Source organism: Paraburkholderia sp. BL9I2N2 (assembly GCF_004339745.1).
Lineage (GTDB): Bacteria > Pseudomonadota > Gammaproteobacteria > Burkholderiales > Burkholderiaceae > Paraburkholderia.
The window spans coordinates 1265923-1381265 of the sequence record NZ_SMGP01000001.1 but is presented as its reverse complement, the minus strand read 5'-3'; the positions used below and the strand labels follow the sequence as shown (position 1 = coordinate 1381265).

Annotated in this window: 95 protein-coding genes, 1 tRNA gene and 16 pseudogenes (2 of these 112 only partly in view); 45 read left to right on the top strand and 67 right to left on the bottom strand. The window is 60.2% G+C overall.

The features are described from left to right. The 4 genes in view from B0G74_RS06495 to B0G74_RS06480 are tightly spaced (at most 2 nt apart) and all read left to right on the top strand, a layout consistent with a single transcriptional unit that may run on beyond the window. Positions 1–127: the 3' end of a VirB8/TrbF family protein gene (locus B0G74_RS06495; RefSeq protein ID WP_132374050.1), read on the top strand. The gene continues 629 nt to the left of window position 1, outside the view; 127 of the gene's 756 nt are visible here — the last part of the coding sequence; the start codon falls outside the window, past its left edge; it ends in the stop codon at positions 125–127. Next, positions 124–1155 (top strand): TrbG/VirB9 family P-type conjugative transfer protein, encoded by a 1032-nt coding sequence (locus B0G74_RS06490; protein ID WP_116140970.1) that lies wholly within the window; start codon positions 124–126, stop codon positions 1153–1155. The genes B0G74_RS06495 and B0G74_RS06490 overlap by 4 nt, the downstream gene beginning before the upstream one ends. 2 nt (positions 1156–1157) lie before the next feature. Further along, on the top strand, positions 1158–2498 hold the full coding sequence (locus tag B0G74_RS06485; protein ID WP_116140968.1) for a TrbI/VirB10 family protein: 1341 nt from the start codon (positions 1158–1160) through the stop codon (positions 2496–2498). Beyond that, a complete protein-coding gene (locus B0G74_RS06480; RefSeq protein ID WP_116140966.1) occupies positions 2495–2956 on the top strand; it encodes a TrbG/VirB9 family P-type conjugative transfer protein in 462 nt (153 codons plus the stop codon). The genes B0G74_RS06485 and B0G74_RS06480 overlap by 4 nt, the downstream gene beginning before the upstream one ends. A 181-nt stretch (positions 2957–3137) precedes the next feature. Here B0G74_RS06480 and B0G74_RS06475 read toward each other — a convergent pair whose 3' ends face one another. The 3 genes from B0G74_RS06475 to B0G74_RS06465 form a co-directional block, all read right to left on the bottom strand. Then, positions 3138–3869 (bottom strand): Fic family protein, encoded by a 732-nt coding sequence (locus tag B0G74_RS06475; RefSeq protein ID WP_116140964.1) that lies wholly within the window; start codon positions 3867–3869, stop codon positions 3138–3140. After that, positions 3823–4527 carry a hypothetical protein gene (locus tag B0G74_RS06470; protein WP_116140962.1) on the bottom strand — a complete coding sequence of 235 codons (705 nt, stop codon included), beginning with the start codon at positions 4525–4527 and terminating at the stop codon, positions 3823–3825. The genes B0G74_RS06475 and B0G74_RS06470 overlap by 47 nt, the downstream gene beginning before the upstream one ends. 493 nt (positions 4528–5020) lie before the next feature. Continuing rightward, a complete protein-coding gene (locus B0G74_RS06465) occupies positions 5021–5440 on the bottom strand; it encodes an ACT domain-containing protein (protein ID WP_116140960.1) in 420 nt (139 codons plus the stop codon). 410 nt (positions 5441–5850) lie between these two features. Between B0G74_RS06465 and B0G74_RS06460 the strand changes: the two genes are divergently transcribed. From B0G74_RS06460 to B0G74_RS06405, 12 genes are all read left to right on the top strand, one after another. Then, on the top strand, positions 5851–6243 hold the full coding sequence (locus B0G74_RS06460; RefSeq protein ID WP_116140958.1) for a helix-turn-helix transcriptional regulator: 393 nt from the start codon (positions 5851–5853) through the stop codon (positions 6241–6243). Positions 6244–6879: 636 nt separating this feature from the next. Beyond that, positions 6880–7647 (top strand): DUF3577 domain-containing protein, encoded by a 768-nt coding sequence (locus tag B0G74_RS06455; RefSeq protein WP_243658125.1) that lies wholly within the window; start codon positions 6880–6882, stop codon positions 7645–7647. Positions 7648–8146: 499 nt separating this feature from the next. Then, positions 8147–8566, top strand: coding sequence for an antirestriction protein (locus tag B0G74_RS06450; protein ID WP_116140954.1), 420 nt, complete (start codon positions 8147–8149; stop codon positions 8564–8566). Between the two features lie 76 nt (positions 8567–8642). Further along, positions 8643–9230 carry a hypothetical protein gene (locus B0G74_RS06445; protein ID WP_132374049.1) on the top strand — a complete coding sequence of 196 codons (588 nt, stop codon included), beginning with the start codon at positions 8643–8645 and terminating at the stop codon, positions 9228–9230. 200 nt (positions 9231–9430) lie between these two features. After that, entirely contained in the window at positions 9431–9901 is a 471-nt protein-coding gene (locus B0G74_RS06440) for a hypothetical protein (protein WP_243658124.1), read from the top strand. A gap of 277 nt (positions 9902–10178) precedes the next feature. Next, complete coding sequence (locus tag B0G74_RS06435) at positions 10179–10739, top strand: DUF3275 family protein (RefSeq protein WP_116140948.1); 561 nt, start codon at positions 10179–10181, stop codon at positions 10737–10739. Positions 10740–10806: 67 nt separating this feature from the next. Then, positions 10807–11913, top strand: coding sequence for a DUF6094 domain-containing protein (locus B0G74_RS06430; protein WP_132374047.1), 1107 nt, complete (start codon positions 10807–10809; stop codon positions 11911–11913). A gap of 104 nt (positions 11914–12017) precedes the next feature. After that, positions 12018–12440 (top strand): hypothetical protein, encoded by a 423-nt coding sequence (locus B0G74_RS06425; RefSeq protein ID WP_243658123.1) that lies wholly within the window; start codon positions 12018–12020, stop codon positions 12438–12440. A gap of 276 nt (positions 12441–12716) precedes the next feature. Next, positions 12717–13328 (top strand): hypothetical protein, encoded by a 612-nt coding sequence (locus B0G74_RS06420; RefSeq protein WP_132374046.1) that lies wholly within the window; start codon positions 12717–12719, stop codon positions 13326–13328. A 133-nt stretch (positions 13329–13461) separates the two neighbouring features. After that, complete coding sequence (locus B0G74_RS06415) at positions 13462–15759, top strand: SNF2-related protein (RefSeq protein WP_132374045.1); 2298 nt, start codon at positions 13462–13464, stop codon at positions 15757–15759. Positions 15760–15881: 122 nt separating this feature from the next. Then, positions 15882–16247 carry a DUF3085 domain-containing protein gene (locus B0G74_RS06410; protein WP_132374044.1) on the top strand — a complete coding sequence of 122 codons (366 nt, stop codon included), beginning with the start codon at positions 15882–15884 and terminating at the stop codon, positions 16245–16247. Between the two features lie 160 nt (positions 16248–16407). After that, positions 16408–17769: a conjugal transfer protein TraB gene (locus B0G74_RS06405; protein WP_243658122.1), complete on the top strand. Its 1362-nt coding sequence runs from the start codon at positions 16408–16410 to the stop codon at positions 17767–17769. Between the two features lie 9 nt (positions 17770–17778). Here B0G74_RS06405 and B0G74_RS06400 read toward each other — a convergent pair whose 3' ends face one another. Beyond that, positions 17779–18060, bottom strand: coding sequence for an HU family DNA-binding protein (locus B0G74_RS06400; protein WP_093633920.1), 282 nt, complete (start codon positions 18058–18060; stop codon positions 17779–17781). A gap of 383 nt (positions 18061–18443) precedes the next feature. Here B0G74_RS06400 and B0G74_RS06395 point away from each other — a divergent pair, with 383 nt between their 5' ends. From B0G74_RS06395 to B0G74_RS06385, 3 genes are all read left to right on the top strand, one after another. Further along, on the top strand, positions 18444–18635 hold the full coding sequence (locus B0G74_RS06395; RefSeq protein WP_132374043.1) for a hypothetical protein: 192 nt from the start codon (positions 18444–18446) through the stop codon (positions 18633–18635). Between the two features lie 138 nt (positions 18636–18773). Continuing rightward, positions 18774–19187, top strand: coding sequence for a hypothetical protein (locus tag B0G74_RS06390; RefSeq protein ID WP_243658121.1), 414 nt, complete (start codon positions 18774–18776; stop codon positions 19185–19187). Between the two features lie 689 nt (positions 19188–19876). After that, complete coding sequence (locus B0G74_RS06385; protein ID WP_132374041.1) at positions 19877–20302, top strand: hypothetical protein; 426 nt, start codon at positions 19877–19879, stop codon at positions 20300–20302. 820 nt (positions 20303–21122) lie between these two features. Here the strand turns inward: B0G74_RS06385 and B0G74_RS06380 are convergent. Further along, positions 21123–21196, bottom strand: a tRNA-Gly gene (locus B0G74_RS06380). 399 nt (positions 21197–21595) lie between these two features. Between B0G74_RS06380 and B0G74_RS06375 the strand changes: the two genes are divergently transcribed. After that, positions 21596–23488 (top strand): phospholipase D-like domain-containing protein, encoded by a 1893-nt coding sequence (locus B0G74_RS06375; protein WP_132374040.1) that lies wholly within the window; start codon positions 21596–21598, stop codon positions 23486–23488. A gap of 515 nt (positions 23489–24003) precedes the next feature. On the opposite strand, the gene B0G74_RS06365 is transcribed toward B0G74_RS06375, so the two are convergent. The 9 genes from B0G74_RS06365 to B0G74_RS06325 form a co-directional block, all read right to left on the bottom strand. Further along, positions 24004–24579, bottom strand: coding sequence for a single-stranded DNA-binding protein (locus B0G74_RS06365; RefSeq protein ID WP_131240391.1), 576 nt, complete (start codon positions 24577–24579; stop codon positions 24004–24006). Between the two features lie 137 nt (positions 24580–24716). Then, the gene (locus tag B0G74_RS06360) at positions 24717–25217 is read right to left on the bottom strand and encodes a hypothetical protein (protein WP_132374039.1); all 501 of its coding nucleotides are present in this window, start codon (positions 25215–25217) and stop codon (positions 24717–24719) included. A gap of 16 nt (positions 25218–25233) precedes the next feature. Then, positions 25234–26304: a PFL_4669 family integrating conjugative element protein gene (locus B0G74_RS06355; RefSeq protein ID WP_132374038.1), complete on the bottom strand. Its 1071-nt coding sequence runs from the start codon at positions 26302–26304 to the stop codon at positions 25234–25236. A 159-nt stretch (positions 26305–26463) separates the two neighbouring features. Further along, positions 26464–28083, bottom strand: a complete 1620-nt coding sequence (locus tag B0G74_RS06350) for a hypothetical protein (RefSeq protein ID WP_116140922.1) — start codon at positions 28081–28083, stop codon at positions 26464–26466. Continuing rightward, on the bottom strand, positions 28080–28598 hold the full coding sequence (locus B0G74_RS06345; protein WP_116140920.1) for a hypothetical protein: 519 nt from the start codon (positions 28596–28598) through the stop codon (positions 28080–28082). The genes B0G74_RS06350 and B0G74_RS06345 overlap by 4 nt, the downstream gene beginning before the upstream one ends. Further along, a complete protein-coding gene (locus tag B0G74_RS06340; protein WP_116140918.1) occupies positions 28579–29241 on the bottom strand; it encodes a hypothetical protein in 663 nt (220 codons plus the stop codon). Before B0G74_RS06340 ends, B0G74_RS06345 begins: the two co-directional genes overlap by 20 nt. Further along, positions 29241–31097, bottom strand: coding sequence for a chromosome partitioning protein ParB (locus B0G74_RS06335; RefSeq protein ID WP_243658120.1), 1857 nt, complete (start codon positions 31095–31097; stop codon positions 29241–29243). Before B0G74_RS06335 ends, B0G74_RS06340 begins: the two co-directional genes overlap by 1 nt. A gap of 26 nt (positions 31098–31123) precedes the next feature. Beyond that, positions 31124–32017, bottom strand: coding sequence for a ParA family protein (locus B0G74_RS06330; RefSeq protein WP_116140914.1), 894 nt, complete (start codon positions 32015–32017; stop codon positions 31124–31126). A 68-nt stretch (positions 32018–32085) separates the two neighbouring features. Then, a complete protein-coding gene (locus B0G74_RS06325) occupies positions 32086–32346 on the bottom strand; it encodes a helix-turn-helix domain-containing protein (protein WP_116140912.1) in 261 nt (86 codons plus the stop codon). Between the two features lie 133 nt (positions 32347–32479). Between B0G74_RS06325 and B0G74_RS06320 the strand changes: the two genes are divergently transcribed. From B0G74_RS06320 to B0G74_RS06305, 4 genes are all read left to right on the top strand, one after another. Then, a complete protein-coding gene (locus tag B0G74_RS06320; protein ID WP_116140910.1) occupies positions 32480–32917 on the top strand; it encodes a helix-turn-helix transcriptional regulator in 438 nt (145 codons plus the stop codon). A gap of 151 nt (positions 32918–33068) precedes the next feature. Next, positions 33069–33281, top strand: a complete 213-nt coding sequence (locus tag B0G74_RS06315; protein WP_116140908.1) for a hypothetical protein — start codon at positions 33069–33071, stop codon at positions 33279–33281. 653 nt (positions 33282–33934) lie between these two features. Beyond that, positions 33935–34888: a fatty acid desaturase gene (locus tag B0G74_RS06310; protein WP_132374036.1), complete on the top strand. Its 954-nt coding sequence runs from the start codon at positions 33935–33937 to the stop codon at positions 34886–34888. Beyond that, positions 34875–36137: a sodium:solute symporter gene (locus B0G74_RS06305; RefSeq protein WP_132374035.1), complete on the top strand. Its 1263-nt coding sequence runs from the start codon at positions 34875–34877 to the stop codon at positions 36135–36137. The genes B0G74_RS06310 and B0G74_RS06305 overlap by 14 nt, the downstream gene beginning before the upstream one ends. 104 nt (positions 36138–36241) lie before the next feature. Here B0G74_RS06305 and B0G74_RS06300 read toward each other — a convergent pair whose 3' ends face one another. The 8 genes and pseudogenes from B0G74_RS06300 to B0G74_RS06265 form a co-directional block, all read right to left on the bottom strand. Continuing rightward, on the bottom strand, positions 36242–37213 hold the full coding sequence (locus B0G74_RS06300) for a helix-turn-helix domain-containing protein (RefSeq protein ID WP_132374034.1): 972 nt from the start codon (positions 37211–37213) through the stop codon (positions 36242–36244). A gap of 302 nt (positions 37214–37515) precedes the next feature. Further along, positions 37516–38430, bottom strand: a complete 915-nt coding sequence (locus B0G74_RS06295) for an HTH-type transcriptional regulator ArgP (RefSeq protein ID WP_165923820.1) — start codon at positions 38428–38430, stop codon at positions 37516–37518. A 111-nt stretch (positions 38431–38541) separates the two neighbouring features. Further along, on the bottom strand, positions 38542–38682 hold the full coding sequence (locus B0G74_RS45670) for a hypothetical protein (protein ID WP_164862217.1): 141 nt from the start codon (positions 38680–38682) through the stop codon (positions 38542–38544). Between the two features lie 40 nt (positions 38683–38722). Then, positions 38723–38932: a hypothetical protein gene (locus B0G74_RS06290; RefSeq protein ID WP_116140898.1), complete on the bottom strand. Its 210-nt coding sequence runs from the start codon at positions 38930–38932 to the stop codon at positions 38723–38725. 234 nt (positions 38933–39166) lie between these two features. Continuing rightward, a complete protein-coding gene (locus B0G74_RS06285; RefSeq protein ID WP_165923819.1) occupies positions 39167–40396 on the bottom strand; it encodes an EAL domain-containing protein in 1230 nt (409 codons plus the stop codon). Positions 40397–41169: 773 nt separating this feature from the next. Next, the gene (lpdA, locus tag B0G74_RS06275) at positions 41170–42921 is read right to left on the bottom strand and encodes a dihydrolipoyl dehydrogenase (RefSeq protein ID WP_132374031.1); all 1752 of its coding nucleotides are present in this window, start codon (positions 42919–42921) and stop codon (positions 41170–41172) included. Between the two features lie 18 nt (positions 42922–42939). Beyond that, positions 42940–44607 (bottom strand): dihydrolipoyllysine-residue acetyltransferase, encoded by a 1668-nt coding sequence (gene aceF / locus B0G74_RS06270; RefSeq protein WP_132374030.1) that lies wholly within the window; start codon positions 44605–44607, stop codon positions 42940–42942. A gap of 127 nt (positions 44608–44734) precedes the next feature. Next, a pseudogene (locus tag B0G74_RS06265) lies at positions 44735–44959 on the bottom strand (thiamine pyrophosphate-dependent enzyme); the annotation flags it as partial. A gap of 66 nt (positions 44960–45025) precedes the next feature. Here B0G74_RS06265 and B0G74_RS06255 point away from each other — a divergent pair. Further along, positions 45026–46200, top strand: a protein-coding gene (locus B0G74_RS06255) for an IS3 family transposase (RefSeq protein WP_132373960.1) whose coding sequence is annotated in 2 segments (ribosomal slippage) — positions 45026–45281 and positions 45281–46200 — 1176 coding nt in all. Because the reading frame shifts where the segments join, the coding sequence is not laid out codon by codon here. Between the two features lie 42 nt (positions 46201–46242). Here the strand turns inward: B0G74_RS06255 and ilvB are convergent. Both ilvB and mdeB read right to left on the bottom strand, forming a co-directional pair. After that, positions 46243–47709: pseudogene (gene ilvB / locus B0G74_RS06250) on the bottom strand (biosynthetic-type acetolactate synthase large subunit); the annotation flags it as partial. Between the two features lie 112 nt (positions 47710–47821). Continuing rightward, positions 47822–50536, bottom strand: a complete 2715-nt coding sequence (gene mdeB / locus B0G74_RS06245) for an alpha-ketoglutarate dehydrogenase (protein ID WP_132374029.1) — start codon at positions 50534–50536, stop codon at positions 47822–47824. Positions 50537–50728: 192 nt separating this feature from the next. Between mdeB and B0G74_RS06240 the strand changes: the two genes are divergently transcribed. Further along, positions 50729–51268, top strand: coding sequence for an Lrp/AsnC family transcriptional regulator (locus tag B0G74_RS06240; protein WP_132374028.1), 540 nt, complete (start codon positions 50729–50731; stop codon positions 51266–51268). Positions 51269–51900: 632 nt separating this feature from the next. On the opposite strand, the gene B0G74_RS06235 is transcribed toward B0G74_RS06240, so the two are convergent. The 10 genes from B0G74_RS06235 to B0G74_RS06190 all read right to left on the bottom strand — a co-directional run bounded on the left by B0G74_RS06235 (position 51901) and on the right by B0G74_RS06190 (position 63965). Continuing rightward, positions 51901–53088 carry a porin gene (locus B0G74_RS06235; protein WP_132374027.1) on the bottom strand — a complete coding sequence of 396 codons (1188 nt, stop codon included), beginning with the start codon at positions 53086–53088 and terminating at the stop codon, positions 51901–51903. A gap of 347 nt (positions 53089–53435) precedes the next feature. Further along, positions 53436–54551, bottom strand: coding sequence for a pyridoxal-phosphate dependent enzyme (locus B0G74_RS06230; protein ID WP_243658119.1), 1116 nt, complete (start codon positions 54549–54551; stop codon positions 53436–53438). Continuing rightward, the gene (locus tag B0G74_RS06225) at positions 54523–55476 is read right to left on the bottom strand and encodes a succinylglutamate desuccinylase/aspartoacylase family protein (RefSeq protein ID WP_243658118.1); all 954 of its coding nucleotides are present in this window, start codon (positions 55474–55476) and stop codon (positions 54523–54525) included. Before B0G74_RS06225 ends, B0G74_RS06230 begins: the two co-directional genes overlap by 29 nt. Positions 55477–55973: 497 nt before the next feature. Further along, positions 55974–56999, bottom strand: a complete 1026-nt coding sequence (locus tag B0G74_RS06220; protein ID WP_132374025.1) for an ABC transporter ATP-binding protein — start codon at positions 56997–56999, stop codon at positions 55974–55976. An 11-nt stretch (positions 57000–57010) separates the two neighbouring features. Next, positions 57011–58018, bottom strand: coding sequence for an ABC transporter ATP-binding protein (locus B0G74_RS06215; protein WP_132376856.1), 1008 nt, complete (start codon positions 58016–58018; stop codon positions 57011–57013). Positions 58019–58092: 74 nt separating this feature from the next. Further along, positions 58093–58953 carry an ABC transporter permease gene (locus tag B0G74_RS06210; protein ID WP_132374024.1) on the bottom strand — a complete coding sequence of 287 codons (861 nt, stop codon included), beginning with the start codon at positions 58951–58953 and terminating at the stop codon, positions 58093–58095. A gap of 2 nt (positions 58954–58955) precedes the next feature. Then, positions 58956–59897: an ABC transporter permease gene (locus B0G74_RS06205; protein ID WP_279388561.1), complete on the bottom strand. Its 942-nt coding sequence runs from the start codon at positions 59895–59897 to the stop codon at positions 58956–58958. Positions 59898–59951: 54 nt separating this feature from the next. Next, positions 59952–61484: an ABC transporter substrate-binding protein gene (locus tag B0G74_RS06200; protein WP_243658117.1), complete on the bottom strand. Its 1533-nt coding sequence runs from the start codon at positions 61482–61484 to the stop codon at positions 59952–59954. A 239-nt stretch (positions 61485–61723) separates the two neighbouring features. Continuing rightward, entirely contained in the window at positions 61724–62491 is a 768-nt protein-coding gene (locus B0G74_RS06195; protein WP_207915620.1) for a hypothetical protein, read from the bottom strand. Between the two features lie 115 nt (positions 62492–62606). Beyond that, positions 62607–63965, bottom strand: a complete 1359-nt coding sequence (locus B0G74_RS06190; RefSeq protein WP_132374022.1) for an MmgE/PrpD family protein — start codon at positions 63963–63965, stop codon at positions 62607–62609. Positions 63966–64362: 397 nt separating this feature from the next. Here B0G74_RS06190 and B0G74_RS06185 point away from each other — a divergent pair. From B0G74_RS06185 to B0G74_RS06160, 5 genes and pseudogenes are all read left to right on the top strand, one after another. Then, positions 64363–65488: pseudogene (locus tag B0G74_RS06185) on the top strand (IS5 family transposase). 129 nt (positions 65489–65617) lie between these two features. Next, positions 65618–66535: a LysR substrate-binding domain-containing protein gene (locus B0G74_RS06180; protein ID WP_132374021.1), complete on the top strand. Its 918-nt coding sequence runs from the start codon at positions 65618–65620 to the stop codon at positions 66533–66535. A 332-nt stretch (positions 66536–66867) separates the two neighbouring features. Next, positions 66868–67215, top strand: a complete 348-nt coding sequence (locus B0G74_RS06175; RefSeq protein ID WP_132374020.1) for a transposase — start codon at positions 66868–66870, stop codon at positions 67213–67215. Positions 67216–67660: 445 nt separating this feature from the next. Continuing rightward, complete coding sequence (locus tag B0G74_RS06165) at positions 67661–68746, top strand: IS110 family transposase (RefSeq protein WP_132374018.1); 1086 nt, start codon at positions 67661–67663, stop codon at positions 68744–68746. A gap of 327 nt (positions 68747–69073) precedes the next feature. Next, positions 69074–70501, top strand: a complete 1428-nt coding sequence (locus B0G74_RS06160) for an IS4 family transposase (protein WP_132374017.1) — start codon at positions 69074–69076, stop codon at positions 70499–70501. Positions 70502–70548: 47 nt separating this feature from the next. Here B0G74_RS06160 and B0G74_RS06155 read toward each other — a convergent pair. Next, a pseudogene (locus B0G74_RS06155) lies at positions 70549–70719 on the bottom strand (transposase); the annotation flags it as partial. Between the two features lie 83 nt (positions 70720–70802). On the opposite strand from B0G74_RS06155, the gene B0G74_RS06150 reads away from it, so the two are divergent. Both B0G74_RS06150 and B0G74_RS06145 read left to right on the top strand, forming a co-directional pair. Next, on the top strand, positions 70803–71756 hold the full coding sequence (locus B0G74_RS06150; protein ID WP_132374016.1) for an IS5 family transposase: 954 nt from the start codon (positions 70803–70805) through the stop codon (positions 71754–71756). A 242-nt stretch (positions 71757–71998) separates the two neighbouring features. Beyond that, positions 71999–73393: pseudogene (locus B0G74_RS06145) on the top strand (IS701 family transposase). A 360-nt stretch (positions 73394–73753) separates the two neighbouring features. Here B0G74_RS06145 and B0G74_RS06140 read toward each other — a convergent pair. Together B0G74_RS06140 and B0G74_RS06135 are read right to left on the bottom strand one after the other, a co-directional pair. Continuing rightward, positions 73754–74899, bottom strand: coding sequence for an IS110 family transposase (locus B0G74_RS06140; RefSeq protein ID WP_132374014.1), 1146 nt, complete (start codon positions 74897–74899; stop codon positions 73754–73756). 87 nt (positions 74900–74986) lie between these two features. After that, a pseudogene (locus B0G74_RS06135) lies at positions 74987–75265 on the bottom strand (transposase); the annotation flags it as partial. 932 nt (positions 75266–76197) lie between these two features. Between B0G74_RS06135 and B0G74_RS06125 the strand changes: the two are divergent. From B0G74_RS06125 to B0G74_RS06115, 3 genes and pseudogenes are all read left to right on the top strand, one after another. Next, entirely contained in the window at positions 76198–77463 is a 1266-nt protein-coding gene (locus B0G74_RS06125; protein ID WP_132374010.1) for an IS256 family transposase, read from the top strand. Positions 77464–78596: 1133 nt separating this feature from the next. Continuing rightward, the gene (locus tag B0G74_RS06120) at positions 78597–80255 is read left to right on the top strand and encodes a pyridoxal-phosphate dependent enzyme (protein WP_132374013.1); all 1659 of its coding nucleotides are present in this window, start codon (positions 78597–78599) and stop codon (positions 80253–80255) included. Between the two features lie 460 nt (positions 80256–80715). Then, positions 80716–80838 (top strand): annotated as a pseudogene (locus B0G74_RS06115) (transposase); the annotation flags it as partial. 29 nt (positions 80839–80867) lie between these two features. Here B0G74_RS06115 and B0G74_RS06110 read toward each other — a convergent pair. The 10 genes and pseudogenes from B0G74_RS06110 to B0G74_RS06060 form a co-directional block, all read right to left on the bottom strand. After that, positions 80868–81221 (bottom strand): annotated as a pseudogene (locus B0G74_RS06110) (IS110 family transposase); the annotation flags it as partial. A gap of 328 nt (positions 81222–81549) precedes the next feature. Beyond that, the gene (locus B0G74_RS06105; protein ID WP_132374012.1) at positions 81550–82437 is read right to left on the bottom strand and encodes a DMT family transporter; all 888 of its coding nucleotides are present in this window, start codon (positions 82435–82437) and stop codon (positions 81550–81552) included. A 226-nt stretch (positions 82438–82663) separates the two neighbouring features. Then, positions 82664–83483: pseudogene (locus B0G74_RS06100) on the bottom strand (IS5 family transposase). Between the two features lie 263 nt (positions 83484–83746). Next, positions 83747–84398: pseudogene (locus B0G74_RS06095) on the bottom strand (IS5 family transposase); the annotation flags it as partial. Between the two features lie 429 nt (positions 84399–84827). Then, positions 84828–85709, bottom strand: coding sequence for a GHMP kinase (locus B0G74_RS06090; protein WP_132374011.1), 882 nt, complete (start codon positions 85707–85709; stop codon positions 84828–84830). A 34-nt stretch (positions 85710–85743) separates the two neighbouring features. After that, positions 85744–86488 (bottom strand): annotated as a pseudogene (gene nifH, locus B0G74_RS06085) (nitrogenase reductase); the annotation flags it as partial. A gap of 1198 nt (positions 86489–87686) precedes the next feature. Then, a complete protein-coding gene (locus tag B0G74_RS06080; RefSeq protein WP_132374010.1) occupies positions 87687–88952 on the bottom strand; it encodes an IS256 family transposase in 1266 nt (421 codons plus the stop codon). A 403-nt stretch (positions 88953–89355) separates the two neighbouring features. After that, positions 89356–90465 carry an IS701 family transposase gene (locus B0G74_RS06070; RefSeq protein ID WP_132374009.1) on the bottom strand — a complete coding sequence of 370 codons (1110 nt, stop codon included), beginning with the start codon at positions 90463–90465 and terminating at the stop codon, positions 89356–89358. Between the two features lie 361 nt (positions 90466–90826). Continuing rightward, positions 90827–91840, bottom strand: coding sequence for an IS110 family transposase (locus B0G74_RS06065; RefSeq protein WP_088177101.1), 1014 nt, complete (start codon positions 91838–91840; stop codon positions 90827–90829). Between the two features lie 278 nt (positions 91841–92118). Then, positions 92119–92738 (bottom strand): annotated as a pseudogene (locus tag B0G74_RS06060) (IS5 family transposase); the annotation flags it as partial. On the opposite strand from B0G74_RS06060, the pseudogene B0G74_RS06055 reads away from it, so the two are divergent. The 6 genes and pseudogenes from B0G74_RS06055 to B0G74_RS06025 form a co-directional block, all read left to right on the top strand. Next, positions 92736–93454: pseudogene (locus tag B0G74_RS06055) on the top strand (IS5 family transposase); the annotation flags it as partial. The pseudogenes B0G74_RS06060 and B0G74_RS06055 overlap by 3 nt on opposite strands. A gap of 143 nt (positions 93455–93597) precedes the next feature. Then, a pseudogene (locus B0G74_RS06050) lies at positions 93598–93846 on the top strand (hypothetical protein); the annotation flags it as partial. 187 nt (positions 93847–94033) lie between these two features. Continuing rightward, a complete protein-coding gene (locus tag B0G74_RS46185; RefSeq protein WP_207915619.1) occupies positions 94034–94177 on the top strand; it encodes an ankyrin repeat domain-containing protein in 144 nt (47 codons plus the stop codon). 877 nt (positions 94178–95054) lie between these two features. Continuing rightward, positions 95055–96413, top strand: coding sequence for a chitooligosaccharide synthase NodC (gene nodC, locus B0G74_RS06035; RefSeq protein ID WP_132374008.1), 1359 nt, complete (start codon positions 95055–95057; stop codon positions 96411–96413). Positions 96414–96687: 274 nt separating this feature from the next. Beyond that, on the top strand, positions 96688–97602 hold the full coding sequence (nodI, locus tag B0G74_RS06030) for a nodulation factor ABC transporter ATP-binding protein NodI (RefSeq protein ID WP_132374007.1): 915 nt from the start codon (positions 96688–96690) through the stop codon (positions 97600–97602). A gap of 3 nt (positions 97603–97605) precedes the next feature. Continuing rightward, the gene (locus B0G74_RS06025) at positions 97606–98394 is read left to right on the top strand and encodes an ABC transporter permease (protein WP_121311327.1); all 789 of its coding nucleotides are present in this window, start codon (positions 97606–97608) and stop codon (positions 98392–98394) included. Positions 98395–98441: 47 nt separating this feature from the next. Here the strand turns inward: B0G74_RS06025 and B0G74_RS06020 are convergent, their stop codons facing one another. The 15 genes from B0G74_RS06020 to nifH (B0G74_RS05950) all read right to left on the bottom strand — a co-directional run bounded on the left by B0G74_RS06020 (position 98442) and on the right by nifH (B0G74_RS05950) (position 110385). Beyond that, entirely contained in the window at positions 98442–98726 is a 285-nt protein-coding gene (locus B0G74_RS06020; protein ID WP_199730257.1) for a hypothetical protein, read from the bottom strand. Positions 98727–98805: 79 nt separating this feature from the next. Continuing rightward, a complete protein-coding gene (locus tag B0G74_RS06015) occupies positions 98806–99309 on the bottom strand; it encodes a DUF2325 domain-containing protein (RefSeq protein ID WP_243658115.1) in 504 nt (167 codons plus the stop codon). Between the two features lie 53 nt (positions 99310–99362). Continuing rightward, positions 99363–99833, bottom strand: a complete 471-nt coding sequence (locus tag B0G74_RS06010; protein ID WP_347814513.1) for a hypothetical protein — start codon at positions 99831–99833, stop codon at positions 99363–99365. 313 nt (positions 99834–100146) lie between these two features. Next, entirely contained in the window at positions 100147–100707 is a 561-nt protein-coding gene (locus tag B0G74_RS06005) for a nitrogen fixation protein NifQ (RefSeq protein ID WP_132374006.1), read from the bottom strand. Positions 100708–100718: 11 nt separating this feature from the next. Beyond that, positions 100719–101030, bottom strand: coding sequence for a ferredoxin III, nif-specific (gene fdxB / locus B0G74_RS06000; RefSeq protein ID WP_121311325.1), 312 nt, complete (start codon positions 101028–101030; stop codon positions 100719–100721). A gap of 25 nt (positions 101031–101055) precedes the next feature. Beyond that, a complete protein-coding gene (locus tag B0G74_RS05995) occupies positions 101056–101256 on the bottom strand; it encodes a CCE_0567 family metalloprotein (RefSeq protein WP_132374005.1) in 201 nt (66 codons plus the stop codon). 24 nt (positions 101257–101280) lie between these two features. Further along, on the bottom strand, positions 101281–101772 hold the full coding sequence (locus B0G74_RS05990; protein ID WP_132374004.1) for a NifX-associated nitrogen fixation protein: 492 nt from the start codon (positions 101770–101772) through the stop codon (positions 101281–101283). Next, positions 101765–102178, bottom strand: coding sequence for a nitrogen fixation protein NifX (nifX, locus tag B0G74_RS05985; RefSeq protein ID WP_105512104.1), 414 nt, complete (start codon positions 102176–102178; stop codon positions 101765–101767). The genes B0G74_RS05990 and nifX overlap by 8 nt, the downstream gene beginning before the upstream one ends. Positions 102179–102200: 22 nt before the next feature. Next, a complete protein-coding gene (gene nifN, locus B0G74_RS05980) occupies positions 102201–103592 on the bottom strand; it encodes a nitrogenase iron-molybdenum cofactor biosynthesis protein NifN (RefSeq protein ID WP_105512105.1) in 1392 nt (463 codons plus the stop codon). A gap of 25 nt (positions 103593–103617) precedes the next feature. After that, positions 103618–105099, bottom strand: a complete 1482-nt coding sequence (gene nifE / locus B0G74_RS05975) for a nitrogenase iron-molybdenum cofactor biosynthesis protein NifE (protein ID WP_105512106.1) — start codon at positions 105097–105099, stop codon at positions 103618–103620. Positions 105100–105604: 505 nt separating this feature from the next. Continuing rightward, a complete protein-coding gene (locus tag B0G74_RS05970; protein WP_243658114.1) occupies positions 105605–105787 on the bottom strand; it encodes a hypothetical protein in 183 nt (60 codons plus the stop codon). Positions 105788–105938: 151 nt separating this feature from the next. Further along, positions 105939–106178 (bottom strand): hypothetical protein, encoded by a 240-nt coding sequence (locus tag B0G74_RS05965; protein WP_347814512.1) that lies wholly within the window; start codon positions 106176–106178, stop codon positions 105939–105941. Between the two features lie 124 nt (positions 106179–106302). After that, the gene (gene nifK / locus B0G74_RS05960; protein ID WP_105512107.1) at positions 106303–107862 is read right to left on the bottom strand and encodes a nitrogenase molybdenum-iron protein subunit beta; all 1560 of its coding nucleotides are present in this window, start codon (positions 107860–107862) and stop codon (positions 106303–106305) included. A 74-nt stretch (positions 107863–107936) separates the two neighbouring features. Next, positions 107937–109400: a nitrogenase molybdenum-iron protein alpha chain gene (nifD, locus tag B0G74_RS05955; protein ID WP_121311322.1), complete on the bottom strand. Its 1464-nt coding sequence runs from the start codon at positions 109398–109400 to the stop codon at positions 107937–107939. Positions 109401–109503: 103 nt separating this feature from the next. Next, on the bottom strand, positions 109504–110385 hold the full coding sequence (nifH, locus tag B0G74_RS05950) for a nitrogenase iron protein (RefSeq protein WP_018423167.1): 882 nt from the start codon (positions 110383–110385) through the stop codon (positions 109504–109506). Between the two features lie 378 nt (positions 110386–110763). Here nifH (B0G74_RS05950) and B0G74_RS05945 point away from each other — a divergent pair, with 378 nt between their 5' ends. The 3 genes from B0G74_RS05945 (at position 110764) to B0G74_RS05935 (ending at position 112467) form a co-directional block, all read left to right on the top strand. Then, positions 110764–111219 carry a group II truncated hemoglobin gene (locus B0G74_RS05945; RefSeq protein ID WP_105512109.1) on the top strand — a complete coding sequence of 152 codons (456 nt, stop codon included), beginning with the start codon at positions 110764–110766 and terminating at the stop codon, positions 111217–111219. Then, entirely contained in the window at positions 111219–111827 is a 609-nt protein-coding gene (locus B0G74_RS05940; RefSeq protein ID WP_132374003.1) for a hypothetical protein, read from the top strand. Before B0G74_RS05945 ends, B0G74_RS05940 begins: the two co-directional genes overlap by 1 nt. A gap of 76 nt (positions 111828–111903) precedes the next feature. Beyond that, positions 111904–112467 (top strand): ankyrin repeat domain-containing protein, encoded by a 564-nt coding sequence (locus tag B0G74_RS05935; protein WP_132374002.1) that lies wholly within the window; start codon positions 111904–111906, stop codon positions 112465–112467. A gap of 125 nt (positions 112468–112592) precedes the next feature. On the opposite strand, the pseudogene B0G74_RS05930 reads toward B0G74_RS05935, so the two are convergent. From B0G74_RS05930 to cyoB, 5 genes and pseudogenes are all read right to left on the bottom strand, one after another. Continuing rightward, positions 112593–112841, bottom strand: a pseudogene (locus tag B0G74_RS05930) (transposase); the annotation flags it as partial. Between the two features lie 44 nt (positions 112842–112885). Further along, positions 112886–113968: pseudogene (locus B0G74_RS05925) on the bottom strand (fatty acid desaturase). Positions 113969–114073: 105 nt separating this feature from the next. Then, positions 114074–114406, bottom strand: a complete 333-nt coding sequence (gene cyoD, locus B0G74_RS05920; RefSeq protein ID WP_116140835.1) for a cytochrome o ubiquinol oxidase subunit IV — start codon at positions 114404–114406, stop codon at positions 114074–114076. Further along, the gene (gene cyoC, locus B0G74_RS05915) at positions 114407–115015 is read right to left on the bottom strand and encodes a cytochrome o ubiquinol oxidase subunit III (RefSeq protein ID WP_116117454.1); all 609 of its coding nucleotides are present in this window, start codon (positions 115013–115015) and stop codon (positions 114407–114409) included. Between the two features lie 3 nt (positions 115016–115018). Then, positions 115019–115343: the final stretch of a cytochrome o ubiquinol oxidase subunit I gene (gene cyoB, locus B0G74_RS05910; RefSeq protein WP_121311320.1), read on the bottom strand. The gene runs 1682 nt beyond the window's last position; 325 of the gene's 2007 nt are visible here — the last part of the coding sequence; its start codon lies off the right edge, out of view; its stop codon occupies positions 115019–115021.

Sequence of the window (115343 nt, the reverse complement as noted above, 5' to 3'; positions counted from 1 at the left end):
GATCAGCTTCCTGCTCGCGCCCGAGACCCTGAAGCCCGGCGAAGAGAAGGACAACCCGATCGGCCTGCGTATCACCCATTTCAGTCTCACGCCCTACCTCGGCGTCGATCCTGGAGCAGCGCAATGAACGTCATTGCATCCGTCACATGCGTCGCGATGCTGCTCGGTGCCAGCATGGCGACGGCCAACGGGCAATCCGCGTCGTCAGCCCCGCCTGCTGCCTCGCCGCTGCCACCGGGCATACCCTCCATGGCACAGAAGCTGCCGGACCCAGCCCCCCCACATCCTGCTCCCTCGTCCTCCCGGCACCGCCGGCAAGCGGCGGCGCTTGCGGCGATCAAAGGTCCCTACCCCGCGCCTGATGACGCGTCGCTCGTCGTATACGACTACGACCCGGACTACTCGTACCCCGTGCTCGTGCGGACCAGCCAGGAAACGCATCTGGTGTTCGGACCAGACGAGGAAGTGGTGGGCGTCTATCTGTCGGATACCGGCAAGCGCTGGCTTGAGCACACCGCTCTGACGAAGCGGGATGTATTTATCGAGGCGCGCCTGCCCGGACTCGAAAATGCCGCCACCATCATCACGTCCCGCCGGCGCTACGAACTCGACCTGCGATCGTCCGATGACGGCAAGGCGTACCACCGGGTCTCGTGGCACTACCTGGGTGCCGACGCGCAGACAACGGTAGGAGAGGTCTCACCGTTTGGCATCGAATACCCGGGTAACGCACCCACGAGCAACGCTGCCGCGCGGCCGGACCGCGCGACGCCCGAAGGGCAGCCGGCATCGGACACGGCGGGGCCGGACGGCCCTCACATTGCGCTCGATCACGCGAACTTCGACTACCGCGTCGAGGGCAAAGCGCCGTTCGCGCCCGTGATCGTGTTCGACGACGGGCGGTTCACGTACCTCCAGCTTCCGCATCAAGCTGAACTGCCCGCCATCTTGCTGATGGACGACAAGGGGGAAGCTGAGATCGCGAGCTTCGTTCCACTTGGCAACGACTTCTACGAGGTCCAGCAGACCGTTCCGTATGGGTTGCTGCTCAAGCGTGGCAAGGAGGAGGTCCGGATCTTCAACGGTCAGGGCAAAGGCTGCGGACTCTTCGGCTGCGATTCAGCGCGCATGACGAACGTCTACGGGAAGCCGTGATCATGGCCGCCCCGCAACACAACGGCCACAGCGGCGCCCCGCTTACGCCCGATCCAGCGCGCCTGACGCGCGTGCGGCGCGATCTCGCGAAAGTGCTGCTAGTCGCGCTGGGCTCTGCCCTCGTCGCGATTGTGCTCGTCCACGCGCTGTCTCACCCGCACGAGAGCGCCGCCGAACGACGCGCGAGAGAGCAGCTCGATGCTGAGGCGCGGCAGCCCAGGGCGTCGCCGGATGCGCTACGCAAGCGGCTGGAGGACCAGCGCAATCTCGCGATGGCCCGAGCAGGAAACGAAACGGCCAGCGCCCCGCTTGGCGGCACGCCGCTTGACGGTATCCCCAAAGGTGCACCCGGCGAAGACGCAGGTCCCCTTCCCCCCAGCTATCACACTTCCAGCCAGTCGGCGGCGAACCGCGATGCCGATCGTCTCGCCCTTCAACGGCAGATCGAAGCGATGCAGAGCCAGTCGCTCGTTGCGTACGAAGACACGACGCGCGGCACCCAGGACGCAGCGGCACGGGCAACCAGTGTCCAGGACCCGGATCGTCCTGCAGGCCGCCTGGCAAACCTTCCGGAACAGTCTGACGCCGCCGCTCAGACGATCCATGGCGCGCCTGACACAGCGTCGTCTGCGTTACAGCAGGCAAGCGTCGCGAGCGGCATTGACCGACGCAACGCGGACTGGCTGAAACAGCAGTCAGACACGGCTGACGATGAGAAACCATTGGTCCCAGTCCCGCTCAGGTCACCGTACATGGTACTGGGCGGCACGCCCATTCCCACGGTCATCCTGCAGGGCGCAAAAAGCGACATGCCAGGCGTCTTCCGCGCGATGGTCGACCGCGACATCTATGACAGCATCGACGGCACCTGCAAGCTCATCCCGAAGGGCACGCGCATTCTCGGCCGGACCAACAATGACGTGGCGATCGGCCAGGACCTGATGCTCATGGCCGCCACCCGGATGATTTTCCGTCACGCGACGATGCGCCTCGACGGCCTGACCGGCAACGATCCCGACGGCGAGGCGGGTGCCAGTGCCGACGTCAACAACCACTTCTTCCGGATCTTCGGCTCGACGTTCCTGATCGCAGGCGTCGCCGCCTGGATCGGCCACAACCAGAACCAGTCGAACGGCACGACAATCAACGTCAACGGCGGCGTGGCGACGGACCTGTCGTCGGCCGCAGCGCAATCGCTGTCACAAACGACGCAAACCATTCTCCAGCGCAACATGAATATCCAGCCGACGCTGAAGCTCGAGCCGGGCCAGCGCATCACGTTCATCACCCAGCGGGACATGATGCTGCCACCCGGCGTCACTGACGGGAGCTGCCATCGATGAAACAAGCCACCACCCTGCTTTCTGCAACCGTCCTCCTCGCCGGCTGCCTGCTCCAGTCAGCCTGCGCCGAACCGCCGCCGATGACGGGGCCCGTCTACGACTTCGACTGGCATCTGAGCGGAGATGCCGAAGCCCGACCGTACCAGGTGTTCGACGACGGCCGGAAGATCTATCTGCAATTCGCCGATCCAAAACGCGTGCCCGCCGTTTTCGCCGACACCGCGGGCGGCCTCCTCCTTCTGCATTGGCGTGCCGATCCGCCGTACATCATCGTTGATCAAATGGAAAACGCGCTTGTATTCCGCGCCTCAGAGCGGGAAGCACGGGCGCTCCGCGCTGCGCCGTCGCGGCCACCGCAAGCCGCACACTTCGGCGCAGCCCAACCCGCGGTGCTCATGCCTGCCGCCTCGTCGGCAGACGTCAACCGCACTTCAGACGCAGCATCGGAAGACAGATAAACGCTGCCCGGTCGTGACTGTCGTGACGCTCTCGTACGCCACAGGGACCGGGCTATGGTCGACTGACCGCATCGATAGGGTAACCGTTGACCGCCAGCAAATTGACCCGTCATTCGACGATTCGTCACGCGTGCTGGAAACGTGTGCCACTGAATTCGCCGTTGAGGGCGCGGCACGCCGCTTAATTCTCTCCACGCGCGCGCTTCAACTCGAGGTAGTTCTGGTTTGCCTCAGCATCGTCCGCCCGGTATGCGATGTCCGGTGCACTGCGCCCGTCATCTCCGTTGAGCCCCGGTAATGACATGAGGTGGTCGCGGAGATCGCCCCTGGCAACGGGAGCCACCATCAATGGGAGCAGATACGCGTCCAAGTGCTTGCCCTGTGGATTTTCCAGTTCCCGGGTAAGCGATTCCAGGTAATCGTCTTTGCGGGATGCATTCCAGTTAATGGCGAAACCTGCGCGGTGGCAAAGTTCCGCATGGACGAGAAGCATCGTGCGACCGTTGCCGTCCAGAAAAGGATGCCCCCAGGCAAGAGCGCCCATGACCATCCCCGGTTTTTCCCGAATCGCCTTGGGATTGTTGCCAGCCGACAGTCCCCATTCAACGGCACGCTGGCATAACTCCGAAGCTTCGAACTGTATCCGCTGTCCCTTCCCGACCAGTCTCCCAACACCGAGAGCATGGCGATCCTGGCCCGCCCACGGGTAAAACTCACTGAACAGGATCCGGTGAACCTCAAGGAAGTGCACGTACGTAATCGAACCTCTGATGGCGTGAAGATACGCCAATGCCGCCTCGAGGTTCGACTCAAAGAATCCGTGTTCTATGTACTTGAGTTCATCCAGATCCTTGATGCCGTCAACGTTACGCAGGTAACCCCTGGTTTCGTAGTCCCCGAACGGGTCGAACACGCTTGATCTCCCTTATGTGGTTCGCCATCAGTCGGGCAAACTGCCGGCCGTTAATCCGATCCTGCTTCTTGAGTGCAACCAGCAGCTTGCCTGTGAGATCGAGCTTGACATCGTCACCCGCCGCTCGCGTCACTGCCTCGGCAAAATCATCGAGGCCCGAGCGCCGGTATTGAATGCCGTAGGCTTGCGCGAGCCGCTCAACAAACTTCCCGACGTTCTGGGTTGGCAGCTTGTCGACATCTGCAGGTAGGCTGGGGGCCGCGCCCGTTTGTGATCTTTCGGGTTGACCGACATACCGCACCCGGATGTTGTCCCAGCCGAGCTTGCGGGAAATCCGGCTCGTCCCTGCGTCAACGAGGCAGACGGAGCGACCGTTTTCGTGCTGGATTGTCACATCAAGGACCGCCACGCCCAGTTTCCCGAGCGCCTCGCGCAACAGCACGTCACAACCAACGGCAAATCGCGCGTTGCCTTCCGGATCCGGACTGGTCTTGGCATAAACACCGGCTCCCAGTCGAACGAGGCGTCCATCGGCAACGAGATGCTGAAGTGCAGTGCTAAGGTGCGACGAACTCCCCAACCCAGCCAGTTCCCGTCGAAGCACGACATTACCCGACCGCTTCTTCAGCGACATCAAAAGCCTACCGTCCAGGTTCATCGATCACCTCCAAATCCGGGTTACATGGTTCCATTATAACCCGCACGAAATTCCTTATACAACAATGGGTTATCGATACAAATCTTGCCGAAGTAGCAGCATGATCCGTTGGCCGGACGGCACCTACAGGGTTTCGCGCAGAAGCGTTGGCAGTCCCCATGGCGCGCGCGGCCCACGCAAGTGGCTCATCCCAGCGCCGCCCGGCGCAATCCCGGGCGTATCGCCGGCTGGTATTGACGGGAGCTCCGACGCCAACGCGTCGCTGTTGCGGGTGAGGATCTGGCAGCCTCGACCGAGGCGTCCAAATTTACCGTCCTGTCACGTTCCGTGGACAACAGAAGCCGTTGTACAGCCGTGTGCCGGCCCGAAGCCCGTTTCACAAAAGTCGTCAAGCTCGGTTTCACGCCGGACAACTGTGGGACAGTGACACGCGCCGGATCTTATACGCGTCACTGGCGGTGAGGCGCACCCGACCGATCGAAGCCCCTGAGGGTCACGCGGACGCGTCCCGTGCCGCCCGGGCTTGGAGCCCGGCAAGCTGGGTCAGCGCATCAGCGGCGCGCTCAACCGGCACGAAAATATGATCGTGAAAGGCGGCGGCAACGACGTTGCAGCTGATGCTGGCCTTCGTCAGCACCTCAGCCACCGCGGCAGTGAGTCCCACCGCCTGCAGATCGGAGTGAACGGTCAGCGTAATCCACGCTGCCCGGAAAAGCACAGGCAACTCCTCGCGCAGTGCTGTCGGCTCATCGATGATGAGGGTCATCCCTTCGCGCTCACGAAACGTCGCCAAAGGCGCGAGCCGCGACACATCCCGGTCCGCCGGAACGGATGAGAAGACATAGGCTCCTTCATTGAGCTCTGGCTGCATTGACGCGAGCAGTTGTTCGAGATCCGAAAGGGGTTGGCTCACTGTGCTCCCTGTACAAGAAGAGAATGAATTGGGCTAGGTATACTGGCCGCGCCATTGCAGGCCGTACCCACGTTGCATATCGAATCTATAGTGACCGAATCCAGCGAACAAGACGCGATTGAAGGCGCGTCCGAGACGTCGTTGAGTTGATCGCGCCTCCCAAGGCCCAAACCCTCAAACAATGGGCCACCTTCGCAGGCAAAACCCAATGTTCAAAGGCGAATTGCACCGTCCTCGCTGACTCTCCATGAGGTCGTAGGATCGCCGGGGTGCGACGGGACGTGTGACCTACGCGACAGAACGCACAAAATGGTCAGAACATAACGTATTACACATATTTTTAAATTTCAAGTCCTTCTTTGCTATCGGCCGGCACCGCACACTTGGCGCATTTGAGGGCGGGAGCAGCGGTGACACGGCAGCAAGGCGAGCAAGAACATCTGGTCGGGGCAATCGGCAAGGCCATTGCGCGGCGACGCAAGGCGCTCGGCCTGACCCAGGAACAGCTATCTGAAACCGCAGGTCTCGCCCAGGCGTCGCTCTCCCACATTGAACGCGGCGTCACCTCGCCCAGCATCGAGCGCCTGGCGCGGCTCGCAGGCATTCTTGAATGCCGTCTTTCAGACTTTCTCGGTGAGACCGGCACAGGTCCGGCCGACCGCGCCACCCGTATCCATCAGAAGCTCTCGGGGCTCAGCCCGATACAGCAGGATGCGTTGGAGCGCCTGATGGATGAGGCCATCGCTCTGGCAACAAACGCACGCCCCGCCGTCAAACGCCGCTTGCGCAAACAGAGCCCCTGACTGCGCGACCGGGCTGCACGGCATTGTCCCCGAATGGCTGATGCTGTTGAAAAAGTCGCTGCCCTGCTTTTTCAACTCGGCGGTGAAAAATCGACCTCTCAGATCGGTCTACAAACCGCTCGCGAATGCCGGCTAAGGGTAAGACGACCCCTAAAAACCTTATGCGGGAGACGTCAACGACTTTTTCAACAGCATCGGCTGCTGGCTGCCATTGGGTCTTCTTTCTATATGTGGCGTCAACCTGCCCCTCTGCCGGTTCGCGAGTACGCAATGCAATATTCCAACGCAGGCCGGGCGATGCGCGGCCGTTGGGCTTGACTGGCTACCGGTCCGCTTTTATCGCCTGCTATCCGCATTCGCCGGAAATGATCCGGCAGACGGAAGGCATTCCCTACCGGATTCCCGACCGGCACTCACCAGTCGTGCCCGACCATGAGATTGAGTCGCCTGTCGTTATATCACTAAGATGTGCGAATTAAATATCGAGCGGATTAGCTTGATTTTTCGATTTCGCCGGCTATCATTCGCGATTGAAGTTGCCCGCTGGAGCCCATCCAGCATCCCTTGCAGCACCGTCGCTTTGCGACACCTTTTGCGGTTGCGCTTCGTCCCATTGTCCGGACCGCCGCAGGTCGTTTGACCAGAAGCTTCCTTCCTTGCCCGCCCTGGGGAATTACCATTCCCCGACGCGGGACATGGCGATTCCCCTTTTTTTCGTTCTGGAGAATCGTCATGAATCAGTTAGTCGAACCCCGCAAGTATTTCGACCTTCATCTGCGTGGCCTCGGGTATCTGTCGCGCGTGCGCGACGTAGCCGCCAAAGGCAATGGCCGCAGCAAGGCGAAACCCTTCCTCGCATGCGCCATTTCCGCGTTTCATGGCGATCCCAATGTCGAGAACGGCATCGTCTATCTTTCGCTCGACCTGATCGTCGCCGGCGAAAAGGCCAGGGAAGCGGTCCGCGCCGTGATGGACGACGCGAACGATCCCGATGTGAAAGTCCTCGTTGCCTTCCGGTCGGGTGACCATTACATCCGGACATTCGAGCGTACCGGCAACCGCGCAGGCGAAACCGGCGCCGTACTCAAGGGGCGCCTGCTCAAGCTCTTCTGGGTCAAGGTTGACGGCCAGGAAGTGTACCGCGACGAAAGTGATGGAAGCGACGACGCCGACACGGAAAACGATCAGGCGCCGGAACGGGTCAACGCATATGTACCGTCCACTGACCCTCGTGATCGGCACGATTCGGCCAGCGTCGAGGAGCTTCCGGGCAGTAGCAATGCGCGGGAACCCGGCGAAGCGCCGTCTCCGGCTGAGCGCACTGCTCCGCGCACCAACCGCTATCCAACCCTGCGCCGTCATGGCAACGCCAATGCCCGTCGTGCGCCCGTCAGTGTCGACTGAACCGTAACCCTCGTCCCCCGCCTCGCGGGGGTCTTCTCCCACGCACGACCGGTCTGCCGGTTTTCCCGGGCGACGTATCACGAAACGCCCGGGAAAGCCGGCGCCGACCACCATGCGCACTGGGTTCACGGTGGCCCGAGCACGCCGTGCCGTTTGTGCCGGAACGATTTCTCCGGCCCAGACACGCGCCTGGCAGGTTCAACTGCCAGGCGTCATGCGTCATTCGCTTCTCACCTGCAATGAAAGTACGCATGAGAGCGAATGACGCATGACGGTTTCACTGCCGGCCTGCCAGCTTGCAGGCCCGTCTGTCGCCACGCGAGGCGACACCTTTACAGCCAGCTTCCGGTGCCACTGTCTGCACGGCTGTTCCCACGTCACGTGACGCGGGCTCCGGAATCACCTCCTGTCACGCCTTCGGGCCTCACCTTGTCCAACCTTCGCGGGGATGCGCTTCCCCGCCCGGGCAGCCGTTCGCCGCGTCTTTCCGGAGAACGTCATGACTCAAGCCAGCGAAACACACGGCGTCACTGCCACGATCGTGCCTGATGAACGCCGCATCGATATCCTGCCGCGCTATTTCGGCAGGCACATGATCCGCGCGGAAGTTGCTGTCTACACCGCAATGTCATCGCTATGCGACACCTATCACGGTGGATTCTGGGACTACATCGAACTGTCCAACGGCGCATTCTATATGTCACCGCGCAAGGATGGGCCGCTTGCCATCACCTGTGACGGCAACGGATACGACGGCGAGATGAGCAGCGATGCCGCAGGCATTGTTGCCACGCTGTTCGCGCTGAATGCGATGGCGTGGTCGACCGAAGACGCAAGCTTCACCGACCTCTATCACAGGCTGCTCGCCTTCGTACCGTCTCACGCGGAAAGCCGCGAAATCTTCGCGGCGATCGACTGACGTCCTGCCTTTCTCTTACACCCTGCGGAACGCATCCCGCTGGGGCGCGTCTCCGCGACTCATCACGGAGATGCCCATGTCAAACTGTAGCTGCCGTGCCGTCAAAGCATCCGTCGACAAGCCCCGCGACGTCGGATTGCACTACTGGCCGGGTGTGCGAACGAAACACCACGCGCGAACGTCAGGGACGCTTGCCCACGCCGCGAACCGGCCCGTCGACGAAGGCGATCCTTCGCAGCAGGTTTTCCGGTGCCGTGACGGGCGGATATTGCCGAGCTACACGAACCGGAGCGTCGGTCTTTCCGCCGGCCTCTATCTCGGCCTCTTCAACGGGCGCGACGATCCGCTCGGATCCTCGCTTGTCGACGGGTTTGACGGACCGCTAATCGGCAGACTGCGCTATTGCCACACGATCAGGGCCCGCGATGTCGAACTTGACTTTCTCGATCCGTTCGAAGCGCGCCTGTTCTTCCCCGACACGGCGTACGTCGCCGGGCCGGATGGCGAGGTTCCGGCCGCAAAGATCGTGATGCCAATCCCGCTCATGTTCAACTCAGGAGCCATCGTCTTCGATGGCCGCTACTTCGCCGACTGGACCGTGTTCATCATCAGCGCCGTTCGTACTGCGACGGGTCGCGATCTTCGCGCGCAGCGGCGCGTGTGACGCCGGCATCACGGTCGCCGTTTTCACTTTTTTCCATCATCTGCACCGCATCAGCGGTGCTTCCCCGCGGGGCATCGCCCCGCCCCGGGAACGATGCCTCGCCTCACCTTGCGAGGACCATCATGGGATGGCTGTTTGGTCATGGACAGACGCGTGCGCAGTTGATCGCTCGCCGGACAGGTGACGAGGAGCATGACGGCTTGACACGTCGCTGCCTTCGTCACTGCACCAGTGGCAACGTACTGTGGACCGTCTGGGAAATTGAACGCGCGGGCGTTGCACCAATGCGTTTCATCGGCTGCGACCTGCTCGCATGGGACAAAACCTGCGCAGGCAGGGGAAACAAGGATATGTGCGAGGAGATGGAACCGCTTTACTACTCCTGCCCGCTCGCCTATCTCGACATGGTCCCGCCCGTGGCGCCCGCATGGCGCGAGCAGGTTCGCGCATGGCATACGGCACGCTCACGGGCACACTCACGCCCGCTCGCGCCAGGCGATGTGCTCACACTCAGCGGCCTGTCGATAAAGGAGGCTGTCGTCGTGAGTCGACACCATCGCTCGTGGATCGTCGAAAGCGGCGGGCGACTGTTCAGGTTTCCGCCACGTCTGTTCCGTCATATCGTCGGGCAGCGCAGCGCCGACGCGTGCGGCCCGCAACACGCAGGCTGATGCATCAACGCCGTCATGACGCGTCGCGCTCCCTGCGCTACCTGCCGGAAGTTTCCGTCCATGAGCTTGAGGAAATGAACATGACTGCGGCCTGTCCGCGCCGGTTGCGCATCGCCCTATCGGCAAAACCTGTCAGCAGGGCCTGCAATGTTTCGCTCGGCGGTTCGGCTGTGCCGCTGTGCTTACCGCGCAGCGGCCGTCTGTCCGCACGATCTTTCCCAAACCGCGGGACACCATGCCCGCCAGGGAGGGTCCCGCCTCACTCCGTGGAGGCATCATGATTTCGCTTTCCGGCACGCTTGACGTGCGCACCATCAAGGGCAGCAACGGCCCCTTCCAGGTCGGCGAACTGACGACGTCCGTCGGCGACTTCAAGGTTAAGGACAAGCTGCTTGAGCAGTTCGAACCCGGCGCCTACACCGGCACCTTTCTGATCGACAAAATCTATCCGCACAGCTACGTGTGGTACGGCAAGGTCACCGTCGAAATCCGCGCGAAGCTCGCCGACGTGCAACTGGACAACGACGAACCGTTCAGCGAGACAGGGCGCGAGTCCGCCTCGACGGAGCCGGACCCCGTCGACGAGGAACGCGTACCGGCCGCTCCTCGCCCCGCCCACGCGGAAGAAGCGCCCGCAGCCGCGCAGACGGGCAATGATGCTGGTGAGCTGTATCTGCCCGATCTCTTCGGAACCGACCTAGCCGATGCGATCGTCGCCGGCGAGCCGGTGAAGCTTGATCCGACCGTCGATCGCGGCGTGTTCCGTCAACAGCGCGACCAGCTTCGCGCATTTGGCTACGCCTTCCAGGCGTCTACCCAGACCTGGCTGAAGGCCTGATTCCGATCCACCTTCGGTGTGCCAGGGTTCCACGCTCCGGCACACCCGTGACCCACAGGAGATTCGTATGGCCCTGATCTTTCCTCGTCTAGCGCGAAATTTTGTGAAGAACGGGTACTTTCCGACCGACGCCGTCACACTCGCGCGCATCATGCCGGCACTCGCGCTGGCCGACCCCGACCGTCCCTCGCGACTGCTCGATCCCTGCTGCGGTGAAGGCGCCGCGCTGCAGGAACTGAGGGCTTCGCTCGTTGCGCGCTCCACGACGCCCGATAGGGTTCGCGCCTTTGGTGTTGAGTACGACCGCGAGCGTGCGTGGCACGCGAAGGAAGTGCTCGATACGGTTGCGCACACTGACGTTCACGACATGTTCATCACGGCCCGTAGCATGGGACTGCTGTTCCTCAATCCACCGTACGGTGATGTCGTATCTGACAAGGCACAGACGGGCGAACGCCAGCCGGATCGTCTCGAGAAGATCTTCTACCTCAGGACGGTCCCCTGGCTCACATTTGGCGGCGTGCTGGTCCTGATCGTGCCGCATTACGTGATGGACCGCGAGTTCGCCACGATGATTGCCCGCAACTTCACACAGGTCCAGGTGTTCCTCGCGCCCGACCAGACGTTCAGGCAGCTTGTGCTTGTCGGCGTCAAGCGCCGGGCGGATGGGGTCGACGCCGCACTGGCCGCGCGCCTGGCCTGCATCCATGAGGGCGAACTGCCATCTGAGCTGCCGCAAAGCTGGACGGCCGAGCCGTATCGCATCCCTTCGATGGCCGGCGAATACGCTTTCATGTCGGCACGGATCGACGCGCCGCAGCTCGAACAAGAGTTGCAGCGCCTGAAGCACGCCACGCTCTGGCCACAGTTCGCCACGATGTTTGCGGCGAAGGCTGTCACGCCGCGGCGTCCACTACGTGATCTGTCCGACTGGCATCTCGCGCTCGCGCTTGCAGCCGGGCAGATCACAGGTGTGGTGACGGGCGCCGACGGCACGCGCCTGTTGATCCGCGGCGACACCATCAAGCAGAAGGAGCAGGAAGTCCAGATCGAGGAAACCGACAAGGGCGAAATCCGGACCACGATCCTGATGCGCGACCGGTTTGTTCCGACGATCGCGGGCATCGACTTCACCCCCGGCCCTAACCTCGGCCGGATTGTCACGATCCGCTAACCTGGATCATCTTCATCAAACCCGCGGGGCAACGCCCCGCAGGGGCGGGATCCGCACTTCACGGACACGACATCATGAATGATACGAGCCTCCGGAGGCAGCCATTGCCCGCCTTCATGGTCGGCTACAGTCTTGACCATAGCCACCGCGTCGTCGTCGGCGTTCGGGCCGCCAGCGCCGATGCCGCCTGTGCCATCGCACGTGCGGCCTTCGACGCCGGAACATTGTGGGACGATACGCCGGACATACCACTGCTCTACGACGACTACGAAGAGCTTGATGGCCAGGTCCTCAACTTCGACGCCACGTCCGTCGCAACGTGGCCGGCCGCCGATGTGTCGGTACGCGCCGCAAGATTGCATGCAGCCGCGCATCGGCTGCTCGCGTTCGCACGACTTGCCGACCGACGGCTACCGCTCGCAGCGGCGATCGAAGCGTGGCATCCCGATACCCTTGTGCCGATGACGGTCACCGCCGAACAGGCGCGCGAACTGCGTGTATTGCTGGAAAGGCTCCATGCCTGCTGACGCACGAGCCCATTTTTCGAACATACCTGCGCGCCCCTCGAAAGGGGCGCTTTCCCGGAGAGTCCCACACGACGTTCGGGGAAAGCGATCCCGCTGATCTGCCGGCAGCAGATCCGTCGTCGCCCGTGACGCGACACCCTTCGTATCACCCGCAGCTTTCTTCCGGCGCCTTCGTCTGCGCGGCTGCGGCTTCGTTCGCGAAGCCCCGGAATCTTCCTCAACCCGCCCGGGTCTGCACCCGGCGGGTGCGCCGGACATTCAGACTGGAGCACCCTCATGCTGTATCCCATCAAGGAACTGCAGGACATCTTCGTCGACGCTTGCGTGCGTGCCCCCGATGGCGAACTCGTCTTCGTCTCCGTCTTCGGACGCGATGGCGCCGTTCAGCAGCTCTATGCCTCGCTGCACCTGGGTATCCAGGAAGGCGGCATCCGGCAGCTCACGCTGCTTGATCCACACAGCAGCCAGCCGGTTGCGGTCATCCCTATCGGCGACCCGCGGCGGCTCGACAAGTACAGCGGCCGCCTGCCGAAAGACAACCTGTTCGGGAACCTTGTCCATACCTGGATTTATGACGAGTCGCTCCTCAACCCATCGAAAGCCGCTGGTTCGGCATGGTTGCTGGTTGATCGCGACACACAGGCGCACGACGACGAGTCCCTTCAGGCCCGCGTCTGGTCGCTGATTGAACATCTCAGTCCAATACCGCTGCTGCCGCCTTGGCGTACGCCGGTGCTCGACGCACTTGGCGCTCAGCTCGTCAGCCATCTCGGCAACACACTTTATGCGCCTGTCGGGCGCATCCACGCTTCGCGGGTCACGCTCCCCGAAACATTCGGGAAGGCCATTTCGGATTTCGTCAGCAGCGGCATGCTCACGCTCGACTGACGCGCACTAACACGCACTAACGCTGGTTCAGACCGCACAAGCCGCATCCGCGGCTCTCTACATTCACCCCAACCTGCGGGACTCACGCATCCCGCCAGGGAAACGTGCGACCCGCGTCTTATGGAGACGCATCATGGAAGATCTGCAACCCGCTGTCGTCGATAGCAACGCCATTGATGAAGATTTGGTGCCCGGCGATCAGTCTCGAGACGTGATCGCGCTACCGGACTTTATCGCGAACTTTGGAGCCGGCCTGCTGGACGCCGTCCGCCAGCAGAATCCGTCGATCTATGACGGCCACCGACCACCACGCTGGGACGCATTGCTCAATGAACTTTCGCGTCAACCATTTCCCGCGCAACGCGAAGTCATCCATGCGATCACGACGCTGCTCACGCAGCACGCGCCAGGCGGCGTCATCAATGCCGAAATGGGCACGGGAAAGACCTTGATGGGGATCGGCGTCGCAGTCCTGCTGCATCACGCCGGTTATCCGCGCACACTGGTCATCGCGCCACCGCACCTCGTCTACAAGTGGCGACGCGAAATCAGAACGACGGTGCCGGGCGCACGCGTCTGGATTCTCAACGGCCCTGACACGTTACGCAAGCTGCTTCAGCTGCGTGTCATGCGTTCGAAGCCGGCCGTGCCGGAGTTTTTCATTCTCGGTCGCGTGCGCATGCGCATGGGTTTCGACTGGAAGCCGGCCTTTGCCCATCGCGTCGCCACGCTCGACATGGAAACCGACGCGGTCACCCGCGTCTTTGCCTGCTGCCCCCGCTGCGGCGAATTCGTTTGCGATGATGACGGCAATCCAATGACGCCCGCCCTGGCGCGGCCAGCACTCAACGAAAAGCGCCGTGCCTGCAGTTGCGGCGAACGGCTGTGGACCCTCGCGCCAAAAGGCCAGGGCACACGAACAATGCGCGAGCTGGTGAAAGGCGCGCTGTTGCAGATGCCAACCGTCGGCGAGAAAACCGCCGAGCGGCTGCTCTCGCGCTTTGGCGAATCGATGCTGGCCGACATGCTGCAGGATAATCTGTACGAGTTCATCAATCTGATGGACGACAGCGGTGAGCTCGTTTTCTCGGACCGGCAGGCGAAGCGCATGGAACGTGCCCTCGCCCACACTGAAATCTCGTTCGGACAGGGGGGCTATCAGGCCTCGGAGTTCATCAAACGCTATCTTCCCCAGGGCTACTTCGGCTTGCTGATCGCAGACGAAGGCCACGAATACAAGAACGAAAATTCTGCGCAGGGACAGGCCATGGGTGTGCTGGCCCGCAAGGCCTCGAAAACGTTGCTGCTCACCGGCACACTGATGGGTGGTTACGCCGATGACCTCTATCACCTGCTCTATCGCCTGCACCCCGCCATGCTGATCGACGACGGGTTCAATTACAACAGCAACGGCTCAATGGCAGCGGCGACGATGGCCTTCATGCGCGAGCATGGCGTGCTCATCGATATTCACAGGCAGGTCGATGAAGGGTCGCACCGCACGGCGAAGGGCGACCGGAAGAGCGTCTCGACGGTGAAGGGCCCGGGCTTCGGCCCCAAGGGCATCATGCGGTACGTCGTGCCCTATACGGCCTTTCTTAAGCTCTCGCAGATCGGCCAGAACGTCTTGCCACCCTACGACGAATCGCTGCTCCCGGTCGCGATGACCGACGAAATGGCGGCCGCCTATCGTGCACTCGAATCGACGCTGACGTTGGAACTGCGCGCCGCGTTACGCTGCGGCGACAAGAGTCTGCTCGGTGTGGTGCTTAATGCGCTACTCGCATGGCCGGAATGCTGTTTTCGGCCCGAACTCGTCCGTCATCCGCGCACGAAGCGCATCCTCGCCAGCGTGCCCGCATTGCTGCGTGACGATGAACCGGGTCCCAAGGAAGAAGCGCTGCTGCGACTCGTGCGCGGTGAACTGCTCAATCGGCGGCGCACGCTCGTCTATACGACCTATACCGGCACGCGGGATACGTCGGTACGCCTGAAAAACCTTTTCGATGCGGTCGGTGTCAGGGCATCCGTTCTTCGTGCCAGCGTCGCTGCTGAAAAACGCGAGGACTGGGTCGCGGACCAGCTCGAACGCGGCGCCGAGGTCATCATCACCAACCCGGAGCTGGTCAAGACCGGTCTAGATCTGCTCGAATTCCCGACGATCGCTTTTCTTCAGTCGGGCTACAACGTCTATACGTTGCAACAGGCGGCACGCCGCAGCTGGCGTATCGGTCAGACGCTCGACGTCACGGTGCGTTTTCTCGGGTACGAGGGCACCGCCCAGATGCGGTGTCTGAAACTGATGGGGCAGAAGATTGCCGTCTCGCAATCCACTTCCGGTGACATGCCGGAATCCGGTCTCGACATCCTGAATCAGGGCGGCGAAAGCATCGAGGTCGCCCTCGCGCGACAGCTGGTGAATCAGGGATAGCCTCGCTCATAACTCATCCACCTGAACCATCCCTGCACTGCAGACGGCGGAGCTGATAGTCCCTGCGCCATTCAGCAACCACCCAGTTTCGCCAATTCCCTAAACTTCTGGAGGTATGCAGCATGATCGTGTTTCCTGCTTCAGAACTGCGCCCGGTCCTCGTCGAGGCCCGCACGCTTGCCTGCCGGGTCATCCTGGTCAAGGATCACGGCGTCTACATGATGTCGGAGAAATCCAGCCCGTCGCGTGTTACGTCGCGAAACGGCGAATCCCGCCTCATTGCATATGCCGTTGGTTGCAATCCCGAAACGGTGTCATTCGATGAATGGTGGAGCCTCGCATGTACCGAATTCGGCGGCGACGACTTTGCCGAATATTTCGATCATGACGCCGCCATTTTCGACCGTGTTATTGACGACGGCTGGAATCTGGAAATTCGTGCAGACGAACATCACCTCTATCTTGATGTAGTCCTACGCGATGCCTGACGGCCTTCAGACACGAGGAAACAACAGGCGTCGTCCTGAAGCCCCTGTTCTCGCAAGCGAACAGGGGCATTTTCATCCCATCCGATCAACCTGCGTCTCCGCTTCGCGCCGCCTGGAATATCGACGAGCAATTGCTTCAACAACAAAATGGCCACGCGCATTGCGTTGGTTCGATCGGCCCGACGGGTCAACAGCACGATTCCACTTGCGAGGAGTCCTCCTGCTTCGGGGGATTCCGGGTTACCGCGGGCTGCCGATGATGCAAAACACCGAATTTTCTGCTTCGCCCCAGGCTGCACTCACAGGACGTCAACACCCCTCGCGCGTGGCCCACACGCTTCTTGCGGCAGGGATTGGAACGGCGGTCGCGCTGACTGCCTGGTATCCCGGGCACTACGCAATCGCGCTGCTGGCGTTGCCGGCCGCCTGGTCGAGGTTGCGCAGCCAGCTCGCCGCTTTCATGCTTTGGGCCACCTATTATCTTGCCGGCGCACGCGACATTCCGATGGTATGTGAGCGGTTCTTCGGGGGCTATGACGAGCTCACGCGGCCGACCGCGCTCGCGCTTGGCGTGGTGCTGTGGGTGCTTCAGGCCATCGTGCTTGCGTCGCCCTGGGTCCTGCTCAAACCCGGTCGCTCGCTTCGCGATCGCAGTCCTGTCTGGCGCGTGGTGGTCGCGACATTGTTCGTCACTGTTCCGCCGGTCGGCATCATCGGGTGGCTATCGCCGCTCCACGTGGCGAGCATGCTTTATCCTGGATGGCGATGGGTTGGCATGGGCCTGGGCATGGCTGCGCTGTGCGCCGCCGCCATGCCGCAAGCGTGGCCCAGGACGCGGGTCACGTGGACGGCACTTGTATGCCTTTCTGTCTGCGCACATTGGCAGTTCGGCTCTGCGGCACCGCCTGCCGGATGGATCGCGGTCGACACAGCACTCGGTCGCTTTGACCAGTCCAGCTACACACCGCTCTACGAACGCAACGCGCGGCTTCAGGCAATAGCCCGGCGCGCGTTCGCAGCAGGGAACATCGTCGCGATCCTCCCCGAAGAAATCGCCGGTTTGTGGCGCGCTTCGACGGCGCTCTGGTGGCGTGCCGATATCCAACGCATGCGGGCCACCGGCCAGACACTCGTGATCGGGATGGACATCGCCGTGAAGACCGTGCCGTTCCGGTACACCGACAGCGCGATCATCATTGGTGCGGGGCATGGCCGTGTCAATAGCCGGCAACCTGTACCGCTCGCGCTATGGCGCCCGGGAGGAGCAACCAGTGCCGTCCCAGGGAGTCTCGCGCAACCGTATCCCGTTATCGCCGGTAAGCGCGCGGCGATATCACTCTGCTACGAGGATCTGCTGTGGTGGCCGCACTGGCGCACATTAGTTGAAAAGCCGGATGTCGTTATCAGCCAGTCGAACGGCTGGTTCGACGGCGACCTTGCGCTGTCGCGCATCCAGCAACAGGGGATCGCGTCGGTGGCGCGTCTGGCGGGTGCCCCGCTGTTACGCGCCACGAACAGGTAACCGGGCTGCTTACCTGCTGCCGTTGACCGCGTCCTTGAACGCCTTGCCAGCGGTGAACTTCACGGTGTTTGCCGCAGCGATGCTGATTTCCTCGCCCGTCGCCGGATTGCGGCCCGTACGCGCGGCGCGCTTGCCCTGACTGAACGAGCCAAACCCGACCAGTTGCACCGTCTCTCCCCTGACCACGGCTTTCGTGATTGCGCTGACAACGGCATCGATTGCCTCACCCGTGATGGACTTGCTCGAGCCCGTAGCCGACGCAACCGCATCAATCAGTTCCTGCTTGTTCATTACCTTCTTCCTCTTCGTTGAATGACATCCCTGGTGGCTTCCCATACGCTGGGTACCTTGCCGGTAGCGTCCGAGATACGGATTGCGTACCCTATCGCGAAGACGGCACGCACGCAAGTCCGTCCGGGCGCCATAGCACAATCGGCGCGTCGCCGCGGTATCGATCGCGCCGCGCAAGTTTCAAATCAGTGAGTTCGGTTCCACGACAAAGGGACAGCGATCCCGGGTACCAGCGGATGCGCCCATCCTCGCATGGTCGGCTCCCAGCGTCTTACGGGTATTCCTCCGGTTCATTTATTCCGGGCGTCGCCAGGGTCTTGAAAACCAACAAGCAGTCGCCATATTGCCTTTCCGATCACCTGGTCTGCCGGACGGCACCTCACATGGATTACCAAGTCAGCTACGAGCACAGCCTGAGAACCGATCCCGACGCGTTCATCGTACGGGTGCCATCGCAGCGCGTGGAAGGCATCCCAGCCAGCCTTCCCCGGGATCTCCTGCCCGATTACATTACCGAGCTCATCCTCCAGCGCTCACCAGCAATCGGAAAGATTCGAAACCTTCGAATTCTTTGACAATCAGGCTCATCCGGCCGGCAGGTATGGACCGCCGCACGCGCAGGCTGTCTCAACCGTCGCCAGCTGCACCAAATATTGACCAATCAAATGAGTCGGAAGTCTTCCTCGCGTTCGCGCCCGCCGCTGGGCAAAAGCATGCTGTTGCCGCTTCCGCTTGCCCGGATCCGGTCACTTTCACTCGAACATCATCTCGCACTGGAAACCATCACCAGCGGCCACGGGAACGTCGATTTGCTGGTATGCCTGCTCAAAGCCGTCTATACAGCCTGGTATCTTCGGGAGGAAATGCCCGCAGGCGCCTGCAGCCGACTTTTCCAGCACGCGGAGGCCGCGCTTGAACGATGTATCGCCAGGGCCGAGCGTGGCGAAGCCTGGGAGATGCTTGATGCGGACAAGAGCGCAATTGAAAAAGTTTTGTTACTTCATGACAAACAGCTCGCGACAGTGCCTGCTCATCGCTTTCTGATGGCGCTCGATTCGCTTAACCACTTTGCCGTCGGGGGACTGAAATCACCGATCCCGCCATTGACGTGCTCCGACCAACATTAGGCTGAACGAACCTCTCCGCCGAGGTTTGCCGGAAGACTTGCGGCAGGTTGTCCTTGTTGGATGATGCCTTAGCCCGGTCATTGAGCGGACTACCGTAAGCGATACCGAAGATCCCTCCCGCCTGTTCCCGGTATTCGGCAGGCCACATTGGACATCAACGTCACCCTCGAAAAATCTTGAAGGCCGCTCTTTTCAAAGCACCAATCAAGACAGCATCGTTAGTTTTACTGAATTAGTGCATGACCCTAGCGGCACCACGCGGAGCCACGATCATCCACCGAATTTGTGAGATCAAGCATAGCTTTATGACGTAAACCGTCTCCGATCCAATTGCTTCGGGGCCTAAAGTAGACATTACGGCCATGCTGTCGAGACTTTGATGGTTTTAAGGCATTGAAACGCCCGGCGGTTAAATGATCGCTCCGGCTCCCGAAAAAGCTCACCTTCAATAGAAACGCGTCAGCGGTCGGCGTGTGCGCGCGCCCGAGATTACGCGAAGGCGTGGCAGTGACTTCAGTGGCGAAAGCGCAGCACCTCGTCAGCGCGCTTCAGGTGCTCTGCGGCCCCTGTCGCACGTGACGACGTGGGCGACGTGCCACAACAACCAGGTATTTTGTTGCGCCCAGATCGGCTGCCAACAACGATCCGCGAATCCTCGACATGCTCACCGCTGCCGGCCGAGGTCGTCGATGATCGGCTGGAAATCGAACAGGTATGCCCTGCGTTCAGATCCACCTATCCGAATGTTGCTGGCAGTGGCTGACGCAGCATTCGAATTGTCCCAAGGGATTGGCGTCTCAAGAGACGACATCTACGATCCACCGGAACGACCAACTGCTGACGCGCCACTCGTCGGTCGACGCCGGCCGGAACAATGTCGGGACGACGATCAGATCACCTTCAGTCGGGCATTCGCGGCCAACTCTGCTGTCACTGGCGGCCTGCTGGCCCGGCTTACGGAATGGTATGGCTTCCCCCGTCCGAACGCAGCAAAAATCGTCACTGCGATCCAGGCACGAATCGAGTCGGTTGTAGCAAAGACCGCCAGCCCGAGCGAGGCCATGCAAGGGATGGTCTCCGATGTTCAGGCGCTGCTGCCACGTACAACCAAGTAACCCGAAAATTCGAGACTTTAACGGAATCCCGATGCTTTCCGACCGCACCAGTAAGCAATCGCGTGGTGCGACCGGAAGCAATCCTCACCGGACTGGGCAGAATCGCCGGCAACATAACACGAGCCCGATCGAACACTCGACCTTGGCCGCAGCGAATTCGACACAGCGACGGGAGCGAGGCGACCGGCACCGCAGGAACTGACCAGCGAAGTCTTTACACTTGATTTGCACTCCTATGAGTTTTCATCCGTGACTATCCGCCCCGTCTCACTCTTATTATCAACTCGTCCTGAAATTGTTGTGAAGCGAAATGAGCACATTGGTCCAGTTCGGTCTCTCATGGGAATGCCTGGCGCCAGCGGTACCTCGCACGCGCGGGGCTCGATCATGCTGTACGGACCATGATCCCATCGCGGTGGTGACACCTTCGCGGCCCAGCCGTACTATAACGACAACATCGGCAACCGCATCCGTAACAACAACAACGCGGTCAAGTATCAGAGCGTCACTACGACGGTTGCAGGTCTGGCGGGCTCTACGGCTTCGATGCGGCAGGCGACTGTGTCGACAGTCGTGCGTACAGCTTGGGGGCGTCATACAGGTTCGGAGGATTGACCGTTGCCTCCGTCTACCGCCAGTTGAACAATTGCGGATCGTCCAGGAAAGTGAGTGGCGCAGTGGCAAGCACAGACTCGACGTTGTATGCATCGCTTCAGCGCACCGGGGTGCCGGCGTCAATTACGCATTCAGTTCGGGTGCTGCTGCCGCAGTTGTCAGCCAGACCCAACTGAGCCGACCCAGCCGGTCTACGGCTGCGTGATGGAGCGGGTGAAGGGAATCGAACCCTCGTCGTAAGCTTGGAAGGCTTCTGCTCTGCCATTGAGCTACACCCGCGCGGCACGCATTCTTGCACAGCTAACGGCCTGGCGACAGGCATCAGAAGCACTTTCCTGAAATCGGGCAAACGCGAGCACCGCAGCGCATCTGCGTCGTCGCTGTCATCACGTGCGTCACCGCGACGATCGGAAAAGCATCCGGCATCTTCACAAGTCGACCAGTCAACGGTGCGAAGAAGCTCGTACCTGGCAGATGGATCGATACCAACCGCCCGGCCGTGTACCTGCCAGCAATGCGGCCAGCCGCGCGCGAGGTGCGCTGACTCGCGGCGGCCGCACTGCATCCTGAATCACAAAGCACCTTCCGGGTTGTCACAAATGCATCATCGGCCGCGCTCACGATGCAACGGGTGGTGGCCCCAGAGCCGCTGCCAGGAACAACCACCAGGAGATCATCTTGTCCGTCATCCGATCCGCCAGGGCTTACGCCAACAATGCTGTCGCTTACGTCGCATGGTCTGTCGAACAGGTCATTGCCGAGTGTCTTGGATTCGAAATCACCCGCATTTATGCAGACGGAACCGAACGTCCACTGGCTGCGTGGGTTGCCTTTGAAGGCCAGTCCAATCCCGACTGGGTGCCGCAGACCACGTCGGTCTGGCCTATACAGAAATTCACCTGGCGCGACCTTACCGTGCGGCAGCGCCGTGATGAAGCCAGTCTGCGCCCGGCAGACCCCATTGTGAAATACCGCATCCGCCCGGTGGCCCGCATGCGCGACGGGTTGCAACCCGTCGCGGCACCAGCAGTGGCGCAGTACACAGGCGCTCCGCTGCCACTCGGTTATCTTGACGAGGGCATCGAGACGGGCGATATCAAGGTCACCAGCGACTTTGGCGAGATTCACGCCGCATTCAACAGCGGCATCCTCTCCACCCAGTGGCTCAGCCACGCAATGGAAAAGACGCTCGGTCATGTGCCGACCAAAGGCGATGTCAAGGACGAGATCGTCAAAGTGGACAGCCCGATTCGCGCCTACCTGGCGGGCGACCTTCCAGATCTGGTCCAGGGCCTCTTCGATCGGCTCCACGGAGGCGGTGAGCTCTATCTCGCGCTTTATGAACTGACCGACCCGTTGCTACGACAGCTGATCGTCGAGCATGCGCCCAATGTACATCTCATCCTGTCGAACTCCAGCTTCGACAAGACCACCAAGGCCTGGGACACCGAGAACGATCTGGCCCGCAAGAAGTTGCGCGAAGCCGGCCTTGCGGAGATGCACGACCGCATGTTCAACAACAATGGCCATATCGGGCACAACAAGTTCGCCGTCTATGTAGACCAGCATGGCCAGCCCCAGGCGGTGCTCTCAGGCAGCCTGAACTGGACAGAGAACGGCTTGTGCGCCCAGAGCAACAACAGCTATGTGGCCGGGCACCCGGAGCTTGCTGCGCAGTTTCTGCAGTACTGGAACGACCTGCGCGACGACACCAGCCATTTCGAGGAGCCACAGCCCAGCTCGGCGCCGGCGCGCAATGTCCAGGGCGCGCAGCTGCGCAGCGCCAACGTCGGGGCGCTGCCGGCCGTCACCCTCGATGCGGGTGCGGTGCGGCTGTGGAAGTCGCCCAATACGCGGCAGGCCAACAAGCCGTCCAGCAACCCGGCCTTGCCGCCCGATCTTAACGAGGTGTACGGTTTCATCCGTAACGCAAGGCAGGCGGTCTTTTTCGCCGTCTTTCTGCCCACCGTGAGAGGTGCGACCAGTATCGTGCAGGAAGCAATCGACATGGGCCGCAAGGACACCAACCTGCTGGTGTACGGGGCCATCAGCAGCCCGATGGCGATGCCGAACTACATCAGCCCGCAGGATCGCGCCGACGGCGGCGACGATGACAGTAGCGACGCCCAGGACAGTCACTACCAGCCTTCGCTCTTCGAAGAAAGCGGCGTGCACATCGTGCGAGCGAACGCGCTCAATTCCGGTGACATCACGGGCAACTTCGAGCGCGAACTGCTCAGCGCCGGCAACGCCATCATTCACGACAAGATCCTTGTGATCGACCCGCTCTCCGAAGACGGATGCGTCGTCGTCACGGGTAGCCACAACCTGGGCTACAAGGCCTCGTACGCCAACGATGACAACCTCGTCATCGTGCGCCGAAACCCGCAACTGGCACAGGCGTACATGGTGCATGTGCTGGATCTCTACGAACACTACCGTTTCCGTGGCGTCCAGGCGGAACTCAAGCACGAGGGCAACCGCCCGTGGAGCGGCTTCCTGCACACCGACGCGGGCTGGCAAAATCCCGCGAGCATTGAGGCCCCATCCCTCGCGCACTATCTCGGTTGAGAGTTGAAACGACCGGGCGCACGTCCCGATGATGGCGTCTGTGCGCCCGGCGGTGCGGGTCCGTCATCCAATGACACGCTGGAAATGGCCACACCAGGTTCTGACGTAACGCATTTGCGCGCCCGTGGCGTTCGGGCAGGCGATCCGGCGGTCTGGCGGCCGTTGGCTGCGTCATCACTCGAACACGGTCTGGTCACACAGCAGAAAGCGGCAGGCCGGACCTGACGCCGCATGCTGGGGACAACGAATCTCGACGGTCGCCGTAGGGCGCCCTGCGCCGAAACGACCACCCTGTGAGACCCGGACGTACCATCCGCGAAAGCACGCGACAAAAGGTTCGTGCCGCGCGACGGCCAGGCCTTCGGATACAAGCGCGCGCAGCATCCGTTCTCCTTCGATATCCGCTATGACGGGACAGGCGCTGCCGTTCGTGGCCGCGTCCTCCCGCGAAGCCCGGGAATACCGCCGCGGCTCGACGTACGAACGGGAACTGCCGCGGCAACAATCAGGGTGCGTCATTGCGCTTGGGTCCGCGCAGCCCGGCGCGAACGCCGGCTGGCAGAATGGGAGGACCTGGCGTCAGGTTCCGGGGAGTCCGATGGTGGCGCATCGTCCTCGATGGCCTCGGCCTGGGGGGTGTCACCATTGTCCGGATCCTCCGACCCGGCTGCACCCTGGTCGTGCGACGAACCATCCGGAGTTTCTGCTTCACGTGTCTGCCGCGCCCGATACACGACCTGGTCGATCCGCACGAGGTTGAGCGAGATGGACTCGGCGTCGATATGCGCGCCGGCGTCGGCCTCGTTGTCGCGGGTGACCCAGGGACTGACATAAAAGTCGCCGCGCACGACAACGCTGGCACCGGTGCGGATGTGCTGCAGCACACGCTCGGTAAGGCGCTCGTTCCAGATGGTCACGTCGACGGGAAATGTCCGCTCTTCGCGCTGCTCCAGCGTGCCGTCCTCAAGCCGCCGGTAACTGGCGGACATGACGCGCAACTCGACAATGCGGCGCGTGCCACTCGCGGTATTGACCTGTTTCATTGTCGGCGACACCAGCACGTTGCCGACCAGTTCTGCATAGATGCCCATTGCGAAACTCCGTTCATCAAGGGATTGCCCCTGTAATTCGAACATTCGAACGCGCTGTCCACTGCCTGCTTTACCGGTGGGCTGCTCTGCGTCAGCCTGATGGCCTCAATCACGCCACGACGGGACCCGCGCCTGTCTCAGCGCTCATCGGTCCGTCGAACCTTGACCGTGCCGTGCTCCAGATACATCGCGAGCTGACTCGCCGCATAGCGGAACACCGACTCCAGTGCATTAAGCTCGTTCGCGCGCGCATTGCACTGCTGCAGATACGTGCGCAGCGGCGCCGGGATGCGATTGAAACAGCCCTTCACACGATGCCAGCCGACCGCATGCGGCGCGCCGCGCATAAACCAGTCGAGCCGGTGGCGCGTTGCGCCACTCGCGAGCGCAATGCGTACGCAGCGAAGCGACACGTCGAGCCCGGCGGTCGCACTCTCCGATGCCAGCGTCTGCATTTCCGTGACCGTCTCGTCAAGCCAGTGCTCGTATGAACGCAGCAGCACGCGTATCCCGGGGTCGCCCGCGATCCGCGACACGGGTAGCGCCATCGCCGGCTCGCCCCTGGCCGCCGCCTTGCGCTCGCCCTTACCCTTAAAGGCCTTTGAACGTCGATCCAGATCCGAAGGTCGGTCAGTCATTGCCGCAGTCCTCGCATCACGGGACCAGCGCCGCTGCCGCAGCTTCCGCGACCGCATCGTCCCCGGACAGCCGCACACTGTCGAGCAGCCGCAGTTCCGCGTCCGACAGACGGCTCACGCGCCTCCGGCTGTGGCGCGGTTCGCGTGCGCCGGTGAAGACATCGCGCGGCAACACACCGAGCAGCGCGCGGGCGGCTTCAACGCGCTGGCGTGCGGCAGTATCCGCATTCGGCAGGAAGTCGACCCGCGAAAGCGGCAGCAGTTCGGCGCGCGTGAGCACGCGCTGGCAGTGCACCGCGAAATGGAACACGGACAGGCACCGGTGTCTGGCCGACCCGATGCGCCGGAAGCCTTCGGTCGACGACATCAGATCGCGCAGTACCGCGGAGCGCACGAGGCGCACCAGATAGTCGAGCTCGACCAGCAGCATCACGATCATGTAGCCGTACGGCGAGCCAAAGCCGAGCGAGACCTGTGCGGGTTCGCGCGATTGCAGCACCGAGTACTCCAGGCCTTTTTCGCGTGCAGCATCCAGCAACTGGCGGGCACGCTGCTGCTCGAGTTCGTTCGCACGCCGGATACCGGCGATCCGCTCGGCGATCTCGATGAGCCTCCAGTCCGCGTACGGATTGTCGTTGCCCGACAGTGACCACAACGCACGCAGCGAAGCGGCCACGCGGCGGCCGCCCGCCATCGGATGTCCCTGTTCTCCCGGCGCGATTGATCTGCCGAGAAAAAGCCGCATCGCGTCCCGCGTGTGCAGCCGCATTTGGTCCGCGCCGTCGCTGCCGAGCTGGCCGATGCGGCTGATCTCCTGCGCCTCGTGCGGGCGCACCAGTGAATCGCTGCCCTGTCGCAGCGCGTGCGTCTCGCGCATGTGGTTCAGCGCGTCTTCGCGTTCGAGAAACAGCTGATATCGGCCGAACAGTGGATCGGCCGGATCAGGATCGTCTTCAGCAATCAGGTGCGCGAGGACCGCGCGTTCCGCGTCGAGGTCGTAGCCGTCGGCAAACGGTGAGGACGTGGAGCGCGAGAAGGCATCAACAGCGGGATCAACATGATCATGATGGGCAGACGAGGTGTCCATGAATGGGCTCCTTGAAACAGATAGTCGATGACCGGAATGGCGAGCACTGCGGTGTTACCCGGGGTAACACGGCGCGCGTGAGGGTAGCCGGCCAGGCTGGCTGTTACCCCGGGTAACAGCAGCACGTTGCAATGCGCGTCGCACAGACGATAAAGTCCGTCATGCATGACAGCCCACCCGATGCGCTGATCGATGCGCAATCCCGGCACGCAGTGCATCCCGGATCGCCGCCAGATGCCGGCACGCGGTTTCGCGCGTTGACACAGGCAGACCGGCCGGGTCCTGCGGGCTGTGCGACGCCACGATCGCGCCCTCGCCTGGCCCTGCCTGCCTGCGCGCCGCCCGTTCGAGATGCGCTCTTGTGGGGATGAACTCCCCGGCGAGATAGCGGCGCACGAGACCTGCGATGTAGGCGACGGGCAGTTGCACCGGCTGATGCCGGTGACCTGCCGCCATCTCGTCGAGCAGCATCTGCCGATCCGCAACAGGAATCCGCGCGAGGTGCGAAGCGACCAATGACCGCTCGCTCACACTGACCATCGCTGGCCAGGACAGCGGACCATCGTCGGTGCCGCCGGTTGTTCGCGGCGAAATCGAACCGCCCACGACAACCTGCGTCGGGCCATGGCCCCGCGAATAGCTGTCGCTCGGGGTTGTCGTAGTCTGGTATGTAATCCTTCCATATACGCGCGCGTCTGGAACGCACGTTTCCCGCCATCGGTAACGGATCAAACCCGCCCACCGCATCACAGTTGCGGCAGCATTCGCGTCCAGTCCTGCCTCCAGTGGGCGACTTCCGGTTGGCGAGTTCGGGCACGCACGTGCGCCCGCGCAAACGGGCGGCCGGTGGACCGGTTCGCTTACTGGCGTTGTGAATGACGCGCTGAACGGCGTACTGAACGACGCACCCTCGTCCTGGCTGTTACCCGGGGTAACAGCCAGCGGTCTGGATGCCGCAGCGCCCTCTTCTTCATGCAGACTCTGCGCGAGCAGGCGTTTGCGCGTCGCCAATCGCTCGCGCATATCGCCGCGCGACGCCAGGCGCTCAAGCTGGCGTTTCAGTTCGCCCGCATTGACCTGGGTGAACACACGTCGACCGGTGCACTGGCGCATGAACTCGCGAATCAGCCCCTGGCGCAGGAGCCGCGCTCTCGCATTGTCGAGCTGACGCCGGTTAAGTCCCAGCGTGCGTTGCCATTCTCCGGCCGTGTGCGTGAACCAGGTACATTGCCGGTCGGCCTCACGGCGCTGCAACTGCACCATGCGCGAGAGCAGTAGCGCGGCATTCACGTTGCCGATGAGATCAACAAAAATACGTCGGTACGCGACAGTCGGTCCCAGCAACGCGTCACCTGCGAACGGGTCCGCCCGCATCGCTTCGATCGATGCCGGGAGCTGCACGGCCATTGCACAGGTCGCGCGAACGGCGGTCGAGATGGCGTCGACCTCCAGCCGGTAATGCATGCGCGCGGGCTGGCCACCCCGCCATTCGCTCACCAGATTCAGCTCCCGCAGGCGCCGCCGCGCATTCTCCTGCTCCTCGCGCGAGAGGCCCGTCTCAAGCAGCCAGTGTTCGCGGGTCTTGTGGACCCAGCCGCCGTTGGTCTCAACGTCGCGCCCGCGTCGCGTCCAGTACACGAGTTGCGAGAGCAGCAGCGCCTGCTTCGGATGCCCGGTGATGCGGGCCATGCGCGTGCCGAAAGCGATGGGCCGATGCGGCCTGAGCAGGATCCACATCGTTTCGAACTCGGTGATATAGGGATGGCAGCCGGGCATCATGATTCGATCTCCTCCGGCTGCTCCGGGTGCTTTGGCTGCTTCGACTGTTGTCCATGATCCGGACGGTCGGGACGTACGGGCGGCCAGACGATATGGGCGGTGCGCTCCTGGGCCTTGCGCTGAAGCAGCGCAAGCACGGCCGGCCAGAGGATGCGGAACTCATCGGCTGACAGCGCCTTTCGCCGGCGGTGCGCGATGAGGCCCTTCGATCGGAGCAGTCGCCGCGCGGCGCGCTGCTGCGGCTCAGTGAGTGCCAGTCGTCGCGCAAACTCATCAGGCGTGATCTGCAGCCAGGCATGCTGCCGTCCGTTTTCGCTTTCAACCGTCGACAGTTCCGTCAGCATGGCGGCCGCGGCGAGGTCGCCGCAGATCTCGACGAAACAGCGGTCGATCGTGATCGGCACGTCGAGCATCGAGAGAACCATTTCAGTCTCGGCAGGCGGCAGCCCGGGTGAATCGTCCCAGGTCTTGCCGGGCAGCAGGTTGCCCTGCGGATCAAGTCGCATGTCGTACATGGTCAGACTCCTGGTGGGAAGAAGACGGGTGACGGTCGCCGGCATCCGCGTCGAGTGCCGCGAAAAGCGTCGCGAGCGACCATCGCCCGTCACATTGCTCATGCAGCGCCAGATAGCGTTCGCGCAGGTCGCCGATGTCTTTGAGACGGGCCCATGCATCGAACAGCTGATCCATCCCGGAGCGCGACAGCGCGCGGGGTTTCGTCGGCGCGAGAACATTGAGTTCGGCTCGCAGCTGCGTGATCGTTGCGCGCGTGGCCGTGCGGAAAAACCTGCGGATCATCGGAATGCTGGCCTGCCGCTCCACAAAGGCGCGCAACAGATCCTGATCGCGCCACTGCCGCTCGATCAGCTCGCAGCGACGCTGCAGCGCGTCCGCATCCACAAAGACACGCAATGCACCAGCGCCCAGCAGATCGCGCGCGAGTGCGGATGAACGGGCATCGCCGAGCACACGCCGGATTCCGTCCGGCAACCGGTCTGTCAGCGATGTCCGCTGGCGCGACGCTGTTTCACATGAAACTTCGGCATCCTGAATGCCCGTAGCGATGTACCGATCTGTCACGCAGGCGCACGCAATCAGCTCAAGCAGCGCGATGCGTTCGAGCGCTTCGCTCTCCAGTCGCAGGAAGGCGGTGTCCATCACGGCCCTCCCCGCTGAAGACGCTGGTCCGCACCGGGCTCGGGCCAGCGCGCGGGCGTAAAGCGTTCGGGATACGCGGCACGGAATGCGCGCGCCGCGCCAATGACCTCGCCCCACCACTGACCGATCGGGTGATCGGGATTGAGCATCACGTCGAACATCACGTCCATGCGATCAGCGAGCAACGGCTCGCCGACGCTCGCGTCACAGGTGCGGTTCCACGTCTCGTCATCGCGGGCCATGTGTGCGAAGCGGCTGTCAGGCGGCACGCGTGTGACGCCGGTGGCGCTGTTTTGCCGTGAAAGGCTCACGAGCCACCACCAGCCGAGATACTGGTTGAGCATCTCCTCGTTACGCTGCGCGTCGGCATCGGGCGAGGAACCGGATGAGAAACCGGGCGATGAACCGGATGAGAGGCCCGGCGACGAATCAGCCGACAAATCGGGCGACGAATCGGGCGAAAAGCGCGGTCTGCCCGGCGGCGGTGGCTCGACCATGAATCCGTACGGCAGCCCTTGCGCATCGCGCACGCAGCCATCGAGACCACAGGTCCGCGCGAAAGCCAGCACCGCCTCCCGGAAAAGCTCACCCTGGTTTGAGGGCGATGCAGCGTACGGCCCGCTGTCCTGATGACCTTCGTCGGTCACCCGTGTGAACGTACCGTCCAGCGCCGGTTGCGGGCCATCGGGCGGTACGTCTGACCCATCAGGTTGTTTCCCTACGGCGGTCGGGGGCGACACGGCCCGATCCGCACCCGGCGTGGCGCGCGATTGTTGGTCGGCGCCTGATACCAGCACGGCCGACAAAGCCGACGAAGCCGACGAGGCCGACGAGGCCGAGGGACCTGGCGTTGCCCCTGCACGATCCGCGTCGAGAACCGGCGTGACCGATAAAGGTTCAGGTCGTTCGCCTGGCATGCCACCGAGTTCACGTAGCGCATCACCCGTGGCATCCGGCACGCGCTCGAACAGATGACACATCCGGTCCAGGGCATCGCGCGGCACGCCCAGTTCGCCTGCGAGGCGCTGTCTCAATCCGTCGACCAGCTGCGCAGCGTCAGATGGCGTGGACCGCGCCAGCGTACCGGCCGCATCCGGGTTGTCCGGATTGCACCGGGCGGCGATGCCGGTCAGGTGCGGGTCGATCACCCGCGTCTGCAGCCAGTGATCGTCGAAGCCGAGGCGGCGTACGAGACGCAGCAGCATGCCGATGCCGGGCTGGATCACATCGACGAGTGCGCGCCGGCTCAGGTACACCGTGGCCGGCCCCAGGGCCGACAGACGGTCGATCGCGAACTGGAAGAGCGCGAGCAGCACATGACTCACCGGCGCCCCCTCCTGTTCGAGCAGCCGCGAGAACTCACGTAACGACAGCGTCTCGCCCCGCCCGGCTTCCAGATCCGCCCTGAGCGCAAGATAGCCGTTCGCCCTGTCCCAGAAACAGAGGTCAGCGCGCTGGTCGTTCTCACGCAGGTGGGCCGCCAGCAGCTTCGGCTCGCCCGGGTACGGCACGCAGACGAAGTCGTAGTAAAGGAAGCGCTGGTCGCGCGTTTCGTCGTAAAGGGCCGTCGCTGCGGTCACGCGCGAATTGCCGCCCTTCGCCACCACGTAACGCGTCTCGCCAGGACGGCGGGTCACCGTCACGATCTGTTCGATACCGTTCGCGCGGATCGACTCCTTGAGCTCAACGATGCGCTCATGCGATGCCCGCCGTGGATTGCGCTCGTAGACCATCACATCGAGGATCCTGAGCCGGATCACCGAGGTGAGCTGCGGTTCGGGCGTCCGGGCGGCCGGGGGCGGCACGTCCAGGCGCTGCGCGGCGAGCGCCTCGTGCGTCTCGTGCGCCTCGCGCACCCCTCTGAGCGGGTTTGCTGACACGCTCATGCGAGCGCCCCCTGCCCGATGTCGCGAGCCCGGATGTTGATCGTACCGACGTCGACCATCGCACGTCGCGGTGACCCGGCATACACATTCGCCAGCGACGGGAACAGTTCCCATGCGAGACGGTGCATGACATTCCAGGCCGAATTGTCGAACCGGCGGCGACGATCGAAGTCGTGCACGGGAATGCGCGCCGTCGCCGCGGCCGCATAGGCGGCCGCTGACGGGATCACAGTGTCGAGGACCCGGACTTTTGGATGCCCGGCAAACCGCTGCCGCAGCACGGCGGCAAGTGCCCGCGCATTGGTGGTGCGCTCGTGCGCATTGATCAGCGCAAGCAGGTCGCCGGAACGGAAGGATTCGCCGAAGTCGGCCAGCCGGTTCAGCTCATCGAGCATGGCGATCGTACCGTTGGCGAACTCCCCGGCGCTGAGCGCATCCGGCTTCACGGGCGACACCATGAGGTCGGCCGCCATCGCCGCGGACTTCTGCAGTTCGCCTACCGCACCCTGTGTATCGATCAGCACCACGTCATACGGCTCGATCAGCGGGCTGCGCATCGCCCGGCGCAGGATCATCAGGCGATCCTCGCGCCGGCTCAGCCACGCCTGCAGCGCTGCATCGGGCGTATCGGAGTAGACGAGATCAAGATTCGAGAAAATCGTGCGACTGATGCAGTCGATCGACGGATTGCCGCCTGAGGTCACGACAGCGCTCAGAGCCTGCGGTGAACGGTACTGGACGGGAAAGAACCTGCTTAGACCCGGCTGGACATCGGCATCGATCGCGAGCACCTTCAGGCCGAAGGCTACGAGCAGGCCGCCCAGATTGGCGGCGACGGTCGTCTTACCGACGCCGCCTTTGGTGGAGACGAAGGAGATAACTACCGGCACGGTGGGATGTCCAGGACAGCATCATCGCTTGAGTGGAAATTCAGGTTAATGAAACAGAATTTGCGTCGCTAGGTCGGGTCGTAAGCCGGCCCATGTGGATCAGGATCGGGCGCCTCAGTGGCGTCGCCCACGGTCCCGTTCGCGCCAGAGTGCGTGAGTTGCGAGGCAATCCACTTTTCATACTCGTCAGCGGGAAAAAGACGACGGCGCCCCACGCGGATTGACGGTGGCATCGGCAGCCCGAGCGTGAGCCGGTTGCGTGCAGTCGCTGGCGCGATATGCAGCTCGCGCGCAATCTCTTCCAGCGTGTAAAACCGGCTACCGATCATTTTCCCTTCATGACGCGTCGACGCATCATGTCTCCAGAAAACGCCCGTTTAATCCAGGTACGTCCAGACTTGTCCATTACTCAATTGTTCCTATAATCAAGGCACAAGATCACTCTAGGAATGTGAGACAGACATGTCAAGCACCACGGATCACGGCGACTACCATCAGCGTGTCGCGCAGGTGCGCGAACACCTCGGCCTGTCGCAGGACAAGATGGCCCGGCAGCTCGGCCTTTCCCTGCGTGCCTATGCGAATTACGAGCGCGGCGAGCGTGCGGTACCGGTCGAACTGCTGCGCGCGCTCTATGAGCAGTTTTCAGTCGATCCCGTCTGGCTGATGACGGGTGACGGCAACATGATTCTCGACCGCGATGTGCACTACCGGCTCGACCAGAAGACGCTCGACAGCGTGCTGGTCGCCGTCGCACGCATCGAGCAGCGTCTTGATGTGCCGCTCGACGCGAAGAAAAAGGCGCGACTGATTGGCCTGCTCTACGAGCAGTGCCAGTTGCTGGGCGAGAGTGCCGAGCAGATCCTGAAGGACTCGCGCATCAGTCGTCTCGCACGCTGATTGCGGTCAGTGATTGCGCTCAGGTCAACGACGAGAACAATTCTGCAATGATGCCCGTCGACCATCGTTCCAACATTAATCTTCAGACGTAGCGTTTTGTGACGCATGCGTGAAAGCGCCTGTGATATCGCCATCGGTCGTGGAGAAAGGAATGGGACGCCGGGAAGAAATCAGCAAGGAACTGGACGAACTGGCCATCGAGATCGAGAAGGACGCGCTGCTTGCCCGTGGCAGGCAGGCCGCGAAAATCGCATTGGCACCCGAAACGCATATCCGTCTTGAATTCGTCATTGGACAGCACGCGCCCACCAGCGTGCAGATCTGTATCTCGACGGAGCCGGCCGACGATGGCGCACCAGCATAGCGCCGCGCGTTCTGTTCGTGGCGCCGGCCGGCCCGCTGATTCCTGAAAAATTCCCCGAGCCGTTGATCGATTCTCCGCGCGGAATATCGCGCATCGTCACGTGACGGAGCCTCCTTTCGCGGAGTCGATGAGGGGACCCAGTTGACGCCATGACCGTGGTTTAGAGCAAGAACGCCTGTGACCATCTTCATCGCGAAGCACCGCGTCACCCCGGGATCCATACAGGATATCGACGATAGAGCGCCCAGACTGACGCTGTAACCCACACGATCACCTGTCTCTTCAGTCCTTCTTCAAGGCGTGCTCCGTGATGTTGCGTGAGGTTGCGTGATAGAGCGGAACGTTTCGCAGTCCTGCCTGGCATTTGTCGCGTGCCTCCAATTCCCGCGGCGCCGCGCACGTCATCCGCCCGATCATACCCGCGCCCTTCATTTCATTGCCGCCGGAAACGGTCGGCAAGAATCGAAAAACATCGCGCACGCCGTTGCCGAAAATGCAACCGCATGAATATTTTCGCAACGCGGGATCAAGCGCGCGCTGGTTTCGTAATATCAAAGCCCGTTGTCGTCACCCATGTGCATGCGATGCGATTTCGCATCCGCTGCGGGCGACGTGCCTGTCTTCGTTGTGAGGTAATCCATGCGAGGTAATTCATGAATAGTCGCGCCGTAATTCACGACCAGGATCTGATCCGCTCCGCGTTTCCCGAATGGGATACCCTTCACCGGACCATGACATCGCCCGACGTGCTCAATGTCGTCATCGATATCGTGTTCGACTGGCTGAGCATCACCGTTGCCATCCTGATCCTGCTGCGTGTCGGATGGTGGACGGCACCGGCGGCTGTTGCATGGATCGGTAACCGGCAGCGTGCGCTCGGCAACCTGCTGCACGACGCCGCACACCGCAATTTTGCCCGTTCCAGTCGGCTCAACGACGCGCTCGCGCGACTTTTCATCGCGCCGGCGCTCTTCAACGGTCTAGCCCTCTATCGGGAACTCCACGCCCGCCATCACGCGTGGCTCGGCGACCCCACGCACGACCCTGACTACATCGCCGTTCAGCCCGGGCCTGGGGACGGCTGGTGGCAACCGTTTCTCAAGGTGCTGCTTGCGCCAGCGGCCCGGTCAGCTTCAATATTCGGCCACCTGCATCTACGGCGGCTCGGCTGGATGCAGCGGTTGGGCATCATCGGATGGTGGGTCGCCGTACTGGGTGCCGTGACACTTGTGCGGGGTGTTCATGCGGCGGCGCTTTTTTTCGGCATCTGGATGCTGGCGAGAGCCACCTTCTTTCACGCGATCACCACGTTTCGTGAGCTGTGCGATCACTTCGGTCTGGCGCGAGGCGGGATTTTCAGTTACACGCGTGACGTCTCGTCCCGCAGCGTCATGCGCTGGATCATTCACCCGCACAACAACGGCTACCACCTCATGCATCACCTGATGCCGTCGATTCCCTATCACCGCCTGCCTCGCGCACAGCGCAGGCTGCTGGCTTTGCCCGCCTTCGCCAGCGAGGCGAGAGTCTGCCATGCGTACTTTCGCGGCCCTGAGGCCGTCGTGCGCGAATGGGAAGTCCAGGGAGGTGAAAATGCTGCAGCGTAATCTCGGTGCGATCCACGTGGCCGCGCTGCTCGTCTCGGCCAGCTACGGTGTCGCCTTCCTGCTCGGTTCCGGCGAAATGGCACTGCATGCCGGCATGGCGGGCAGTCTGTATGCGATCGTCACCGCACTGGGCATGCTCGGGCTTGCGCTGGCCGCGCCGACACTCTGGCGGGGCCGCGAACTCATCTGGGACGTGTTTGGCGAGCGGTACGGTCCGGTGGTGCGCAGGCTCGTCGCGCTGCTCTCGCTCGTGTGGATGTCCGGCGTACTGGCCGCCCAGATCCATGGCGGTATCGCCGTGCTCGTCGCGACGGGCCTGCCGGCAACCCATGCACTGGTGCTGATCGCCGCGGCGCTGCTGGTCATGTCCTGCATTGAGCTCGGCATCGCTGCGGTGCTCTTTGCGTGCTGCCTGCTGGCGACGAACATCGCGCTTGTGCATGCGCTCGCCGCATCGGGCGGCCTGCCCGTGTACCTGCATGCGTGGCCGTCCTTCATTGCGGAGATATGCACTGCGCCACGAGCCGGGACCCTGGTCACCATTGCAGCGGTCGGCTTTCTGGTCATCACGGGATCCGACTATCAACAGTTCGCCATCGCGGCGCGCCGACCGCGAGATGCGTGGCTGGGCTGCGTGCTCGCGAGCCTCTTCCTGATGGTGACGGGGTTTCTTCCGGCCGCGACGGTCGTCGCTGCGCTTCGCGCCGGCAAGCTGTACGGCCTGAGCGAGACCGCGAGTGCGATCCCATGGATCATGCTGCAGACCAGTGGGGCGATGGGGATGATTTGCATCGGCGTTATCCTCCTGGCCGCGCTCGGATCGGGAACGGCCATCACGCGAGCGATGTCGTCGGCCCTTGAGGGCCTATATTCGCGTGATGGCCGCCACGGCCACGCGAGTGATGGTCACCACGGCCACGCGTCGCGCGTGCTGATCGTTGCCATCGGATGCGCAATCGCGACGGACGGTCAGGCGATCGTATCAACCATCGTTTCGTTGAACGTCGTGTATGTTGCGGCCGTCGGGTTGCTGTTTCTCCTTCACGAGACCGGACGACGCGTTGCGCCGCGCTGCGCATCATGGATGTTGCTCTCTGGCGCCGCGACCTCCCTGCTCGTTTCGTCGATGAACTGGACTGATATCGGAAATCTGCCCGCCTGGCTCCCGCTGCCGGCCGGGTTGCTGGCGTCCGCCTGCGTGCTGGCCGCATGGCGATTCACCCGCCTGCCGGGGCGCGCGCGATCCTGAAGTCCGGCCGTCGAAGCCGGGCAGAATGGAGCGGTGGGCAGGCAATCTTACCCCTGGTCGTTCGGGCGTTCAGACGAGCAATTCTGATTTCGGCTTCGGAAGTTTCAGTCTCCCTGGCTGGATTCGCCCGACCAGCGCTGGATGGCCCTGTAGTCGGTAGGGGTCTTGCCGAGATGCCTGCGAAACAGCTTGGCGAGTCGCCCGCCGCTGCCCACGCCGCAACGTCGCGCGATCTTGTCGACTGGCAGACGGGTCTCGACGAGCAAACGGCAACACCTGTCGAGGCGCAGATGCAGGAGGTAGTCGCACGGTGTGACGCCCATTTCCGCCTTGAAACGTCGCAGGAAGTTCCTGCCGCTCATTGCTGCCGCCTCGGCAGCCCGCCCGATCGCAAGTGGCTGGTTGCCATTTGCCTCCAGCCATCGCGCAGCGGCCCTGATCTTCTCGCTGACATCGCGCGTCGCCGTTCGACAGATCATGTCGGTAAGTTGCGTCAGCGCCGGTGACATGATGTCGGGCGGAATCGGGCGCACAATCTCACCGCCAAGGTCTTCCTGGATGATGCTCAACGCCGCGCGAATCGCCGGAGACACCTCGTGCGTCCTCGGCGCCCGGAGGGCCGTTCTCCCCCCAACTGAAGCCTGTTCGTCGATGCACCAACCGGCTTGCGCGCATCTGAACCCGGCTCCTTCCAGTAGCTGGTGCCCTTCGGCAATGGCATAAACGAGCCCGGCACGCTCACCTGTTCGGCGCAGCCACTCCATGCTCTGCCTGTCACACGCGATGTGTTGAACGCCTGCCCCGCCTGCGACGAAAAGCACCTGGAAATGCCTGACATGGCGCGGCGTGTCGACGCTTTCGGTCCACACGTTGACCGAAGACGAGCTTGCGACGCAACCGCCGGCACTCGAAAGCAGATACACCTGGTACGGCACTGCACGCCCCCGGTCACCTGAAACGAGTGCATTGGCACACTGGAACAGTTCGATCACAGAAGCGGTCTCGCAGAGCGCAAATCCGTCGAATAATGCAATACCAATATGCTTCACTGACTTGATCGTAACGTTCTCTGGCATGTATGCGTGAATATCGTCGCTGGAAAAGGGTGGCCGCCCGTTGGCAGGCAACGTCTCCCGCCTCCATGGACCGTTATGGTCCCGGATCCGTCGCCGGCGTAACATTCACCGCTTGCGTCACTGCGGAACCCCCGGGTGGACGGAATCGAGGTAAATGAAACGGGACCGGCTATGAGAAAGGACAGCGGGAGATCGGACCGCATGACATGTCCCCAGAAAAACACGGGCGACAATGAGCGGCGTGACAAGCGCGGCCGAAAGACGCGCCACGCAGCGTCGAGGCGGCCATCTGCGATGATCCTTCAACTGCCGCCGTCTCCCTCCGGAGCCGGCTGAACCAGGCTTCCGCGTGCCGCTTCCATCACCAGTGCACTGATCTTCGCGAGCGACTCGGGCTCCTGCTCCCAGTGATGCCAGTACAGATCGATCATCACGTCGTGATCGGGGGCGAGCGCAACCAGTCTGCCGTCAATGATTCGCGGCTCGGCCTGCATCGCAGGTACGAGACCATACCCGACGCCGTCAACAATTGCATTGAACAACGCCGACGGTGAAGGCAAATAGTGCTTGATGTACCTGCCGACTGTCGCGCCGAAGTACGACCTGAGAAATATGTCGTGCAACCTGTCCTTGCGGTCAAACAGGATGGCTGGTGCCTTGAGCGCGCCGGGCAGGATCAGGCCGCCAGCGAAATGTTCGCGGGCGAACCCGGGCGAAGCGACACACTGATAGCGCATCTGTCCGACCGGCTCGGCCGCGAAACGCTCACCCACAGGCTCCGCCTGCGTCGAAAGAAAGCCTTTGACGTCGCCGCGGGCAAGCGCATCGAGCGTGTGATCCTGGTCATCGACCAGAATCTCAAGCTCGACATGGTACTGCACCAGTTCGCGCGTCACCGGCTCGAACCAGGTTGCAAGGGAATCGGCGTTGATTGCCAGTGCCAGCGCAGTGGTCGCGGCTCTTCCGGGCTCGATTTCCCGTAGCAGGTCGTCCTTCCGAAGCCGGATGGACATGAAATGACGATAGACTTTTTCTCCTGCCTGCGTCGGCATCACGGTCGGTTCGCGGATCAGGAGGAGTGCCCCCGTTGACCTTTCAAGCCGCTTGACCCGGCGTGTCGCTGCAGCAGAAGAGATGTTTAGTGCCGCGGCCGCCTGCGAGAAACTGCGATACTCAACGACCGCGGCAAACGTTTCTAGTTCGGTCATGTTCAACATCGTGTCCCCTTCCTGAACCACGCATAGGTATCAACAAAAAACTCTGTCTGGAATGCGGCGGCGCCGTCGCCCATAGCCGCTCGAGGCGGCGGCGTCGATGGTTTCCTTCGTTCAGGTGCCGAAGCGCCGCCATCGGTACTCCAGCAGACGCGCACCTTCGCTGAAGTTGTTGCCCGATTCCAGTGGTTGGTCCATGTGCGTAACGGGCTGGGCATTCATTGCATCTTCCAGATCGTTGCCGGCCTTGCGCATGACCATCCATGCCCAGCGAGGATGCGATGCCGGCGCCGTTTCAGTGGTTCCTTCCGAAGCATGCCATTGCAGCTTCAGCCGGCGCCAGGCCGGCGTGGAAGTAGCCCTGCAGACGTTTGATGATCATCGCGTCAGGGTGATACGGCGGCCGCACGAAATTTGCTGCTACGGCTTCGTCGTACCAGGCGCACGTCCATATCTCGAGCTCCCGGGCGTATTCGAGCGTGAGCGGCTTCGACTTTTCGAACATTTTTGTACTCCATTCATTCCCGGACCCAGTCTGGATTGCGCCGCCGATACCTCAATCGCGGTGCACTCGAAGGAAACTAAACACCGGACGTTCAGGCTCAGGCGGGAATACGCGTCAACCGCGGTCATTGCTGCGGAAGAAAATTGCAAGCGGACTCGCAGTTGGTCCGCATGCCAGCGACGAGCTGTGCGATGACCGGCACGCCACTTTCAGGTTTGTGGTGAAGGATGTCGCTCAAGATTTCTCCTTTCTCCCGCAGGACCTTCCATCTCGCACATCAGTCCGTTCCGGCTCAGACGCCGATTGCGCCAAACCGGCGACGAAGATCGGCTCAAAGAGATATCCCTGAACCCAATGCGCGCCACAGGCCTGGGATATGTGCAGGTCTTCCTCGTCCTCGACACGTTCGACCACCACATGCGAAGCGCATCTTCGCGCCAGACGGATCAGCGCACCCAAATGTACTCTTACGCATCCGTTCGAGCGGGCCCGATGCAGATATCCACCATCGACTTTTGCAATGTCCACACTCAGTTCCATAAGACTCCGCACGGAACTGTAGCCTGCACCGATGTCATCGAGAGCGACGCGACATCCGAGCTGTTGCAGCGCCCGGACGAAGTCCGCGACTGCGTCGATGTCGGTCAGCGGCGCGCTTTCCGTCAACTCGATGACGAGCCGTGCCGCGACCTGAGGCTCCCCGGCAAGGGTTTCGATGACCATCGACCGCCAGCCGCCGAGCGCTGCACTCTGAATCGACACGTTACAGCCCAGCGACATGTCCGGATGCGCACGCAGCGTATCGATCACGGTCGTCACGACCCATCTGTCGAGGCGGCTCACCAGTCCGAGCCGTTCGAGAGCGGGAATCCACTTGCCTACACTGACCGGTACGCCATCTCCGGTCCTGCACAACAACGCCTCCCAATAGCTGACGCACTCCGTACCGGTCGCGCTGCAGACCTTCTCATAGCGGAAGCACAACTCGTCGCGTTCCATCGCGCCTAGCAGTTCCCCGGCAATTTCCATGTCCCGCGCGTATCGGGTCCGCCACTTTCTGGTGCCCATGCGCATCTCCGCGGATGCTTCTTTTTCGGAGTCGAACGGTGTGCCGTCGCAGGTCGGGATCGATGCACCGATGTCTGCGCGGATCGGGCCCATCGACGTGAACACCGGCGCGTCGCCCAGCGCCGCGACGACCGCATCGACGATGCTATGGTCGCTGCAAACTGCGCGAGCGTTCGCCAGGTCTTCAGGAACAGCATGGTCAATCAGAACGACAATCTGCTCTCCGCTGCGTGTCATGATGCCCGACTCCCGCGTCCAGAAATCGCGGGCGCGCCCGTATACAACATGCCCGACGGTCAGCGCGGTTGCGGTGCCGTAAGCACTTTCAATGTGCGCGAGGTTACGGATTGACGCCACGATGCACAGTGAGTTCCGGCGTGCGGTGCTCTCGGACACGGGACCTTCGTTCGCTGCCTCGCATGTGCCCTGCACATTTTCCTCCTCCGCTATCGAAAGCGATCTGACCTCCGTTGGCCGGCGGACGAGCCGAAGGCGATTGCTCATCGCGGCACCGTAGGCCGCGATGCGCGACGGAAGGCAAGCTCGTGCACGTAGGCTGCTCTACCGTTCAGTGCTCGTCGAAACACTCCGAGACGTGTACGGACAGAAGGTTCTTTAGCACTGCGCCGCAGCACAAAGGCGCACATGCGGTTTATGAAGCGCGCTTCGGCTTGATCGGCGGCAAAGATAGTTGAATTAGTCACCACAAGACATCATCGGGTATCGGTTTAACCATTGCATCCTTCCAAGGAGGCAACGATAAGGGAAGCAGAGGCATAGTCCGGGTAACAGCTCCGTCGGCCTGTTGATTTGCGCTCTTTCGTGCTCAACACAATTCTGCAACCTGCATGGCGGGTCTTTCTGGCTGTGGCGGTAAGATGCACCATGACCCGTCACGGTGGCGAAAAAAGAACATTGCCCTCGAGCCCGCTCCATTGTCTGCGACGACGCAAACGTAGCGTCCCCTGCTGGATCGTCCATAGTGGCTGACCCGAAATCCTCTTTTCGGGTTGGGCGCCAACCAGTCCTGCACCATATTTCTCAACGAGGTTCCCACGATCGTCATAACTTTCTCATCCTTTGTGAAGGTCACAGTACGGGATCCTGAAGATCGAAGGTAGTGACTGGCTCGCTGCAACACGTGATTGACAGACCCCGAGGACCTACGTTTACTTCGGACCTGCCTTTTCGCGCTTCGGCGGCAAATCGGTACACACGCCTTCGTACAGTTCGGCGGCCATGCCGATCGATTCGCCGAGCGTCGGGTGCGGGTGAATCGTCTTGCCGATGTCCGTCGCATCCGCGCCCATTTCGATTGCGAGGCACACTTCGCTGATCAGGTCGCCTGCATTCAGACCGACAATCCCGCCGCCGATCACGCGATGCGTTTCCTCGTCGAACAGCAGCTTCGTGAAGCCCTCGTCGCGGCCGTTGGCGATCGCGCGGCCTGAAGCAGCCCACGGGAATACTGCCTTGCCGTACTTGATGCCTTCAGCCTTCAACTGGTCTTCGGTCTTGCCGGCCCACGCCACTTCAGGATCGGTGTAGGCCACCGACGGAATCTGCAGCGCGTCGAAGTACGCCTTCTCGCCGTGAGCCACTTCGGCGGCGACGTGGGCTTCGTGCACGGCTTTATGCGCGAGCATCGGCTGGCCGACGATATCGCCGATCGCGAAGATGTGCGGCACGTTGGTGCGCATCTGCTTGTCGGCTTCGATAAAGCCGCGATCCGTCACCGCCACGCCCGCCTTGTCCGCGCCGATCTTTTTGCCGTTCGGCGTGCGGCCGACGGCCACCAGCACGAGGTCGTACCGCTGCGCTTCGGCCGGCGCCTTGTCGCCTTCGAACGACACGTAGATGCCGTCCTCTTTCGCTTCAGACGCAGTGGTTTTGGTCTTCAGCATGACGTTTGCGAAACGCTTGCTGTTGTACTTCTCCCAGACCTTGACGAGATCGCGGTCGGCGCCGGCCATCAGACCGTCGAGCATTTCGACGACGTCGATTTTCGCGCCGAGCGTGGCATACACCGTCGCCATTTCAAGACCAATGATGCCGCCGCCGATCACCAGCATGCGCTGCGGAATCTGGCGCAGTTCGAGCGCGCCGGTCGAATCCACTACGCGCGGATCTTCCGGAATAAACGGCAGCTTCACCGCCTCCGAACCTGCGGCGATAATCGCCTGCTTGAACCTGACGACCTTCTTGCCGCCCTCGGTCTGCACTTCCATGTGATTCGGATCGACGAAAGAGCCGGTGCCCGTCACCACTTCGACCTTGCGCATCTTGGCCATGCCGGCGAGGCCGCCCGTCAGCTTTTTGACGACGCCCGACTTGAACTCGCGCAACTTGTCGAGATCGATTTGCGGCTTTGCGAACGTGATGCCATGCGCGCCGAGCGCTTCGGCTTCGTCGATCACGAGCGCCGTGTGCAGCAGCGCTTTGGACGGAATACAGCCGACGTTCAGACACACGCCGCCCAGCGTTGCATAACGCTCGACGAGCACCGTCTTCATGCCGAGGTCCGCGGAACGGAACGCAGCCGAATAGCCGCCAGGGCCCGAGCCGAGCACGAGCATGTCGCATTCGATATCGGCCTTGCCGGCGAAGCTGCCCGCTTGCGGAGCCACGCTTGCGGTGATGCTCGACGGTGCTCCCGCAACGGACGCCTCGTACGCCCTAATGTTTGTTGCTTCTAGCAGAACAATCAGCGTACCTTCCGAAACTTTATCGCCAACCTTCACTTTCACTTCTTTAACCGTACCGGCTTCCGCGCTCGGCACATCCATCGTCGCCTTGTCCGACTCCAGTGTGACGAGCGATTGCTCCTTCCGGACCGTGTCACCCGTTTTGACCAGTACCTCGATGACCGGAATATCGCCGAAATCGCCGATGTCGGGTACTTTGACTTCAATGAGAGTCATGAACAATCCACCTCTCGCTCAAAGAATCACGCGACGGAAATCGCTAAGCAGCGCCGCCAGAAACGCATTGAAACGCCCAGCCTCCGCCCCGTCGATGACTCGGTGATCCCAGGATAACGACAGCGGCAGCGTGAGACGCGGCACGAACTGCTTGCCGTCCCACACCGGCTTCATCGCACCACGCGACAGCCCAAGAATCGCGACTTCGGGCGCATTGATGATCGGCGTGAAATTCGTGCCGCCAATACCGCCGAGCGACGAAATCGAGAAGCAGCCGCCTTGCATCTGGTCCGGCTTCAGCTTGCCTTCGCGCGCGGCCTTCGACAGATCCGTCATTTCCTTCGCGATTTCGACGAGACCCTTCTTGTCCGCGTCGCGAATTACCGGAACCACCAGACCGTTCGGCGTATCGGCGGCAAAGCCCACGTGGTAGTACTGCTTGAACACGAGGTTGTCGCCGTCGAGGCTCGCGTTGAACGTCGGGAATTTCTTCAGCGCCGACACGACGGCCTTGATCACGAATGCCAGCATCGTGATCTTCACGCCGGCCTTTTCGTTTTCCTTGTTCAGTTGCACGCGCAGCGCTTCGAGTTCGGTGATATCCGCTTCGTCGTTGTTCGTGACGTGCGGAATCATGACCCAGTTGCGATGCAGGTTCGCACCGGAAATCTTCTTGATGCGCGACAGCGGCTTCGGATCGACCGGACCGAACTTCGTGAAGTCGACCTTCGGCCACGGCAGCAGATTCAACCCGCCGCCAGCCGCCGCAGGCGCGGCTGCACCGGCCGGCGCTGCGCGCTGACCCGTCATGACGCCCTTGATAAAGGCAGTGACGTCGGCTTGCGTAATGCGGTCCTTCGGTCCCGTGCCTTGCACCTGCGTCACGTCGACACCCAGTTCGCGCGCGAACTTGCGTACCGACGGCGAAGCGTGACTCGTGCGACGCGTGCCGCCTTCGCCTGCCGGGATCAGCGGCGCCTGCGCGAGCGCCGACGGCGAAGCCGCAGCGGGCGACGGCGCAATCGGCGCATCCGACGGCTTTTCGGCCTGCTGTTTCGGTGCAGCTGCGGGCGCCGGGGCGGGAGCTGCGGCAGCACCTTCGGCTTCCACCACGACGATCACCGAGCCTTCGGATACGGTATCGCCGATCTTGACCTTCACTTCCTTGACGACGCCGGCGGCCGAACTCGGCACGTCCATCGTCGCCTTGTCCGATTCCAAGGTCACGAGCCACTGCTCTTTTTCGACGGTATCACCCGCCTTCACCAGCACCTCGATCACAGGAATGCCCTTGTAATCCCCGATGTCCGGCACCTTGACTTCCTGCAGGCCGCCGCCGCTTGCGGCCGGGGCAGCCACGGGCGCGCCAGCCGGTGTGCGCGCCGGGGCCCGGGCCGGGGCCGCCGCCGGTGCAGCAGACGCCGGAGCCGGCGCAGCCGCGCCGCCTTCAGCGCCGTCCAGCACGACGATCAGCGAGCCTTCCGATACGTTGTCGCCGACCTTGACCCTCACTTCCTTGACCACACCGGCGGCCGAGCTCGGCACGTCCATGGTCGCCTTGTCGGATTCCAGCGTAACGAGCGATTGCTCTCTCTCGACGGTATCACCGGCCTTCACCAGCACCTCGATCACAGGAATGCCCTTGTAATCCCCGATGTCCGGCACCTTAATCTCTGTAACATGCACCTCAACATTCTCCCAATGGCGGTTCAAAGCCGGCCCAACGATCGATTTGCACTACGTCTCGTGAATGCATCAGTGTCCGAACAAACAGCAAGGCACCACCGCTTCGCGCAGCCCTGGCCAGACTGACCTATCGGTCGAGGTCGCCTGAATTCATCAGCATCTCGGTCAAACCCGCGCCTGATCGAACCATAGGCCAAACGTTCTCCGATGCGTCGATTGCAAAATCCATGAACACTGTCCGGTGTTTCATGGCAAGTGCTTCCCGCAACACGGGCTCGACATCGCACGGGCGCTCGATGCGGAAACCGACGTGGCCATATGCGCGGGCAAGCGCGACAAAGTCAGGCAACGCTGAGCTTGCCCGTAAAAAATGGATCCCTTGCTGAGTGTGTAAAACTCACGCGAGGAGGAAGGAAAGATGGGTAATCCGAGAGCACGGTACACGCAGGAATTCATGATAGAAGCCGTGCGCATGGTCCGCAGCGGCCAGAGCATGGCGGCGGTGGCAAAGATACTAGCCATTAGCCCGAAGACGCTGCACAACTGGGTTAAGGCCGATGCCGCTGGCAAGCTGAACGGCGCAGGCAAGCAGGTTTCTCCCGAACAGATGGAGATTGCCCGGCTGCGCGCGGAGTTGGCACGCGTGAAGATGGAGCGCGACATATTGGAAAAAGCCACGGCGTACTTCGCAAAGGTGTCGGATTGAAGTACGCCTGGATTGAACTTCACAGCCGACAATGGCCGGTTTCCCTGACCTGCCAGGTGCTGGGTGTCAGCCCCAGCGGTTACCATGCCCGCAAGGCCCGGGACGTCGATACGGAGCGTCCGCGCCGACGTATCAGCAACGACGCCCTGCTGGTCCACATCAAGGCCGTGCACGCTGAATCCAAAGGCGAGTACGGCTGGCCGCGGGTGTGGAAGAAGCTGCTTGCCCAGGGCATTCGCGTCAGCAAGGATCGTGTCCAGCGGCTCATGAAGCTGCATGGCATCAAGGCGAAGACCAAACGCCGCTTCAAGGCCACCACCGACAGCAACCACAACCTGCCGGTCGCGCCGAACCTGCTGCAACGCGATTTCTCGCCTGCTCGCCCCGATCAGGCCTGGAGTACGGACATCACGTACCTCTGGACTGACGAGGGCTGGCTGTACCTGACGGTCATCCTCGACCTGTTCAGCCGTCAGGTGGTGGGTTGGTCGATGCAGCCACACATGCGCACGGAGCTGGTGTCTGACGCGCTGCGTATGGCGTGGTTTCGCCGCCGGCCGGAAGCGGGCCTGATCGTCCATAGCGACAGGGGTAGCCAGTATTGCAGTCATGACTTCCAGGACCTGCTTAAGGGCTACGGCATGCGCAGCTCGATGAGCCGTCGAGGAAATTGTTGGGACAACGCGCCGACCGAAAGCCTGTGGGGATCGCTCAAGCGAGCACGCATCCTTGGCCAGCGCTTCGCAACGCGTCGCGAAGCGATGGACGAGGTAATCGACTGGTTGAGCTTCTACAATCATTCGCGCTTGCACTCGACGTTGGGCTACGTCAGCCCGATGCAATTCGAGCAGGACTGGCACGCCGCCCAGAACCAACGGGTGGCATAATCTCCGCTCAGTTAAGGGATCCGAAATTCGCGGGCAACGTCACGCGTCCATGTATGAATGGGAGTACCGGTCGCCATAACTCACATGCTGCAGTTGCCGCACCATGCCAAGACAGCCATTGTTGAGCGAAACGATTTTGACCCCGAGGTCGTACTGCTTGCAGGTCGACAACTCCTGGATGCACATCTGGATTGACCCGTCGCCTGTCACTGCAACGACATCCGCATCCGGAAACGCACGTTTCACTCCCATGGCGTAAGGCAGGCCCACTCCCATCGTTCCCAGGCCGCCCGAGTTGATCCATCGACGAGGCTTGTCGAATTCATACAGTTGTGCGGCCCACATCTGATGCTGCCCGACGTCGGAGCAAACAAAGGCATCCCCCCCAGTCGCTTCCCAGAGGCGTTGGATGACATACTGCGGCTTGATTACGTTGACGTCCGGTTCGTAAGCCAGGCAACGCTTCTCCCGCCAGGTCCCTATCTGATGCCACCAATCACTGCGATTTTCAGCATTGATACGCTGCTCTTCGAGCAAGGTCAGAATCGCCTGCGCCACAGTCTTGACGTCTCCTACGATCGGAATGTCAACCTGCACTCGCTTGTCTATGGTCGCGGGGTCGATATCAACATGAACAATCGTCCTTCCGTCCGACCGGAAGTCTCTGGTATTCCCAATGACCCGGTCATCGAATCTCGCCCCGAGCGCAATCAACACATCACAATGCTGCATCGCCATGTTGGCTTCGTACGTACCATGCAGTCCCGGCATCCCTAAGCATCTGCTGTCTGAGCCGGGAAACGCGCCGAGCGCCATTAACGTGTTTGTCACCGGTGAATCAAGTCGATGCGCGAGTTCCGCGATTTCGTCGCTTGCACCGGAGGCGACCGCGCCGCCGCCCACGAAAATGCACGGCCTGCGTGCGCGCGCGAGCGCGTGGGCAGCGCGGCGCACCTGCCCGATATGAGGATCCATACGCGGGCGATAGGATCGCAAGGAAACCGTTTCAGGGATGCACAATGGCGTCTTCCCCTGAAGTACGTCCTTGGGGATATCGACCAATACAGGTCCGGGACGCCCGGTGCGGGCGATGTGAAATGCGCTCTTTAATGTCCTCGCAAGTTGTAAGACGTCCAGCACCAGAAAGTTGTGCTTCACGATCGACCGTGTGATCCCGACAGCATCGCACTCCTGAAACGCATCGGTTCCTATACAGTGTGTGGGAACATTGCCGGAGATCACCACCATCGGAATCGAATCAAAATAGGCGGTAGCAATGCCCGTCACCGCGTTCGTCACGCCCGGCCCCGACGTCACCAGCGCAACACCCACCTTTCCCGTTGCACGCGAAAAGCCATCTGCTGCGTGCACGGCGGCCTGTTCATGGCGAACCAGTAAATGCGTGATATCGACAGTTTCCTGGAGCGCATCGTAAAGCGGCAGGACGGCACCGCCCGGATATCCCCAAACCGTATCAACCCCCTCTTCACGCAATACGGATATGACAATCTGTGCTCCCGATGCATGGACGTCTTTGCCCGACGCACCGGAAGGATCTGCCTTAGCGACCTGTTGTATCTCCGAACCCGCAATCTTCATTTTTAGCTCCACGTAGTGCGGATCACCGTTGCCACGGCGCGGCTCTGTGCTCGTCTCGCTTGCCATAGCGATCAACGGCCTGTCTAACGATATCGGCCGAGATTGCACCGTCGTCCGCAAGCGCTTTCAACGCAGCAGTCGCGATCGAATTCCGATCGACTTCGAAGAAGGCTCGCAACGCCGCACGGGTGTCACTGCGCCCAAAGCCATCCGTACCGAGCGTCACGTAGCGGCGAGGCACGTATGCGCGGATGAGTTCTGGCACGGCGCGTACATAGTCTGTCGCCGCTATCACGGGTCCGTGCGAGGTAGACAGTGCGGACGTCACATACGAAGATGTGCTCTGATCCTCCACGAACAAACGCTCGATGCGCACGGCTGCGGCGCCGTCTCGATGCAACTCGGTAAAGCTTGTCACGCTCCACACCGATGCTTCAATATTCCAGTCTTCCTTAAGGATGCGCGCCGCCGCCTGCACTTCACCCAGAATTGCACCCGAGCCGAGCAACTGGACCTCGGCCCGTTCGAGCGATGCCGCGTCAAGCGGATACATCCCCTTGAGCAAGCCCTCGCGAACGCTTTCGATGGGTGCACTGGGGAGCGAAGCCTGCGCATAGTTTTCGTTCGTCACGGTCAGGTAATAGAACACGTCACGCTGACGTTCGATCATCTCGCGCATGCCTTCGTCGACGATCATGGCCACCTCGTATGCGAATGCGGGATCGTAGGCGCGGCAGTTCGGCACCGTCGAAGCCGCCAGATGGCTCGTGCCGTCCTGATGCTGCAAACCCTCGCCACCGAGTGTCGTCTTGCCCGCCGTCGCGCCAATCAGGAAGCCGCGCGCACGCTGGTCTGCGGCAGCCCAGATCAGATCGCCGATGCGCTGAAAGCCGAACATCGAGTAATAGATGTAGAAAGGCAGCATCGGAAGATCGTGCACGCTGTATGAAGTTGCCGCCGCGACCCACGACGACACAGCGCCAGCCTCCGAGATACCCTCTTCCAGTATCTGGCCGCCGGTATCTTCCCGGTAGTAAAGCATCGAGCCCATGTCTTCCGGCTCGTACAGTTGCCCAAGTGGCGAATAGATCCCAACCTGGCGGAACAGATTCGCCATACCGAACGTACGTGCTTCGTCGGCGACGACGGGGACAATGCGTGAGCCGAGCGACGCGTCTTTCAAAAGGCTGCCGAGCATCCGCACTATCGCCATCGTCGTAGACATCTCTTTACCGTTGGCTTCCAGCGCGAATTGCCCCCAGGCTGACATTGGCGGCACGGTCAGCGTCTGTGACGCGGTTGTTCGCCTCCGGGGCAGATACCCGCCGAGTGCAGCTCGTCGGGCATGCAGATACCGCATTTCCGGACTGCTATCCGCGGGCTTATAGAACCGCAGGTCCTCGACGTCCTCGTCGGAAAGAGGCAAACGGAACCGGTCGCGAAACTCTTTCAACTGTTCGACGTCGAGCTTCTTCTGCTGGTGCGTCGTCATACGCCCCTGGCCGATCGAGCCCATGCCGAAGCCCTTCATGGTCTTCGCGAGGATGACCGTGGGCTGGCCACTATGCTTCAGTGCCTTGTCGTACGCCGCATACAGCTTGCGCACGTCATGGCCGCCCCGCCGCAAGCGGTCGATGTCGTCGTTGCTCAGATGCGCGGCGAGCGCGGCTAATTCATCGTTCTGTCCGAAGAAGCGCTCGCGGTTGTAGGGGCCATCGTTGGCTGAGAAGGTCTGAAACTGTCCATCGACGGTATGCGCAAATGCGCGTAACAAGGCGCCCGTGCGATCGCGTGCGAAAAGGCCATCCCAGTCGGAGCCCCACACGACCTTGATGACGTTCCATCCCGCGCCCGTAAATTGCGCTTCGAGCTCGTCGATGATGCGACCATTACTTCGCACGGGCCCGTCCAGTCGCTGCAGATTGCAATTGATCACGAAAACCAGGTTGTCGAGCCCCTCGCGTGCCGCGAGCGACAATGCGCCGATCGATTCTGGCTCGTCCATCTCGCCGTCGCCGAAAAAGCCCCATACCGTGCGACCTTCAGTCTTCAGCAGGCTGCGATTCTCTAGGTAACGCATGAAGCGCGCCTGGTAAATAGAGTTGATTGGTCCGATGCCCATCGAGCCCGTCGGAAACTGCCAGAAATTGGGCATCAGCCAAGGATGTGGATAAGAACATAAGCCTGGGCCCGAGATCTCGCGACGGTAGTGCTCAAGATGTTCCTCGCTAAGGAAGCCCTCAAGAAAAGCCCGCGCATACACACCCGGCGACGAATGCGGCTGGAAGTAGACGAGGTCGCCACCATGAGCATCATTCGCACCGTGAAAGAAATGATTGAAACCGACTTCGAACAGATCTGCTGCCGATGCATAGCTCGCGATGTGTCCGCCGAGTTCGCCGTACGCGCGGTTCGCCCGCACAACCATCGCTAGCGCATTCCAGCGTAACGCGGCGGCCAGTCGCTCCTCGGTATCGACATCGCCCGGAAACGGCGGCTGTTGATCGACCGGGATGGTATTGGCGTAGGGCGTGACGTTCGCACGCGCCGTTGCAATGCCGCTTGACAACGCGTGCGCGGCTAGGCGGTCGAAAACATACTGGGCACGCTCGAGCCCAACATGCTCCACCACGCCATCCAGTGCAGCGAGCCACTCGGCAGTCTCCTGCGGGTCGCTGTCGATACGAGTTTGAGTAAGGGCGAGAACCGGCTGAACACCGCTAGATAAATCGGTCATGGCGACTCCAGGCTGAACTGGGTGTAAATTCGTGAAACTCGTGAGGATCGTGGCAATCGAACCCTGCAGTTCGACGGTGTGACAGAGAGCTTAGCTACGCGCTCACAAAATGTGCGTCTATTTTCTTGATCGTCTCAGCTGCAGATAGGGTATAAATTCTTGCAATGCTGCCTCGCATGAGATTTCCATACCATGACCTCCGAAACTAAGCTCTCCTCGCGTCGTTTGGACCGCACCGACATCGCGATCCTGCGCGAGTTGCAGGACAATGCGCGCATCACTAATGCTGACCTTGCGCGCGCGGTCAATCTGTCGCCTACCCCCTGCTTCAATCGCGTACGCGCTCTCGAAAAGCTCGGTTTGTTCCGGCAACACGTCACTCTCCTCGACGCTGGCGCGCTAGGGTTGCGTATCAACGTGTTCATTCAGGTCAGGCTCGAGCAACAGGTAGAAGACGCGTTACGCTGCTTCGAAAGAGAGATCGCTGACCGGCCCGAGGTGATGGAGTGCTATCTGATGACTGGCGATGCCGATTATCTGCTGCGAGTTGTCGTGCGCGATATGCAGAGCCTCGAGCACTTCATCGTGCAATGGCTGACGAAAATACCCGGCGTATCGAACATCCGATCCAGCTTCGCGCTGAAGCAAGTGCGTTACAAGACGGCGTTGCCGCTGCCGACTCCAGGCCTCACACTTTCGAGCGGCGACGAAGTACCTCAGGAGTGGACTTAAACGGGTGGCAGCCAATGTCTGTTCGTCGACGGCAACGTGTTGCGCTGACAACAACGCGTCGTGCCGGCAGGTAGCCGCCGGCTCAAACAGGCATTGTATAAATCGCGAAGACACAAGTCCTTCATGAGTACAGCTGGCACGTATGCAATTGTATGGCTAGTGGCGGATGGACAGCATTCACCGAAGTCGCCTTCATTCAAGCAAGAATCTCGTGGATTGATAACTCTGCGGCCAATCCAGTATCGATCGCCGCAAGCCCTCTAATGGGATTCGAAGCGGCACAGAAAGCCGGTTGTAACCGCGTCGACACCGAGTAATGGCTGTCTTCCGGGGCGTAGACGAGCAAATCCAAAAAACTCGATCGAGTTCCGTCAACGCAACGGCCAGCCGGCGCGCCGCGGTTGGTGTGGAACGCGAACGATAGTCCGTAGAGCAGGTGGATCGACGAATATGGCACGATCGTCTTAGGAAAGTACCTTGACACCCCTTCGACAGATCGCAAAAAAGACGCCTTGAACCATTTGTTCCGTTGCGGGTCAACGTCCAAGGCGCGATCCACCTTTGGCACGACAGACTAACCTGCCACTCAAGTCCATCCAAGTTCGCCCAACACAGCAATGACAGTGCCTCCGTCAGAACTTATGACGAATGCCAATGCGAGCTGCGAGCTGGTTTGAGTTGGAAGAGGCCGAAAGCGTGGGCAGAGCAGCCACAGCTGCAGTCACGCCGGTCCCCGCCGAATTAGCGGTATAGCCACTTGCATGCTGGTAGTCGGCGACGACATATATATCGGTGCGTTTAGACAGAAAGTAATCGACGCCGGCCATGCCCTGGTTATACCTCGGTGCCGAACTACCATTGATACTGCTACCCCGCAAGTAGTCGTACGCGATACCAACAAGAAGCGCCGGTGCGAATTGATATTTGAAGTTCACTTCCACATTATTGAATGTGGCGGTTTGGCCCGCAAATGCCGACGCATATGATGACCCAAGCCCATAGAACTTCACATTAGAATACGTTGCCCCAATCGTAGCAGAACCAATCGTGTATGCACCGCCCGCTCCAACAACCTGATAGGTGTGCGCGGAGCCGTATCCGCCATAGATCGGCGACGAGACGTTCGACGTGGTGGTGCTGACCGTACCGGAGGTGGAGTTGCCAAAGAAGGCGACATTCGGGTTACGCACGTTGAGGTATGCAGCGCTCAGCAGAAGTGGGCCGTTAGCGTATTGACCACCTACTGACCAGACCTGGTTCCGCGAGTAGTCTCCGGCAACGCCGCCAAGGCTATACACGCCGCCGAACGTAAAGCCGCCATAGTTTGGACTCGCGTATTTGATTGCGTTGTTGGTGCGGTAAGAGTTGTTGAAGTTATCAATGTCGCCCGGATGTGCGCCCATTGAAGAAGCCCACTGGTCGCCTGCCTCCAGTGGTCCGACGAAATCCACGACCGAGTCATACTGCCGGCCAAGAGTGACGGTACCATAGTTACTTTGCATGCCGACATAGGCTTGACGGCCAAACCCGAGTCCCCCTTGAGCGAGCTTTCCAGTGCTTGCGTCAAAGCCACTTTCGATTCTGAAAATCGCTTTCAGTCCGGCACCAAGATCCTCTGCACCACGCAGTCCCCAACGGCTACTTTGCAATACGCCGCTGTTGAGAAGGTACTGATGCTTGCCACCGTTATTGGTGATCATAGTCAAGCCCTCATCGATAATTCCATAGAGCATGACGTTACTTTGCGCATGCGCCGTCGGCGTCACTCCCAGTGCGAGAGCAACGCCACACCCCATAACAGCGTTAATTTTACGTTCCATCATTTCCTCCTTATATAGGACTACCAATTTACTGTCATATTGCTTTCGGTGTTATGACACTTCTATTCCGTGAGGAACCTCTCGTCCCACTAGAATCCTTCAGAACTGGAGTTAACGATACAGGCGATGTATCAACCGCATCTCCTATGCCAATCTAAAAGGCGTGGTCCTTGTTCGCTGGAGCTGCTGTGCTTCGATGCCGGGCAGACACACTCAAGCAGAAGGTTCCGTTTGAAGTGTTGCGTTGACGTGAACCTCACTGCGTAGGAAGAAACGATGTTCTCATACCGTGCCCGCGCCCCAGTCCCGACGAGGTACCGACACCTTTCCATTATTTCCTGCCCCTTCTACATCAATCGAAGCGAGGCTGCGTCAAGCGGCCGGTCGTAGTGCACTTCCTCTTTGTACCCGTGAGAAGTTGTGACGATGACAGCGTTAGCTTCACGAGACACAACTCCCTCACGCACCAATTTCTTGAGGCCACTCAACGCCGAGGCACTTGAGAGTTCCACATACAAGCCGGCGCGAGCCAGCTCTATCTGATCTGCTCGAGCTTGCGTCTCGTCGATCGAGACAGCTGCCCCCCCGGTTGTCCTCAGCGCTTCCATCGCTTGAAACGTGACAGTCCCGCCCCCGATGGAAACGAGGCCCGAGTTTCCAGCGAACGTCTCACGCCTATCCGCGCCGGCAAGTACACGCGTTATGCGCGGGAACGGCTCTACCGCATGCACTCTCGGTACCACCGCAATGAGCCCGGCCTTCCGCAGGTCGGCATAGCCCTGCGCGACGCCCCAAACAATATCTCCTCGCGATGTCGGCACCGCGATATCCGTCGGTTGGTTCACGCCCGACTGCGCAAAAATCTCGTATGCGATGGCGCGATAAGCATCGACCCCGAATGGGTTACTTCCTACTGGAGGAGTCAAGTAGTTGGTAACCGGATACCAAGCTCCGGAGCGCACCTTTTCGGCGACGAGCTGCCATCGCTCCTTGCTAGTAGCTGTCGCGACGATTTCAGCTCCGTGCATTTCAGCTGCACGCCGCCAATTCGCATTCATCTCCGGCGTCGTTACGATGACGCAGTTCAGGTCGGCACTCGCGGCGTAAGCAGCCAGCGACACGCCGGCATTGCCGCTTGACGCAACGGCAACTGTAGACGCCCCAACTTCCTGAGCCCGATGCACGACGAACGCGCTCATTCTGTCTTTATGCGAGCCAGTCGGATTAGCGCCCTCGCACTTTGCGAACAAGCGGCCGACACCGATACGAGCTTCGATCTTGGGCAATCGAACGAGCGGCGTCTCACCCTCCCCGAGCATTGACCCGCCCGAATAGGCGAGCCACGTTTCCCATTGCTCCGAGCCGAACATTCCTCCGTCATATTCCGGTACGACACTGGCAGGCCAACCCGCAGTCAGGCAGACCGGACATCCTTCAAAGTAATCGGCGATTGGAAAACGCATGTTGCATCGAATGCACCGCATGTCCGTCAAGTACGGATTGCGACGCGCTGCGCGCGTAGTCATGTACGCCCCCCCTTTCAACGTCTCGCATAAGTGAGTAAAGACAATCTCCCCGTTTCGTTAGAGTCGGGAAGCGCCGGCAAGCGACCAGCCCGGATGCACCAAAAGCCAAACTGAGCGGCAGTTCCGTCGGATAAGCGATGGAGTGGAGATATCCCGCGTGCTGGCCAACCGTCACCTCGTCGCCGGGTGCCACCGAAGGCTCGAACAGCCCGTCCGATTCTGCGTAGAGGAAAAACTCCCTCCCTGGCACTTCCATCATGCGGGTCTCGGGCCGCTTTGAAAGCGGAGTGTCAGCGAGAATCCCAATATGTTTCAGCAGACGCAACACCGCGGCGCGAGCAAGTTCTTTTCCGTAGGCCCTGAGCGTCGCGCCGCCTCCGAGTTCCGCAGTGATCACCGGTACTCGCAGTTGCTCCGCTGTGGCAGGAAGCGTGGTGTTACCGCCGCCACCTTTGCCGTCGGTGATGTAGCTAATTGGCGCGCCGAACACGCGCACCAGTTCTATCATTCGATCGTTCAGCTGCTTGTCAACGGAAGGTCGAATGAGCGCACAAGGCGTATAGTCCAGCGAACGGCCTCCCGAATGAAGATCGACGACGAGATCAGCCATCGGCAGCAAGATGCTCGTGACGTAATGCGCGATCATCTGAGTTGCCGTCCCGTGCGCTTCGCCCGGATACAAGCGATTCAGATTCCCCTCGTCGATCGGGGAAACTCGGCGACCAGCCTCCACTGCCGGAAAATTGAGCGCCGGAAGTATGATGATGCGGCCTGCTATCGCCGACGCTTCGATTGAGCGGGCGAGTTCCAGTAGCGCGATTTGCCCCTCGTATTCGTCACCGTGAGTACCTGCAATCAGCACGGCCGTGGGTCCGCTACCGTTCTTGATGCAAGCGACGGGAATGGGAATCCACCCATATGCTGAAAGGTCTGAGGAAATCGGGAGCCGCAGAGAGCCCGCCTGCTTGCCGTCGCGAGTGAAATCAACCGGCGTCCAAATGCGTGTGAGTGTTGGCATATCTTCAAATGAATTAATCAATTTAGCGAATAACACGGACCTATTGCGGCGAAAGCGCACTCAATAATTCAGTCTCCTTGTTGCTCAGTAGATCAGCTCCTAGAAATCAGAGATCGCCCGTCGAGTGCGACGGCCTGGTGTCAGCGCGGGCAGCACCGAGGCGATACCTTCGGGATTCAACTCCGCAGAATCACGACAGCGCAACTCACCACTTATGGCGATTGAAGCCGATGAGGATCCATCTTCCTTGGCTAGATGCAAAAAATCCGATGTGACGCGTCAGCGAGTGGGAGAGACAGGGCATCGTCTTCCCATCGCGTCGCGGAGAATCCGGTGTCCGTTCAATCGCCCTCCTCCCGCAGCCGTGCTAAATGGAGCATCTCAGGGACTGGTCTTTCCTGGTCCTTGAAGGCTCCAATGCGGATACAGGCGGCTTGGTGCCTACCAGAGAGGGCCGTTAGCTTCGGCACGACCTCACCGCAGCGCTCGATGACATGCGGGCAGCGCGTACGGAATACGCAGCCGGACGGCGGCGATAGAGGGCTAGGGATGTCGCCAGTCAGGATCTGGCGGCCGCAGCGTCGGGCCGTATCGATGGTCGGGATCGCTGACAGCAACGCCCGCGTATACGGGTGGGCAGGCGTACCGTAGACCGCCTCGCTCGGCCCCATTTCTGCGACGCGTCCCAGATAGAGCACGGCCATTTCGTCACAGAGATATTCAACGACGCTGAGATCGTGAGCGATGAAGAGAATCGTCAGGCCACGGCGATCCCGCAGGTCCTGCAGCAGGTTGAGGATCTGCGCCTGGACCGAGACGTCGAGCGCCGAAACTGATTCGTCGGCAACGAGAAACTCCGGCTCGACGGCGAGTGCGCGTGCAAGACCGATCCGCTGGCGCTGACCGCCGGAGAACTCGTGTGGATAGCGAGACAGATGATCGGCTGAGAGCCCCACCTCCTCTAGCAGCCCAGCAGCAATGTCGTCGCGTTCGCGGCGACTGCGGCCAATCCCATGGGCGATGAGCGCCTCACCAACGATCTGGCGAATGCGCATGCGCGGATTGAAGCTGGAAAAGGGATCCTGAAAAATGATCTGCATTCGCTTGCGCATGGCCTTGAGCCCGCGCGCGTCGAGGCGTGTGATGTCCATCCCGTCAAAGATCACCTTCCCAGCCGTCGGCTCAACGAGACGCAGGAGACACCGCCCGAGCGTCGTCTTGCCCGACCCCGATTCACCGACGAGCCCCATCAGCGAGCCCCTGCGTACGTCAAACGATACGTCGCTCAAAGCTTGCACGTCTCCGGAAGACGTGTGGAACACCTTTCTTAGCCCTTCGACGCGAAGCAACACCTCGGTGGATTCCATCTGTGCTCCACTCATACCTGCCCCCTCTTTTTCCAGCATCGCGAGAGGTGGTTCGGTCCGCAGGATTCGAGCGTCGCCGGCTCATTGCATTTTGCCTCGGCGAGGCTGCAACGCGCCTTGAACGGGCAGCCAGGCGACAGGTCGTAGAGAGACGGCACGGATCCAGGGATGGCAGTCAGCCGCTTTCGCCGACCTTGCTCGTCCCGCTCGCGATTAGCCTCGGGGATCGAGGCGAGAAGTCCCAGCGTGTAGGGATGGTTCGGGCGGTCGAAGAGGTTGCACACCGGTGCCTGCTCGACGGCGACACCTGCATACATCACTGCCACTTCGTCGGCGATCTCGGCGACGACGCCCATATCATGCGTGATGAACAGTATCGACATGCCCATCTCGCGTTGGAGCCTGCGCATCAGACCGAGGATCTGTGCCTGGATCGTCACATCAAGCGCGGTCGTCGGTTCGTCGGCGATCAGCAGTGACGGCTCGCAGGCGAGCGCCATCGCGATCATGACGCGCTGGCGCATGCCACCAGACATATGGTGCGGATAGTCGTCGACCCGCCGCTCGGCAGCCGGGATCTCAACGAGGCGCAGAAGTTCGATGGCCCTCTGGCGCGCATCGGCTCTGCTTATCGACAGGTGCAGCCAGACCATTTCGGCGATCTGCTCGCCGACAGTCAGCAGCGGGTTCAGCGAACTCATCGGTTCCTGAAAGATCATCGAGATCTCCTTGCCGCGGATCTTTCGCATGACGCGCTTGCTCGCTCCGGCGAGATCAACGGTCGAGCCGTCCGACATTCGATATAGGATGCGACCGTTGACGACGCGGCCGGGTGGCTTGAGCAAGCCCATGATCGACAGGGAGGTGACGGACTTGCCCGATCCCGATTCGCCGACAAGCGCCAGCGTCTTGCCTTTCTTGAGCGTAAAGCTGACGTCGCGGATCACCTGGGCTACACGACTCTTATAGACGAAATGGGTGCTCAGCCCGTCGACAAGCAGCACGTCGTCGCTGGCCATCGTTAGATCGCCCACCTTGGACGTGGCCTTGAAACCGACAGCAGGCACATTGTGAAGAACAAGTTCAGACACTTCTAAAGCTCCTTCGAGAGGTTCGGGTCGAGCGCATCCCTGAGGCCGTCGCCGACAATCTGGAGGGCCAGCACGCACATGGTGATCGCGATCCCCGGATAGAGGATCATCCAGCCGGCGGTCGAGACGTATTGGCTCCCTTCGTTGATCATCGTGCCCCAGGTAGGCGTCGACGGATCGACGCCTACGCCTAGGAAGGAAAGACCGGCCTCTGCGAGCATCGCATAGGCGAACGTGAAAGTCGCCTGCACGACGAGAGGCGAAACGATGTTGCGCAGCACGTGGATAATCAGGATGCGCCATGTCGAAGTGCCGAGCGCACGCGCTGCTTCCACGTAGGTAAGCTCGCGGATGACCAGCGTCGAAGCGCGCGCGACACGGGCAACGCGCGGCGTGTAGACGATCGACAGCGCAATGATGACGTTGAGGACCGAGCCGCCGAGTGCCGCGACGAGCGCGATAGCAAGCAGAATGTCTGGAAAGGCCATCATCGCGTCGACGACACGGGAGATCGGCGCGTCCAGACGCCGGAAGAATCCTGCGAGCAACCCGAAGAAGACGCCGACGATCGACGAAAGGATGGAGACCGATATCCCGACCGTCAGCGAAATGCGGCCGGCGAAGATCACGCGCGAGAAGATATCTCGCCCGTATTCGTCAGTGCCGAACAGATGCATCCCGCCTGGCGATTTCAGCCGGGTGAGAACCGCGAGCTTGCTAGGATTGAAGGGAGCGATCCACGGCGCAAAGACGGCAGCGAATACTATAACGAGAAGAATTGCAAGGCCAACGATTACCGAATGCCGTTGCACCAGCGATTTCAGGAGGCTGACTTCAGCGAATGGAGTAGATGCGGTTGCCATGGTCAGTATTTCACTCGCGGGTCGATCACTAAATAGAGCATGTCGATCAAGAGATTGATGAATACGTAGAGTCCCGCCATCATGACGAGCACTCCCTGTATGACCGGATAGTCGCGCCTGAGCACCGCGCCGACCACCAGCGAGCCGAGGCCCGGCAGGTTGAAAACGCGCTCAGTCACGATGGCGCCGGAAATGAGAAGCGCGAAGGTTAGCCCGATGACCGTGACGATCGGAATCAGCGCGTTCTTCAGGGCATGCTTGACCAACATGCGCCGCTCGCTCATGCCCTTGGCGCGGGCCGTGCGCACATAGTCGCCACTGAGCACGTCGAGCATCGCGGCGCGTGAAAAGCGAATGATGAGAGCGGAATTGACGAGACCCAGCACGATGGACGGCAGCGCAAGATAGCGAATTCGCTCGAGGAAGCCCGCGTCCGGCGTGCCGAAACCGGAGACGGGAAACCAGCCCGCACCCGTCGCCAGATATCGCTGGAACATGAGGCCCAGCCAGAAGCTTGGCACCGAGGCCGCAAGCATCGCCGTGGAGAGCGCTGCCTGATCGAATAACGTGCCGCGCGTATAGGCCGACAACACTCCGACCGGTAGCGCGATGACCACCGCAATTACGATTGAAAATAGGGTCAGCAGCGCGGTCGGCTCGGCACGCGCGGCGATGACCTTTGTCACCGGCTGATCAAAGAAGACAGAACGGCCGAGATTGCCGGTCGCCATCTGCTCAAGGAACGACACATACTGGACGGCAATCGGTCGATCAAGGCCCATCTCCGTGCGCAGGGCGACTACGTCTGCCTGCGTGGCATCCGGGCCCAGCATCAGCGATGCCGGGTCGCCGGGAGCGAGACGAACGATGACGAAGACCGCGGTGAGCACGATGAACATCACCACGATCATGCCGGTAAGGCGTTTGGCGGCGTAATTATTCAATTGATACTCCTCCGAAGGAACCTATTGGGGGGCCAAGGGATAAGACAGCGCGTACTACTTACTAACCTTCGCGTTCCAGAACACCGGCCACCCGATTTTCGGAACGCCGGTCATCGTGCGGTTCTCGGCAGCCAGCCAAGCGAATGAGCCGACCTTGTAGAACGGCAACTGATCCCACACGAGCTTCTGCACTTGCGCAAACGCCTGCTCGCGCTTCTTTTCATCGGTAGCACTGAGGAAGGCGTCCCAGACCTTGGTCCTCTCAGGTGTGTCCCAACCCATAGGTGCGGACGAATAGTAGGCGCTAAGCGTCGCCGGCTCGGGATTGAACGAAGAATGAGTGATGTAGATGTCCCACAGCTTCGGGTTCCCGCGGCGCTGCGTCAGCGTCGCCCAGTCGACGACGTCGAGTTGGACCCTGAACCCTGCTTCTTCGAGACATGCCTTCGCCACCTCGGCCATCTGGTAGTGGAACTCATATTGGTGCGAGGTAAGGATGCGCAAGGGCGCGCCGTTATAGCCGCCTTCCTTGAGCAGGCTGGACGCTTTCTGGGCGTTGTGCTGGTTGTAGACCTGAGCCCCTTCCTCGCTGTGCCAGCGATAATTCGTCGGATAGAGGGCGGCGTCAACGCTGTAGAACTTCTTGTCACTGAAAGCCGCAAGCAGCATGTCCTCCGGGCACAGGGCCGCCGCGACTGCCTGGCGCAACTTCAGGTGGCTCATCAGCCCAGCCCTCATATTGAACGCGAAGAATGGCCAGCTCGCATCCCGAAGAAGGACGGGCTTGGACCTGTCGCTCTTTTCAAGCCGGCCGTAGGCTTCTATCGGGAGGCCGTCAACATAGTCATACTGGCCGGCGACGGCGCCCTCGACCCGGGTATTGTTGTCAGGAACCGGAATGAAATCGATCTCTTTCACGATCTGTTTGCGTTCGCCGAAGGTGCCGTCGGAGGGTTCTTTGCGCGAGACGTAGCCCGTGAAGCGGCTCAGCTTGATGTATTGATCGGGCTTGTGCTCCGCAAGTCTGTAAGGGCCGGTGCCAATCAGCTTGGTCAACTGGTCGCCCTTAATGTTTGCCTTCGGCACGATGACCGCGGCTGACACTTGTTTGGCGAGCAGCGACAAAAGCGGAGTAAATGGTTCTTTTAGCTTGATAGTGACGGTATGATCGTTGGTGGCGCGGATTCCGTCGATATGGACTGAAGCCTCCTTGCCCGAAGTCGCTGCCCTCTCCCACCGCGCGAGCGAAGCGACTACATCGTCCGAGGTCATCTTCGAACCGTCCTGAAAGATGACATCCTTGCGGATCGGGATGATGTAGGTCAGACCGTCACCGCTAATCGTCGGCATGCTTTCCGCAAGCAGCGGGCGGACCCTCCACTGGGAATCGAATGTGAAGAGCGTCTCGAAGATGTGCTCGCTCGGGCTGACAACTACGTCCGCTGTGGTGGTCATCGGGTCGAGTGTAGGTGGTTCACCGACGATAGCGTCGGTAATGACGTCGCCCTTAGGGCTCTGCCCAAGGCTCACTTGCGGTGCGAGAATTGTTGCGATGGCGAGCGAACCCAATGCAATTCGCGCGAGCACGCGCCTGTTGTTCCTCATCTTGCTGTGTCTCCGATTTTTATAATAGTCACCGATTTTAAAAATATCGGGATCTAGTATTGAACCATCGTCTATTTTTACGTACTACTTATGGAATATCTGCACAACGCGGTTTAAAAAGGCTAACCTTCTAGCGCCAGAGTAACCTCGGCAGTACCGATTTCCGCTTTTCTGCGCCGAGTCCATTGCGGATCGGGCGTCCCGGAGTTGGTCTCCGTCGATTACTCAAGCGCGGCTTTGGCGAAATGCAGGAGGTCGAGCACTGGAATGGGTGTCACCGAACGGATAGTCTTCCGGAAGTCCGGCAACAACGTGCATTCGAGCACTAAAATACCGACGTCATGGAACACTCCATCTTTGCCGAACGCCTCGGCCAAGCGCTCCGCCAACTGTTGCGCCATGCGCTCCTTCCTCCATCCGCATGGTTGTTCCAGAGCGCAGGGGTCCAGAACCCAGTTCGCGCAGTCGGGCAGATCGCGTATGCTCACGAAACGAAGGCGTTCGAAGCCGGGCTGGTCTTTCAGTAAAGGCACCAGCGGCACGGCGTCCCAAGTGATAATCCCGACCGGCAGCTTTGTCATACGCAGGGCAAGATCGACAAACTCGAGCGCGCTGGTGAGTACGGGTGTCGACGTCTGTCCGTAAAGGTGTTTGCGGGACGCCCACATATACCCGCAACCACCAATAATCAGGTTAGTGCAACCATCGAGCCGCCGTGCGGCTTCAAGAATGCCGCGGGCAGCTGCGGGAGTCGGCACCTTGTTCGCCACTGCGTTTGCGCCTTTGGCAACCGTCTTGCATATCGGCAATGACCAACACGCCGGGTCGTCCACCATGAATGGCATAACTGTCTCCCTTTCCGCGGTCTCCGACGATTTCTTCGATACATCGTCGCGGTCCAGTTTGATGACCCCCAAAAGCTGGCTATTGTCACTTGAATTCGCCGGCTCGTCCCTACACCCACTGTGCTCGGATGCTATCACTTTCATTTTGACCTTCTCGCTGATTCAAAAAACCGTCTTGAAATCAACAGACTTGGGCGTTACAACCCAACCAACGGCATATTCCGTGGCCACGCCAGCCCTCACCTCTTCCCACCCGGTACTAGAGGCCGACCGCGGCCGGTTTGGCTGTCACTTCGAGCAGCGGCGCGATTTCTCCATTTAGAAGACTGGTGAAAGCACGAAGCACGTCTTCTTGCTGATCATGGTCCAATGTATTACCCGACGCCCTTCGGAACTTGCACACCAGTGCCTCTATGGGCATTGGTGCGTCGGCAACGCATGGAGGCGACGTGGGCGATGACGAATATACGGCGCTTCGGGTTATGACCTCTACGCGATTGAGTGCGACGCTCGGATATTTGGCGCTGTACTCGGCGTCCGGAATGATTTCAACCTTATCGGCAAGAGCCGAGATCTCCCGTCGTCCGAGCAAGGATGCGTCGATCGGCAACAAAGCATCAGCGCCTAAAATTGCCACAACCGCCATGCAGTACGGAATGCTGTATTGGATGTCGGTCAAAGTCTCGGGGCGGCTTTTGTTGGATAATCTTAGCGCATAATCGAAGATATGAACTTTGATCGCAGTGATTTCACTTGCGTTTATGCCGTGATCCGCGACCAGTGTTTCAAGGGCCTTGACCCCTGCGTGGAAATGCCGACAGGTCGCATAGGGTTTGAAATAGTTGCTATTGATCTTCATTTCGTCCTCGCCCAACCCTCTAAGAATCCTCTCTGAGTCAAAAAACGGTGGGTGATCAAAAATGTCTGCGAAACCGACGTGCCCAAACTTAGCCAAGACCAATGAGCTGTAGCCCGCGACAGTACTCCATGGAATTCCTTCTTTAATGTCGGCCCCGAGTTGGGTTGTATATGAAGTGGCGACCAACCCGGGACTGTAAACTCCCGCCAACGAAAGGCCGTTGGCAATTTGATCTTGAGATGCCTTCAGTAGCCACCCAGCAGCAGCAGCCACGCAGAATCCCGTCCACACCCCGGTCTGGCCGTTCCAGCCTTGTTGCCCGTGATCGCCACGCCCGGACTTTATCCGGATTCCGACCTCGTAGCCGATCGCAACTGCACTCAAAACCTCATCAGCTGAGGCTCCGATTTCCGCGGCAACAGTCAGCACTGCTGGAATTACTGCAGCGGCGGGATGACCACGGGCCTCAATGTGTCCATCATCCATATCGAGTACAGCCGCCGCAGAGCTATTGGCAAACATAGCCCCGGCCGCCGTCGTGCGTCCTCCGTCAAACCAGAGAGGGACATCCCCCTTTCCGAACAAATCCATACTGGCCTTTCGTGCCGCGACCACGCTCGGCACACGTAGACCAGCCGCGACCGCGCCAAGGGTGTCGAGAATGCACATTGCCGCACGGTGCTTGGTCTTGTCGGAAATGTCGTTCGCTTTGAGATCGCACACGTAGCGCGCCAGCAGCCCGACCGTTGGACATTTCATTTCGTTGGTTCCCCTAGGACAGATCGTGACAAGGTGTCCGACGATGCCTCGGCTTCAGCAACGCGGACAGCCCGCCACATGAAGCGCTCTAGTTGCGCCGTTCTAAAAATTATCGGGCCGACAATAATGTCCGTCAAATATCAAATATGATGTGGTTGATTCATTGTTGATATTATTGCATTTGCAAGGTGAGAGACGGGCGACGGTCAAGCTTCGACCTGATACGCCGTCGAGGCCAAAATGCTCCTGTATCATCGGGACCGGTCAAATTCGCTGCCGGCACAGGATAGATGGGAGATTTCGTTTCGCAGGCTGTTGAAAAAGCTTCCTGCGGCAGTCATCCGGGCAGGAGGGGTGAACGTTGAAACGAAGAATCGAACAACACTGAGAAGAAACGATGCGCAGGAAGGACGGCCACACCGAGTCGATGTTCACCGTGGCGAGGTTGGATCACTTCGCACCGGCCAATCATCCGTTGCGACCGATTCGCGCCTGGCTGAACGTTGCGCTCAAGGGCATGCACCAGGTGTTCTCTGGCATGTATGACAGCGATGTGAAAGGCGGGCGGCCAAGCATTGCGCCGGAGAAACTGACTCCGGCGCCGTTGCTGCAAGTGCTGTGTTCGGTTCGCAGCGAACGTATGCTGATGGAGCGGATTTCATACAATATGCTGTTCTGCTGGTTCGTGGGGTTGACGATGGACGATACAGTGTGGGGCCACTCGGCTTCAGCAAGAAGCGCGACCGACTACTGACTCACGATGTCATCGTGCGCCTGATCAACGAAACGGTCGAGACGGCGCATGCACGCGGCTACCTGTCGGAGGAGCATTTCAGCGTGGACGGCACGCTGATTTAGGGCTGGGCCGGACATAAAAGCTCCGTGCGTGAAGACAGACCGGACGACGACGCGCCGCCCGATGACGGTGCCCGCGTGCGAGAGAACTGGTACGGCGAGAAGCGCAGCAACGACAGGCATGAATCGAGCGCGGACGGCCACGCGAGGCTGTTTCGCAAGAGTCGCCGCACCGGTGCGCTGCTCTGCTACCTAGGGCACGTGTTGAGCGATAACCGACATGGCTTGGTGGTGAATGCACAGGTTACGCAGGCCAATGGCACGGCTGAGCGCGACGCCGCAGCCGAAATGCTCGCGGACGCCGCGCGCGTTGCTGGTGCGCCCACCACGGTCAGCGCCGACATGAACTACGACTCGGCGGGCTTTTTAGCGACGTGCCGCGCAAATCGCGTGACGCCGCATGTGGCACGAAACGATGGTCGCACTGGTGGTTCGGCGATTGACGGCCGTACAACACGCTGGCCCTGCTACGCCATCAGTCAGCGCAAACGCAAATGCATCGAGCAGGTCTTTAGCTGGGCAAGACGGTGGGCCGAATTCGGCAGGCGATGTATCGCGGCCGCGAGCGAATTGAACAGCTCTTCATATCGACTCAGGCGGACTACAACCTGACTCGCATGCGCACGCTCGCCGCTAAAGCGGCAAAGGCGCGCAGAACGGCGAGATGACAACATTGGTTTTGCCCGAATTAAGGAAGTGCAGAACCAAATCACCCGAACGAACCAGCGCGACGGTTCATTCGAAGGAACCACCGCGCCTCGGCGAGGTGTATTTCAACAGCCTGTTGGGGGGCAAAAATGGACGTACGTCAAATCGAGCTATTTCGCGCAGTCATGTTGCACAACGGCATAAACCGCGCAGCGGCCGCACTGGGTATGGCTCAGCCAAACATCAGTCGGGCGATCGCAGGCCTTGAGGAAGACATTGGTTTCGCGCTTTTCAATCGCGAGAAGCAACGGGTAGCGCCGACAGACGAAGGCGTGGCTTTCTTTCGGGAAGTCCAGCACAGCTTCGTCGGACTTGATCGCCTCCGACAAGCAGCGCGAGACATAAAAGAGTTCGGGACTGGCAGGCTGCGCATAGCCAGTCTTATGGCACTCTCGTTCGACTTTGCGCCACGCGCAATGCGCCGGTTTATCACTGACTTCCCAGAAGCAACGATTTCGTTTCAAGCGAGACCGAGCAGCCAAGTTTGGGAGTACACATCCGGTGGTCTATGTGAAATCGGCTATGCGGGGCCTAAAGATGGCTTTTCGGGGGTCTCTTCGACGGCATTTCTGACCCTCGACGCCGTGGCGGTTTTGCCTAAAGGACATCGGTTGGCTCGCAGACAATCGCTTACCGAGGCTGACTTCGAGAATGAGCGCTTCATATCACTTGCGCTTGAAGATCCTACCCGTCATGTGATTGATCTCGCCTTCGCGGCTCGTAATGTCAAACGAAACCTGGTTGCGGAATCTCAATCGAGTTCCGTGCTATGCGCGATGGTCGCTAACGGCATCGGCATTGCAATCACGAATCCGTTGATGTTTTTGGAAAGACGTTACAAAAATATCCTTTTCAAACCACTCGAGTTCCCGATCAAAATAGCCATAATCCTTCTTACGCCGAGTTACCGGCAGCCCAGCAGGCTCGCAGTAGGCTTCATTCAGGCCATGGAGGATGAGAAGACAGTGACCCTTGACTCGCTGCGCGAGAGCGGCATCGCAGACTAGACTGTGTTAGTACAGCAGCCGTATGCAACACGTGTCGCCGTCCGCCGAGCGTTATTCGGCATGCAGCAATGGACGCCAAAACTCAATGGATGGTAAAGGTCGATGCTGCCTTGTCACGTTCAATCCCGGAACATTACAGGTTGGAATTGTGACCTGCTGTGCGACCAGCAGTCGGCTACCCGGACGTGCGCGACTGGTAACGCGGTCGGGTTCGAAGCTTCGGGACAACACACCCTCCCTATGCGCGGTTCAACCGGGTGACCGAGAAGAGCCGACACTGTGAGGTTGACCCGCAAAAACGGACACCTATCCTTTTTGAAGGAGGTGCCGACATGGGCAAGCATCGTACCCCGTTCCCGGCGGAATTTCGGGCCCACTTGGTCGAGCTGGTGAAGGCGGGACGTACGCCCGAGGAGTTGGCGCGCGAATTCGAGCCGGCGACGCAGAGCATCATCAACTGGGTCGCGCGGGCCGATCGCGACAGCGGCGTGCGTCACGACGGACTCACTAGGGCCGAGCGGCAAGAACTCACGCGACTACGCCGCAAGGTGGGTCAGCTCGTGATGGAGCGCGACATCCTCTCTCACGCGGCGGCCTGGTTCGCCCGGGAGAGCGGGGCCCTCATGCCAGCGCGCGCATGTGCTGTGGGTGGCGGACGCCACCTACATCCCGACCGGTGAGGGGTTCCTGTATCTGGGCGTGATGCTCGACGTGTTCAGCCGGCCCATTGTCGGCTGGGCGATGTCCAATCACCTGTACCCCGAGCTGATGCTACGTGCCTTGGACATGGCGTTGTTTCAGCCGCGGCCTGAGCACGTCATTCACCATTCCGATAGTAAGAATACGGGTACCAGATGTTTCCGGGCAGTCACCGTTTCGAAAGTGGGGGCTTTCGGGAGAGGTCTGGTGCCGTAGAGCGTTCCGGGCGACCTGACCCACACTCCGATCGACTCAATGTCTTGCCCTGGACCCGTCGGTCCTCTGGAACTGCCGAACGGCGAGGTTTCACCTCGTCGATACGTGTGACTCAAGAAGGGCCTGACGCCCTGTCACTTTACTGTCTTGTCCAGGTACTCGATGTCGGTGAGATCGCCCATACCCCATCGGCAACCGGAGCGAGGCCGTATGACAGAAGAACTGCCTACTGCTGGCCGTCGCAGCATCGTAGGCGGCGTTGATACGCACAAGGATCTGCATTTCGCGGCTGTCGTTGATGAACATGATCGCATTCTCGGCAGCGAATCTTTCCCAACCACCCGGCACGGCTACAAGCAGATGTTGCTTTGGATGCGCTCGTTCGGTGAGCTCGTCCGGGTGGGCGTCGAGTGCACCGGAAGCTATGGCGCGGGCTTACTGCGCTACCTGCAACAAGCCCATGTAACTGTGCTGGAGGTCACCGCGCCGGATAGAAGCGACCGGCGCAGACGTGGCAAGGACGATACGCTGGATGCCTACAACGCCGCTCATGCTGCCTTCGCCGGCGTGCGTACGGTCACGCCCAAGACGCGCGATGGCATGATCGAATCGCTGCGCGTTCTGAAAGTGTGCCGGAAGACGGCCATTTCGGCGCGTCGCGTTGCTTTGCAGCTGATCCACAGTACCATCATCAGTGCGCCCGATGAGCTACGTGAATCACTACGCGCGATGACACGGATGCAGCTCATCCGAACATTGGCGGCGTGGCGTCCGGATCTGTCCGACTATCGGAACCTGACCTCTGCTTGCCGAATTGCACTGAAGTCACTGGGACGTCGGTATCTGGAGTTGCACGACGAGATTGCCGACCTCGACGTCATGATCGCGACGCTCGTGGACGAACTTGCCCCCGACCTTGTCTCGCGGAATTCGATTGGTTACGAGTCGGCGTCGCAACTGTTACTGACCGCTGGCGACAACAGCGACCGGCTTCAGTCAGAGGCCAGCTTCGCCGCCCTTTGTGGCGTGAGCCCCGTCCCGGCGTCTTCCGGTAAGGTGACGCGACATCGACTAAATCGCGGTGGGGATCGCGCAGCCAACAGCGCCTTGCACATCATTGCCATTGGTCGCCTGAGAACCGACGCTCGCACAAAGGCCTATGTCGCCAAACGCGTCAGCGAGGGGCATTCGAAACTTGAAGCGATCCGCTGCCTCAAGCGCTATATCGCGCGGGAGGTCTACTACGTAATCCAGCAACGCAACCGCCAGATCACACAGACTCAAATTGCCCCTTGACCTTTAGAAGGGCGTCCAAGGTTGCCAGCTTAGGTTCAAGGGGTCGTCGAAACACCAAATGTTTATGACGTGAATAGTAAGTATCTGAGTGCTTCTGGTGGTGATCCTGATCGGCTCCGTTATGCCTCTGCGGCCGCGATCGCTAACCAAAAAATCCTCTGCCCTATGCCGCATCCGGCATAGCGCGGTACCAACCAGAGTGTAGATAGCGGCCCCGCGTTCGCCGCCGCAGTCGATACGTAAGCGCGGCACCAGCCTTGTGATTACCCACATTTCAGCCACGAAACCTGGTAACCTGGCACGCGTTATAGTCATTGCGCGAGCGAGATGGCTAAAGAAGAGCGGGCAGACGAGCGAGCCTGGTTCGAGAAGGAGATCGAGGCGAGCAGGTATCAGGATGCCAGATTGTGCAAACGCTTTGGCATGGTCCTGGAACGGTTGTGGTCCGGCATAGGCCAAACGATCCCTTTTGCATGTCAGGATTGGTCTTCAACGAAGGCCGCTTACCGATTCCTGTCTAATCAGCGGGTCAGCGAGCAGGAGATCTTGAGCGGTCACTTCCATGCGAGTGCAGAGCGCTTCAAGTCGACGCAGGGCCCCATTCTTATCCTTCAGGATACGACGACATTCTCGTATCAGCGGGAGCGCCCGGAGCTGATCGGCTATACAGGCAAGATGGCCATCAAGCGTGGAAAAAATGGCTCGCTAAGGCCGCTGACACAATGCGGCATCCTGATGCATTCGAGTCCGGTAGTTACTGCCGAGGGATTGCCGCTGGGTCTGGCCGCCGTAAAATTCTGGACCCGAAGCAGGTTCAAGGGTACTACCGCGCTGAAGCGGCACGTCAATCCTACACGCGTACCAATTGAAGAGAAGGAGAGTTACCGCTGGCTGGAGAACATGCGCCAGTCAACGGCGCTGCTCGGCGACCCGGTGCGTTGCATTCACGTTGGCGATCGGGAAAGTGACATCTACGAACTGTTTTGTACAGCGTACGATCTGAGCACTTACTTTCTCGTGCGGACCTGCGTTGACCGACTCGCCGGCGATGGAAATCACACCATCGCAGACGAGATGGTGCAGGTCAAGGTCAAAGGACTGCATCGTGTCGAGATTCGTGATGCGAAGGGGCATCCGATGACCGTAACCCTTGAGCTTCGATACCAACGCATGACGGTGCTGCCGCCCATCGGCAAGCAAGGCCGCTACCCGGCGCTGCAACTCACGGTGATCCACGCGAAAGAGCGCGATGTGCCGCCCGGGCGTCCTGGCATCGAGTGGAAGCTGCTGACCAATCTCCCGGTCCAATCGCGTGCAGAAGCAATCGAGAAGCTCGACTGGTACGCCATGCGCTGGAAGATCGAAACGTTCCACAAGATTCTCAAATCCGGATGCAAGGCCGAGGACTCGAAGCTACGCACCGTCGATCGACTTGCGAACCTTATCTCCGTATTCTGCATCCTGAGCTCGCGCATATTCTGGCTGACAATGATCAGCCGATGTGCGCCGCAAGCTCCAGCTGAGGCAGCCTTCACCTCAACGGAAATAGAATTGCTCGAGTGCATAGTCCCTGACTTGCCGCTTACCGCGCAGGCACCACCGCTCCTGCGAAACCTTATCAAGGTCGCCCGGCTTGGAGGCTATCTGGGCCGAGCCAGTGATGCGCCACCAGGTAATACCGTCGTGTGGCGTGGCATGCGGCGCCTCACCGATATTCAACTAGGTTATGAACTCGCCCTGAATCGAAGTGGGTAATTGCAAGAATGAAGACGCGCTTACGTCGAAACCGAAGTGCAGCAAGTTTTCCGGCCGAGAGCGACGGCACGAAAAGCGCGTTCGGCTGCGTTGTTGTCGATTTCTACGGCGCCGTCATCGAGGTACAGCGTGAGCGCTACCCACTGATTCAGCGCGTAGTTGATAGCTTTGGCGGTATCGCCTTTTTGCGACACCGTACCCAATGTCGAGCGCAGCCAGATCTAGGGAAAGTCTGCAAAAGTCCTGGCGTTGAAGTCTGGTTGGCCTATCCTGGGAGAACGCGAGTTAAAGAAGTTCGTCGATGACACAGCTCGGTCTTGGTCTGGATCTTTCAACGAAACGTACGCGCAAGCGGGAATTTCTCGATGAGATGAGGCGCGTTGTGCCATGGTCAAGGTTGATTGCGTTGATCGAACCGCACTATCCGAGGGGCAAGACTGGAAGGCCACCATTTCCGGTTGCGACGATGCTGCAGATCCACTTCATGCAGCAGTGGTTTGGTCTGTCAGACCCTGCGATGGAAGAGGCGCTTTATGACGTGCCGCTGTATCGCGAGTTTGCGGGGCTGAACGAAGGTATGACGCGTTTGCCGGACGAGAGCACGATTCTGCGGTTCCGGCACCTTCTCGAAACGCACGGCCTGGCCGCGCAGATGCTCACGCTGGTCAATGAGATCCTGACCGAGAAAGGCTTGATGTTGAAGGCAGGGTCGGCGGTCGACGCGACCTTGATTTCCGCACCCAGTTCGACGAAGAACGGCTCCGGTACACGGGACCCGGAGATGCACCAGACGAAGAAGGGAAATCAATGGTACTTCGGGATGAAAGCCCACATCGGCGTGGACGCGGAGTCGGGTCTGGTCCACACCGTCATTGGTACGGCGGCCAACGTCCACGACATCATTGCGGCCGAAGCGCTGTTGCACGGCCAGGAAAAGGATGTGTACGCTGACGCCGGATATCAGGGTATTGAGAAGCGCTGTCAGGCGAACCCGGTACGCTGGCATGTAGCGATGCGACCAGGCAAGCGTCGACAACTGGACCTGAACAATCGTCTGGACGCGATATACAACCAGATTGAGCGTCTGAAGGCTGGCGTGCGCGCCAAGGTTGAACATCCGTTCCGCGTGCTCAAGCAGCAGTTTGGCTATACGAAGACGCGGTACCGGGGATTGTTGAAGAACACCGCGCAGATCACGACACTGTTTGCGCTGGGCAACCTCTGGATGGCACGCAAGGCATTACGCAAGGCGTGAAACGCTCGGAGGTAAAGGCCGTGAGTCTCGGCAAACGGAGGTCGTCATACCTGAAAAGCCAGACGAACAACCTGCCAGCAGACGCTTACGGCTGATACGCCCCAAGTGTCAAAAAATCAGCGCTCTGAAAACGAGTTGTGCAGACCTTCCCTAATCTTACTGTGTCACAAATTGGCGTGTTCGATACCGAAAACCCTGATCGTCAAATACAATAAGGATATCCAGGCATAAGGCGAGGATCAATGAACGCGCAAAGCCGGTTTGAGCAGTACATCGAGCATCTGGCTGGAGGCCTGGGTCATGCGGACCGGCACGCGGGCCTGAAGGCCTATTGCACCGGCCTGATGCTGCCATTGACGCGCAAGAGCGTCGAACCGATGGCCGCCAGTGTTGACCCGCTTCACGCCAGCGCGCGGCATCAGGCCTTGCACCACTTCGTTGCGAAGGCCGACTGGTCGGACGATGAACTGCTGCGTCGGGTCTGTCAGTGGGTCGTGCCGCGAATGGACTTTTCCGCCGGCGGCTTTTGGATAGTGGACGACACGGGCTTCCCGAAGAAGGGCCGTCATTCGGTAGGCGTGGCGCGCCAGTACTGCGGCGTGCTCGGGAAACAGGATAATTGCCAGATCGCGGTGAGTGTCTCCCTGGCCTGCGAGCAGGCCAGCATTCCGGTGGCGTGGCAACTCTATGTGCCGCAAGAGTGGGCAGAGGATGACGCGCGGCGCGCGAGAGCCGGCATTCCTGCGCATATCGGGTTTGAGACCAAGGCGCAGATTGCACTGCGGCAGATCGAGACCTTACTGGCTGCCGGGGCACCGCGGCACTGCGTGCTCGCGGATGCAGGTTACGGCATCGATAACGCGTTCCGGCAACGTCTGGACGATCTGGGCCTGGCTTACGTGGTCGGTATCACGTCGTCGCTGGTGGTCTGGCCACCGGGCGTCGAACCATTGCCGCCGAAACCATATGGCGGCATGGGGCGCCCGCCTGTGGTGCCCCGCCGTACGCCCTCCCGGCAACCGGTGAACGTGAAAAAACTGGCCCATTCACTGCCTGCTACTGCCTTCACGACGCTCAGTCGGCGCGAGGGTTCGAACGAAACACTCAGCGGGCGTTTCGCAGCGGTTCGTGTGCGCCACGCGGGTGGCAATACCGGCAAGGCGCGGTTACGCCCCGAGCAGTGGCTGCTCATCGAGTGGCCCGCTGACGACGCAGACCCGCTGAAATACTACCTCTCCAATCTGCCGGCCGACACCGGCCTGGCGCAACTCGTGGCGTCCGCACATATGCGCTGGCGCATTGAACGGGACTACCAGGATCTGAAGCAGGAACTGGGGCTGGGGCACTACGAAGGTCGAGGGTGGCGCGGATTTCATCACCATGCAGCCCTGGCCATTGCGGCCTACGGGTTTCTGCTCGCTGAACGTCTCGCTACCGGCACTCCGGTCAGCGCCAAAAAAAACTTCGCAGCACGCCAGACACCTGCTGTTCCCGAAGATTACATTGCGAGGGGAAGTTCGCCGCGCGCAACGCCACACGGCTGATTCGCTCGCTACCATTCGCTATCAACTCACCGTGCGGCTTGTCGCCAGTCTCGACGTATGCCCATGCTGCCGAAGTCCGGTGAGACGCGGTGACTTTATGACACAGTAAGACTTCTATGGGGCATGGGAAGTCAAGCCCTTTAGCGATTTGCTTTCCTCAAGTCAGCGGCCTCCATTTGAGGTGGTGTGATATCTATTTCTGTTTGGAATCCTTTGTGACTGTTCAGCAGGAAGTTAGAGGCCGGAGTGTCTGATATCCGGGCGGTCTGCCCGGTGTAACTTCTATCCGTGCCGGCACCAGGCCGGTCACCACATACCGCATGCGCAGAGCGCTGGGACCACTCCGTTACCGAGGCACCCCATCTAAAACTACGGTTACCCGCCGGGCAACCCTCTTACTGTCCGGGTGCGCAAACCTGCCTGACCTGCGTTGAATGAGGGTCGCTGCTCAGGTTACAGCTCCGCCGCTGTCACCGGTTTGAGCTTTGCCCCTGCCGGAAATTCGCCATGTTCGAGATAGCGCCATATTGCGATTGCAAGACGGCGCGCAAGCGCGACAATGCCGATGCGTCGCGAACGCTTGCCCGCAGCGCCGAAGCGCTGGTTGAACCATTTGCTCAGCTCGCTGGCCGGCTGGAAGCGCAGCCAGCTCCATGCAAGCTCCACCATCAGCCATCGCACCCGCTTGTTGCCCGCCTTGCTGATGCCCTGTTCGACTTCACTGGTGCCGCTTGCATATGGCGTTGGCGCCAGGCCCAGACAGCCGGCGAGCTCGCGGCGATTACCAAACCGCCGCCATCCGAACAGTTCCTTCACGAGTGTCCATGCACTGCCGGTGCCAATGCCCGCCAGCCGTGCCAGCCCGGCAATGGCCGGTTGCTCGCCGTTGCGCACCTGATGAGCCTGCATTGTCTCAAGCGTCCTGATCTGCCGGGCGACAAGAGCGAGCCGCTCGAGCTCACGGTCAATCTCGGCACGCAGGTCCGGCAGGAGCTGCGCAGCGTGTTCCGCCCACCAGCGTCCCCAGGTGCGCCCACCGATGTGTTCAGTGCGCAGGTTGTGCAGCACCAGCAGCGAGCGGACACGGTTGCTGTGCGCCGTGCGCTCCTGCCGAAGGCGGCCGAGTTCCCGATGCACACGCCGTTGATCTTCCTGCTCAGGGCTCGGGATACGTGCGATCGCCCATAGCCGCCGCTCGCCTGCGTGGTAGCGCATCAGCATCGAGAGCAGTCGGTCGGCGTCGAGCCGGTCGGTCTTCGCGCGGCGTGCCCGCCGGCTTACCTCGATGCTGGCAGGGTCCACTACCAGGTTGGAGATCCGCTGCGCGCTCGCCCAGCGGTGCAGCCAGAAACCATCACGTCCGGCTTCGTAGCAGCTGCGAACCGGAGCGTCGTCGGGCAGGCGGCAACGCACCTTCGCTCTCGCAATCGCCTTCAGGACTGCCGCGGTATCGCCGGCAGCCACCGTACACCGGCTCGGCGAGCGAATGCCATCGCCAAGACAAAGCTTCCAGCTCCTGTCGCCCAACTCGAAAGCGACATACAACGAGCCGACCACCTTTACATCCTGCCCACTACGGGTCATGCCGGGCGTGTCCATTTGCGTGCTCCCATGAAGAAAACGGTTTGCATATTCCGTTTTACTCCTCAGGCTTCGCTTCTACTGCCCTCATAGTATCTAGAAGGCATTGACTAGCGGACGAGCCTGCTCCTGCCTGACACCTCTTCGTTCGTCCGGTGGCCTGCCACGAATCGCGGCCTCAATTGCGTACAGTTCGCCGATCCGGTGCAACGCTTCAGTGTTGACCTCGTTTCTGCGCGCGACGAACAGATCGTGGAATCTGCGGCGCGCGTGTGCCATACATGCCGCCTCACGCACGTCACCATCCTCGTAGATCGCGTTGTACCCCGCGAACGCATCGGACTGCAACGTTCCCCTGAAGTCCTTCAGATGGGCCTGTGGATAGCCGCGCGATTTCCTCGCGTTCAGAAAGAGACAGGTAACTCTCGGAGCATGGTGCTAGTTCGATGGGCGGCACTCCGCCCGCTTCACGGAACCATCTCGGCCCCAAAGGCTGTGACACGCCACAAGTCAGCGGGGCAGCCTCGGTCTTCATCCCTCGCGATACAGCTCCAGAACGCCCCCGCTTTGTCTCTAGCCGGTTAACTCCTGGGCCTGCCAGGCGATCGCATCATTGGTCTTCGCGTTTCTTCCGATCCCCACCCCCGTGGGCGTCCCATTTGACACCTACAGTAGGAGATGTTGCAACGACCGGTTGAATCCGCCACTCACGAGCAGGCCCTGCGGCGCATCTTCTGGTTTCTCGAAGGCTCGTACAGCGTCCGTCGCCTACGCAGCAAACTCATCATCGCCCATGGTCCGCGTCTGAAATGTAGATTGCGGACGCGATCGTCGCTCTTAGGAGCCGACGAAGCTAGGTGTGCTCTTTTTAGCGCTTACGGTGTTTCGGCGATACGAGTCGCAACCGGTAGACCGGATGATAGAACTGATCAATCCGGTGTTACGCGGGTGGGTGAAATTACTTCGCCGTTGGACATTCCAGCGAGTGCTTCAGCTTCATCAAGGACCGGGTAGAAAAGAAGATCAGGCGCCACATGGGGCACTCCCGGAATCGACGTGCTTCGGCTGGAGGCGGTGGAGTACCTGCGAGAGCCAGCGGGTGCGATTCCCGTGGGCTACTCACCTAGGCGGTTCATATCAAACTTTTGCCGTGCGAGGACGAGGCCACTGAGTAGTTGCAATCTCGCGGGCACAAAGAGCTAAAGTCGAATCTGGTGTACGGGGGGAGTTGAGGCGGGAAGTTGAAGGCGGTGGAGGTTTCAGCTGAGAATCTGATTGTCGAAGTCGGAAACCAGCAAACAAACAAACCATCCACCATGAGCAAGGATACGGAAAAAGCAGTCGTCGGTCTATCGGGAGTCGGGCTTGGTCTGGACGAATTGGTTCGTCACGGGGCGCGGCAAGTGATTCAACAAGCGATCGAAGCGGAGCTGGCAGAGCTGATGGAGCGGTTCGCGAACGTCAAGACCTTGCACGGGCAACGCGCCGTGGTGCGCAACGGTTACTTGCCAGAGCGCGAGGTATTGACGGCCGCCGGGCCGATTGCGGTGAAGGTGCCGAAGGTGCGCGATCGATCGGGATCGGGCGTGAAGTTCAATTCGGCGATCGTGCCGCCGTACGTGAGGAAGTCGCCTCGCGTGAGCGCAGCGCTGCCCTGGTTGTATCTGAAGGGTATTTCGACGGGCGATATGGGCGAAGCGTTGAGCGTGCTGCTGGGCGATGATGCCAAGGGCTTGTCGGCCAACGTGGTGAGCCGGCTGAAGGCGCAATGGGCCGACGAGCATGTGGCCTGGAGCCGTCGTGACATGTCCGGGTCGCACTACGTCTATTGGTGGGTCGACGGCATTCACACGGGGCTGCGCAGTGAGAACTCCGATGGACAATGCTTGCTGGTCATCATCGGCGTGAAACCGGACGGGAGCAAAGAGCGTGTGGCGATCGGCGATGGTTATCGCGAGACGAAAGCGTCGTGGCTGGAACTGCTGCTCGACCTGAAAAAGCGCGGTCTGAAGGCGGGCCCACGGCTGGCGGTCGGCGACGGCGCAATGGGCTTCTGGGCGGCGCTGGAAGAGGTGTTTCCGACCACGCGTGGCCAGCGCTGCTGGTTTCATAAAATGGGAAACGTCATGAACGCACTGCCCAAGTCGCAACAGGCACGCGCGAAGGCCGACATGCAATCGATCTGGATGGCGGCGACCCGCGCCGACGCGCACGCCGCGTTCGATCGTTTCGTGTCGATCTATGCGGCCAGATATCCGAAGGCGACCGAGACGTTGAAGAAGGACCGGGAGGCCTTGCTCGCGTTTTACGAATTCCCTGCCGAGCACTGGCAGCATCTGCGCACGACCAACGCAATTGAATCGACGTTCGCGACGGTGCGCCACCGTACGACGCGCACGCGTAACTGCGTATCGCGACCAACCTTCCTCGGACTGGCGTTCAAGCTGATCGAGGAAGCCGAGAAAACCTGGCGCCGTGTCAACGGCCCGGAAAAGATCAAGCTGTTGCTCGAGGGCGTTGCCTTCAAGGACGGCGAACCGGTGCAAGACGATCGGCCGGTTCAGCAGAAATTCGCCGCTTGAAATCGTCCGCCGTCAAATTGCTCATACACCACTCTTGACCTTAGCTCGGGCACAAAGGAACGACTCAGGTATCACCAGCGAACAAAAAGCACTGTGTACGAAGTGTTTGGCAACCCACATCCACTGTCGACCATGTCGGCTTCGATACATGCCAATGTTGTCCACGACTGTCTACCGTGAGCTTCAGGTCGTGACCGATAGCTGGTTTCCTCCTCGGATGCTTTGCAATCAAAGCTGGTACGGATCTTGAAATGAGCGATGGAAAGTCTCGACAAACGTTTTTCAAGTGAAACACTGATTCGCCATTTGTGGCTGACACGAAATCGGGACATGCAAGGAGCTTCGTCATGCAAGCAGGAGCAAGAATGCGCGAGGCGATCGCACACCGCGGTGAGTTCCTTCAGGGCATTTTTGAGGACGAGCGAGGTCAGTTGCACTGCGGATCCGCTTCCTTGGAGCCACCGTAAGGCGAATTTTTGGTGGATCGCGAGGTTGCAGTGAGCGCCCTTCTGGAACGTTGCGAAAAGCAAAGCGGCCGCAGCACTCACGTTCCAGAGATTCCCGCGCAGACGCCTCGGTAGGATCTAGCAATTACGGTCAGCGTCTCGCTCACACGTGGTACGGCGTTATCTATCGCGGATGTTTTGACCACTATTTTTGTTCTTGAATGCTGGGGCGTCCGACAAATCGTGTCATAGAGATCGCGGGGAATGCTAGGTCTGCACATAATTCCAAGTCCGCTCTCACGACAGGCGTTGCTCTTCGTGCAATAGGACCTAATCGCAACATGGCCCTTCAGAAAATCACTTCGATCGATTGACATCGGTCAACGCTCAAGGAAGCTGTCGACACTTTAAACTCAGACCGGTTGAATATGCAACGTAGAGATCAAAACGTTTCTGACTCCAAGCACTCCCGCTTCAACCACGCATCGCTTCCGATCTCAACTTGTTGAGCCGCGCTGCTACCGCAATCGATCGTGTCAATGAAAAGGATCCCGTCAAAGCTTCATCTAAACGGCGCCGAAGCAATTTGGATCGCCCAAGGCACAGGTGGCCCGCAGTGGGCCAGTTGTCGACCCAATATCGGATCCATCCATCAACCACGCTTAGCAAAGCGTCCAGGAGGAATGAATGTCTAGTCGAACCCTAATGCGAAATCTGGAGGATTTTGAGAATCCTCGAATCGTTGAACTGAGCGCCGATTTGTACGGCGCGAGCTTCTTCCTTATGAAGCTGCTCCCAGCGCGGTTCATGCTGGAAAGAGCCGTAGAACAGGGACAGTTAAAGCCAGGATTCACGATCTGTGAGTCATCGTCTGGTACTTTCGGCCTTGCCTTAGCGATGCTAGCTGTACAATACGGATACAAATTCACACTTGTAAGCGATTGGGCAATCGACCGACATCTTCACAGACGACTTGCGGAACTCGGTACACATGTAGAAATTGTCCAAACGCCGGCACCCAGCGGCGGACTTCAACAGGCGAGGTTAAATCGGCTGGCCGAATATCTTCGGGAAATACCCGATAGTTTTTGGCCCTCACAGTATTCCAACCCCGACAATCAGCTTGCCTATGGAAAGTTTGCTGAACTACTAATCAAAAAGATCGGGAAAGTCGATTGCCTGGTTGGCCCCGTCGGGTCGGGGGGATCAATGTGCGGTACAACCAAGTTTCTTCGTCCCCTCTTTCCGGAATTACGCGCGATTGGCGTTGACACCCCAAATTCTGTACTGTTCGGCCAACCCGGTGGAAAGCCGATCGAGCTCCGTGGCCTAGGAGGTGCAATCGTTCCATCGAATCTCGATCACACACAGTTCGATGAAGTTCATTGGCTGACCGCTGCGGAAGCGTTTCATGGCGCCAACCTATTGCATAAAGAGCATGGGCTATTTATGGGGCCGACCAGCGGCGCTGCCTATAGAGTAGCCGACTGGTGGTCACGCAAGAATCCGGGCAAAAAAGTCGTCGCGATCTTTCCAGATGAGGGGCACCGTTATGTAGAAACGGTCTATAACAAAGATTGGCTCTCAACCGCACCTGGCGGGGCTGCAGCGATGCGTCCGGAACCAGTAGTCGTCGAAGCGCCCACGGAGGAGTTGAAGGGCTGGTCCACCTATGCTTGGCATAGGCGGACGCGAGATCAAGTCCTATCTAGTCTCGTCGATAAAGCTTCAAATCGCGTGATCAGCCCGCCCGCTCGGTTGACGACACCGCTCTCCTTCGAATGCGATTCTGAACCGCAACACAATACCACTATGTCAACTAATGAACCGTGTCGGGTGACACTGACGGCTTTGTCTCATTTTGATGACGCGAGCCTTGCTCATCTGGAACTGGCGCCCGAACAAGCGCAGTTTGTTGAGCCGTTACACACGGTATTCTTGGGCCTTCAAAGCAGTGACAATTCGGAACTGAAGCACCCTTTCGGAATTGTCGTCCAAGATGAAATTGTCGGCTTTTTTGTGCTCCGCGAAAAATCTGCGTTGCCAGAATGGGCACCGCCAGATGTTATCACCTTGCACAGCTTTCGTATCGGTCGTTCATATCAAGGCAACGGATACGGAAAAGCGGCAACCGAGTTGATCTCCAAATGGGTGGCGTCCAACCGACCATACATTAGTCGCGTGATGCTTGCGGTCAATAGAAAAAATCTTATAGCCAGGCATATCTATGTAAGCTGCGGCTTCCGAGAAACTGGCGCAACTTACTGCGGCCCCGCCGGTCCTCAAGATATCCTCCAATATAAATTAGACACTATGAGGGCAGTAGAAGCGAAGCCTGTCGAGTAACACGGAACGTGCAAACCGTTTTCTTCGTGAGAGCACTCAAATGGACACGCCCGGCATGACCCGTAGTGGACAGGATGCAAAGGTGGTCGGCTCGTTGTATGTCGCCTTCGAGCTGGGCGACGGGAGCTAGAAGCTTTGTCTTGGCGATGGCGTTCGCTCGCCGAGCCGGTGTGCGGTGGCTGCCAGCGATACCGCGGCAGTCCTGAAGGCGATTGCGAGAGCGAAGGTGCGCTGCGAGCTGCCCGACGACACTCCGGTTCGCAACTGCTACGATGCAGGAGGCGATGGTTTCTGGCTGCATCGCTGCGTGAGCGCACAGCGGATCTCCAACCTGATAGTGGACCCTGCCATCATCCCGAGCAGCCGGCGGGCATGCCGCGCGTAGACTGTTACCTTTCGGCGCATTGGCGCCGGGCATTGTCGCCGTAATGGCGCCATTACGTCGAAACGTAACAAGCGTGACGCGGTGCTGATTGTGGACGAGACCGGCTTCGTCAAGAAGGGACAGCCCTCGGCCGGTGTTCAACGCCAGTACAGTGGCACGGCAGGCCGTATGGAGAACAGCCAGATCGGCGTGTTCCTCTGTTCCTCTGTTGTGCCGGTAAGCGTTGGCGCACCGATAGTCGCGAGCAACGCGCTGGCCGTGGGCCGACGCCGCGCAACTGCATCGGCCTCTTGCTGCGCACATCCTCGCGCGCAATCTCGGCGATCGCACGGTCGTATTCGAGCAGGCGATCCTCGATATGGCCGGCATGCTCAAGCAGATCACTGATGCTGCGCTTCGCCCAGCCTGGCAATGTATCCAGATGTTCGGTATGTACCTGCGCAGCTTCTCGGGCTCTGTGGCAGCACTACACCGAATTCCGAGAGCAGGCCTCGCAACCGGTTGTAGGTCGCTGTCCTCTCTTCGACGAATCCTTGTCGGGTCCGATGCAGGCAAAGCGTTGCCTGTTGATGTTCCTTGAGTACGGCTACACGGCTGATTTTACGATCAGCGTCGTGCGGGTTCCGTAGCCCCGTCCTACATAGGATCTTTCATTTTCTAGCCAGCTTTCACGGTAACGAGATGGGTTTAAGCCAGTTAAGCAGCGCCTGCATCCACACGCCCAGCGGCGAGCCCACGGCGTTCACGCGTTGCCCGCTTTTTGGCTCGTTGCACGACTACTTCCGTGGGTCGTCGCGGATCAACTCGCACCACTGCGTGAGCCTCCCGATCGCTGGTCAAGACGTTGCTGCGGCGGTTCTTACGAAAGGCGAGTGAGGCTGCGAATTAGAGCGGTCGCAATAGATGCATTCAGGCCCGACAAGATAAATAGAGTGCACTTGCAATAATTATGACCGATCCGAGCACTGCCTGTAGCGAAATGCTTTCTCCCCAAATAAGATAGTCAAAAATGATTGACCACACGACCCCGAAGTAGCTAAACGGGGCGAGAAAGGACGTAGTAGTGCTTGCCACGGCAATGGTAAGCATAAGTTGTCCTACACCGGCAGTCACGCCCAATAGCACCATGTACCCTAAATCCGTTAAGCCCGGCGTTGTCCAAGCGAAAGAAAGAGAAATGCCGCTAACAATGGTCGCAATGATCGTAAAGTATAGAACAATTTCAGTCGGCTCATCGCTCAGGGAAAGTTTCTTGATTTGGATAACTGAACCAGCGTTAAACATAGCACTCAGCAGAATTAGGAATATCGCTAGCATCGGCGCGTCGCTTCTTGTAGGCGAGAATGAGACCATAGTCACGCCGATAAATCCAGATATCGTCGCTATCCCTGTGGTTAAACGGAAGCGTTCGCCCAAGAACACAATGGCGAAGAGACCAATGAAGATTACGTCTGTGTACTTGAGCGTCACAGCAGTTGACAAAGGCAGATATGGCAAGCCGGCAAAGAATGAACCAACTGCGCCAAGCACCGTGACGGCTCTTAGACAATGCCTGATGAAACGGCGAGCCGTCAGTTCCTTCCATTGACCACTGTGAAGCCTCAATAGGAAGGCAGCCGGGATCAATCCAAACAGCATCCTGAAGAACGTTACTTCGTTTACCGGGTATCTTCCCGATATGAGCCTCGCAATTAGATGGGCCACGGCAAAGAGAAAGGTCGCGCAGGACATGAACGCAATCCCGCGCAACTTCTGCCTAGTCAGCGCATGAGAAGACCGGTTTTTAGTCGTCAACATCTCGTCAGACCCATTGGTAGCTCTTCGATGACATGCGAATTGCATGAACTTTCCATGATTCACCGCACATCGGACCGTGACACAGCGAGGACCTTTGGGTGCGGCAAGACGGTCAGCGGGATCCCGTAGGAAACGTATCTCGGCCGCGAGACGGTTAGAGCAGTTGTTCGCCCTGACCTAGACGGCCTACAACCCCACTCGTGTACGTACGCTCGCCAAGAAAGCGTCATAGAGGGCCGAATCGACAAAAAGGCGGTTTCATAAAGACTGCTCCGCAATGAGAGAACACCCCAAGGTCGACGAATGCTTCGTGAATGTGAGCACAAAGTTCGAATCGAATGCGAAGACGCATGGAAATGATGCAACCAAGCACGCGTACGCTCGAGGATCCAACGGTACGTGCCGAGACAGGTCCCGTTTTCGGCGCGACCTCGTGTGATCGCTGGTTCGATGCCTCGCTCGCGCAGTCGCTTTCGGTGTGCATCGGAATCGTAGCCGCGATCGGCATAGACGGCGCGCGGCTCTTGTTGCGGACGCCGCGTACACACCCCGAATCGGCCGAATGGCGTCGATCAGCGGCAACAGTTGTGTGCATCGTGACTATTTGTGTCGGTGAGGATAGCTGCGATTGCGATACTGTTGGCATCGATGGTGATGTGGTGCTTCAAACGTGGTAGCGCGCGATCGGCCGGGTCCGGTTCGATTTTTTCGCCGCCCCAACTGCACGAATCAATGACGAGTCGACAACCGCGCGGGAAAAATCGATTCGTCTGCGTGCAGCTGAGCAAGCAGTCGTTCATGTAGCTGCAACGAGACGCCGACCGCTTGCCAGTCCCGTAGGCGGCCTCAACATGTCACACACCTGTGCCGCATCCCATCTCTGTGGGGACGTCGCGCCATCGCAGGCCGATCTTGCAAAAGGATAATGCCAGTCAACGCAGCGTGATCTGGTATCGGATCGCGGCCCGCATTCTTCGAGTATCGAAGCTTCGGATCCTCAATAGTTGTTCGATCAGTTTCCACAATTCGCCATCAATGGTCGGGATTCCCCTCTCCTTCGCCTCATAAATCAAGTCGCGCAAGGTGAGCCGGAAGCCTCATTCGTTATAAAGAAGGTCTGCATAACCCGTTTCTTTCCGCCGTTCTTTTGCTAATGGCACGGAAGCGGCATTGATTGAGAACTTGCTGGCACGGTGACACACCGTGTTCGATCACACCTCGCCCTTCCGATGCGCTGGACGTCAGCGTCCATGGCATTCACATCTTTTATATAGCCTTCCGTACCATCCACGAGTTACCCAGCGCAAAATTCAATACCCTGATAGGCAGCATCGGCATACATATCTGCTTCTCCACCGTGCAGCAGTGCTTCGGTCGCGTTGATGTCGTGGACGTTGGCCGTCGCGCCGATGACGGTGCGAACTAGGTGCGACTCTACGTCCACGGCGATATGCACCTTCATCCGGAAGTACCAGTTGCCGCATTTTTTGCGTCGACCGAATTTCCGGGCCTCGTGTACTGGAGCCGTCTTTCGTTGAACTGGACGCTGAAACGAGTGTGGCGTCGATTGCGGACCCGGTTCTGAGCAACAAACCTTTCTCGCTCAAAATTTCGTTGATCAATGCGAGCATCTGCTCCGCCAGGCCATAAGCTTCTAGCAGACGGTGAAACCGCAAGATCGTACTTTCGTTCGGCAAACGTGTCGTCCCACGATCCAGTCCAGCGATGTCGCGATACAGCGGCACGTCGCATAGTGGCTCTTCCATCGCCGGGTCAGACAACCCGAACCACTGCTGCGTGAAATGGATCTGCAGCAGCATGGTCCCAGCTAAGAACGGAGGCCGTCCCGTTCTGCCTTTCGGATAGTGCGGCTCGATCAGCGCGATCAGCTTTAGCCGGGGCGCCACGCGTCGCATCTCGTCGAGAAATTCACGCTTCCAACCAAGACCCAGTTGCGTCATTGCGGCACCTCGCTCTGTCATTGTTCCCAGGATAGTCCACGCGCCCATCAAATCTAGCACTTTGCAGACCTTCCTTAACATCTTCTTGGGGCCCCTTAGAACCTTTCTTAAACTCAACTGCTCTCTCGTCCTCTGGAGCAACTGCGGCTTCCCAAGCGGCGGATTTGAACTGATCTCCGAAATAGATTTGTAGTCGTACTGCACGGCTGGGATGGCCAACGAGAGAACAAAAGTACCGAACAGGAGTCGCAACTAGCGGTGGCCAAACCGGAGCGCGACCTCCTCCGCGGCTCTTCGAGCATAAACGGCGCCGGAAGCAGCTTGATAAGAAAACTGGTGCATATCGGTCGTCGTTCAATTGAACATTCAGGCATTCTCGAAGCCGTGTTTACGCATCAAGCGGGGGCTAAACATCCTCTCTCATTAAAATCAATGTTCGATAATTGAGCCCTCAAAACCCAAACGTTTCAACTTACCGATTGCTCGCTCCATGTTCTCTTCAGTCCTTTCCTGCGCTGGATCAAACATCAGGCCTACGACGGTCCCGCTGTGGGCGACCTGTATGCCGATTGCGTCATACAGAATGCCAATCGCCTCGATTTCGCTCAGGCGGGGCTTTTGCAGAAACCTTTGGTTGATGTGAGCACTTGCCGTCGCAACGCGACCAAGGAAGTTGAGATTCGATTCGTTAATCGCTCGACGGAGGAGCGCCCGCATCGGTCGGAACAATTCGATCTCCGTTGAGCAATACAGCGCCGGTTCCATTTCCAGTGTTCCGACAGTCTGATCAATAGTTGTATCGATGCTGATAAAATCAATCGGCGGAAGAGGATTTCTGAATGACTCTATTACAAGCCCTTCTCGCTGTGCGAAGAGCACGGCTTGCTGAGAGAATAACGTAGAGTCGCAGGCAGTCTCGGCGTTGACGGCAATCTGCATAACGTAGTCAGCTGGTGGCTGGATTTGCAGTGATTCGAGAACGGCGAAGATGGTCGCCAGGACATCGGCAGTAGACGACCCCAAGCCCCTTCCAACCGGAATGTTGCTCTCGATCGTCAGATGTCCGCCTATTTCTCTGTTAGAGAACCTGTGGAGCGCAAGTTCTGCGGCGCGTTTTGCCTTTGCGCAATGTTTTGGAACAACCGATACTCCCTCGGCATCGTCTACTACAAACTTTGCCTTTGAGGTAAGGTGACGACAAGGAAGTGAAGCCAACCCGCGGCGCAGCTGACCCTCATCGTCCTCAAAGACGCCCTGGAGAATCTCACCATGGTGGCCGATGGCCTCACCGCATCCTTGTTTTGCGGACATGCAAACCTCCTGGCTCTTGCCTAGTCGAGATGTAATGGAGTTTCTCGGCAAGCGCGGGATACTGGCCCGTCTGTGAACTGTACGTCGAGTACTCGATCACCGTCATTCGCCGCGGTCCCGCGCGCTGGACGATGTTGTCGCGCGGCGCGAAGTGGATCAGCCCCGTGTCGAGCATCGTCGCGCGCGATTCGGTGAGCTCCAGTTCCTTGTCGGCCTTGCGCTCGTTGCAGAACAGGCCGCCCAAACGCACGCCGCCACTGTTACGCATTCGAAGTGCTCTTCGAGATGTTGTTCGCTGCGTACATCGCCATCATCTTGCCCGACATCACGATATAAGTTTCTTGGCTTTTATTCTGCCGAATCGGCATCGCGAAGCCGCCGCAGACGGCGTCGCCGACCACATCGTATGAGATGTAGTCGACCCCGTCGTACACGCCGATTTCCTCGAGGAAAACGATCGATGTGATGACGCCGCGGCCGGCGCACCCCACCCCAGATTCCGGACCACCCGACTCGACGCAGCGGATGTTGTTCTCGCCAATCTTCATGACGTCATCGAATTCCAAGTCCTCGACCGGACCTGCTTCCGCCGCGAGAGACAGGATCGCGTCCTCCGCCTTCGCGTGTAGTATTAGGCGCGTCGAACCGGCCTTCGAGTCACGGCCAACGATGAAAATCTTTTGCCCGGGATCACTCAACGCCGCGAGCGTATTCTGCGACGTGGTCGATTTTCCGATGCCGCCCCTTCCGTAGAAGGCTACTTGCCGAAGTTGAGACATTGTCGTGCTCCATTTGAAACAGAGGGTGAAGCTTGGATTGCGAATCAGGCTGCAAAGCCGCGACCATGTCCTGAGCCTGCGGTGTCCGTATGATCTTGTTCTGTCGAGTTATGCATCGGCCGGATTGTGTCCGTTCGGAACGCTACGAAGCAGCTTTTGTGCCAAGTGCGCACGAATCGTTGAAACGCTTGCTAAATCCGGCTTTCAGCGAATTTCCGAAATTGCGTTCGCTGACGCTATCAATGTCATCTTCCTGACAAACCGCACGCCTGTTGTCGCAAACGACAGTAACAGTACCGGGCTTCCTGCCCGCTTTAGCCTGTTTAGCGGCACTTAGTACAACAGCCGTGTGCGACACGTGTCGCCGTCCGGCGAGCGTTATTCGGCATGCAGCAATGGATGACAAAGCTCGATTCTGCCTTGTCACGTTCAATCCCGGAACATTGGAGGTTGGAGTTGTGACCTGCTGTGCGACCAGCAGTTGCCTACCCGGACGTGCGCGACTGGTAACGGTCTGGTTTGAAGCTTCGAGGACAACGTAGCCTCCCTATGGGCGGTTCACCCGGGTGACCGGGAAGGGATCGACACTGCCAGCGGCCATGCGGTTTGAGGGCCCGGCAAATTCCGCATGCGCAACTCAAGTGAACCGTCGTCGAATCCTCGTTAAGTACGCAGAGCCAAAGCTGCTGACAGGCTCTAACCAAAAGGTGGATGGCTGGTTGTTTCCCTACGGCTTGGGGCACGTCGCCAAAGTGCCATCGGCGAATAGGCGGGCGCTAAACGGATAGGTCCGGGAACAGTCGGGCCGGCAGGATTGGGAACGTGGTAATCCAGATTTCCCACCCTTGCTCCAATTTATCGGAACGGCGGCAGGTGACCCGCAGGGAAGCTGTTGGGGAAGCGGGCATGAGAACGCGGAGAAAGCGAATGGCGATCCGTAATGGGTCGTATAGGGGTTCGAGATTTGCCCCAACCTGAAAGGGTGCAGACTTCCGCGTGTTGCAGTTCTCGCAAACCAGCATTTGAGACTCAACGAAGGGCCGCTTGTCAGTGAACGGTCTGATTTCGGTTCAGCGCTCTTCGCCTAGGCAATGAGGCGAATCAACGATGTGACGTTTGCGAAGGGCTTGTTTGCAATGGCGAGACCGGCGGAGCTAACGTCAATAGTGGTGTATGAGCAGCATCGTGACTGTCGATTTCAAGCGGCGAATTTCTGCTGAACCGGTCGATCGTCTTGCACCGGTTCGCCGTCCTTGAAGGCAACGCCCTCGAGCAACAGCTTGATCTTTTCCGGGCCGTTGACACGGCGCCAGGTTTTCTCGGCTTCCTCGATCAGCTTGAACGCCAGTCCGAGGAAGGTTGGTCGCGATACGCAGTTACGCGTGCGCGTCGTACGGTGGCGCACCGTCGCGAACGTCGATTCAATTGCGTTGGTCGTGCGCAGATGCTGCCAGTGCTCGGCAGGGAATTCGTAAAACGCGAGCAAGGCCTCCCGGTCCTTCTTCAACGTCTCGGTCGCCTTCGGATATCTGGCCGCATAGATCGACACGAAACGATCGAACGCGGCGTGCGCGTCGGCGCGGGTCGCCGCCATCCAGATCGATTGCATGTCGGCCTTCGCGCGTGCCTGTTGCGACTTGGGCAGTGCGTTCATGACGTTTCCCATTTTATGAAACCAGCAGCGCTGGCCACGCGTGGTCGGAAACACCTCTTCCAGCGCCGCCCAGAAGCCCATTGCGCCGTCGCCGACCGCCAGCCGTGGGCCCGCCTTCAGACCGCGCTTTTTCAGGTCGAGCAGCAGTTCCAGCCACGACGCTTTCGTCTCGCGATAACCATCGCCGATCGCCACACGCTCTTTGCTCCCGTCCGGTTTCACGCCGATGATGACCAGCAAGCATTGTCCATCGGAGTTCTCACTGCGCAGCCCCGTGTGAATGCCGTCGACCCACCAATAGACGTAGTGCGACCCGGACATGTCACGACGGCTCCAGGCCACATGCTCGTCGGCCCATTGCGCCTTCAGCCGGCTCACCACGTTGGCCGACAAGCCCTTGGCATCATCGCCCAGCAGCACGCTCAACGCTTCGCCCATATCGCCCGTCGAAATACCCTTCAGATACAACCAGGGCAGCGCTGCGCTCACGCGAGGCGACTTCCTCACGTACGGCGGCACGATCGCCGAATTGAACTTCACGCCCGATCCCGATCGATCGCGCACCTTCGGCACCTTCACCGCAATCGGCCCGGCGGCCGTCAATACCTCGCGCTCTGGCAAGTAACCGTTGCGCACCACGGCGCGTTGCCCGTGCAAGGTCTTGACGTTCGCGAACCGCTCCATCAGCTCTGCCAGCTCCGCTTCGATCGCTTGTTGAATCACTTGCCGCGCCCCGTGACGAACCAATTCGTCCAGACCAAGCCCGACTCCCGATAGACCGACGACTGCTTTTTCCGTATCCTTGCTCATGGTGGATGGTTTGTTTGTTTGCTGGTTTCCGACTTCGACAATCAGATTCTCAGCTGAAACCTCCACCGCCTTCAACCTCTCGCCGCAACTCCCCCGTACACCACTTCCGACTTTAGCTCAGACCGGCGCCAGTATGGCGCTTAATGCTGTGCTCGAGCTGTATGCAGGGAAACTTGCACGTACAGTTCTTCGGGGGCCGCGTTTCTGAGAGGGAGCGCGGCTACCCGCTAGATACGGCAGAGGCACGCCATCGCGTCGCCGATAGTGACATTGCTGGGCGCGGTATTGATGTCGACGCCGCCAGATTGACCACGACATCACATGCTCAATGGAGTGGAGCGTGCGCCATATCAGTCGACACAGTAGCCGGCGGATCTTCTGAACGCCGAACCGCAGTGAACCTTCAGCTTTTTTTGGCCTGTGCCCTCAGGGCAGCAAGCACCGCGTGCGCCAGCAATGCCAGAATGATGTGACGGTACCAGCCTTGCCAGTGACGAACCTCGTATTGATCAAGGCCGCATTCACTTTGATTTTCCCATCGCCCGTCGGCGACGTTAACAAGCGTCAGACGGGTGACCTTGCTGCGGGGCGCATAGACGACGTAATACGCGTGGTCGTGGGTCTCATCGCGACTGCGCCGCACCAGCAGGTAATGGCCAAAGCGACGCTCCTCGGCGCTCAGTTGCAGGCGCCATAACGGCGTGAGCGCCCAGTCATACAGACGCTCGCCTTTTCCGCCGGTTCCGGCCGACAGGCGGCGCCAGACCTGTGGAGGCAAGGCTTGTGCAATCTTGTCGGCACGTATCCAGGTTGGGCCTTGCCACCACAGCGGTTCGTTCTTTTTGATTGCCAGCACAAATGGTTGCTCGCGCGACTCGAGCGACAGCAGCAGGGGACGGTCACCGCCGTACACCTCATCGTCGGTAACCCAGCCACAGAGCACTCCCGCATCCAACGCCCGCTCCAGCATCCGGCGCGCGAGTTGGGGCTTTGTTGCGAATTCCAAAGTGTCGGGCACGCCAGCCGCCCGGCAACGACTAACATAATCGATCCAGCCCTGCGGCATGTACAGTTCGCGGTCGATAAATGCGCTGGCTCCGTTGCCGGCGTAGCACAGAAACACACGAATCTGGCTGTTCTTGATGCGGCCTGCCGTGCCGCTGTACTGGCGCTGCACTCCGGCGGAATATTCGCCCTTCTTGAGAAAGCGCGTCTCATCCACAATCAGCGCGGCGTCACGTTCGCCAAGTTGTTCAACGACGTAATCGCGAAGGACGTTGCGAGCCGCGTCCGAAGCCCACTGCGCCCGCTCGAGGACGTGCTGCACCCCATCGGGTGAGGCCTCGCCGGTCCATTCTGCGAGCTGCCAGCCATTCTTGCGTTCGACGGAGCCCAGCAGACCTTTCAAATAAGCCAGAGAACGCTGTCGCAGCTCGGCGCGCCTGAACAGGCCAGCCAGCCTTTCATGCAACAGATCGATTTCATGTTCCCACGCTTTCGCGATTTCTTTCATAGTCTTATACAAAGTAGTAGTACTAAATTAGTATAGGATGCCTGTAATATTAGACGATGTTTCAAAATGAGCTACGGCTACTGTTAAGGAAGATCTTATGTGGACGCCTCCCGGATTGCAAACAGTTTTGCGATGTTGACTGGCAGGTTTAGGCAGCACGCTTATGTCCGGCCCGTTTGCGCAGGCCGGTATCTGCCTGCTGGCCCTAATGGAATTCGCTGGCGAGGTCCTCATCTGCACATCGAACGCAATGGTTCATCTTCCTTATCGGGTTTTCCTCGCCCCGGTCCAACCTGTTAGCCATCATGCAGCACTTGCTTGCGCTCCTTGAGAAAGTCGTGAATGTTGCAAATCGTTGCCTCTAGGCGGTAGCGCGCGGAGATGCTTGGTATTTGTCCGGCCGCGCGAGTACCGCCCAGATTGTTCTTGCCAACTTGTTGGCAACAGCGGCAACCGCTACGTTAAATGGTCTGCGTTTGAGCAAACCGTCTACCCAAGGCGATCGCTTGCCTTGAATGATCACCGAGCGGGCACCGTGCATCAACAGCGTGCGTAAATATGTATCGCCCCGCTTGCTCAGACCCATCTGCCGGACTCGGCCACCTGTGCCAGACTGACGCGGCACAAGCCCTAGCCATGCGGCGAACTCGCGCCCCGATTTGAACGTACGCACGTCGCCTATAGCTGCGACGGTCGCTGTTGCAGTCAGAAGTCCAACACCAGGAATATCGGCGACCTTCTGACAGTCCGGGTTGTGGCGAAATAGGTTTGCAAGGCGCCGCTCTAGAACGGCCATTTCTCGATCAGTATCCTGAGCACGAGCCCATTGTTCCCGCAGGCTGTCGATGAGCATGGCTGGCAGACGTTCGGCGGCACGTGTAAGAGCAGCTGGGAATGCTTTGCTGAAGGCGCGATAGCTTTCGGGTAAAACCTCTCCGAATTCGTACAACAAGCCCCGCAGCGCATTAGTTTGCATGATGCGGAACTTCATCAATTGAGCTCGCACCCGATGTATCGCCAGAACTGTTTGCTGAGCTTCGCTTTTGACAGCAACGAATCGCGCCTCTGGCTGTTGGGCAGCGGTGCATATTGCCCGCGCGTCGGCTGCGTCCGTTTTGTTCCGTAGTACAAAGGGCCGCACCGAACGGGCAGATATTAGCTTCGCTTCATGCCCCAGGGCTTGCAGTCGTCGCGCCCAGTCGTGGGCGCTTCCGCAGGCTTCCATCACGACAATCGAAGGTGCCCGCTTCGCGAAGAACTCGAGCACTTGCGCGCGCTTGAGTTTGAATCGCTCAACTTGTCCGCTTTGCGGATCAAGCGCGTGAAGTTGAAATACTTGCTTGGCGATGTCCATCCCGATGATCGTGAGTTTCATTTCAGATTCTCCGTAAAGAATGGTTGACGAGCATTCTCACTTTCGCACATTCGGGCGAACCCACGCTCGACGTCTTGCATTCGCTACGTCATCTTCCCGGCGGCCCGTTACCGGGGGGAGGCGTCCATACCATCTGCACAACCCGCTTTTGAAGCATTACCTTTTACATCCAGCGCAGCCTCGGCCTTCAGATCTTTGTTTGTGAGTTGATTGCCATGGTTTTTCCGCGCGCCGGAGCGCTACAACCAGAAATGTGATCTTCATCGCAGGCCGGTGTTTCAAGCTTTGCGCAAAGCTCTACGCGCCATCCATAAATTGCCCAAAGCAAACAGCGTGGTGATCTGGTCGGTGTTCTTCATCAAACCACGATAGCGGGTCTTCACGTAGCCGACTGTCGCTTGAGGATGCGAAACGGGTGTTCGACCTTGGCCCGATTACCCGCCTTCAGACGCTCGATCTGATCGTAGATCGCGTCCAACGAGTCGCTCAGATCCAGTTTCCTGCGCTTTGCCGCTCGCATCGCCACATGCCAGCGGACCGCGTCAGTCTGAGAACGCTTTTCGATATTCTGATGACCGGCGTCCGCATAAACGTCCGCTTCCTCACCATGCGGCAACGCCTGGGCTACCGCGATGTCGTGAACATTGGCCGCCGTTCCAATGACCGTATGGACGAAGCCCGAGTCGGCGTCTACGCCGACATGCATTTTTATCCCGGAGTACCAGTTGCCACCTTTCTGCGTGGATTGCATTTCCGGATCGCGCTTGCCGAAGCCATTCTTTGTCGAACTGGGCGCGGCAATCAGGGTGGCGTCGACTGCGGACCCAGCCTTAAGCAGCAGGCCTTTCTCCGTCAGGGATTCATTGGCCAGCGCCAGCATTTGCGCCGCCAGTCCGTGGCCAATCGGGCCGCGCTGACCGGGATACTGTTCGTGCTCAAAAGCGGCATTCGCTGGAGCGATCTGCCCGCCGAAATGGGCTGCGGATCGGGTATCAGTTGCTGGCGGCGCTTGCGCGACTGGCAACAGGCCGGCGTCTGGGATCGGCTCCACGAGATCCTGCTCGCAAAGTTGCGTGCCGCCGACCGGATCGACTTTTCTCGCGTCGTCATCGATTCCACTTCTGTTCGAGCGGTTGGGGCGGGCGAAAAACTGGACCGAACCCCACCGATCGTGCGCGACCCGGTTCCAAACATCACGTTGCCACCGACGCCAACGGTACGCCGCTCGCGGTCATCCTGACTGGCGCGAATCGCAACGACATCACGCAACTGCTTCCACTGGTCGATGCGATCCCGCCGGTTCGTGGCTTGCGCGGTCGACCACTTCGCAAGCCGGCCCGACTCTATGCGGATCGCGCTTATGACCACGACAAGTATCGCCGGCCCTTACACGCTGCCGGCATCCCCACATCGATCGCCCGGCGTGGCGAACCCCATGGCAGCGGTCTCGGTAAAGTCCGCTGGGTCGTCGAGCGAACCAATGCGTGGCTGCATGGATTTCGCCGGCTTCGCACTCGATACGAGCGTCGTGCTGACATCCATGAAGGGCTCCTTAAACTCGCATGTTGCCTGATCTGCTGGCGAACGCTTCAGCGCTCGGACGACTCTTTTTGAAACATTCTCTTAGGGCGATTTTGGCGCTGGTACGGACGTTGCAAGCTGGTATGGACGTTGCAAACCTTTTTTCTGCCATCACGCTGACGAATTGACCACCGCCCGATTCTGGGATACTTCGAATTTTATAATGAGGAATACCAATGACCGATACGCTCCGACGCCATGAACTGGACGAAACCCCATCGGCCCGTTCGCGGCACGAGGGCCGACTCTTCAACGCGGTCTTCACGGGGCACACCAACACGCCTCATCGGATCGGCTTTCGCGGCGAGTTCGCGCTACGCCTCGGGCCGCGGCTTGCCGACCAAGCTCGCCCGCCCGAAATATCTTGCGAGCAAGTAATGGCGGTGGCGGACGTCGGCGAGCAACACCTCCCGTTCTTCGCCGGTTGACTCTTGAGCCCCGAGAACCTGAGGAACGTTGCCGCCGCCCAATCGTGACGGCGACGCTTATCCACTCAGCCGAAGCAGAATCATGTCACTGCTTACCGACACTGTTCCACATGAAAGCGCGAGTCGTAGTGACATCCTAGGCTGACGCGAACCGGCAAGCTCCTACGTGTTCACTGGTCGCTAAATGGCTATCTGCTACGATTTCCCGGACACTCAATCGCGCAGCATTGACGGCATGACGCCGCTGATGCTGGCGGCGCTGCACGCCGAGGACCACATAGCAGCCGCATTGCTCGACGAAGGGTCCACACCTCTGCGCGCTCGATGACGAAGGTAACCATGCACTCTGGTGCGTGTTTGGGCGGAGTGCCCGTGCCGATCCTACGGTTGATCGGGACGGGCCTCGACATTGATCATGCGAACGGGAGCGACATCACGTGTCTGATGCAGGCTAGGCCGCCGCCAATGGCCCGCTCGAGCTCATGTAGTTGCTGCTGCCACTCGGCGCGAGCGACATCCTCGTTGCGTCCGACGGACGAACCGAATTCGACATGACCGCGCCAAAATCTTACAGCATAACGACTCGCCCTTAGCTAAAAAGCATTTCTCAACCTATCCATGTTATAGATTCAAAGCATCAACACAATCTATTTTACAAATCGCTTTTTGTGTTGCACAGTGAAACTGGTGTTACGGAAATGGGAATTGAAGTTAATGGATTGGTTACACATGTCTACAAACTTAAATAGTACGACGAGCTTTAGGTATCTCTCGATGATTTCCGCCTCGCTGAATGTGTCTCTCGACACAATGCAAACCTGGTGAAGTACGACGCGAAACATGGACGCGAATCGGATCATCCGGATGGCGTGTCCCCAGCCCACAGTTCGGCGTATGCGTGCCCCTTACGGAATATGGGCGGACGAAGTGCTAAGGCGTGGCTGGCGGCTCTTGACTGGACGGTAGACGCGCGTGACTGGTCTCGCCCCGGCGTCGATGCGATTGTCAGCGCGGTGCTGGCCTCTGTCCGGCCTGGCGCAATTGTGCTCTTGCACGACTGACGTCCTCCCGGCGAGTCAGGACGGTGGTGTCATGCTGGGCTGCGCGGCAGACCCTCATGGCGCTTTCCGCCTGGTTCCAGAACTGCATGACTGCGGATTTGTAATCAGCTCGCTACTCCAACCACACTGAACAAACCGACATCTATGAATGCCATTGCCACAATCAGCACTGCCCCGGTTTTGTTGTATGCACTACTCACGACCGCTTACAAAAGCGTACAGGCCCTGCATGGCCTACCGACGAGTGCTCCGCTGAAGTCGCCCAATGCCGCCGACCCCAACTTTCTGCCGGACGTCGACGTCATCGTGCCGTGCTTTAACGAGGACCCGCGCACGCTTCGGAGGTGCCTGGAGTCCATCGCGGCTCAAGACTATGCAGGATGTCTGGACGTCTATGTGGTCGACGACGGCTCTGGCAATCTTGACGCCGTGAGGCCGGTATATGATGCGTACACGCGCGACCCGAGATTCAACTTCATTACGCTTCCCCAAAATATGGGAAAGCGCAAGGCACAAATCGCCGCAATACGCGCTTCATCCGGGGAACTGGTACTCAACGTCGACTCGGACACGACGCTGGCGCCCGATGTCGTCAAGAAGCTCGTATTGAGAATGCGAGACACGACGATAGGCGCCGCCATGGGTCAGTTGACGGCCAGCAACCGGAGCGACACCTGGCTGACCCGCCTGATCGATATGGAGTACTGGTTGGCTTGCAACGAAGAACGCGCGGCACAGGCTCGCTTCGGCGCTGTTATGTGTTGCTGTGGTCCGTGTGCCATGTACCGCCGGTCCGCGCTTCTTTTGCTCTTAGACCAGTACGAGACACAGTTTTTTCGGGGGAAACCGAGCGACTTCGGCGAGGACCGCCATCTCACGATTCTCATGCTGACCGCAGGTTATCGGACAGAGTACGTTCCGGATGCCATTGCGGCGACAGTCGTTCCGGACAGACTGGGGGCGTATCTGCGCCAACAACTGCGCTGGGCGCGCAGTACGTATCGGGACACGTTGCTTTCGCTGCGCCTCCTGCCCTGTCTCGATCGCTACCTTACGCTGGAGGTGATCGGACTGAACCTGGGCTCGCTATTTCTCGCCTTATCGCTTCTAGCGGGGCTCGCGCAGCTCGCATTGACAGCGACAGTGCCGTGGTGGACTGCCCTGATAATCGCATCATTGACCATGATCCGCTGTAGCGTGGCATCGGTTCGCGCTCGCCAGATTCGATTTCTTGGCTTTTCTCTTCACACACCTATTAACCTCTTTCTCTTGCTCCCGCTGAAAGCCTATGCGCTGGGTACATTGAGCAATAGCGATTGGCTGTCCCGTGGCTCTGCAGGCAACGTATCGAACATTCGTGAAAAACAGCCCGACACTCCGGATCCGGTTACAAAGCCGAACATGACTTCAGCGTCAAGAGTTGAGACTCCGCACCGTCGACCGGATCACGCGTGTGAGTCTTCAACGTTAGCAACGTCTGACGAAGCATTCGATGGCAATTAGTTAATCGGACATATAGGATCTCGAGTATTGCGCCACCCCAGAATCGCCCACCGTCGGCAGTCGTCCGCTTGAGTGCGATCGTCTCACGCAATGGCTCAATTGCCGCCTTCCCAACGCGAGTGCATTCACCGGAATCCTGGTACTCCATTGTCAGTAACTCTTCCGCATGGCAGGCAAAGGATCTTCTATCGGCTAGGGCGTTTTCAATCGGGCCGCGGCAGCAAAACGACTTCTTTTTCTCCAAGACGAGCGCGTAATTTTCCTTCTTATCTCCATGTCCAAAGCAGCAATCAGCTTCGCCGGTGTAAGGAAGTCATATGGCGACAAGATCGTAGTCGACGGATTGTCGTTCAGCGTCGCGCCTGGAGAGTGCTTCGGTCTGCTAGGGCCAAATGGCGCGGGCAAGAGCACGACGCTGCGTATGGTTCTCGGCATGGCGCCGCCCGACGCAGGCAAGATCATCGTGCTCGGGGAGCCAGTGCCGGCGCGCGCTCGTTCGGCACGTATGCGCATTGGCGTGGTGCCGCAATTCGACAACCTCGAGCCCGGGTTCACCGTGCGCGAGAACCTTCTGGTATTTGGGCGCTACTTCGGCATGAGTACACGTGAAATTGAAACGGTCGTGCCGTCGCTGCTCGAATTCGCCCGCCTCGAAAGCAAGGTCGATGCGCGCGTCACCGAACTATCCGGTGGCATGAAGCGGCGGCTGATGCTGGCACGCGCGCTGATCAACGATCCACAGTTGTTGGTCATGGACGAGCCTACAACGGGTCTCGACCCGCATGCGCGCCACCTGATCTGGGAACGCCTGCGTTCCCTGTTGGCGCGCGGCAAGACGATCCTCTTGACCACCCATTTCATGGAAGAGGCCGAGCGGTTGTGCGACCGACTGTGTGTGCTGGAGGAGGGTCGAAAGATCGCCGAAGGCGGGCCTCGCGCGCTGATCGCAGAACAGATCGGGAGCCACGTGATCGAGATCCACGGCGGCAATCCGCAAGAGCTGCGCACGTTGATCGCGCCGCACGCGCAGCGTATCGAGGTCAGTGGTGAGACCCTCTTCTGCTATGTGTCCGATCCGGAACGGGTGTGCATACAGTTGCGCGGGCGCACAGCGCTGCGCCTTTTACAGCGTCCAGCAAATCTCGAGGATGTCTTTTTGCAGCTAACCGGGCGCGGGATGAAGGAGTGAACGATGAGAGAGTTTTATGCAGCGGCCCTGCCCGCGAACCTGTGGAACTGGGTTGCAGTGTGGCGCCACAACTATCTGGCATGGAAAAAAGTCGCGTTTGCCTCGATTCTCGGTAACCTTGCCGATCCTATGATTTATCTGTTCGGCCTCGGCTTTGGTTTTGGGATAATGGTAGGTCGCGTCGATGGCGCATCTTATATCGCGTTTCTCGCGGCGGGTATGGTCGCGACGAGCGCAATGACCTCCGCGACCTTCGAAACGATTTACGCAGCTTTCTCTCGCATGCATGTTCAGCGCATGTGGGAAGCGATCCTCTGTACACAGCTCACGCTCGGCGATATCGTTCTCGGTGAACTGGCATGGGCCGCCACCAGGGCCTTTTTTGCCGGCATCGCCGTCATGGTGGTAGCTACCGTGCTGGGTTACGCAGCGTGGTCATCCATTCTCTATGCATCGCCTGCCATCGCCCTGACTGGCCTCGCCTTTGCGAGTCTGGCGATGATCCTCGCGGCGCTTGCACCCAGTCACGATTACTTCGTGTTCTATCAAACGCTCGTTCTCACGCCCATGGTGCTCCTGAGCGGCGTGATCTTCCCGATCAGTAAGCTACCTGCCGTTTTTTGCGACGTAGCGCGCTTCCTACCGCTGGCACATTCCGTCGACCTTATCCGTCCCCCGATGCTCGGACGCCCGGTGAGCTATGTTGCCCTGCATATTGGCGCTCTCTGCATTTGCACGGTGTTGCCGTTCTTCCTGTCAGTGGCGCTGTTACGTCGACGTCTCATGTCTTAATGCCAGCTATGGCCAGTACGAGTCAGTAGAAAAAACACCATGTCGTATCAACACGAACGCTTCGTGCATCCGCGCACGCGCCTCATCCGCCGACGGTAACCGCGCAGCCCGATATAGCACCGGAAACGAGTCGCGATGTGGGCAAACAGCGGCGCCAGCGCGCTGCTGTTTGCGTTCGACCTGTAGTTATGCTCGGCGAGCCACACTTCATGGCAGCCGAACGTTCGGGCGGCCGGCGCGTTACGCACCGTTTGCGTCAGCGCATCGCGCGCGTCGCCGTCGAGGTTCTCGACGTTGAGGAAAAGGCCGTAGCGTTGTGCGGACTCCGGCATGGCAGGCCCTCTCGTGGAAAGACCACGTCAAAGGCAAGTTTTGCGCCCACATCTCGCGGTATGTAAAGTCATGACGACGTCAGCCTTGCCTCAGGCAGAAGCGCGACGCTGCGACCACGCCGCGCGGCTGGGCAGGCCGAGCCCGCAACACGCCCGCGATGAAGCTCGTCACGCTCGACGAACGCAAAGCGGACCACGGCGCGCGGTGACGCGCGCACAACCGCCGCAGCGCGAACAGCGAGTCCGGGTCGATTAGATCCAATGGGCACAGCACCCGGTAGGCGCCTGACAGCAAAGCCTCGAAGCCTTCGGCACGGCTATCGTCGTCGATGGTCCCGGTGTGATGAACGAACTCGCCTCCGGCCGCCTCCACCAGCGCACGCTGCACGGCGTTGATGCTTGGCCGCCCGCCCACATAAACCCATCGACGCCCGCTCAATGCGCGCGTCAATGCGCGGTCGTCGAGCAGCACCTGCTCAACCGCGAACAACTCGTGCTGCAGGCTCGCGACATGTGCCCGCGCGCGCTCCAGCGACAGGCTCGCACTGCTGTCGGGAAGGCATGTGCCGCGGTTCTGATTCATGACGGGCTGCGCTTCGGATCGCACCGTTACGGCAACAGCAGGCGGCATGGGTCTCATGGCGAGCGCCTCGTGGCATGGCCCGCAAGCCGTTCGCCCGCTGCCGGAGTGAGAAACCAGCTACCCACCGTGTCGTACGTGTAGCGCGTCCGGCCAGCATGACGCGCGGGCGGCGCCAGCCGATGCTCGGACAGCGGCTCCGCCCAGCCCCGGAAGTCGGCGCGCAGCGCGGGCGGGAAACCGACGTCGTCGAACGCGTGCCAAAGTTGAACCAGCCAGGGTTCGCGGCCTTCTTCGTCAAGCAGCAACGGCGGCCCGGAACCCGCCTGCAGATGCGCATGCCGCTCGCCGCAGGACTCGACCACGAAGTCGGCCACCTGCGACGCGACACAATCGAAGCGGTGACCGACGCGTGCAAACAGTGGCATAAGCCTGAGCCGCTGCAAGTGGTACAGCGCCAGATCGCGCAACCCCGCTTCGTCGCAGATCGCGAGTAGCCGGTGCGGCGGTTGCGGCAGCGCGGACACGCAGGCGGGCGGCAATGCCCCGGCGCGCGGCCTTTGCTGCTGCGACTCCGCAACGGGCCATTGCAGCGTCAGGTAGCAGGCCCGGGTGCAGGGTGTACAGCGAGGGCAGGGCCCCGGGGACGCAGCAGGTCGGAACGAATCCATAGGTGTGTAAGGTTAGTGGTTCGATTTCTCGGTTTAAATGCCTGAATAGATAACGATGAGCCTGCTTAAGCAAGTCCAGCGCCTTCTCACCGTGAATCTACCGAAGAAGCCTGGCAAAGCGGACCGGCGACGCACCTGCTCAATGGGGGCGCGAGCCGGGCATTTTTGCCTACTCCGCGCCAAAGCAATGCGCATGGTCCGAACAGACGCCACAACTCGGCGCCTTACAGATGAACAGGCCCTCGCGCTCGCACAGTTGCTTGTAGAAGAACTTCTTCCACTTCATGTCACGCATATTCTTCGCGGCCAGCCGCGGAAACCAGTGGCTGATCAACGCGGACAACTCGCGCCGCGACGGCAGAAGCAGGTCTTGCCAAAGGTGGTTTTGCCCGAGGCTCGCGCAGGCCAACGCATGGGCCACGCAGTTCGCCTCGTCTGCCGGGCCGGCGCGCGGATCGACATGGTGATTGAGCAACGCCACCAGATCTTCGAGTTCGTCGTCACGCGGCATCGTGGCGGGCGACAAGACGCACGTAAGACCGAGCGCCGGCCCGGCACCCGGGAACCAGCGCGCGAGCATCCGGCGCGTCTGGTCGGCGTCCAGTCCGTGCATCGGCAGCACATCGATGCCGTGGTGCTCGAACCCGCTCGACAGCACGCCGGCCAGTGCCAGCACGGTGGGATCGCCCGCATCCACCGCACACGCCATCAGGGTTGCATAGGCGTTCATCGCGGCATCGCTCAGAGAACGGCCGCGGCGTGCGTGTAGCACTTTTTTGGGCAGATCTTCGCGCACGCGGTGCAGCCGACGCACAGTTCCCGATGCACGATAGTCATCACCTTCTTCTCGTACTCGTCGTCTTCATCTTCGCCGTTGCCGTCCAGCGCGATGTGCGCGCCGTCCTCGTCAAGCCCGACGAGTTGCAGCACGCCACGCGGACAGACACGGAAACAGCGTCCGCAACCAATGCATTTTTCTTCGTCGAGCCTGTTGACGAAGGTCGGCGTCCAGGTGGCGCCGCTCGGCAGCGTAACGCTGAAGATATCGCTCATGGTGTGGCTCCGTGGCTTCGCTGGTTCAGGCCGCTGCCGCAGCGGCAGCCTTGCGGGCTGCCATCAGCGCGGCGTGGGCGTCATGGCAGCGCCGGGCGACAGCGAGAATGTTCTCCCAGTTGGTCGGGAGTTCCTCTGAGAGGTCGTGCAGGTCCAATTTCGCCTGGGTCGCTTGCGCGTTGAGTTTCTTCAGGTGCGCCTTGAGTTTATCGGCATCGGTGCTCATCGTCTCGGCCCCCTCACAATTCCTTCAGGCACTGTACTGTGCGACGGCGGGGTACGTCCGGATCAGCTCGACCGCTTCGCCGAGTAGCTTTGCGCCAGCCTCGCCGAGCTTCTCCAGTGAAGCGAAGCCGAACCGGTGTACGTCGCGCAACTGCTTGTTGACGACAACGAGCCGCCCCGCGAGCAACACCATGCGGCCGAAGCCCTCGTGGCTCATCTTCATCATCGGTGAAACCATTTGGCCGGTCTCACGCTCGATCGCCACCGCAATCGCGCTATAGAAAAGCTCGAGCCGCCACAGCGTTTCGGGGTCGGGGTCGGGGTCGCCCATGATCGGAATCGCGCGGCGTTCCTCGGGCGTGTGGATGTACGGCTTGAGCAGTTGCAGGTCGGTCTTTCCGTCCCACACGCCGTGGGCATCCTGCGCGCGCAATTGCCTGACGAGCTGCTGCACGAACGGTGCGCGCAGCAACATTTCGTCGCTGGCCTCGGACGGAATTGCGGATGATTCAGTCATGGGATACCTCATCGTCTTCAAAGTCGTATACTCGTTCGCCATCCTTCGCCAGCGCCTTGCGCAGCCACGGCGGCGGCGTGCCCTTCAGCACCTGTTGCAACTTGCCGAGAATCTCCTCGATGGACTCGGGCCGCGGCACCTTGATCGGGTGAATCTTCAGCGCAACCACTCGCGCCGCGGCCGAGCCGCCGATTGCGGCGACGTACAGGATCGCGCAATCCTTGACGGCTTCGAGCTTGGGCGCGAGCTTGTCCTCGTCGCCGTCCTCTTCGAGCTTGCCACCAAAGTCGAACGCCTCGACGAACTGGTAGCCGTCCGGTGTGACGTTGTAGGTGACGATGCTTCTCGCCCAGCCAAAATGCGCATCGACGAACTGCCTGTCTTGGGTGGCGAACGCGATCTTCATGCTGTGTGCTCCTTTAGGTGGGTCAGGCACCGGCCGCGACGACAGGAATGTTCGCTTCCCGCGCCGGATCGCGCGCGGCCAGATCGATAGCGGCCTGCGGCAGCGGCCAGTCGCCCGGATCGTGATGCGGAATCTGCTCGATCATCAGGTTGGCGATCTCAAAGATCAGGTTCATCGTGCCGCGGTAGCCGACGTAGCGTCGATGTGCGTTTCCAATCCGGTCGAAGACCGGAAAACCGATCCGGAAGAGCGGCTTTTGCAGGTGCTCGGCCATCTGCCTGCCGTGCGAATGGGTGATCAGCAGGTCGCAGTCCGCCGCGGCGCGCTCCATGTCTTCGAGATCGCCGATCACGACCTGATCAGCGGGCAGCAACGCGTGCGCGGGCGATCGCGTCGTGCTGATGCAGCAGCGCAACTGCGCGCCCATCTCGTGCAGCATGCTGCCCACCGCGAACAGCAGATCGGGCTCTGCGCCGATCGCGACCTTGATGCCTCCAGTGTAGAAATGGCCGTCTAGCATCGCATCGAGCAATTGGCTGCGCTGACGCCGGTATTTCGCGGGAACGGGTCGTCCTGCGCGCTGCGCGAGCAAGTGCAACAGACGGTCGTTGGGTTCCAGTCCGGTGAGCCGCCCGAACACTTCGAACGGTGTGCCGGCGATAGCATGCAATGCCTCCGCACCGTCGCGCGTCTGCTCGCCCACACCGATCGTAAATGCCGATGCACCCGCGGCCCGGATCTCCGCGAGCGTGGTACCGCCCAGTGTGGTGCCGCGCCAGTCCGGCGCGATATGGCCGTCGAGCGAGCCGGAAATGTCGGGCAGCACAATGACATCAAAGCCGAACGCTTCGATGATCTCGCGCAGTTCGTCGATGTCACCAGGCGACAGATGGCTGCCGGGCAGCAGCGTCACCTGATTGGCCACCGTTGGCAACGCCTTGACCAGCGCGTTGACGATGCCGGTAATCGCATGCCGGTAGCCGTCTTCGAATGCGCCGACATAGTCGGGGGTCGACACATAGACGATCTCAGTGTCCTTGAGTTCGGGCTTGCGTTTGCGCACGGTAACGAGATAGCCGGCCACGTCGTCGCCCTCGGTCTCGGTGAGACCTGTTGAACAGATCGCGATGACCTTCGGCGCAACGCGCTTGCGGATGTTGAGCAGCGCGGCCTCGATGTTCTCGTAGCCGCCGAGCACCGCGGTGACTTCCTCCATGGCCGTCGTCTGCAGCGGGATCGCCTCCCTGAAGTGGCGCACCAGCAGCACGAGGCCGAACGACGTGCAGCCCTGCGAGCCGTGCATCACGGGCATGCAGGCATCGAGCCCAAGGAACGCGAGGCTCGCGCCCAGCGGCTGGCTCATCTTGAGCGGGTTGACCGCACAGGCTTTCATAGATTCGACGACATCGGCCATGGCATGTTCTCGAGTTCAGGGGGCGTCAGGTCGGTATACCGGGTTCGAGGCTCATCGCCCACGCCGCGACGCTCGACAGTGGGCGCGCGGCTTGCGTTTGGACCACACCGAGCGCTCCCCCGTCTTCACCCCACGGAGCAGGGATGCGCACCTGTTGCCACACCGGGTTGTAGATCGCGCGGTCGATCTCGTACACCAGCTCGACCATCCCCTCGTAGCCGCCATAAGGGTGGTGGCGTTCCTGGTTGATGTCGAGCCACGGTATGCGGGCCTTCAGTGCGACGAACTGTGAGCGGCCACCGGACAGCATGATGTCGGCCCGCGCGTCCCGGAGCATCGCGTACATCTCGCGCGGCGCCATGCCGTCGATCATGTGGGCGTCGTCGCCCATGATCTCCTTGATCTTGTCCTTGTCTTCCTTAGTGCTCTTCTTGACGCTGGTGCCGACGATTTCGAGCCCTGCTTCCTGCAGCGCGGAAACCACCGACCAAGACTTCACGCCACCTGTGATAAGCAACACCCGCTTGCCGGTAAGGCGCGCTTTGTAGTGTGCGATGCGCTCCCACGCGCGCGCTTCCTCGACGGCGATCAGGCGCTCGGTCCGCTCGAGCAGATCGTCCGGCGCGCCCTGCCGCACGAGCAGGCTGGCGATATGGCGCAGCGTGTCGCTCATGTCGCCGATCCCATAGAACGAGCCCTCAAAGTAAGGGATGCCGTAGCGCCGCTGCATCTTTGTCGCGATGTTGATCATCGACTTCGAGCAGACCATCATATTGACCTTGGCGCGATGCGAACTTGCGATCTCGTTGTAGCGCCCGTCGCCGGAGATGCACGAGAGGATACGGATGCCTAGCGCGTCGAGCAGCGGCTTGGTCTGCCAGAGTTCGCCCGACAGGTTGTATTCGCCAATGACGTTGATGTCATACGGCGTCGTGTACTCGGGCTCGCGCGTGCCGATCACATAGTTGAGGATCGCCTCGCCGCCAAGCTTGTTGCCCAGATTCTTCGGCCCGGCGAAACCGGGGGAAAGGACCGGAATCACCGGCTTGCCAAATTGTTCGGTGGCGCGCTTGCAGACTGCCTCGATGTCGTCGCCGATCAGCGCAGTGACGCAGGTCTGGTAGACGAACACTGCGGGCGGATCGTATTTCTCGATGATTTCGCGCACGCTCCTGAACAGGCGCTTCTCGCCGCCGTACACCACGTCGAGTTCGTTGATATCGGTGGTGAAGCCGGTGCGATAGAGTTGCGAACCGGATGAAGCGGCGTGCCGGTTGTCCCACGAGTTACCTTCACAGGCAATCGGCCCGTGCACGAGGTGTGCGACGTCCACCACCGGCTGCAAAGCGATCTTCGCGCCGTCGAACGCGCACCCGCCTGCGGCCGAACCCGGCGAAAGCTGCTTCGTGCAGCCCCTTTTGCGTTCCTTCTCGCTCTTGCCTTGATTCTTGTCGCAACCCGGCTCGTCGAAAACTTCGGCGATTTGGGCATTGAGCGAAACAGACATGACATGCTCCTGATGGATAGACGTTTCTCTAGTGGCAAGTTCCATACCACCGCACCGGGAAACGCCTTGAAAACGTGCCAATTGGCGCTGAAGCGCGTCGCTCGCGCGCATCGCCATGGCGGGTTTGAACGGTTTGCGACAGACGGTTCGCGACACAGAAAACGACAACACACGTTCACTGCCTGCCTTGCCGTTCCGTATGGAGCAGGACCCGTGCGATCGCATTCGCGCGCGCCTCCAGCAACGCATCCGGCCCCAAGGGTTCGCGAACCGCTAGGTAAGCAGTCAGCACGCGGCGCATCCGTGGAGCTTTCGCGTAGTCCGTCTACCATGACCGGGATACGCCGCGAAGTCGCAGAGACAGACTTCCAGCAAGCGCTCGAAGCGCTCAGGCCTGATCTCGGCCGGTACGCGTTCGAGCAATGCACCGAGCGCGCCTGCGCGCATATCCCATGCGCTATTTCAGTGTGCATGCGCCATTCGGGCTCCTGCCCCGCTGGGCGGCTCAGTCGTCGTCGGCCAGCACTTCGAGCGCCGCCAGTTGCTCATACTCGTCGCCCACCGCGCAGATCGACAGGTACTCTGCCCGTCCGTTCGCATCGGAAACGTCGTTGACCAGCGCGAGCAGTTCGTACGCCGTTACCTCGTCATTGATCTCCGCGAGGCTCAACGGGTCGAACGCCGCCACCTCGCGCTCAAAGTCGTCGTAAGCGAACCACGCACGCAGCGCACTGAGTCACACTGCTCGACTACATAAATCATGCCCCGCTCCCTCGCTGAGGTTCGTCACGCAGGCTAGCTACATGCAGCGCAGCAATTTCGTTTTCAGCGGTGCCCCGCTACTCGACACCCTCCGCCGCAATCTTCGCCCACACCGCTCGAGGTAACCACGGCGCGATGCCCGCCGGGCTCGCGCCGAACTGCCGCCGAGCCGCCGACATCGCACTCTGTGCAATCGCAGTCTCCTCGTGCGTCAACGGCAACCGGCGGCCACATGCGCGGCCTCCCGGCAGCACCTGGGCGATCACCTGCCGGTTCGGGTGTTCGAGCAGCGGGACGAGGTGGTCGGCCTCGCTCACACCGGCCAGGCAAACCTAGCCGCTGATGACCTCGACGTTACGGCCGTCCTGCGTCATCTTGACCAGAACTTCATCTGCCACGCCCGATGTATCTGCTGTGTCTGCCATCGCCGCGCTCTCCTCGTCAGCGAATGATGTCGTAGCTGTAGTCGGTCTTCGCCACGTCGATCGTGTTGGCGTCGAGCGCTTCGAAGAACTCGTCCAGCAGCGTGACCAGCACCCGCAACGCACCTTCATAGCCCCAGGTCGGAAAGCGATGGTAATGGTGGCGATCGAAGATCGGGAACACCATGCGTATCAGCGGCGTTTTGGTATCGCGCTCGAGATATTTGCCGTAGGTGTTGCCGATCAGGAAATCCACCGGCTCGGTAAACAGCAGTGAGCGCATGTGCCACAGATCGCGTTTCGGATACACCTTGCAGCCGGCGCCGTAGGGCGACGCGTCGAACACCGCCTGCACCTTCGCAGCCCAGGTTTCGTTGCCGTTGGTCGCCAGAACGTGCGCCGGCTCGGCGCCGAGTTCCAGCAGGAACTGCGTGTAGCCCAGCATCTGGTCCGGGTCGCCGTAGAGCGCAAAACGCTTGCCGTGCAGGTGAGCCTGGCTGTCGGCCATCGCATCGACGAGCTGGCCTCGCTCCTTCTCCAGTTGCACCGGAATCGGCTTGCCGATCACGCGCGAGATTTCCATCAGGAACCGGTCGGTGCCCGCGACGCCAACCGGCGAGTTCAGCACCACCACTTCCTGGCCATGCTCGCCAATGAACTTGCTGGTCCTCTCGCAGCAGTATTCCTGGAACACGAAGGTCGCCTTCGCGTTCAACGCGCGCTCGACCTCCTCCTTGGTCGTGCCGCCTTCGTACATCCGGAACTCGCCGTCGGTCGGCGTATTCCACGTTTCGGATGGGTCGCAGATGATGTTCACCGTCACGCCGAACAGATCGAAGATGCGGCGAATTTCCTTCATGTTGCCGACCACGTAGCCGTCGAAGCCACCGATGAAGTTGACGCTGTCGTCGGGCACGCGCTCAAGCGGCGTCGCTGTGCCGGCCTTGCCGTCCCAGAAGTGCTTGAGGATGCCGAGGAGCGCGTTGTCGTAGCCGGTCACGTGGCTGCCGACGAAGGCCGGCGTGTGCGCGAACGGCACGTCATAGTCTTCCGGCACGCTGCCCTTCTGCTTGCTGTTCTTGATGAGCGCGTCGAGGTCATCGCCGATCACTTCCGCCATGCAGGTAGTGGAGACCGCGATCATGTCGGGCTTGTACAGGTTGTACGCATTTGCGAGGCCGTCGATCATGTTGTTCATGCCGCCGAACACCGCCGCGTCTTCGGTCATCGACGAGCTGACGCACGAGGTTGGCTCCTTGAAGTGACGCGAGAAGTGCGAGCGGTAAAACGCTACACAGCCCTGCGAGCCATGCACAAAACTGAGCGTCTTGTGAAAGCCGATGGCCACGTACACTGCGCCGAGCGGCTGGCAGGCCTTGGCCGGGTTGATGGTGAGCGAGTCGCGTGCAAAGTTCTTTTGCCGGTAGTCTTCGCTCTTGGTCCACTCGACGATCTGCTTGACCTGCTCGTCTGAATGGTTGAACTCGAAATTTTCCTTTTTCGCCTGGAAAATTTTCTGGTACTCGGGCTCACGGAACAGGAATTCCTGGTCGAGAATGTGGTCTGCGGATTGGGGCACGGGATGCTCCTGATATTCAATTCAATGGCCTGCCGGCCGCTGATCAGTCCGGTGATCGGTGCGGTGGCCGGCGCTTAGGGGGTTTTCTTCCAGGGCGCCTTGGCGAGCCCCCACACCGGGCTGGAAATAGCCATGTCCATGTCGCGCGCGAAAATGGCGTAGCCGTCGTAGCCGTGATATGGACCGGAATAGTCCCAGCTGTGCATCTGGCGAAACGGCACGCCCATCTTCTGGAACACGTACTTTTCCTTGATGCCGGAGCCGACCAGATCGGGCTGGACCTGTTCGACGAACCTCTCAAACTCGTAGCCGGTCACGTCGTCGTAAATCAGTGTGCCGTCCTTCACGTAGTGCGTGGTGCGCTGATAGTCGTCGCTGTGGCCGAATTCGTAGCCGGTGCCGACCACGTTCATGCCGAGGTCTTCGTAGGCGCCGATCACGTGGCGCGGACGCAGGCCGCCAACGAACAGCATTACGGTCTTGTCCTGCAGGCGCGCTCTGAACTTCGCGTTCACCGCATCGACCAGGGGACGATACTTGGCGATCACCCTCTCCGCGTTGGCTTTGATGGTGTCGTCGAAGTGGCTGGCGATCTCGCGCAGGCTCTTCTCGATCATCGACGGGCCGAAGAAGTTGTATTCCGTCCATGGAATGCCGTACTTCTCTTCCATGTGCCGGCTGATATAGTTCATCGAGCGGTAGCAATGCAGCAAATTGAGCTTGGCCTTGGGTGTATTCTCGAGCTCGGCGATCGAGCCGTCGCCCGACCATTGTGCGATCACACGCAGGCCGATCTCTTCGAGCAGAATCCGGCTCGACCAGGCATCGCCGCCGATGTTGTAATCGCCGATGATCGCAACATCATAAGGCGTCGAAACAAATTCGGGCCGCTTGTCCGGATCGGCCTTGTCGAATATCCAGTCTCGAATCGCATCGTTAGCCAGATGGTGGCCCAACGACTGGCTGACGCCGCGAAAACCTTCGCAGCGCACCGGCAAAATGGTGTGCCCTTCATACTGTGCACTCTTCTTCTTCGAGACGGCCTCGATGTCGTCGCCGATCAGGCCGATCGGGCATTCACTCTGGATCGAGATGCCCTTGTTCAGCGGAAACAGTTCCTGAATCTCGTCTATGATCTTGTCGAGCTTCTTGTCGCCGCCGAAGACGATGTCCTTTTCCTGGAAGTCCGACGTGAACTGCATCGTCACGAAGGTGTCGATACCGGTAGTGCCGATGTAGTAGTTGCGACGCGCGCCCCACGAGTACTGGCCGCAACCGACCGGACCATGACTGATGTGGATCATGTCCTTGATGGGCCCCCAGACCACGCCCTTCGAGCCGGCGTACGCGCAACCGCGAATCGTCATCACGCCCGGCAATGACTTGATGTTTGATTTCACGCCACAGTCGGGCTTGCCGTCCTCGAAGGTGCCCAAATGCTTGGCGCGCCGTTTGGCCATTTTCTCCGGATAGGCCGTCAGCACTTCATCGATCAAGGCCTTGTTCGCGGCCTTGCGCTCTTCAACTGTGACGCTCATGGGAATGCTCCATAGTGTGGGTATCAAGCCTGGCAGCGGGTAGCCGGCACGGCCCGGTTCATCGCGTGAAGAAGAACACCGTGCCGCGCGCAGCGGCGCTCGCTTAGGCGGTCAGTTCCGCTGCAGGCTTGCCTACTTGCGATTCGTCGATGGACGTCATGATTCCGTGCTCCATTAACAGGTCTTCCAGTTGATCCATTGTGATCGGCGTCGGGATCGTGCCGTTGCCCGCGTTGTTGTGCACCTTGGTGGCGAGCTGCCGATACTCTTCCGCCTGTTTGGATTCGGGCGCGAACTCGATCACCGTCATGCGCCGCAGCTCGGCGTGCTGCACGATGTTATCGCGCGGCACGAAGTGGATCAGCTTCGAGCCGAGCATCTTCGCCAGCGCTTCGGCGAGTTCGAGTTCCTTGTCGGTCTGACGCTCGTTGCACACGAGCCCGCCGATCCGCACACCGCCGCTGTTCGCGTACTTCAGAATGCCCTTTGAAATGTTGTTGGCCGCATACATGGCCATCATTTCGCCGGACATCACAATGTAGATTTCCTGCGCCTTGTTCTCACGAATCGGCATTGCGAAACCGCCGCACACCACGTCGCCGAGCACGTCGTACGACACGTAGTCCACGCCGTCATAGGCGCCGTTTTCTTCGAGGAAGTTGATCGACGTGATGACGCCACGGCCCGCGCAGCCGACGCCCGGTTCCGGGCCGCCGGACTCCACGCAACGGATGTTGCGGTAACCGATCTTCATCACGTCCTCGAGTTCGAGGTCCTCCACCGAGCCGGCTTCGGCCGCTAGCGACAGGATGGTGTCCTGCGCCTTTGCATGCAGGATCAGGCGGGTAGAGTCCGCCTTGGGATCGCAGCCGACGATCAGGATCTTCTGCCCGAGCTCAGTCAGGGCTGCCAGGGTGTTCTGCGAGGTGGTCGACTTGCCGATACCGCCTTTGCCGTAGAACGCGATTTGCCGAAGTTTAGACATTGCATTTCTCCATTCAGGAAGAAGGGTTGAAACCAGGGTTGCGTAACCGCGACCATGTCAGCCTGTCGTGCCTGTATGGGTCTTCTTATATCGAGTCACGCATCGGCCGGACCTGTGTCCGCGCCGGACTCCAAATGCAGCTTCTGTGCCACATCACCAGCGGTACTGCGTCGCGTCCGCCCCGCCGCGCTGCGGCGGTTGGTTCGGGACTTTTGCGGACTCCTCCTGTGTCTTGTCGATTTCGCGACAAACCACGTGAACTTCGTCGCCAATGAAACCATTCGGCGCGTTTGTCGTGCGATTTCTGTCGCATTGGCCTGCGTGCAGCCGGACAATCGCCGGGTTGCCGCCTGGTTCGGTTATTGCTTTGATGGCATCATGGACACACCAACCACCCAACCTTCGCGACCCGTGCCGCGCGAGACGCACTTCGACCGTCTAGGCGGCGAGACCGACGTCAACCGCCTGGTCGACGCGTTCTATCGGCACATGGATACGCGGGCCGACGCGCAGCGCATTCGCGCGATGCATCACCCCGACCTGTCTTCGACGAAGGCCGTGCTGGTGCTGTATCTGTGCGAATGGCTCGGTGCCGACAAGCGATACTCGGCACAGCATGGCCAACCACGGCTGCGCACGCGTCATGCCGCATTCGCGATCGGCACCGCCGAACGGGATGCGTGGCTAGCTTGCATGCGCGCCGCGTTCGACGAGACAGGTGTCGATCCGGCGCTGCGCGACGAACTGATGCAGGCTTTTTTCAAAATCGCCGACCGGATGCGCAACACGCAGACGTGCCCCCCCTTCAACTCTGTTCAACCCGAGGATCTGTGATGACCGAAACGCTCGCCCACAAGGATATCGACGACACCGCGTTCGCCCGTCTCGAACATGAAGGCCGTCTGCTCAACCCGGTACTCAAGGGGCTGACGAACAAGTTCGGCCGGGTCGGCTTCCGCGGCGAACTCGCGCTGCGCTTTGCCCCGAAGCTCGCCGACGAAGCGCGGCCGCCGGAGCTGACCTGCGATCAGGTGATGGCATGTGCGACGATCGGCCATAAGCACTTGCCGTTCTTCGTCGGGTATCTGCTGAGCTTCGAGCATCTGAAGGACGTGGCCGAGGTGCTCAGCGACACGCTCTCGGCGGGTGGCAAGTACTTTCTTTTTTGCGACAACGTCGACCTGAGCAAGCGATATCAGGTGCCATACAAGGGCGCGATGTTCTATGTTCTGCCGATTCTCGAGTCCACCGTCTACAACGAGATGCTCGAACTGCTGTACCTCGAAAAGAACGAATTGAAGAAGAAGGACTCAGGCGGCAAGCTGGATGCGGTAGCGGACGCGGCCATCAAGTTCGACGTGACCTTCGACAGGATCACCTACAGCGAAGGACTTGAATTGATGGGGCCGGTGCGCAACCCCAACGAGAACCGGCCCGTCTGAAGCGCGGATCCCAACGGCTGCCGCCCGTGCCGCTGCGCCAACCGATGTTCCCTTGCACCCGAAGGCGACCATGATCATGCATACCGACACTGCTTTCGTCGTCCGCGAACGCCTGGCCTCGCGCGTTGTCCGGAACGCCGATGCACAACTCGAAACAAACGTGCCTGCCGCACTTTCCACCTGGCTGGCGTACCACGGCTTCCCTGATCCGCATTCGCGCTGCGTGAACGGCGAAACCCCGTTGATGCGCGCCGCGCAGCATGGCGAGGACGCGGTGGTCGAAGCGTTGCTCGCATTCGGCGCACGCGCCGACGCGCTCGATGATGACGGCAACCATGCGCTCTGGTTCGCGTGCCTGCACGGCGGCCCCGCGACCATCCTGCGGCTGATCGACGCCGGCGCGCCGATCGACCATGTGAACGACGACGACATCACATGCCTGATGCATGCAGCCGCGAGCGGTCGCCTCGACGTCCTGCAGATGCTGCTTGCGCATGGGGCGAACGCAGAACTGTGCGCACCGGATGGCCGCAGCGCGCTCGACATGGCAGCCGACCTCGGGTTGCAACTGCTGCGCACGGCCCGACAGATGGAAGGAGCGGGCACGCAACGTATCACTACAGCACCGGCCCTCCTCTGAGATGTGAGCCATCGGTCGACGAGCCCATCGGCAGCGAACCCGGTACGGCCGGCATCGTCGACAGGAGATCACAAGATGAATGGCCAACGCGTGTTTCCTCGCGACCGCGCCAGCATCGCCGCATGCAGGCGAGCCCGCACGCCATCGTCCTGCCATTCCCGCAACCTTCGCGAGCAGGTCATACCGCTACCGAAGTCCATCTCCGGCGGCAAGTCTTTCCACGGTATGCCGGTGAACAGCACGAACAGGATGCCATTCAATGCAGCAGCGCGTTCATCAACACGCGGGCGTCCGCCCCGGGGCGATACCCGTCGCTCTGGCAGCAAGGCTTCGAGCGTTGGCCATAACTCTTCGCCGATTCTTTGTCTTGTCATCCAACCTCAAACGTATACCCCTTGCTTTCGGATGATAGGCTTTGTTAGCGAGCCTTAAGAGGGACGTGCGTCGCGCGACCAGCGAAATCGGTCCACAGATCAGTCGAAAAATCGTATAGTTTGCAGCCTCGTGCGGTGTCGAAGTACCAACGTCACGAAAACCGCTGCACGACGATCCGTTCCGGAAGCATCGCTTCGAGCATTCGCTGAGCACCGACGAGCCCGTATAGAGGGAGACTCATGTCGACGTGATGCGCGGTGTGCTCCATGATGTGATGAAACAGCGCGCCAAAACGCCAGCGAAAGGTCAAGTGCACCGTCGTGGATACGAACGGATCCGAACGCCCCCATTTCGCGCGATCATCGTACCAGTGGATTTGCGGATGCGTGTGGTGCGCGTACACGACGAAACCGACCATCGCGCACCAGAACAGGAACGGCACCCCGAACCCGCATGCGATTGACGGGATCACCCCCCGCTGCGTCGCGCGAGCGATCCACGCGAGCGCGCCGATCCATAGCAGTGCGAACACCGATACCAGCGTGCAGTCACAGAAGAATACCGGGCGCCGCGTCGGCATTGCGGCACGCGACGGGAAAAACATCTTCGTCCACCAAATTTCGATCATGTAGTAGAGACCAGGCGCGCAGCCGCTGCGATAGATCCGTTCCAGTGCGCGCCGTGGCCCACTCAAGGCGCGATATTCTTGGATCGTCAGCGGTGCCCACACAAAATCGACGCCTCTCAGGTTCGTGTAGCCATGATGCACCACGTTGTGACCCACTTGCCCCAGGCTATACGGCGTGAGCGACGGCAGGAAGGCGACCCGGCCCAGCCAGCGGTGGAGCGTGCGGTGCCGGGTCAGGCTCTCATGACATGCGTCGTGACCGATGACGAAGAGCCGTCCGATGACGAAGCCCGCCATGCATCCGAATACGGTCTTCAGCACGAACCCGTGCGCGAACACGCTCGCGGCGAGCGCACACAATAGTAAAACGTAGTCGAACACGAGCAGCAGAAGCGCGTAGGCGGTGCGGCGTTCGGCGAACGGCGTCAGCCACGAGCGGATGGCCTTGCGATGGGGCAATGGCTCATTGGCGGGAACAGGGTGATTCGGGCTGTTCATGAAGAAAGACCGGTAGAACGGTGCAGCACAACACTACGCATGCGGTCGACGGCTGCATGGCGTGTCCGCGATGATGTGACCAGACCGTTTCGCGCTGGCGGGGAGTCAGCGCGACATCATGTTCATGCTGACATTGTGCATCACCCAGATCGTGCCGAAGATCAGGAACAGCGCGGCGAGCGCGGTGTAGCATAACGCCAGCACGTTCCAGCGCTGGCCGCGCGACAGGTCGAGATGCAGGAACGTCACCAGTTGCACGACGATCTGCACGAACGCCAGCAACGCGAGCGCCATAATCGCGGAGCCGGACGGCAGCAACCGTTGCGCGACGATCGAGAATGAGCCAGCCGTCAGCAGCACGGCGAGCACGAAACCGGTGATATAACCGGCGACGTCACCACGCGAGGCGATCGTGGACGTCGAGTGTGAATGGACCATTTAGAGCATGCTCCCGAGATAGACAAACGAAAACACGCAGATCCACACGATGTCGAGGAAGTGCCAGAAGAGGCTCAAGCATGTCAGACTCGTGAGGTCGCGACCGGACAGTTCAGGCGAGCGGACGACCTGCACGACGAGCACGGCCATCCAGACGAGGCCGGCTGTCACGTGCAGGCCGTGGGTGCCAACCAGCGTGAAGAACGACGACAGGAAGGCGCTGCGACTGGGCCCAGCACCGTTGGCGACCAGGTGCGAGAACTCGCGCAGCTCGAACGCGAGGAACAGCGCGCCAAGCACGAACGTCACGAGGAGCCAGCCGATCACGGCACCACGCCCCTGGCGCTGCGCGCCGAGCACCGCGAAGCCGTAGGTGGTGCTGCTCAGCAGCAGCGCGCCGGTTTCAAGTGCGACACCCGGGATGTCGAACAGGTCCCGTCCGGACGCGCCACCCGCGAACTGGTGCGCCATTACGGCGAACACGGCGAACAGCGACGCGAACAGCATGCAGTCGGTCATCAGGTACAGCCAGAAGCCGAACACGGTGGGCGTTGGGCCGTGGTCAGCGCTCGACCTGCCGTGATGGACGAGTAATGCAGATTGCGTCATGGATCAGGTCTCCGCAGATTCGGGCAATTCAAAGTCGGCCGGGGTGGGTGCGCTGCCGCGTCGTGCTTCGATTTCGCGCACGCGCGAGGCCGGAATCACGTAGCCATGGTCGTCGCGGAAGCTACGCGCGATCAGCGCGGCGACGATCGCGACGAAGGCCAGCACGGCGAGCCACGTGATGTGCCAGACGCCGGCGAAGCCGAGCACGAGGCTGAATGCGCCGATCAGGAACCCGTCCGCGGTGTTCGACGGTAGGTGGATGTCCTCGTAATGCGCCAGTGCGGCATTTGCTGCGCCGCTCTCCTTCATGTGCGCGAACGCGTCGAGC

Excerpts from the sequence above, each read along its gene's own strand:
- B0G74_RS06490 (WP_116140970.1), top strand. The coding sequence starts at position 124 with ATGAACGTCATTGCATCCGTCACATGCGTCGCGATGCTGCTCGGTGCC.
- B0G74_RS06485 (WP_116140968.1), top strand. The coding sequence starts at position 1,158 with ATGGCCGCCCCGCAACACAACGGCCACAGCGGCGCCCCGCTTACGCCC.
- B0G74_RS06480 (WP_116140966.1), top strand. The coding sequence starts at position 2,495 with ATGAAACAAGCCACCACCCTGCTTTCTGCAACCGTCCTCCTCGCCGGC.
- B0G74_RS06470 (WP_116140962.1), bottom strand. The coding sequence starts at position 4,527 with ATGAACCTGGACGGTAGGCTTTTGATGTCGCTGAAGAAGCGGTCGGGT.
- B0G74_RS06450 (WP_116140954.1), top strand. The coding sequence starts at position 8,147 with ATGACTCAAGCCAGCGAAACACACGGCGTCACTGCCACGATCGTGCCT.
- B0G74_RS06445 (WP_132374049.1), top strand. The coding sequence starts at position 8,643 with ATGTCAAACTGTAGCTGCCGTGCCGTCAAAGCATCCGTCGACAAGCCC.
- B0G74_RS06435 (WP_116140948.1), top strand. The coding sequence starts at position 10,179 with ATGATTTCGCTTTCCGGCACGCTTGACGTGCGCACCATCAAGGGCAGC.
- B0G74_RS06430 (WP_132374047.1), top strand. The coding sequence starts at position 10,807 with ATGGCCCTGATCTTTCCTCGTCTAGCGCGAAATTTTGTGAAGAACGGG.
- B0G74_RS06420 (WP_132374046.1), top strand. The coding sequence starts at position 12,717 with ATGCTGTATCCCATCAAGGAACTGCAGGACATCTTCGTCGACGCTTGC.
- B0G74_RS06415 (WP_132374045.1), top strand. The coding sequence starts at position 13,462 with ATGGAAGATCTGCAACCCGCTGTCGTCGATAGCAACGCCATTGATGAA.
- B0G74_RS06410 (WP_132374044.1), top strand. The coding sequence starts at position 15,882 with ATGATCGTGTTTCCTGCTTCAGAACTGCGCCCGGTCCTCGTCGAGGCC.
- B0G74_RS06400 (WP_093633920.1), bottom strand. The coding sequence starts at position 18,060 with ATGAACAAGCAGGAACTGATTGATGCGGTTGCGTCGGCTACGGGCTCG.
- B0G74_RS06395 (WP_132374043.1), top strand. The coding sequence starts at position 18,444 with ATGGATTACCAAGTCAGCTACGAGCACAGCCTGAGAACCGATCCCGAC.
- B0G74_RS06390 (WP_243658121.1), top strand. The coding sequence starts at position 18,774 with ATGCTGTTGCCGCTTCCGCTTGCCCGGATCCGGTCACTTTCACTCGAA.
- B0G74_RS06385 (WP_132374041.1), top strand. The coding sequence starts at position 19,877 with ATGATCGGCTGGAAATCGAACAGGTATGCCCTGCGTTCAGATCCACCT.
- B0G74_RS06365 (WP_131240391.1), bottom strand. The coding sequence starts at position 24,579 with ATGGGCATCTATGCAGAACTGGTCGGCAACGTGCTGGTGTCGCCGACA.
- B0G74_RS06360 (WP_132374039.1), bottom strand. The coding sequence starts at position 25,217 with ATGACTGACCGACCTTCGGATCTGGATCGACGTTCAAAGGCCTTTAAG.
- B0G74_RS06355 (WP_132374038.1), bottom strand. The coding sequence starts at position 26,304 with ATGGACACCTCGTCTGCCCATCATGATCATGTTGATCCCGCTGTTGAT.
- B0G74_RS06350 (WP_116140922.1), bottom strand. The coding sequence starts at position 28,083 with ATGATGCCCGGCTGCCATCCCTATATCACCGAGTTCGAAACGATGTGG.
- B0G74_RS06345 (WP_116140920.1), bottom strand. The coding sequence starts at position 28,598 with ATGTACGACATGCGACTTGATCCGCAGGGCAACCTGCTGCCCGGCAAG.
- B0G74_RS06340 (WP_116140918.1), bottom strand. The coding sequence starts at position 29,241 with ATGGACACCGCCTTCCTGCGACTGGAGAGCGAAGCGCTCGAACGCATC.
- B0G74_RS06325 (WP_116140912.1), bottom strand. The coding sequence starts at position 32,346 with ATGATCGGTAGCCGGTTTTACACGCTGGAAGAGATTGCGCGCGAGCTG.
- B0G74_RS06320 (WP_116140910.1), top strand. The coding sequence starts at position 32,480 with ATGTCAAGCACCACGGATCACGGCGACTACCATCAGCGTGTCGCGCAG.
- B0G74_RS06315 (WP_116140908.1), top strand. The coding sequence starts at position 33,069 with ATGGGACGCCGGGAAGAAATCAGCAAGGAACTGGACGAACTGGCCATC.
- B0G74_RS06310 (WP_132374036.1), top strand. The coding sequence starts at position 33,935 with ATGAATAGTCGCGCCGTAATTCACGACCAGGATCTGATCCGCTCCGCG.
- B0G74_RS06305 (WP_132374035.1), top strand. The coding sequence starts at position 34,875 with ATGCTGCAGCGTAATCTCGGTGCGATCCACGTGGCCGCGCTGCTCGTC.
- B0G74_RS06300 (WP_132374034.1), bottom strand. The coding sequence starts at position 37,213 with ATGCCAGAGAACGTTACGATCAAGTCAGTGAAGCATATTGGTATTGCA.
- B0G74_RS06295 (WP_165923820.1), bottom strand. The coding sequence starts at position 38,430 with ATGTTGAACATGACCGAACTAGAAACGTTTGCCGCGGTCGTTGAGTAT.
- B0G74_RS45670 (WP_164862217.1), bottom strand. The coding sequence starts at position 38,682 with ATGCGCAAGGCCGGCAACGATCTGGAAGATGCAATGAATGCCCAGCCC.
- B0G74_RS06290 (WP_116140898.1), bottom strand. The coding sequence starts at position 38,932 with ATGTTCGAAAAGTCGAAGCCGCTCACGCTCGAATACGCCCGGGAGCTC.
- lpdA (WP_132374031.1), bottom strand. The coding sequence starts at position 42,921 with ATGACTCTCATTGAAGTCAAAGTACCCGACATCGGCGATTTCGGCGAT.
- mdeB (WP_132374029.1), bottom strand. The coding sequence starts at position 50,536 with ATGACCGATTTATCTAGCGGTGTTCAGCCGGTTCTCGCCCTTACTCAA.
- B0G74_RS06240 (WP_132374028.1), top strand. The coding sequence starts at position 50,729 with ATGACCTCCGAAACTAAGCTCTCCTCGCGTCGTTTGGACCGCACCGAC.
- B0G74_RS06235 (WP_132374027.1), bottom strand. The coding sequence starts at position 53,088 with ATGGAACGTAAAATTAACGCTGTTATGGGGTGTGGCGTTGCTCTCGCA.
- B0G74_RS06230 (WP_243658119.1), bottom strand. The coding sequence starts at position 54,551 with ATGCGTTTTCCAATCGCCGATTACTTTGAAGGATGTCCGGTCTGCCTG.
- B0G74_RS06220 (WP_132374025.1), bottom strand. The coding sequence starts at position 56,999 with ATGGAATCCACCGAGGTGTTGCTTCGCGTCGAAGGGCTAAGAAAGGTG.
- B0G74_RS06215 (WP_132376856.1), bottom strand. The coding sequence starts at position 58,018 with ATGGCCAGCGACGACGTGCTGCTTGTCGACGGGCTGAGCACCCATTTC.
- B0G74_RS06210 (WP_132374024.1), bottom strand. The coding sequence starts at position 58,953 with ATGGCAACCGCATCTACTCCATTCGCTGAAGTCAGCCTCCTGAAATCG.
- B0G74_RS06195 (WP_207915620.1), bottom strand. The coding sequence starts at position 62,491 with ATGAAAGTGATAGCATCCGAGCACAGTGGGTGTAGGGACGAGCCGGCG.
- B0G74_RS06190 (WP_132374022.1), bottom strand. The coding sequence starts at position 63,965 with ATGAAATGTCCAACGGTCGGGCTGCTGGCGCGCTACGTGTGCGATCTC.
- B0G74_RS06180 (WP_132374021.1), top strand. The coding sequence starts at position 65,618 with ATGGACGTACGTCAAATCGAGCTATTTCGCGCAGTCATGTTGCACAAC.
- B0G74_RS06175 (WP_132374020.1), top strand. The coding sequence starts at position 66,868 with ATGGGCAAGCATCGTACCCCGTTCCCGGCGGAATTTCGGGCCCACTTG.
- B0G74_RS06165 (WP_132374018.1), top strand. The coding sequence starts at position 67,661 with ATGACAGAAGAACTGCCTACTGCTGGCCGTCGCAGCATCGTAGGCGGC.
- B0G74_RS06160 (WP_132374017.1), top strand. The coding sequence starts at position 69,074 with ATGGCTAAAGAAGAGCGGGCAGACGAGCGAGCCTGGTTCGAGAAGGAG.
- B0G74_RS06150 (WP_132374016.1), top strand. The coding sequence starts at position 70,803 with ATGACACAGCTCGGTCTTGGTCTGGATCTTTCAACGAAACGTACGCGC.
- B0G74_RS06140 (WP_132374014.1), bottom strand. The coding sequence starts at position 74,899 with ATGGACACGCCCGGCATGACCCGTAGTGGGCAGGATGTAAAGGTGGTC.
- B0G74_RS06125 (WP_132374010.1), top strand. The coding sequence starts at position 76,198 with ATGAGCAAGGATACGGAAAAAGCAGTCGTCGGTCTATCGGGAGTCGGG.
- B0G74_RS06120 (WP_132374013.1), top strand. The coding sequence starts at position 78,597 with ATGTCTAGTCGAACCCTAATGCGAAATCTGGAGGATTTTGAGAATCCT.
- B0G74_RS06105 (WP_132374012.1), bottom strand. The coding sequence starts at position 82,437 with ATGTTGACGACTAAAAACCGGTCTTCTCATGCGCTGACTAGGCAGAAG.
- B0G74_RS06090 (WP_132374011.1), bottom strand. The coding sequence starts at position 85,709 with ATGTCCGCAAAACAAGGATGCGGTGAGGCCATCGGCCACCATGGTGAG.
- B0G74_RS06080 (WP_132374010.1), bottom strand. The coding sequence starts at position 88,952 with ATGAGCAAGGATACGGAAAAAGCAGTCGTCGGTCTATCGGGAGTCGGG.
- B0G74_RS06070 (WP_132374009.1), bottom strand. The coding sequence starts at position 90,465 with ATGAAAGAAATCGCGAAAGCGTGGGAACATGAAATCGATCTGTTGCAT.
- B0G74_RS06065 (WP_088177101.1), bottom strand. The coding sequence starts at position 91,840 with ATGAAACTCACGATCATCGGGATGGACATCGCCAAGCAAGTATTTCAA.
- B0G74_RS46185 (WP_207915619.1), top strand. The coding sequence starts at position 94,034 with ATGGCTATCTGCTACGATTTCCCGGACACTCAATCGCGCAGCATTGAC.
- nodC (WP_132374008.1), top strand. The coding sequence starts at position 95,055 with ATGAATGCCATTGCCACAATCAGCACTGCCCCGGTTTTGTTGTATGCA.
- nodI (WP_132374007.1), top strand. The coding sequence starts at position 96,688 with ATGTCCAAAGCAGCAATCAGCTTCGCCGGTGTAAGGAAGTCATATGGC.
- B0G74_RS06025 (WP_121311327.1), top strand. The coding sequence starts at position 97,606 with ATGAGAGAGTTTTATGCAGCGGCCCTGCCCGCGAACCTGTGGAACTGG.
- B0G74_RS06020 (WP_199730257.1), bottom strand. The coding sequence starts at position 98,726 with ATGCCGGAGTCCGCACAACGCTACGGCCTTTTCCTCAACGTCGAGAAC.
- B0G74_RS06015 (WP_243658115.1), bottom strand. The coding sequence starts at position 99,309 with ATGAATCAGAACCGCGGCACATGCCTTCCCGACAGCAGTGCGAGCCTG.
- B0G74_RS06005 (WP_132374006.1), bottom strand. The coding sequence starts at position 100,707 with ATGAACGCCTATGCAACCCTGATGGCGTGTGCGGTGGATGCGGGCGAT.
- fdxB (WP_121311325.1), bottom strand. The coding sequence starts at position 101,030 with ATGAGCGATATCTTCAGCGTTACGCTGCCGAGCGGCGCCACCTGGACG.
- B0G74_RS05995 (WP_132374005.1), bottom strand. The coding sequence starts at position 101,256 with ATGAGCACCGATGCCGATAAACTCAAGGCGCACCTGAAGAAACTCAAC.
- B0G74_RS05990 (WP_132374004.1), bottom strand. The coding sequence starts at position 101,772 with ATGACTGAATCATCCGCAATTCCGTCCGAGGCCAGCGACGAAATGTTG.
- nifX (WP_105512104.1), bottom strand. The coding sequence starts at position 102,178 with ATGAAGATCGCGTTCGCCACCCAAGACAGGCAGTTCGTCGATGCGCAT.
- nifN (WP_105512105.1), bottom strand. The coding sequence starts at position 103,592 with ATGGCCGATGTCGTCGAATCTATGAAAGCCTGTGCGGTCAACCCGCTC.
- nifE (WP_105512106.1), bottom strand. The coding sequence starts at position 105,099 with ATGTCTGTTTCGCTCAATGCCCAAATCGCCGAAGTTTTCGACGAGCCG.
- nifD (WP_121311322.1), bottom strand. The coding sequence starts at position 109,400 with ATGAGCGTCACAGTTGAAGAGCGCAAGGCCGCGAACAAGGCCTTGATC.
- nifH (WP_018423167.1), bottom strand. The coding sequence starts at position 110,385 with ATGTCTAAACTTCGGCAAATCGCGTTCTACGGCAAAGGCGGTATCGGC.
- B0G74_RS05945 (WP_105512109.1), top strand. The coding sequence starts at position 110,764 with ATGGACACACCAACCACCCAACCTTCGCGACCCGTGCCGCGCGAGACG.
- B0G74_RS05940 (WP_132374003.1), top strand. The coding sequence starts at position 111,219 with ATGACCGAAACGCTCGCCCACAAGGATATCGACGACACCGCGTTCGCC.
- B0G74_RS05935 (WP_132374002.1), top strand. The coding sequence starts at position 111,904 with ATGCATACCGACACTGCTTTCGTCGTCCGCGAACGCCTGGCCTCGCGC.
- cyoD (WP_116140835.1), bottom strand. The coding sequence starts at position 114,406 with ATGGTCCATTCACACTCGACGTCCACGATCGCCTCGCGTGGTGACGTC.
- cyoC (WP_116117454.1), bottom strand. The coding sequence starts at position 115,015 with ATGACGCAATCTGCATTACTCGTCCATCACGGCAGGTCGAGCGCTGAC.